Source organism: Phycicoccus sp. CSK15P-2 (assembly GCF_016888005.1).
Lineage (GTDB): Bacteria > Actinomycetota > Actinomycetes > Actinomycetales > Dermatophilaceae > Phycicoccus.
Map to the genome: position 1 here is coordinate 1 of NZ_JAFDVE010000011.1, position 114,094 is coordinate 114,094.

At 73.3% G+C, this 114,094-nt stretch carries 105 protein-coding genes and 1 pseudogene (1 of these 106 cut by a window edge); 45 read left to right on the forward strand and 61 right to left on the reverse strand.

Annotated elements, in window-relative coordinates; translation table 11 throughout:
• Window positions 1–146: 146 nt before the first annotated feature.
• The gene (locus JQN72_RS06930) at window positions 147–602 is read right to left on the reverse strand and encodes a VOC family protein (protein ID WP_204134445.1); all 456 of its coding nucleotides are present in this window, start codon (window positions 600–602) and stop codon (window positions 147–149) included.
• A gap of 106 nt (window positions 603–708) precedes the next feature.
• On the opposite strand from JQN72_RS06930, the gene JQN72_RS06935 reads away from it, so the two are divergent.
• On the forward strand, window positions 709–1,689 hold the full coding sequence (locus tag JQN72_RS06935; RefSeq protein ID WP_204134446.1) for a YafY family protein: 981 nt from the start codon (window positions 709–711) through the stop codon (window positions 1,687–1,689).
• Window positions 1,690–1,814: 125 nt separating this feature from the next.
• Here JQN72_RS06935 and dxs read toward each other — a convergent pair whose 3' ends face one another.
• Window positions 1,815–3,719 (reverse strand): 1-deoxy-D-xylulose-5-phosphate synthase, encoded by a 1,905-nt coding sequence (dxs, locus tag JQN72_RS06940; protein WP_239100273.1) that lies wholly within the window; start codon window positions 3,717–3,719, stop codon window positions 1,815–1,817.
• Window positions 3,720–3,868: 149 nt separating this feature from the next.
• Between dxs and JQN72_RS06945 the strand changes: the two genes are divergently transcribed.
• Window positions 3,869–5,209: a S9 family peptidase gene (locus JQN72_RS06945; RefSeq protein ID WP_204134447.1), complete on the forward strand. Its 1,341-nt coding sequence runs from the start codon at window positions 3,869–3,871 to the stop codon at window positions 5,207–5,209.
• Window positions 5,210–5,233: 24 nt separating this feature from the next.
• Here JQN72_RS06945 and JQN72_RS18290 read toward each other — a convergent pair whose 3' ends face one another.
• Window positions 5,234–5,686 (reverse strand): hypothetical protein, encoded by a 453-nt coding sequence (locus tag JQN72_RS18290; RefSeq protein WP_307812483.1) that lies wholly within the window; start codon window positions 5,684–5,686, stop codon window positions 5,234–5,236.
• 114 nt (window positions 5,687–5,800) lie between these two features.
• On the opposite strand from JQN72_RS18290, the gene JQN72_RS06955 reads away from it, so the two are divergent.
• Both JQN72_RS06955 and JQN72_RS06960 read left to right on the forward strand, forming a co-directional pair.
• Window positions 5,801–7,510 carry a nitrite/sulfite reductase gene (locus JQN72_RS06955; protein WP_204134448.1) on the forward strand — a complete coding sequence of 570 codons (1,710 nt, stop codon included), beginning with the start codon at window positions 5,801–5,803 and terminating at the stop codon, window positions 7,508–7,510.
• Window positions 7,507–8,223: a phosphoadenylyl-sulfate reductase gene (locus JQN72_RS06960; RefSeq protein ID WP_204134449.1), complete on the forward strand. Its 717-nt coding sequence runs from the start codon at window positions 7,507–7,509 to the stop codon at window positions 8,221–8,223. Before JQN72_RS06955 ends, JQN72_RS06960 begins: the two co-directional genes overlap by 4 nt.
• Window positions 8,224–8,336: 113 nt before the next feature.
• On the opposite strand, the gene acnA is transcribed toward JQN72_RS06960, so the two are convergent.
• The 4 genes from acnA to JQN72_RS06980 form a co-directional block, all read right to left on the reverse strand.
• Window positions 8,337–11,123 carry an aconitate hydratase AcnA gene (gene acnA / locus JQN72_RS06965; protein WP_204134450.1) on the reverse strand — a complete coding sequence of 929 codons (2,787 nt, stop codon included), beginning with the start codon at window positions 11,121–11,123 and terminating at the stop codon, window positions 8,337–8,339.
• A 148-nt stretch (window positions 11,124–11,271) separates the two neighbouring features.
• On the reverse strand, window positions 11,272–12,123 hold the full coding sequence (locus JQN72_RS06970) for a S9 family peptidase (RefSeq protein WP_204134451.1): 852 nt from the start codon (window positions 12,121–12,123) through the stop codon (window positions 11,272–11,274).
• The gene (locus tag JQN72_RS06975) at window positions 12,120–13,427 is read right to left on the reverse strand and encodes a class I SAM-dependent RNA methyltransferase (protein WP_204134452.1); all 1,308 of its coding nucleotides are present in this window, start codon (window positions 13,425–13,427) and stop codon (window positions 12,120–12,122) included. Before JQN72_RS06975 ends, JQN72_RS06970 begins: the two co-directional genes overlap by 4 nt.
• Window positions 13,424–15,427: an APC family permease gene (locus JQN72_RS06980; protein WP_374190879.1), complete on the reverse strand. Its 2,004-nt coding sequence runs from the start codon at window positions 15,425–15,427 to the stop codon at window positions 13,424–13,426. Before JQN72_RS06980 ends, JQN72_RS06975 begins: the two co-directional genes overlap by 4 nt.
• Window positions 15,428–15,515: 88 nt before the next feature.
• On the opposite strand from JQN72_RS06980, the gene JQN72_RS06985 reads away from it, so the two are divergent.
• Entirely contained in the window at window positions 15,516–16,178 is a 663-nt protein-coding gene (locus tag JQN72_RS06985) for a TrkA family potassium uptake protein (RefSeq protein WP_204134453.1), read from the forward strand.
• Between the two features lie 17 nt (window positions 16,179–16,195).
• Window positions 16,196–16,882, forward strand: coding sequence for a TrkA family potassium uptake protein (locus JQN72_RS06990; RefSeq protein WP_204134454.1), 687 nt, complete (start codon window positions 16,196–16,198; stop codon window positions 16,880–16,882).
• A 4-nt stretch (window positions 16,883–16,886) separates the two neighbouring features.
• Here JQN72_RS06990 and JQN72_RS06995 read toward each other — a convergent pair whose 3' ends face one another.
• From JQN72_RS06995 to JQN72_RS07025, 7 genes are all read right to left on the reverse strand, one after another.
• The gene (locus JQN72_RS06995) at window positions 16,887–17,597 is read right to left on the reverse strand and encodes a DUF3159 domain-containing protein (protein ID WP_204134455.1); all 711 of its coding nucleotides are present in this window, start codon (window positions 17,595–17,597) and stop codon (window positions 16,887–16,889) included.
• On the reverse strand, window positions 17,594–17,953 hold the full coding sequence (locus JQN72_RS07000; RefSeq protein ID WP_204134456.1) for an OB-fold nucleic acid binding domain-containing protein: 360 nt from the start codon (window positions 17,951–17,953) through the stop codon (window positions 17,594–17,596). Before JQN72_RS07000 ends, JQN72_RS06995 begins: the two co-directional genes overlap by 4 nt.
• The gene (locus JQN72_RS07005; RefSeq protein ID WP_204134457.1) at window positions 17,953–18,711 is read right to left on the reverse strand and encodes a DUF3710 domain-containing protein; all 759 of its coding nucleotides are present in this window, start codon (window positions 18,709–18,711) and stop codon (window positions 17,953–17,955) included. The genes JQN72_RS07000 and JQN72_RS07005 overlap by 1 nt, the downstream gene beginning before the upstream one ends.
• A gap of 35 nt (window positions 18,712–18,746) precedes the next feature.
• On the reverse strand, window positions 18,747–19,226 hold the full coding sequence (gene dut / locus JQN72_RS07010) for a dUTP diphosphatase (RefSeq protein WP_204134458.1): 480 nt from the start codon (window positions 19,224–19,226) through the stop codon (window positions 18,747–18,749).
• Window positions 19,227–19,237: 11 nt separating this feature from the next.
• Window positions 19,238–19,537: a DUF4193 domain-containing protein gene (locus tag JQN72_RS07015; protein ID WP_204134459.1), complete on the reverse strand. Its 300-nt coding sequence runs from the start codon at window positions 19,535–19,537 to the stop codon at window positions 19,238–19,240.
• Between the two features lie 159 nt (window positions 19,538–19,696).
• The gene (locus JQN72_RS07020; protein ID WP_204134460.1) at window positions 19,697–20,566 is read right to left on the reverse strand and encodes an inositol monophosphatase family protein; all 870 of its coding nucleotides are present in this window, start codon (window positions 20,564–20,566) and stop codon (window positions 19,697–19,699) included.
• Window positions 20,566–21,675: a ferrochelatase gene (locus tag JQN72_RS07025; RefSeq protein WP_204134461.1), complete on the reverse strand. Its 1,110-nt coding sequence runs from the start codon at window positions 21,673–21,675 to the stop codon at window positions 20,566–20,568. The genes JQN72_RS07020 and JQN72_RS07025 overlap by 1 nt, the downstream gene beginning before the upstream one ends.
• 108 nt (window positions 21,676–21,783) lie before the next feature.
• On the opposite strand from JQN72_RS07025, the gene sepH reads away from it, so the two are divergent.
• Window positions 21,784–22,860 carry a septation protein SepH gene (gene sepH, locus JQN72_RS07030; protein ID WP_204134462.1) on the forward strand — a complete coding sequence of 359 codons (1,077 nt, stop codon included), beginning with the start codon at window positions 21,784–21,786 and terminating at the stop codon, window positions 22,858–22,860.
• A 13-nt stretch (window positions 22,861–22,873) separates the two neighbouring features.
• Here sepH and JQN72_RS07035 read toward each other — a convergent pair whose 3' ends face one another.
• From JQN72_RS07035 to JQN72_RS07050, 4 genes are all read right to left on the reverse strand, one after another.
• Window positions 22,874–23,551, reverse strand: coding sequence for a thymidine kinase (locus JQN72_RS07035; RefSeq protein WP_204134463.1), 678 nt, complete (start codon window positions 23,549–23,551; stop codon window positions 22,874–22,876).
• A gap of 11 nt (window positions 23,552–23,562) precedes the next feature.
• The gene (locus tag JQN72_RS07040) at window positions 23,563–24,705 is read right to left on the reverse strand and encodes an alkaline phosphatase family protein (RefSeq protein ID WP_204134464.1); all 1,143 of its coding nucleotides are present in this window, start codon (window positions 24,703–24,705) and stop codon (window positions 23,563–23,565) included.
• Window position 24,706: 1 nt separating this feature from the next.
• Window positions 24,707–25,297 carry a DUF5998 family protein gene (locus JQN72_RS07045; protein WP_204134465.1) on the reverse strand — a complete coding sequence of 197 codons (591 nt, stop codon included), beginning with the start codon at window positions 25,295–25,297 and terminating at the stop codon, window positions 24,707–24,709.
• A gap of 109 nt (window positions 25,298–25,406) precedes the next feature.
• Window positions 25,407–28,073, reverse strand: coding sequence for a bifunctional GNAT family N-acetyltransferase/acetate--CoA ligase family protein (locus JQN72_RS07050; RefSeq protein ID WP_204134466.1), 2,667 nt, complete (start codon window positions 28,071–28,073; stop codon window positions 25,407–25,409).
• Between the two features lie 54 nt (window positions 28,074–28,127).
• On the opposite strand from JQN72_RS07050, the gene JQN72_RS07055 reads away from it, so the two are divergent.
• The 6 genes from JQN72_RS07055 (at window position 28,128) to JQN72_RS07080 (ending at window position 35,938) form a co-directional block, all read left to right on the forward strand.
• The gene (locus tag JQN72_RS07055; protein ID WP_204134467.1) at window positions 28,128–28,742 is read left to right on the forward strand and encodes a nitroreductase family protein; all 615 of its coding nucleotides are present in this window, start codon (window positions 28,128–28,130) and stop codon (window positions 28,740–28,742) included.
• Window positions 28,743–28,823: 81 nt separating this feature from the next.
• Window positions 28,824–31,265: a DNA topoisomerase (ATP-hydrolyzing) subunit A gene (locus tag JQN72_RS07060; RefSeq protein ID WP_204134468.1), complete on the forward strand. Its 2,442-nt coding sequence runs from the start codon at window positions 28,824–28,826 to the stop codon at window positions 31,263–31,265.
• A gap of 200 nt (window positions 31,266–31,465) precedes the next feature.
• Window positions 31,466–32,836 (forward strand): ABC transporter substrate-binding protein, encoded by a 1,371-nt coding sequence (locus JQN72_RS07065; protein ID WP_204134469.1) that lies wholly within the window; start codon window positions 31,466–31,468, stop codon window positions 32,834–32,836.
• 179 nt (window positions 32,837–33,015) lie between these two features.
• Window positions 33,016–33,945, forward strand: a complete 930-nt coding sequence (locus tag JQN72_RS07070; protein ID WP_204134612.1) for a carbohydrate ABC transporter permease — start codon at window positions 33,016–33,018, stop codon at window positions 33,943–33,945.
• A gap of 2 nt (window positions 33,946–33,947) precedes the next feature.
• Window positions 33,948–34,904, forward strand: a complete 957-nt coding sequence (locus tag JQN72_RS07075) for a carbohydrate ABC transporter permease (RefSeq protein ID WP_204134470.1) — start codon at window positions 33,948–33,950, stop codon at window positions 34,902–34,904.
• 35 nt (window positions 34,905–34,939) lie between these two features.
• Entirely contained in the window at window positions 34,940–35,938 is a 999-nt protein-coding gene (locus JQN72_RS07080) for a LacI family DNA-binding transcriptional regulator (RefSeq protein WP_307812487.1), read from the forward strand.
• Here the strand turns inward: JQN72_RS07080 and JQN72_RS07085 are convergent.
• Window positions 35,931–37,378: pseudogene (locus JQN72_RS07085) on the reverse strand (APC family permease). The gene JQN72_RS07080 and the pseudogene JQN72_RS07085 overlap by 8 nt on opposite strands.
• Window positions 37,379–37,528: 150 nt before the next feature.
• Window positions 37,529–39,655, reverse strand: a complete 2,127-nt coding sequence (locus tag JQN72_RS07090) for a type IIA DNA topoisomerase subunit B (protein WP_204134471.1) — start codon at window positions 39,653–39,655, stop codon at window positions 37,529–37,531.
• 245 nt (window positions 39,656–39,900) lie between these two features.
• Between JQN72_RS07090 and JQN72_RS07095 the strand changes: the two genes are divergently transcribed.
• Window positions 39,901–40,122, forward strand: coding sequence for a hypothetical protein (locus tag JQN72_RS07095; protein WP_204134472.1), 222 nt, complete (start codon window positions 39,901–39,903; stop codon window positions 40,120–40,122).
• Between the two features lie 47 nt (window positions 40,123–40,169).
• On the forward strand, window positions 40,170–40,655 hold the full coding sequence (locus JQN72_RS07100) for a DUF456 domain-containing protein (RefSeq protein ID WP_204134473.1): 486 nt from the start codon (window positions 40,170–40,172) through the stop codon (window positions 40,653–40,655).
• On the opposite strand, the gene JQN72_RS07105 is transcribed toward JQN72_RS07100, so the two are convergent.
• From JQN72_RS07105 to JQN72_RS07135, 7 genes are all read right to left on the reverse strand, one after another.
• Complete coding sequence (locus tag JQN72_RS07105; protein WP_204134474.1) at window positions 40,648–40,800, reverse strand: PGPGW domain-containing protein; 153 nt, start codon at window positions 40,798–40,800, stop codon at window positions 40,648–40,650. The two genes, JQN72_RS07100 and JQN72_RS07105, sit on opposite strands and share 8 nt — an antisense overlap.
• A complete protein-coding gene (locus JQN72_RS07110; protein WP_204134475.1) occupies window positions 40,797–41,183 on the reverse strand; it encodes a DUF3040 domain-containing protein in 387 nt (128 codons plus the stop codon). Before JQN72_RS07110 ends, JQN72_RS07105 begins: the two co-directional genes overlap by 4 nt.
• A gap of 58 nt (window positions 41,184–41,241) precedes the next feature.
• Window positions 41,242–42,498, reverse strand: coding sequence for a DNA polymerase IV (gene dinB, locus JQN72_RS07115; RefSeq protein WP_204134476.1), 1,257 nt, complete (start codon window positions 42,496–42,498; stop codon window positions 41,242–41,244).
• A gap of 159 nt (window positions 42,499–42,657) precedes the next feature.
• Window positions 42,658–43,437, reverse strand: a complete 780-nt coding sequence (locus tag JQN72_RS07120; protein WP_307812488.1) for a methyltransferase domain-containing protein — start codon at window positions 43,435–43,437, stop codon at window positions 42,658–42,660.
• A gap of 48 nt (window positions 43,438–43,485) precedes the next feature.
• Entirely contained in the window at window positions 43,486–47,340 is a 3,855-nt protein-coding gene (locus tag JQN72_RS07125; protein ID WP_204134615.1) for a DNA polymerase III subunit alpha, read from the reverse strand.
• 60 nt (window positions 47,341–47,400) lie between these two features.
• Window positions 47,401–47,820, reverse strand: coding sequence for an SAV_6107 family HEPN domain-containing protein (locus JQN72_RS07130; protein WP_204134477.1), 420 nt, complete (start codon window positions 47,818–47,820; stop codon window positions 47,401–47,403).
• A gap of 16 nt (window positions 47,821–47,836) precedes the next feature.
• On the reverse strand, window positions 47,837–48,148 hold the full coding sequence (locus JQN72_RS07135; RefSeq protein ID WP_204134478.1) for a DUF6504 family protein: 312 nt from the start codon (window positions 48,146–48,148) through the stop codon (window positions 47,837–47,839).
• A gap of 244 nt (window positions 48,149–48,392) precedes the next feature.
• Between JQN72_RS07135 and JQN72_RS07140 the strand changes: the two genes are divergently transcribed.
• From JQN72_RS07140 to JQN72_RS07150, 3 genes are all read left to right on the forward strand, one after another.
• Window positions 48,393–49,235, forward strand: a complete 843-nt coding sequence (locus JQN72_RS07140) for a helix-turn-helix transcriptional regulator (RefSeq protein WP_204134479.1) — start codon at window positions 48,393–48,395, stop codon at window positions 49,233–49,235.
• Between the two features lie 155 nt (window positions 49,236–49,390).
• On the forward strand, window positions 49,391–50,122 hold the full coding sequence (locus JQN72_RS07145; protein ID WP_204134480.1) for an SDR family oxidoreductase: 732 nt from the start codon (window positions 49,391–49,393) through the stop codon (window positions 50,120–50,122).
• Window positions 50,123–50,705: 583 nt separating this feature from the next.
• A complete protein-coding gene (locus JQN72_RS07150) occupies window positions 50,706–51,245 on the forward strand; it encodes a YbaK/EbsC family protein (RefSeq protein WP_204134481.1) in 540 nt (179 codons plus the stop codon).
• A 12-nt stretch (window positions 51,246–51,257) separates the two neighbouring features.
• Here JQN72_RS07150 and JQN72_RS07155 read toward each other — a convergent pair whose 3' ends face one another.
• From JQN72_RS07155 to JQN72_RS07170, 4 genes are read right to left on the reverse strand one after another with little or no spacing between them, the layout of a single operon-like run.
• Entirely contained in the window at window positions 51,258–51,620 is a 363-nt protein-coding gene (locus JQN72_RS07155) for a hypothetical protein (RefSeq protein ID WP_204134482.1), read from the reverse strand.
• The gene (locus JQN72_RS07160; protein WP_204134483.1) at window positions 51,617–52,480 is read right to left on the reverse strand and encodes a hypothetical protein; all 864 of its coding nucleotides are present in this window, start codon (window positions 52,478–52,480) and stop codon (window positions 51,617–51,619) included. Before JQN72_RS07160 ends, JQN72_RS07155 begins: the two co-directional genes overlap by 4 nt.
• Window positions 52,481–52,514: 34 nt before the next feature.
• Window positions 52,515–53,297 carry a citryl-CoA lyase gene (locus tag JQN72_RS07165; protein WP_204134484.1) on the reverse strand — a complete coding sequence of 261 codons (783 nt, stop codon included), beginning with the start codon at window positions 53,295–53,297 and terminating at the stop codon, window positions 52,515–52,517.
• On the reverse strand, window positions 53,294–54,484 hold the full coding sequence (locus JQN72_RS07170) for a CaiB/BaiF CoA-transferase family protein (protein WP_239100274.1): 1,191 nt from the start codon (window positions 54,482–54,484) through the stop codon (window positions 53,294–53,296). The genes JQN72_RS07165 and JQN72_RS07170 overlap by 4 nt, the downstream gene beginning before the upstream one ends.
• A 209-nt stretch (window positions 54,485–54,693) precedes the next feature.
• On the opposite strand from JQN72_RS07170, the gene JQN72_RS07175 reads away from it, so the two are divergent.
• Window positions 54,694–56,169, forward strand: a complete 1,476-nt coding sequence (locus tag JQN72_RS07175; RefSeq protein WP_204134486.1) for an amidohydrolase family protein — start codon at window positions 54,694–54,696, stop codon at window positions 56,167–56,169.
• A gap of 64 nt (window positions 56,170–56,233) precedes the next feature.
• Window positions 56,234–57,037, forward strand: a complete 804-nt coding sequence (locus tag JQN72_RS07180) for an IclR family transcriptional regulator C-terminal domain-containing protein (RefSeq protein WP_204134487.1) — start codon at window positions 56,234–56,236, stop codon at window positions 57,035–57,037.
• Between the two features lie 18 nt (window positions 57,038–57,055).
• Here the strand turns inward: JQN72_RS07180 and metF are convergent, their stop codons facing one another.
• Window positions 57,056–57,961, reverse strand: coding sequence for a methylenetetrahydrofolate reductase [NAD(P)H] (gene metF, locus JQN72_RS07185; RefSeq protein ID WP_204134488.1), 906 nt, complete (start codon window positions 57,959–57,961; stop codon window positions 57,056–57,058).
• Between the two features lie 79 nt (window positions 57,962–58,040).
• Here metF and JQN72_RS07190 point away from each other — a divergent pair, with 79 nt between their 5' ends.
• Entirely contained in the window at window positions 58,041–59,126 is a 1,086-nt protein-coding gene (locus JQN72_RS07190; RefSeq protein WP_307812491.1) for a polyprenyl synthetase family protein, read from the forward strand.
• A 30-nt stretch (window positions 59,127–59,156) separates the two neighbouring features.
• Here the strand turns inward: JQN72_RS07190 and JQN72_RS07195 are convergent, their stop codons facing one another.
• The gene (locus JQN72_RS07195; RefSeq protein WP_204134490.1) at window positions 59,157–59,540 is read right to left on the reverse strand and encodes an Rv2175c family DNA-binding protein; all 384 of its coding nucleotides are present in this window, start codon (window positions 59,538–59,540) and stop codon (window positions 59,157–59,159) included.
• Between the two features lie 150 nt (window positions 59,541–59,690).
• On the opposite strand from JQN72_RS07195, the gene JQN72_RS07200 reads away from it, so the two are divergent.
• Both JQN72_RS07200 and pknB read left to right on the forward strand, forming a co-directional pair.
• A complete protein-coding gene (locus JQN72_RS07200) occupies window positions 59,691–60,863 on the forward strand; it encodes a LysM peptidoglycan-binding domain-containing protein (RefSeq protein ID WP_204134491.1) in 1,173 nt (390 codons plus the stop codon).
• 49 nt (window positions 60,864–60,912) lie between these two features.
• A complete protein-coding gene (pknB, locus tag JQN72_RS07205; protein WP_307812492.1) occupies window positions 60,913–62,838 on the forward strand; it encodes a Stk1 family PASTA domain-containing Ser/Thr kinase in 1,926 nt (641 codons plus the stop codon).
• Window positions 62,839–62,933: 95 nt separating this feature from the next.
• Here the strand turns inward: pknB and JQN72_RS07210 are convergent, their stop codons facing one another.
• From JQN72_RS07210 to JQN72_RS07230, 5 genes are all read right to left on the reverse strand, one after another.
• A complete protein-coding gene (locus tag JQN72_RS07210) occupies window positions 62,934–63,977 on the reverse strand; it encodes a low specificity L-threonine aldolase (RefSeq protein ID WP_204134493.1) in 1,044 nt (347 codons plus the stop codon).
• Window positions 63,978–63,982: 5 nt separating this feature from the next.
• Window positions 63,983–65,335 (reverse strand): class II 3-deoxy-7-phosphoheptulonate synthase, encoded by a 1,353-nt coding sequence (locus JQN72_RS07215; protein WP_204134494.1) that lies wholly within the window; start codon window positions 65,333–65,335, stop codon window positions 63,983–63,985.
• An 84-nt stretch (window positions 65,336–65,419) separates the two neighbouring features.
• The gene (locus tag JQN72_RS07220) at window positions 65,420–66,118 is read right to left on the reverse strand and encodes a response regulator transcription factor (protein ID WP_204134495.1); all 699 of its coding nucleotides are present in this window, start codon (window positions 66,116–66,118) and stop codon (window positions 65,420–65,422) included.
• Window positions 66,115–67,296: a MacS family sensor histidine kinase gene (macS, locus tag JQN72_RS07225; RefSeq protein WP_204134496.1), complete on the reverse strand. Its 1,182-nt coding sequence runs from the start codon at window positions 67,294–67,296 to the stop codon at window positions 66,115–66,117. The genes JQN72_RS07220 and macS overlap by 4 nt, the downstream gene beginning before the upstream one ends.
• Before the next feature lie 14 nt (window positions 67,297–67,310).
• The gene (locus tag JQN72_RS07230) at window positions 67,311–68,141 is read right to left on the reverse strand and encodes a 1-acyl-sn-glycerol-3-phosphate acyltransferase (RefSeq protein ID WP_204134616.1); all 831 of its coding nucleotides are present in this window, start codon (window positions 68,139–68,141) and stop codon (window positions 67,311–67,313) included.
• Between the two features lie 147 nt (window positions 68,142–68,288).
• Here JQN72_RS07230 and JQN72_RS07235 point away from each other — a divergent pair, with 147 nt between their 5' ends.
• Window positions 68,289–68,840, forward strand: coding sequence for a hypothetical protein (locus JQN72_RS07235; RefSeq protein WP_204134497.1), 552 nt, complete (start codon window positions 68,289–68,291; stop codon window positions 68,838–68,840).
• 119 nt (window positions 68,841–68,959) lie between these two features.
• On the opposite strand, the gene JQN72_RS07240 is transcribed toward JQN72_RS07235, so the two are convergent.
• Window positions 68,960–69,649 (reverse strand): alpha/beta fold hydrolase, encoded by a 690-nt coding sequence (locus JQN72_RS07240; protein ID WP_239100276.1) that lies wholly within the window; start codon window positions 69,647–69,649, stop codon window positions 68,960–68,962.
• A gap of 276 nt (window positions 69,650–69,925) precedes the next feature.
• On the opposite strand from JQN72_RS07240, the gene JQN72_RS07245 reads away from it, so the two are divergent.
• A complete protein-coding gene (locus JQN72_RS07245) occupies window positions 69,926–70,198 on the forward strand; it encodes a hypothetical protein (protein WP_204134498.1) in 273 nt (90 codons plus the stop codon).
• 23 nt (window positions 70,199–70,221) lie between these two features.
• On the opposite strand, the gene JQN72_RS07250 is transcribed toward JQN72_RS07245, so the two are convergent.
• From JQN72_RS07250 to JQN72_RS07265, 4 genes are read right to left on the reverse strand one after another with little or no spacing between them, the layout of a single operon-like run.
• The gene (locus tag JQN72_RS07250) at window positions 70,222–70,959 is read right to left on the reverse strand and encodes an endonuclease/exonuclease/phosphatase family protein (protein WP_204134499.1); all 738 of its coding nucleotides are present in this window, start codon (window positions 70,957–70,959) and stop codon (window positions 70,222–70,224) included.
• Window positions 70,960–70,964: 5 nt separating this feature from the next.
• Complete coding sequence (locus JQN72_RS07255) at window positions 70,965–72,002, reverse strand: ROK family glucokinase (RefSeq protein WP_307812493.1); 1,038 nt, start codon at window positions 72,000–72,002, stop codon at window positions 70,965–70,967.
• Window positions 71,995–72,354 (reverse strand): hypothetical protein, encoded by a 360-nt coding sequence (locus JQN72_RS07260; protein WP_204134631.1) that lies wholly within the window; start codon window positions 72,352–72,354, stop codon window positions 71,995–71,997. Before JQN72_RS07260 ends, JQN72_RS07255 begins: the two co-directional genes overlap by 8 nt.
• A gap of 7 nt (window positions 72,355–72,361) precedes the next feature.
• On the reverse strand, window positions 72,362–72,805 hold the full coding sequence (locus JQN72_RS07265) for an SRPBCC family protein (protein ID WP_204134500.1): 444 nt from the start codon (window positions 72,803–72,805) through the stop codon (window positions 72,362–72,364).
• A 75-nt stretch (window positions 72,806–72,880) separates the two neighbouring features.
• Between JQN72_RS07265 and JQN72_RS07270 the strand changes: the two genes are divergently transcribed.
• Complete coding sequence (locus tag JQN72_RS07270) at window positions 72,881–74,671, forward strand: long-chain fatty acid--CoA ligase (RefSeq protein WP_374190880.1); 1,791 nt, start codon at window positions 72,881–72,883, stop codon at window positions 74,669–74,671.
• A complete protein-coding gene (locus JQN72_RS07275; protein ID WP_204134502.1) occupies window positions 74,664–76,004 on the forward strand; it encodes a hypothetical protein in 1,341 nt (446 codons plus the stop codon). The genes JQN72_RS07270 and JQN72_RS07275 overlap by 8 nt, the downstream gene beginning before the upstream one ends.
• Here the strand turns inward: JQN72_RS07275 and JQN72_RS07280 are convergent.
• Together JQN72_RS07280 and JQN72_RS07285 are read right to left on the reverse strand one after the other, a co-directional pair.
• Window positions 75,961–77,214, reverse strand: a complete 1,254-nt coding sequence (locus JQN72_RS07280) for a hypothetical protein (RefSeq protein WP_204134503.1) — start codon at window positions 77,212–77,214, stop codon at window positions 75,961–75,963. The genes JQN72_RS07275 and JQN72_RS07280 overlap by 44 nt on opposite strands.
• Window positions 77,215–77,243: 29 nt before the next feature.
• Window positions 77,244–77,492: a hypothetical protein gene (locus JQN72_RS07285; RefSeq protein WP_239100277.1), complete on the reverse strand. Its 249-nt coding sequence runs from the start codon at window positions 77,490–77,492 to the stop codon at window positions 77,244–77,246.
• Between the two features lie 156 nt (window positions 77,493–77,648).
• Between JQN72_RS07285 and JQN72_RS07290 the strand changes: the two genes are divergently transcribed.
• From JQN72_RS07290 to JQN72_RS07305, 4 genes are read left to right on the forward strand one after another with little or no spacing between them, the layout of a single operon-like run.
• A complete protein-coding gene (locus JQN72_RS07290; RefSeq protein WP_204134504.1) occupies window positions 77,649–79,367 on the forward strand; it encodes a DEDD exonuclease domain-containing protein in 1,719 nt (572 codons plus the stop codon).
• Window positions 79,368–79,422: 55 nt separating this feature from the next.
• On the forward strand, window positions 79,423–79,824 hold the full coding sequence (locus tag JQN72_RS07295; RefSeq protein ID WP_204134505.1) for a VOC family protein: 402 nt from the start codon (window positions 79,423–79,425) through the stop codon (window positions 79,822–79,824).
• Window positions 79,825–79,870: 46 nt separating this feature from the next.
• The gene (locus JQN72_RS07300) at window positions 79,871–80,620 is read left to right on the forward strand and encodes a dienelactone hydrolase family protein (protein WP_204134506.1); all 750 of its coding nucleotides are present in this window, start codon (window positions 79,871–79,873) and stop codon (window positions 80,618–80,620) included.
• Between the two features lie 27 nt (window positions 80,621–80,647).
• A complete protein-coding gene (locus JQN72_RS07305; RefSeq protein WP_204134507.1) occupies window positions 80,648–80,929 on the forward strand; it encodes an Lrp/AsnC family transcriptional regulator in 282 nt (93 codons plus the stop codon).
• 8 nt (window positions 80,930–80,937) lie between these two features.
• On the opposite strand, the gene trpD is transcribed toward JQN72_RS07305, so the two are convergent.
• Window positions 80,938–82,005: an anthranilate phosphoribosyltransferase gene (gene trpD / locus JQN72_RS07310; protein ID WP_204134508.1), complete on the reverse strand. Its 1,068-nt coding sequence runs from the start codon at window positions 82,003–82,005 to the stop codon at window positions 80,938–80,940.
• 4 nt (window positions 82,006–82,009) lie between these two features.
• Window positions 82,010–82,459 (reverse strand): hypothetical protein, encoded by a 450-nt coding sequence (locus tag JQN72_RS07315; protein ID WP_239100278.1) that lies wholly within the window; start codon window positions 82,457–82,459, stop codon window positions 82,010–82,012.
• Window positions 82,460–82,682: 223 nt separating this feature from the next.
• On the opposite strand from JQN72_RS07315, the gene JQN72_RS07320 reads away from it, so the two are divergent.
• From JQN72_RS07320 to JQN72_RS07350, 7 genes are all read left to right on the forward strand, one after another.
• Window positions 82,683–83,267, forward strand: coding sequence for a heme-copper oxidase subunit III (locus JQN72_RS07320; protein ID WP_204134620.1), 585 nt, complete (start codon window positions 82,683–82,685; stop codon window positions 83,265–83,267).
• 46 nt (window positions 83,268–83,313) lie between these two features.
• Complete coding sequence (locus tag JQN72_RS07325) at window positions 83,314–84,126, forward strand: c-type cytochrome (RefSeq protein WP_204134509.1); 813 nt, start codon at window positions 83,314–83,316, stop codon at window positions 84,124–84,126.
• Between the two features lie 45 nt (window positions 84,127–84,171).
• Entirely contained in the window at window positions 84,172–85,314 is a 1,143-nt protein-coding gene (locus JQN72_RS07330) for a ubiquinol-cytochrome c reductase iron-sulfur subunit (protein WP_204134510.1), read from the forward strand.
• 1 nt (window position 85,315) lies between these two features.
• Window positions 85,316–87,058 carry a ubiquinol-cytochrome c reductase cytochrome b subunit gene (locus JQN72_RS07335; protein ID WP_204134511.1) on the forward strand — a complete coding sequence of 581 codons (1,743 nt, stop codon included), beginning with the start codon at window positions 85,316–85,318 and terminating at the stop codon, window positions 87,056–87,058.
• 73 nt (window positions 87,059–87,131) lie between these two features.
• Entirely contained in the window at window positions 87,132–87,872 is a 741-nt protein-coding gene (locus tag JQN72_RS07340; protein ID WP_204134512.1) for a 3-keto-5-aminohexanoate cleavage protein, read from the forward strand.
• 9 nt (window positions 87,873–87,881) lie between these two features.
• Complete coding sequence (locus JQN72_RS07345; protein WP_204134513.1) at window positions 87,882–89,285, forward strand: serine hydrolase; 1,404 nt, start codon at window positions 87,882–87,884, stop codon at window positions 89,283–89,285.
• A gap of 14 nt (window positions 89,286–89,299) precedes the next feature.
• A complete protein-coding gene (locus tag JQN72_RS07350; RefSeq protein WP_307812497.1) occupies window positions 89,300–89,653 on the forward strand; it encodes a metallopeptidase family protein in 354 nt (117 codons plus the stop codon).
• 94 nt (window positions 89,654–89,747) lie between these two features.
• On the opposite strand, the gene JQN72_RS07355 is transcribed toward JQN72_RS07350, so the two are convergent.
• Genes JQN72_RS07355 through coxB form a run of 3 tightly spaced genes read right to left on the reverse strand, consistent with a single transcriptional unit; the run spans window position 89,748 to window position 92,831 of the window.
• Window positions 89,748–90,152: a cytochrome c oxidase subunit 4 gene (locus JQN72_RS07355; RefSeq protein ID WP_239100279.1), complete on the reverse strand. Its 405-nt coding sequence runs from the start codon at window positions 90,150–90,152 to the stop codon at window positions 89,748–89,750.
• 11 nt (window positions 90,153–90,163) lie between these two features.
• On the reverse strand, window positions 90,164–91,912 hold the full coding sequence (ctaD, locus tag JQN72_RS07360; protein WP_239100306.1) for a cytochrome c oxidase subunit I: 1,749 nt from the start codon (window positions 91,910–91,912) through the stop codon (window positions 90,164–90,166).
• 25 nt (window positions 91,913–91,937) lie between these two features.
• The gene (coxB, locus tag JQN72_RS07365) at window positions 91,938–92,831 is read right to left on the reverse strand and encodes a cytochrome c oxidase subunit II (RefSeq protein ID WP_204134517.1); all 894 of its coding nucleotides are present in this window, start codon (window positions 92,829–92,831) and stop codon (window positions 91,938–91,940) included.
• A gap of 90 nt (window positions 92,832–92,921) precedes the next feature.
• Here coxB and JQN72_RS07370 point away from each other — a divergent pair, with 90 nt between their 5' ends.
• Complete coding sequence (locus tag JQN72_RS07370; protein ID WP_204134518.1) at window positions 92,922–94,097, forward strand: aminotransferase class V-fold PLP-dependent enzyme; 1,176 nt, start codon at window positions 92,922–92,924, stop codon at window positions 94,095–94,097.
• A complete protein-coding gene (locus JQN72_RS07375) occupies window positions 94,094–94,357 on the forward strand; it encodes a sulfurtransferase TusA family protein (RefSeq protein WP_204134519.1) in 264 nt (87 codons plus the stop codon). The genes JQN72_RS07370 and JQN72_RS07375 overlap by 4 nt, the downstream gene beginning before the upstream one ends.
• Here the strand turns inward: JQN72_RS07375 and aat are convergent.
• The 4 genes from aat to JQN72_RS07395 form a co-directional block, all read right to left on the reverse strand.
• On the reverse strand, window positions 94,297–94,980 hold the full coding sequence (gene aat / locus JQN72_RS07380) for a leucyl/phenylalanyl-tRNA--protein transferase (protein ID WP_204134520.1): 684 nt from the start codon (window positions 94,978–94,980) through the stop codon (window positions 94,297–94,299). The two genes, JQN72_RS07375 and aat, sit on opposite strands and share 61 nt — an antisense overlap.
• 53 nt (window positions 94,981–95,033) lie before the next feature.
• On the reverse strand, window positions 95,034–96,017 hold the full coding sequence (locus tag JQN72_RS07385; protein ID WP_204134521.1) for a carbohydrate kinase family protein: 984 nt from the start codon (window positions 96,015–96,017) through the stop codon (window positions 95,034–95,036).
• A gap of 78 nt (window positions 96,018–96,095) precedes the next feature.
• On the reverse strand, window positions 96,096–96,467 hold the full coding sequence (locus JQN72_RS07390; protein WP_204134522.1) for an iron-sulfur cluster assembly accessory protein: 372 nt from the start codon (window positions 96,465–96,467) through the stop codon (window positions 96,096–96,098).
• 173 nt (window positions 96,468–96,640) lie between these two features.
• Window positions 96,641–97,807: a glycerate kinase gene (locus tag JQN72_RS07395; RefSeq protein WP_204134523.1), complete on the reverse strand. Its 1,167-nt coding sequence runs from the start codon at window positions 97,805–97,807 to the stop codon at window positions 96,641–96,643.
• Window positions 97,808–97,869: 62 nt separating this feature from the next.
• Here JQN72_RS07395 and nadA point away from each other — a divergent pair, with 62 nt between their 5' ends.
• Entirely contained in the window at window positions 97,870–99,066 is a 1,197-nt protein-coding gene (gene nadA, locus JQN72_RS07400) for a quinolinate synthase NadA (RefSeq protein ID WP_204134524.1), read from the forward strand.
• Between the two features lie 121 nt (window positions 99,067–99,187).
• On the opposite strand, the gene JQN72_RS07405 is transcribed toward nadA, so the two are convergent.
• From JQN72_RS07405 to JQN72_RS07415, 3 genes are all read right to left on the reverse strand, one after another.
• Window positions 99,188–100,756: a SulP family inorganic anion transporter gene (locus JQN72_RS07405; protein WP_374190881.1), complete on the reverse strand. Its 1,569-nt coding sequence runs from the start codon at window positions 100,754–100,756 to the stop codon at window positions 99,188–99,190.
• 257 nt (window positions 100,757–101,013) lie between these two features.
• On the reverse strand, window positions 101,014–102,057 hold the full coding sequence (locus tag JQN72_RS07410) for a glutathione S-transferase family protein (protein ID WP_204134525.1): 1,044 nt from the start codon (window positions 102,055–102,057) through the stop codon (window positions 101,014–101,016).
• A gap of 13 nt (window positions 102,058–102,070) precedes the next feature.
• Complete coding sequence (locus tag JQN72_RS07415) at window positions 102,071–103,432, reverse strand: dipeptidase (RefSeq protein WP_204134526.1); 1,362 nt, start codon at window positions 103,430–103,432, stop codon at window positions 102,071–102,073.
• A gap of 93 nt (window positions 103,433–103,525) precedes the next feature.
• Here JQN72_RS07415 and JQN72_RS07420 point away from each other — a divergent pair, with 93 nt between their 5' ends.
• Window positions 103,526–104,104 carry a DUF3043 domain-containing protein gene (locus JQN72_RS07420; protein WP_204134527.1) on the forward strand — a complete coding sequence of 193 codons (579 nt, stop codon included), beginning with the start codon at window positions 103,526–103,528 and terminating at the stop codon, window positions 104,102–104,104.
• Between the two features lie 7 nt (window positions 104,105–104,111).
• Here the strand turns inward: JQN72_RS07420 and JQN72_RS07425 are convergent, their stop codons facing one another.
• The 3 genes from JQN72_RS07425 to gcvT all read right to left on the reverse strand — a co-directional run bounded on the left by JQN72_RS07425 (window position 104,112) and on the right by gcvT (window position 108,924).
• On the reverse strand, window positions 104,112–107,327 hold the full coding sequence (locus tag JQN72_RS07425) for a hypothetical protein (protein ID WP_204134528.1): 3,216 nt from the start codon (window positions 107,325–107,327) through the stop codon (window positions 104,112–104,114).
• Between the two features lie 275 nt (window positions 107,328–107,602).
• Entirely contained in the window at window positions 107,603–107,824 is a 222-nt protein-coding gene (locus tag JQN72_RS07430) for a hypothetical protein (protein ID WP_204134529.1), read from the reverse strand.
• Complete coding sequence (gene gcvT, locus JQN72_RS07435; RefSeq protein ID WP_204134530.1) at window positions 107,821–108,924, reverse strand: glycine cleavage system aminomethyltransferase GcvT; 1,104 nt, start codon at window positions 108,922–108,924, stop codon at window positions 107,821–107,823. The genes JQN72_RS07430 and gcvT overlap by 4 nt, the downstream gene beginning before the upstream one ends.
• A 56-nt stretch (window positions 108,925–108,980) precedes the next feature.
• On the opposite strand from gcvT, the gene JQN72_RS07440 reads away from it, so the two are divergent.
• A complete protein-coding gene (locus tag JQN72_RS07440) occupies window positions 108,981–110,507 on the forward strand; it encodes a leucyl aminopeptidase (protein WP_204134531.1) in 1,527 nt (508 codons plus the stop codon).
• A 31-nt stretch (window positions 110,508–110,538) separates the two neighbouring features.
• Here the strand turns inward: JQN72_RS07440 and JQN72_RS07445 are convergent, their stop codons facing one another.
• Window positions 110,539–110,865 (reverse strand): hypothetical protein, encoded by a 327-nt coding sequence (locus JQN72_RS07445; protein WP_204134532.1) that lies wholly within the window; start codon window positions 110,863–110,865, stop codon window positions 110,539–110,541.
• A 159-nt stretch (window positions 110,866–111,024) separates the two neighbouring features.
• On the opposite strand from JQN72_RS07445, the gene lpdA reads away from it, so the two are divergent.
• Both lpdA and sucB read left to right on the forward strand, forming a co-directional pair.
• Window positions 111,025–112,407 carry a dihydrolipoyl dehydrogenase gene (lpdA, locus tag JQN72_RS07450; RefSeq protein WP_204134533.1) on the forward strand — a complete coding sequence of 461 codons (1,383 nt, stop codon included), beginning with the start codon at window positions 111,025–111,027 and terminating at the stop codon, window positions 112,405–112,407.
• A gap of 39 nt (window positions 112,408–112,446) precedes the next feature.
• Window positions 112,447–114,094, forward strand: partial view of a 2-oxoglutarate dehydrogenase, E2 component, dihydrolipoamide succinyltransferase gene (gene sucB, locus JQN72_RS07455; protein WP_204134534.1) — the 5' portion only. Its footprint extends 302 nt past the window's final position; only the first 1,648 of its 1,950 coding nucleotides appear in the window; its start codon is at window positions 112,447–112,449; its stop codon lies beyond the right edge, outside the window.

A 114,094-nucleotide genomic window follows, 5' to 3' on the forward strand; every position in this document is an offset into this window, starting at 1 on the left:
TGGGGGGTGTGCCCGCCCTTTTGTGTGGGCCCCCCGGCACGTTCCGTTAGCGGGGGCCCGGCGCCGGCTGAGGCATGGGCGGGCGCGCCCATGCCTCAGCCGTTACCCGTGCGCCCTCACGTGGCCTCGGGGTTCAGGCAGCGGGCTCAGGCAGCGGTGACGCCGACGCTCCAGGTGACCCCGAAGCGGTCGGTGAGCATGCCGAAGCCCGGGCTCCAGTCGGATGCGGCGAGGGGCTCGACGACCGTGGAGCCGGCCGCCAGCCCGTCCCAGTAGGACTGCGCCTCCTCGAGGGTGTCGGCGTTGACCGACACGAACAACGCCTGGTCGGTCAGCGTGGTGTTGTTCTCACGACGGGTGGAGGTCCCGCCCGTGATCGTGCCGCCCGTCTCGCCCGGGACGTCGTAGCCCATGACCCGGAATCCGGTGTCGGAGGCGACGAGCCCGAAGACGACCTTGTCGGCCCCGGGGACGTCCTTCGGCATGCCGAAGTCGGCGTAGGTGTTGATGACGGCGTGGCCGCCGAAGACGGACCGGTAGAACTCCAGCGCCTCGCGCGCGTCGCCGCGGAAGTTCAGGTGGGTGGTCGTCTGGATGGTCATGTGTGCTCCTGATGTCGCGTTCTCATCGGCCGTTCTGGCCGTGCACGACAAGTCTCGCGATTGTATAGGTCAGTTTTTGTCCTAGACCTGACCTAATCTGACGGGCATGACGACGACCTCGCGACTTCTCGAGCTGTTGTCGCTCCTGCAGACCCGGCGCGACTGGCCGGGCCCTCTTCTGGCAGAGCGGCTGGGGGTCAGCCACCGGACCATCCGGCGTGACGTCGACCGGCTCCGAGAGATGGGGTACGCGATCGAGACGACCATGGGCCCCGACGGCGGGTACCGGCTCGGGCACGGGAGCGAGCTGCCCCCGCTGCTGTTCGACGACGACCAGACCATTGCGGTCGCCGTAGCCCTGCAGACCGCGTCGGCCGCCGGGATAGGGATCGAGGATGGAGCCGTCCGCGCGCTGGCCACCGTTCGACAGGTGATGCCCTCGCGCCTACGCCGGCGGCTCGACTCCCTCGACGTCACCGCCATCGGCGCCCGGCCCGGGAGCAGCACACCGGCGACGGTCTCCACCGACGTTATCGTCTCCCTCGCCGACACGATCCGGGCCCGCGAGGTCCTCCGCTTCGACTACCAGCCCCGCGACGCCGTGCCCGGTGAGCACCCCACGCCGCAGCGTCGCGTGGAGCCACACCACATCGCCACCTCACACGGACGCTGGTACCTCCTCGGCTGGGACCTCGACCGTGAGGACTGGCGGCTCTTCAGCGTGGACCGGGTCACGCCGCGGGTCCCCACCGGGCCGCGATTCACGCCGAGGACCGTCCCCGGGGGTGACGTGCACGAGTTCGTCTCGGCCCGCTTCAAGGGCCAGGACGTCAACCGGTGGCCGTGCAGAGGGCGTGTTGTCCTGCACCTCCCCGCCCGCGACGTCCTTCCGTTCGCCGGGGACGGGGTCGTCCGAGCGCTCGGAGTCGACCGCTGCAGCCTCGAGGTCGGCTCCTGGTCCTGGGGGGCGCTGGCCGCCTCCTACGGACGCTTCGAGGCCACGATGGAAGGGGTCGAGCCCCCCGAGCTCGTTGCCGCCTTCGCCGTGCTGGCGCAGCGCTACATGGCTGCCGCCCGGCAGGAGTGAACGCGGCCGAGTCCCGCGGACGTGGCGCCGGACGGCGTCACCCACAGTCGCTGCCGCACGGAGACAGCCGATGTGTCCCCAACGACAGGGCCATCCATCGACGGAACGATGTAGTCGAGTCGCACTCAGCCGAGGTGCACGCGCAAGCGGGCGGCGACGGCGTCCGGGGTGAGGTCGACCGCATCGAGCACCTGGCCGCGCGAGGCATGGTCGAGGAAGCGCTTGGGCAGCCCGAAGACGTCGACCGGCACCGTGACCCCGACGTCCCGCAGCACCTGGGTGACCTGCGACCCGATGCCGCCCGCCACGACGTTGTCCTCGACGACCGCCACCCGTCCGGCCGCACCGGCCAGGCCGACGAGCGCGTCCGGCACCGGCAGCGCCCAGACCGGGTCGACGACCCGCACCCGGTGTCCCTCGGCCGTGAGCTTCTCGGCGGCCGTCAGCGCCGTGGCGACCATCGACCCCACCCCGACGAGCAGGACGTCGACCTCGACCTCGTCCGGCTCCGCGAGCACATCGACACCGCCGACCTGCCGCACCGCCTCGATGGGGTCGGCCACCGTGCCCTTGGGGAAGCGCACCACGGACGGGGCGTCGTCGACGGCCACCGCCTCGCGCACGGCCCGCGCGACCTGCTGGCCGTCCCGCGGCGCGGCGAGGTGCAGCCCGGGCACGACCCCGGTGATGGTGAGGTCCCACATCCCGTGGTGCGACGCGCCGTCCGGCCCCGTCACCCCCGACCGGTCGAGGACGATCGTCACCCCCGCCTTGTGCAGCGCGCAGTCCATGAGCAGCTGGTCGAACGCGCGGTTGAGGAACGTCGCATAGACCGCGACGACGGGGTGCAGCCCCGAGAACGCCAGACCGGCGGCCATCGTCAGGGCGTGCTGCTCGGCGATGCCGACGTCGAAGATGCGCTCGGGGAAACGCTGCGAGAACGGCTCGAGCCCGACCGGGATCATCATCGCCGCGGTGATGGCGACGACGTCCTCGCGCTCCTCCCCCAGCTGCACCATCGTGTCGGCGAACTCGTCGGTCCAGCTGCGCCCGGCGATCTCGAGCGGCAGTCCGGTCTCGGGGTTGATGACGCCGACCGCGTGGAACTGGTCCCCCTCGTGGTTCTCGGCGTGGTCGTAGCCGCGCCCCTTCTGGGTGATGACGTGGACGAGCACCGGCCCGCCGAACGACTTCGCCCTGCGCAGCGCCGCCTCGAGGGCCGGCTCGTCGTGGCCGTCGACCGGGCCGACGTACTTCAGCCCGAGGTCCTCGAACATGCCCTGCGGCGCGACGATGTCCTTGATGCCCTTCTTGACCCCGTGCAGCGTCTCGTACATCGCGCCACCGACGTACGGCGTGCGCGAGACGGTCGACTTGCCCCAGTCGAGGAAGCGCTCGTAGCCGCGCGTCGTGCGCAGCGTCGTCAGGTGGTCGGCGAGACCACCGCGGGTCGGGGCGTACGAGCGCTCGTTGTCGTTGACGACGATGACGAGCGGGAGGTCGTCCTCCGCGGCGATGTTGTTGATGGCCTCCCAGGCCATCCCGCCGGTCAGCGCGCCGTCGCCGATGACGGCCACCGTGTGCCGGTCCCGCTCGCCACGGACGACCCGGCCGGCCGCGATGCCGTGCGCCCAGGACAGCGAGCTGGAGGCGTGCGAGCTCTCGACGACGTCGTGCTCGGACTCGGCCCGGCTGGGGTAGCCGGAGAGGCCACCCTGCTTGCGCAGTCCGGAGAAGTCCTGGCGGCCGGTGAGCAGCTTGTGGACGTAGGACTGGTGCCCGGTGTCGTAGACGATCGCGTCGCGTGGGCTGTCGAAGACCCGGTGCAGGGCGATGGTGAGCTCGACGACGCCGAGGTTCGGGCCGAGGTGGCCGCCGGTGCGGGCGACCTGGTCGACGAGGAAGCCGCGGATCTCCTCGGCGAGGTCGGGCAGGCTGGCCGCCGGCAGCGCCTTGAGGTCGCCCGGACCCTCGATCCGATCCAGCAGGCTCACGCGGCCCTCCTCGTGGTCGTCTGCGGCTGCGCCCATCCCTTCGAGTCTAGGCGGTGCATGTCCGCGGCCCCGGTGGGGACCGGAGGTCCGCAGGAGATGTGCACAACGACTTCAGGGCATCCGCACACCTGCCGTCGGCGGGAGCGGGCTGAGAGACTGGCGGTCCACCGGTCGAAGGAGCTCGGATGCGACGTCTCGTCATGGCCACCCTCACCGCGTTCCTGCTGGTCATGGCGGCTGCGGCCCCGTCCGGCGCGACCCACCGCCCCCGGTACGAGGTGGACCGGGCGGCGCTGGCCGCCACGGTGGCGACGGTGGAGGACGCCACGGGCGAGGACGCGATGTCGGGCGAGATCGCCGGAGCCGCATGGGTCGCCCAGGTCCCGGAGGACTGGAACGGCGACCTCGTCGTGTACGCCCACGGCTACCGGGGCACGACGACCCGGCTCACCGTCGACCCGCCGCCGGCCTACCAGGCGCTCGTCGCCCAGGGGTACGCCTGGGCCGCCTCCAGCTACCGTCGCAACGACTACGACCCCGGGGTCGGGGTCCTCGACACCAAGAACCTCACCCGGCTCATGCAGGCGAAGCTGCACCGCGGGCTCGACAAGACCTACCTCGTCGGGTTCTCGATGGGCGGGCACGTCACCGCCGCGGCCATCGAGCGGTACCCGCACACGTGGGACGGGGCGATGCCCGCGTGCGGCGTGCTCGGCGACGTCGAGCTGTTCGACTACTTCCTCGACTACAACCTCGGCGCCGCCGCGATCGCCGGCCTGCCCGCGGGCTCGTTCGAGTATCCCGACGAGGACTGGACGACCACCACGGTGCCGCGTATCGAGGCGGGCCTCTCGAACGCGCCCGGACCGTCGTGGGCGTCCGCGCTCACCGACCGTGGCCGGCGGTTCAAGGACTTCGTCGAGGTGGGCTCCGGCGGCGAGCGGGTCACCTTCGACGCGGCGTGGCAGTACTGGCACGCCCCGCAGAACGAGTCCGGCGAGTTCCTGTTCGGGCTCGGCGAGGGCGACGGCACGATCGCGAACCGCCGCGGCCAGGTCGCGCAGAACAGCGACACCGTCTACGCCCACGAGTACGGCCCGCGGTTCGCCGACGTCGACGACGACGTCGAGCGGGTGCGGGCGGCCCGCTGGACCCGGAAGGCGTACGGGCTGAACCCGTCGCCGATCGTCGCGGGACGTCCGTCGGTCCCCGTCCTGTCGATCCACACGACCGGCGACCTGTTCGTCCCGATCGAGATGGAGCAGATCTACGCGCGGGAGGTCGCGCGCAACGGCCGGTCCGACCTGCTCGTCCAGCGGGCCGTACGCGACGTCGGGCACTGCACCTTCACCGGCGAGGAGATCGTCGCCGCCTACACCGACCTCTTCCGCTGGGTCGAGACCGGGGTGCGGCCGGCGGGCGAGGACCTCGTCGGGGACATCTCCTCCCCCACCCTCGGCTGCGCCTTCACCCGCGGCGCCGGCGGCAGCGGCCTGCGGGCGGCGCTGGAGCCCTGCCCCGGCTGAGCCACCGGCGCCGCCCGGCGGCCGTCACAGCCGCGGCACGAACTCCAGACCGCGGAAGGCGTCGAGGAGCAGCCCGGCCGAGCGGCGGGCGGCGACGAGGCGTACCCCCTCGCACTCGAGGTCGGCGAGGACCTGCACGACACCTTCGGGCCCGACGTCGTCGACGAGCGCGACACGCACCTCGCGGTAGGACGAGCGCATCGCCTCGAGCTGGGCGTCGAGGTGGCGCACGGCGAGCCACGCGAGCGCCACCGGATGCCGCCGCCACGCCGGGTAGAGCCGGTAGTCCGGAGGGCAGTGGTCGAGCAGCCAGGCGACGGCGCGATGCTCCCACCCGACGCTGCCGGGAGGCGGGACCCCCTGCGGCCACCCCGGGGGGCCGCCCGTGCCGGTGGCACCCGCCCCCGACCGACGGCGGACAGGGGCGGCCGCGGTCGGCTCGCGTAGCGGAGGTCCGCCCTCCAGTTGCTCGAACACATGTTCGATGATAAGGGGTACGCCCACATCCTGGACCCGAGTGGCGGGAATAACCACGGGTTATAGATTGCAGAACCTACTGTGATTCACATCCGACCCAGGGGACCTCACGAGATGACGACGACCACCGACGCAACCGCTCGTGCGCTGCGTCCGCCCCGCTCCGGCCGGTCCAACGGCCAGTGGGCCGTCGACGGACGTGCACCGCTCAACCCGAACGAGGAGTGGAAGCAGGACGAGGGCGGCCTCGCCGTCCGGCAGCGCATCGAGGAGGTCTACAGCAAGGAGGGCTTCGGCTCGATCCCGGCGCAGGACCTCTCCGGGAGGTTCCGCTGGTGGGGCCTGTACACCCAGCGCCGCCCAGGCATCGACGGCGGACGCACGGCCCAGCTCGACGACGCCGAGCTCTCCGACGAGTACTTCATGCTCCGGGTGCGCCTCGACGGCGGCGCCCTGACCCTCGGGCAGCTCCGGGTCCTGGCCGACATCTCCACCGAGTTCGCCCGCGGCACCGCGGACATCAGCGACCGGCAGAACATCCAGTACCACTGGATCCGGGTCGAGGACGTCCCGGAGATCTGGCGCCGTCTGGAGTCCGTCGGTCTCCAGACCACCGACGCCTGTGGTGACACCCCGCGCGTGGTCCTCGGCAGCCCCCTCGCGGGGATCGCGGCCGACGAGCTCATCGACCCGACACCCGTGATCGACGAGATCGTCTCGCGGTTCGTCGGCGACCCCGAGCTGCAGAACCTGCCCCGGAAGTTCAAGTCGGCGGTCACCGGTCACCCGAGTCTCGACGTCGTCCACGAGATCAACGACGTCAGCCTCGTCGGGGTCGTCCACCCCGAGCTCGGCCCGGGCTACGACCTCTGGGTGGGCGGCGGGCTCTCCACGGCACCGCGGCTCGCCGAGCGGCTCGGCACCTTCGTGGCCGAGGACCGCGCCGCCGAGGTCTGGCACGGTGTGGTCCAGATCTTCCGGGACTACGGGTACCGCCGGCTACGGACCAAGGCCCGTCTGAAGTTCCTCCTCGCCGAGTGGGGCCCGGCCGAGTTCCGGCGCGTCCTCGAGGAGGAGTACCTCGGGTACGCCCTCCCCGACGGCCCTCCCCCTGCCCCGGCCACGACGCCCGGGGACCACGTCGGCGTACACCTGCAGAAGGACGGCCGACACTACGTCGGTGCGGCGCCGGTCGTCGGTCGGGTCAGCGGTGACGTCCTCACCGGCCTCGCCGACCTCATGGCGGAGGTCGGCAGCGACCGGCTCCGGCTCACCCCGCACCAGAAGCTCGTCGTCCTCGACGTCCCGTCCGAGCAGGTGGACACCCTCGTCGCGGGGCTCGAGGGCCTCGGCCTGTCGGTCTCCCCGAGCCCGTTCCGCCGGCACACGATGGCCTGCACCGGCATCGAGTACTGCAAGCTCGCGATCGTCGAGACCAAGGCGACCGCGGCCACCGCGGTCGCCGAGCTCGAGCAGCGTCTCGCGGACGTCACCGTCGGGCTCGACACCCCGATCAGCCTGCACGTCAACGGATGCCCCAACTCGTGCGCCCGGATCCAGGTGGCCGACATCGGCCTCAAGGGCCAGCTCGTGACGGTCGACGGCGAACAGGCTCCCGGCTTCCAGGTCCACCTCGGGGGCGGGCTCGCCTCGGCCGACCGCGACGAGGCCGGGCTGGGGCGTACCGTCCGCGGCCTCAAGGTCACCGCCGAGGAGCTGCCCGACCTCGTCGAGCGCCTCGTCCGACGCTTCGTCGACCAGCGCGAGGACGGCGAGACGTTCTCGTCCTGGGCGCACCGGGTCGACGAGGACGAGCTCCGATGACCGCCGTCGCCACCCCCACCCGACGCTCCACCGACCAGCTGCGGGCGCTGGCTGCCGACGGCGCCGCCCTCGTGGGCGACGCACCGGCCGACGAGGTCGTGGCCTGGGCGGCCCGCACCTTCCCCGGCACCCTCGCCGTCGCCAGCAGCATGGAGACCGGCGTCCTCCCCCATCTCGTGTCGCAGCACGCGCCCGGCGTCGACGTCCTCTTCCTCGACACCGGCTACCACTTCGCAGAGACCCTGGGCGCCCGGGCGGAGGTCGAGCACTCCCTCGACGTCACCGTCGTCGACGTCCGGCCGCGTCTCTCGGTGGCCGAGCAGGACGCGAGGCACGGTCCCCGGTTGCACGACCGCGACCCCGAGGCCTGCTGCCGCATGCGCAAGATCGAGCCGCTGCGCGAGGCGCTGACCGGCTACGAGTGCTGGATGTCCGGGCTGCGCCGCGACGAGTCGCCCGACCGCGCCGGCACCCCCACGGTGACGTTCGACGAGACCAACGGCATCGTCAAGGTCAACCCGCTCGCGGCATGGGCCTCGGACGACGTGCTCGGGTACGGCCTGCGCCACCGCGTGCCGGTCAACCTCCTGCTGTCCGACGAGTACCCGTCGATCGGCTGCGCGCCGTGCACGGCGCGGGTCGCGCCGGGTGCCGACCGCCGCTCCGGACGGTGGGCCGGCCGCGACAAGACGGAGTGCGGCATCCACCAGTGACCCGTCGGCCGGCTCGCACCGGCCGGTACCCCGCACCACGACACGGACCCCCGCACGACACGAGAGCGCCCTCCCGGCCGGGAGGGCGCTCTCGTGTTCCGCTGCGGTCGGCCTCAGCCCACGAGCGAGCGGAGGACGTACTGGAGGATCCCGCCGTTGCGGTAGTAGTCCGCCTCGCCCGGGGTGTCGATCCGCACGACGGCGTCGAACGAGGTCTCGGACCCGTCCTCGGCGGTCGCGACGACCGAGACGGTGCGCGGCACGTCACCGTCGTTCATCGCCTCGACGCCGGTGACCGAGAAGGTCTCCGTACCGTCCAGGCCCAGCGAGTCGGCCGACTCGCCCTCGGGGAACTGCAGGGGCAGCACGCCCATCCCGATGAGGTTGGAGCGGTGGATGCGCTCGTAGGACTGCGCGATGACCGCGCGGACGCCGAGCAGTGCGGTGCCCTTGGCCGCCCAGTCGCGCGAGGACCCGGAGCCGTACTCCTTGCCCGCGAGGACGACGAGCGGGGTGCCGGCCTCGGCATAGGCGACGGAGGCGTCGTAGATCGTCGTCTGCTCGCCGTCGCCCGCGAAGCTGCGGGTGAACCCGCCCTCGACACCGTCGAGGAGGAGGTTCTTCAGCCGGATGTTCGCGAACGTGCCGCGGATCATCACCTCGTGGTTGCCGCGCCGCGAGCCGTAGGAGTTGAAGTCCTTGCGCTCGACGCCGTGCTCGGCGAGGTAGACCCCCGCCGGGCTGTCGCCCTTGATCGAGCCCGCGGGGCTGATGTGGTCGGTCGTCACCGAGTCGCCCAGCCTGGCGAGCACCCTGGCGCCGCTGATGTCGGACACCGGCTCCGGCTCCTTGCCCATCCCCTCGAAGTACGGGGGCTTGCGGACGTACGTGGAGTCGTCCTCCCAGGCGAAGGTGTCGCCCTCCGGGGTGTCGAGCGAGCGCCAGCGCTCGTCGCCGGCGAAGACGTCGGCGTAGTCCTCGGTGAACATGTCCTGGCTGATCGCCTGCTGGATCGTCGCCTCGACGTCACCGGCCGCTGGCCAGATGTCCTCGAGGAACACGTCGGCGCCCGACTCGTCCTGGCCGAGCGGCTCGGTCTCGAAGTCGAAGTCCATCGTCCCCGCGAGCGCGTAGGCGATGACGAGCGGCGGCGAGGCCAGGTAGTTCATCTTGACGTCGGGGTTGATCCGGCCCTCGAAGTTGCGGTTGCCGGAGAGCACCGAGACGACCGCGAGGTCGTTCTCCTGGATGGCCTGGCTGATCTCGTCGCCCAGCGGGCCCGAGTTGCCGATGCACGTCGTGCACCCGTAGCCGACGAGGTGGAAGCCGAGCTTCTCGAGGTAGGGCCACATCCCGGCCTTGTCGTAGTAGCCCGTGACGACCTTGCTGCCCGGCGCCATCGAGGTCTTGACCCACGGCGCGACCGTGAGGCCCTTCTCGACGGCGTTCTTCGCGAGCATCGCGGCGGCCATCATCACCGACGGGTTCGACGTGTTCGTGCACGAGGTGATCGAGGCGATCGAGACGATGCCGTGGTCGATCTCGAAGCTCGTGCCGTCGGCGGTCGTCACGGGGACGCGCTTGGTCGGGCGTTCGCTGCCGTCGACGTGCGGCGGCGCCTCGCCGCCGTTGTTGCCGTCGGGGCTGCCCTGGGGCGTCGGGTCGGAGGCCGGGAAGGACGAGGCCGCACCGTCCGCGCCCTCCTCGTGCGAGACGTAGGCCGGCAGCACCTCACGGAACGCGGTCTTCGCCTCGCTGACCACGATGCGGTCCTGCGGGCGCTTCGGGCCCGCGATGGACGGCACGACGGTGGAGAGGTCCAGCTCGAGGTACTCGCTGTAGCGGGCCTCCGGCTGGTCCGAGCCGGCCTGGAGCCACATCCCCTGCTCCTTGGCGTAGGCCTCGACGAGCGCGACCTGGTCGTCCGGGCGCCCGGTGAGCCGGAGGTAGTCGAGCGTGACGTCGTCGATCGGGAAGATCGCGCAGGTGGAGCCGAACTCGGGGCTCATGTTGCCGATCGTCGCACGGTTGGCCAGCGGCACGGCCGCCACGCCCTCGCCGTAGAACTCGACGAACTTGCCGACGACGCCGTGGGCACGCAACATCTCGGTGATCGTCAGGACGACGTCGGTGGCCGTCGCGCCGTCCGGGATCGCGCCCGAGAGCTTGAAGCCGACGACGCGCGGGATGAGCATCGAGACGGGCTGGCCGAGCATCGCGGCCTCGGCCTCGATGCCGCCGACGCCCCAGCCGAGGACGCCGAGGCCGTTGACCATCGTCGTGTGGCTGTCGGTGCCGACGCAGGTGTCGGGGTAGGCGACGCCGTCGCGGACCATGACGGTGCGGGCGAGGTGCTCGATGTTGACCTGGTGGACGATGCCGGTGCCGGGCGGGACGACCTTGAAGTCGTCGAACGCGGTCTGGCCCCAGCGGAGGAACTTGTAGCGCTCGCCGTTGCGCTCGTACTCGATCTCGACGTTGCGCTCGAAGGCGTCGGAGCGGCCGAAGACGTCGATCTGGACGGAGTGGTCGATGACGAGCTCGGCCGGTGCGAGGGGGTTGATCTTCGAGGGGTCGCCGCCGAGGTCTCGGACGGCCTCGCGCATCGTCGCGAGGTCGACGACGCACGGGACGCCGGTGAAGTCCTGCATGATGACGCGGGCGGGGGTGAACTGGATCTCGGTGTCCGGCTGGGCGTTCTCGTCCCAGCCGCCGAGGGCGCGGATGTGCTCGGCGGTGATGTTCGCGCCGTCCTCGGTGCGCAGGAGGTTCTCGAGCAGGACCTTGAGGCTGTACGGCAGGCTGTCGCTGCCCTCGACCGAGGCGAGCCGATAGATCTCGTAGGACCGGTCCCCCACCTCGAGCGATCCGTGGGCGTCGAAGCTGTTCGTGCTGGCCACCGCGTCTCCTTCGTCGGTCGGGCGTCGTCGCGACCGGGGTCGTGGATTTATCTTGATGTCAAGATATCTAACCACACCAGGCCGTGGTCGTCGAGCCTATGCCCGCCCGGCGCGCGCCGCGAGGGCCGTGTGCGGTGCCGCGGCGCCGTCAGCCCGCGATGCCGTCGAGGACCTCCCGCGTCCCTGCCCAGGCGTCGGTGCCGGTGTCGATCTGGTCCAGGTGGTCCCCGGGGACCTCGACGAGCGTGGCGTCGCCCCCGGCCGCCCGCGCCGCGTCGACGTAGGTCCGCGACTGCGCGAGCGGCACGGTGCCGTCGTCCGTGCCGTGCACGCACCACACCGGCACCTCGAGCGGTACCTGGGCGGTGGGGTCGGCCAGCGCGTAGGAGTCGGGCACCTCCTCGGGCGATCCGCCGACGAGCTCCTCCACCGCTCCCCCGCCGAGCCCCTCCTCGACGGCTCCGCGCAGGTCGAGCACCCCGGCCTGCGAGACGGCGTGGGTGACTCGGACGCGCGCCGACGACCAGCGCCCGAGGCGCTCCCGACCGGCCGCCCACACCGCGAGCTGGCCCCCGGCGGAGTGGCCCAGGGTGACGACGGCACCGTCACCGAGGCCGACGCCGTCCAGGAGGTCGACCGCGGCGGAGACGTCGTCGAGGGTCGACGGGACACCGCCGCCGTTCCCGACCCGGCGGTACTCGACGTTGAGCGCGGCCCAGCCGCGGCCCGCGAGGTCCTCGGCGAGCGGCCGCCCCAGCGAGAGGTCGTAGCTCGCGAGCCAGAAGCCGCCGTGCAGGACGACGACGACCCCGCGCGGCGTCCCGGCGGGGCGGTACAGCTCGGCGACCTGGGAGGGGTCGCCGCCGTAGGTCAGCTGCCGCGGGCCGCCCTCGCCCTCGGACGGAGGCCTGCGGGGCTCGCCGCACGCGGACAGCCCGGCCACGGCCGCGAGACCCAGCGCCGTCCGGCGGGTCGGCCTGCTCGTCGCGCCCGGCCTCATGACGGGACCAGGTGCGCGACGCACTCGACGTGGTGGGTCATCGGGAAGGCGTCGAACGCCCGCAGCGACGCCAGCCGGTACCCGGCTTCGGTCAGCGTCCGGGTGTCCCGGGCGAGCGCGGCGGGGTCGCACGCGACGTACGCGACCGCCCGGGGACCCAGCGCCGCGACCTCGCGCACGACGTCCGGGCCCGCTCCGGTCCGGGGCGGGTCGAGGACGACGACATCGGCACGGGTCGGCATCATCGGCGACCGCACGGGCCGCCGCCCCCGGTGCGGCCGTCTCCCCCGCGACGTCCGCCGCGGCACCCCGAACGCGTCGTCGACCCGGGCCCGGACCGGCAGGACCCACGGCAGGTCGGCGAGGTTGCGCTCGGCGTGCTCCGTGGCGTCCCGGTCGGCCTCCACCGCGACGACCTGCCCCGCGGGCCCGACCGCCTCGCCCAGAGCCGCGGAGAACAGCCCGACGCCCGAGTAGAGGTCCAGGGCCCGCTCCCCCGGCCGGACGTCGAGCCCCGCCATGACGGCGCCCACGAACGTCGCCGCCGCGCCGGGATGCACCTGCCAGAACCCGCGCGCGGCGACGCCGAAGTCGCGCGCCAGCCGCCCGCCGCCGTCCGCCCCGGCCCAGGACGCCTCGACCCGCTCCACGACGTCGGGGACGTCCTCCGGCACGCTGCCGCGCGGCCCCACCGGGACCGCCACCGGTGCGCCCGTCGCCGGCGCGACAGCGTCGACCGCCTCGGACCCCGGCCACTCGCGCCGCGTGACGTCCAGGCCCGCCACGCCCTCGCTCGCGATCCGGCAGTGGTCGATGCGGACGACCTCGTGCGACCGGTGCCGCCGCAGCCCGGCCCGACCCGACGCGTCCACGGCGTACTCGACCCGGGTGCGCCACCCCAGCCCGTCGGCGTCCCCGGTCACCGGCTCGACGACGACGGCGACCTCGAGCCCGGCGAGCCGGGCCAGCTGCTCACGGACGACGTCCGCCTTCAGCTCGCGCTGCCGCGGCCGCGCGACGTGCTGGAGGTCGCAGCCCCCGCATCGCCCGGGCCCCGACCACGGACACGGCGGCGTGGTGCGGTCCGGCGAGGCCGTCAGCACCTCGACGGCGTCGGCGCGCACGAACCGCGACCCACCACCGAGCTCGGTGACCCGGGCCCGGACCAGCTCCCCGGGCAGGGCGTGCCGCACGAAGACGACCTGGCCCTCGTACCGGGCGACACAGTGGCCCCCGTGCGCGACGGCGCCGACGACGACCTCGACCTCGTCCCCGACGGCGACGCCGGGTGCGCGGTCGGTCATCCGCGCCGGACGTCGCCGACGACCGGGCCCTCGAAGCGGTCCTCGGCCCCCTCGGACGACGCGAGCTGCCACGGCACCGACGCCACCATGACGCCCGGGGTGAAGAGGAGGCGGGTACGCAGCCGCAGCGCGCTCTGGTTGTGCAGGACCTGCTCCCACCAGTGCCCCACGACGTACTGCGGGATGTACACGACGATGAGGTCGCGCGGGTTCTCGGACCGGATGGAGCGGACGTAGTCGAGCACCGGCCGGGTGATCTCGCGGTACGGGCTGTCCAGCGCCTTGAGCGGCACCGGGATGTCGCGGCGGTCCCACTCGGCCTGCAGGGCCCCGGTCTCGTCCGGGTCGACGGCGACGGTCACGGCCTCGAGCACCGACGGCCGGGTCGCCCGCGCGTAGGCCAGGGCCCGCAGGGTGGGCTTGTGGATCTTCGCGACGAGGACCATCGCGTGCACCCGCGAGGGCAGCATCGAGGCCTTGGTGTTGCTCTCCTCGACCCCGAGCTCGTCGCTCACGTGGTCGTAATGCTTGCGGATGCCCGTCATGACGAAGTAGAGGAAGACCATCGCCGCCACCGCGAAGCCCGCGCCGTGGACGAACTTCGTCGCCAGGACGACGAGCAGCACGAGCCCGGACATCGTCGCGCCGACGCCGTTGATGACCCGGCTGCGGAGCATCCGGCTGCGGACCGCGGTGTCCTTCTCGACCCGCAGGTGGCGGTTCCAGTGCCGCACCATCCCGATCTGGGAGAGCGTGAACGACACGAACACCCCGACGATGTAGAGCTGGATGAGGCTGGTGACCTTGGCGTCGTAGACGACGACGAGGAAGACCGCACCGCCCGCGAGGATGAGGATCCCGTTGGAGAACGCGAGCCGGTCACCGCGGGTGTGCAGCTGGCGCGGCAGGAAGCCGTCGCGGGCGAGGATCGAGCCGAGCACGGGGAAGCCGTTGAACGCGGTGTTGGCGGCGAGCACGAGGATGAGGCCGGTGACGACCGAGACGAGCACGACCCCCGGGTGGAAGCCGTCGAAGACCGCCTTGGACACCTGGCCCATCACGGTGTCCTGCACGTAGTCCTCGGGGACGAGCACGCCGTCGCGGGCCAGCTGTAGGTGCGGGTCCTCGGCGTACTTGATGCCGGTCCACCGCGCGAGGGCGATCATCGACATGAGCATGGTCACCGAGACCAGGCCCATCATGAGCAGCGTCGTCGCGGCGTTGCGGCCCTTCGGCTTGCGGAAGGCCGGCACGCCGTTGCTGATGGCCTCGACCCCGGTGAGGGCGGCACAGCCGGACGAGAACGCGCGCAGCAGGAGGAACACCATGGCGAACGAGCCGATGGTCTCGTAGCCCGGCTCGGGCATGAGCTCGAGGTCGGCGCTCTCGGCGAGCGGCAAGGAGCCGGTGACCTCCCGGACGAAGCCCACGGCCGCCATCCCGAGGACGGTGGCCATGAAGAGGTACGTGGGGATCGCGAACGCCGTCCCCGACTCGCGCACCCCGCGCAGGTTCATCGCGGTGAGGAGCACGATGATCCCGACCGCCCAGACCGCCTCGTGGCCCCGGACGAACGAGAACGCGGACGCGGCGTTCTGCACGCCGGCGGACACCGACACGGCGACGGTGAGCACGTAGTCGACGAGGAGGGCGCTCGCCACGCCCAGCCCGGCCTTGGGCCCGAGGTTCACGCTCGCGACCTCGTAGTCGCCTCCGCCGGAGGGGTAGGCGCGCACGTTCTGGCGGTAGCTCGTGATGACGACCGCCATGACGACGACCACGACGAGGGCGATCTTCCACGACTGGGTCAGGGCAAGTGCGCCACCGGCGAACCCCAGGGTGAGCAGGATCTCGTCCGGAGCGTAGGCGACCGAGGACAGGGCGTCGCTCGCGAAGACCGGGAGCGCGAGCTTCTTGGGCAGCAGGGTCTCGCCGAGCCGGTCGCTGCGCATCGCCCGGCCCACGAGAACGCGCTTGACGACACGACCGGGTGTGGACACGGGGACCACTGTAGGCAGTGCCGGGCGCCACGGCGCGCACCATCCGGTCCACGGTTCCGGCACGCCACGCCGTAGTAGCGTCGGCGTCGTGCACTTCGTCATCATGGGCTGCGGCCGGGTGGGCGCGTCTCTGGCCCGGGCCATCGAGGCCACCGGTCACGACGTCGCCGTCATCGACCAGGACGAGGCGTCCTTCCGCCGGCTCGGAGCCTCCTTCGAGGGGCGGACGGTCACCGGTGTGGGCTTCGACCGCGACTGCCTGCGCGACGCCGGCATCGAGGACGCCTACGCGTTCGCCGCGGTCTCCAGCGGCGACAACTCCAACATCCTCGCCGCCCGGGTCGCGCGGGAGAAGTACGGCGTCGAGAACGTCGTCGCCCGCATCTACGACCCGGGCCGCGCCGAGATCTACCAGCGTCTCGGCATCCCCACGGTCGCCACGGTGAAGTGGACGAGCGACCAGATGCTGCGCCGGCTGCTCCCCCAGGGCCACGTGCCGGAGTTCACCGACCCCTCGGGCCGGGTCGTCATGGCCGAGATGCCGGTGTCCTCTGAGTGGATCGGCCGACGAGTCGCCGAGATCGAGGAGGCGACGGGCGGGCGCATCGCCTACCTGACCCGGCTCGGCGACGGCTTCCTCCCCGACGCCGAGACCGTGTACCAGGAGGGTGACCTCGTCCACCTCGCGCTCCGGCGCGACGACCTCGCCGCCGCGGAGCGCGTCCTGGACGCCGCACCGCCGGCCCCCTGACCGGAAGGCCACCCGTCATGCGCGTCGTCATCGCCGGAGCCGGCAGCGTGGGCCGCTCGATCGCCCGCGAGCTGATCCGCAACGGCCACACCGTGCTCCTCGTCGACCGCGAGGCCGACAGCGAGCGCGTGTCGAAGGTGCCCGACGCCAGCTGGCTGCAGGCCGACGCCTGCGAGATCGAGGCGCTCTCGGAGGCGGGCCTGGCCGACTGCGACGTCGTCGTCGCCGCGACCGGCGACGACAAGGTCAACCTCGTGCTCTCCCTGCTCGCCAAGACCGAGTTCGGCGTGCCACGCACCGTCGCCCGGGTCAACAACCCGAAGAACGAGTGGATGTTCGACGAGGCATGGGGTGTCGACGTCGCGGTCTCGACGCCCCGGCTCATGACCGCCCTCGTCGAGGAGGCCGTGAGCGTCGGCGACCTCGTGCGCATCTTCGAGTTCCAGCAGGGCCGCGCGATGATGGTCGAGATGACCCTGCCGGTGGGGTCGCCCCTCACGGGCGCGCGGGTCGGGGACGTGCCCTTCCCCGGCGACACCGTGCTCACCGGCATCATCCGCGACGGCTCCCCCATCGCCCCCAGCCGCGACGACGCCCTCGAGCCCCTGGACGAGCTGCTCTTCATCACCACTCCCGAGGCCGAGTCCGAGCTCGAGACGATGCTCAGCCCGGGCGAGCGGCAGGCGCGCGAGCAGGAGGAATGAGGCCTCAGGCGTCCAGGGCCGGCTCGTCGTCCGCTCCCGGCCCCTGCTCGGGCTCGAGCGGCGTGTGGCCCGAGACGAGCAGCCATCCCATGACGGCGATGCCGGTGACCCACAGCGGCCAGCCGAGGGCCACCTTGGCGATGCCGAGCGAGGTCACCCGGTCCGCGAGGTAGAGGGGGACCATGACGGCGAGCCGGACGACGTAGATCGCGACGAGCACCCAGGTGAGCCGCGAGCACACCCGGACCATGCCGCGGTCACGCCTCCAGGCGAAGGGGTCCTCCTTCATCCGCGGGTCGCCCGCGCCGACGAGGAAGCCGAGGAAGGGCCACCGGGCGAGGATCGAGACGACCGTGGCGACGAGGTACGCGGCGTTGGTCAGCAGGCCCGGCACGAACGCGTCGCGGGCCTCGCCGGACCGCCAGGCGAAGAACGCGGCGACCGCGGTCGCGACGAGCGCACCGAGGACGTGCTGCAGCGAGGACCGCTGGACGACCCGGACCACGGCCAGCACGACGGCCACCCCGACGGCGGCGACGGCCGCGGCCGTGACGTCGTGGTCGGAGATGGTCCACCAGGCGACGAACACGACGGTCGGGAGCGCGGTCTCGACCGAGCCACGCCAGCCGCCGAGCGCGGTCGAGAGCCGATGCCGGATCAGCGCCTCGACCGTGTCGGCCGAGGTCGCGGCACGGGTGTCGGGCTCGCTCGTCACTGCTTCGGGATGATCTCGTAGGCGGGGTTGAAGATCGTCGGCTGCCCCTTGAACAGCGCGACCCGCCCACGGGCCCGCAGGAACGTCCCGGGCTGGATCCCCCCGATGGCGCGCCGTCCGACCCACACGAGGTTGACCGACCCCTTGCCGTCCCACAGCTCCGCGACGAGCGCCGGCACGCTGCGACGCGGGGGCAGGGTGACGGTCCGGACGGTGCCGCAGACACAGGCGGGGTAGCGCGGTGCGAGAGCGGTGAGGTCGTCGCCGCCCTCGGTGTACGACTGCTCGCGCACCTCGTCCGCCTCGGCCTCCATCGGCGTCCGGGCGAAGTCACGCAGCCGCTCGCGCAGGCTCATCAGCGGACCTCGGTGATCTCGGGACCACGCTCGAAGGGGTCGATGCCCGGGGCGTCGTCCTCCTCGTCCCCGGGCTCCCCGTCCTCCGACGTCTCCGGCCGGGCGTCCTGCGGAAGCTGCAGCGGGAGGAGCTCGCGAGGGGCCATCGGCTCCACGCCGCGGACGACGACGACACCACGGAGGACCTCGAGCAGCGGCTCGGCCGCGGCGTCGTCGATGGCGGCGCGGCCGGACAGCACCCCGCGGAGGAACCAGCGCGGCCCGTCGACCCCGACGAACATCGCCGGGGCGAAGACCGTGCGGCCGTCCGGGCCGGTGGACGGCATCCGGGTGCGCAGCGCGGTCCCGAGCGGCCCGTCCGTCTCCTCGACCGTCCCGCCCTGGGTCTCGACGGCACCCGCGATCTCGGTGCGGATCTCCTGCCACAGACCGCTGGAGCGCGGTGCCGCGAACGCCTGCAGCTGCAGGGCGGACTCGCCGAGGACGGCCGTCACGGCGTTGACCTGCTGGGTGGCCTGCTCGACCTCGAGCCGCAGCTCCATGCCCGGGACCCCGGTGACCCACAGCGCGCCGAGGTCGAGCCGGCCGTCACGACCGTCGACCTCGGTGACGTCGTACGGGCCGCCGGTGCGCTCCGGGGTCTCGGGGGCGTCGTCCACCGGCTCGGCGTCGGTCTCCGTGGGCTCGACGGCGGCCTGCTCGGCCGCGGTGTCGTCGGCGCCACGGCCGGCGTCCTTGTTCCTGCGGAAGATGCTCACGTCGGTGCGGTCCTCGGGTCGGTCGGTCGGTCGGGTCAGGCGGCGTCGGACGGGCCGAAGCCGCCGGTGGACCCGTGCCCAGTCTCCCCCCGGGCGCTCTCCGGAAGCGAATCGGCCTCGGCGAAGTCGGCGTGCAGGTACTCCTGCACGACGAGCTGGGCGATGCGGTCACCGACCCGCACGGTGAACGTGTCGCGCGGGTCGAGGTTCACGAGGTTGACGAGCACCTCACCGCGGTAGCCGGAGTCGACGGTCCCGGGCGCGTTCACGACCGACACGCCGTGCCGGGCGGCGAGGCCGGAACGTGGGTGGACCAGCCCGACCGTGCCGGGCGGGAGGGCCAGGGCGATGCCCGTGGGGACCAGGGCTCGCTCCCCGGGGCCGAGCGTGACCTCGGCGACGCTCGCGAGGTCGGCACCGGCGTCGCCGTCGGTGCTGTAGCGCGGGAGCACCGCGTCGCGGTGCAGCCGCCGGACGGTGACCGGGACGCGGGCCGGTGCTGCCACCTCGTGCATCCCCACGCCCCTCAGGCCGCGCACTCCGTGCACACGTAGACCCCGCCCTTGTCGCTCGCGAGCTGGCTCACGTGGTGCACGAGGAAGCACCTCGAGCAGGTGAACTCGTCCGCCTGGCGCGGCAGGACCCGCACCGAGAGCTCCTCGCCGGACAGGTCCGCACCCGGGAGCTCGAAGCCCTCGGCCTGTTCCGTCTCGTCGACGTCGACGCTCGAGGAGCGCTTGTCGACGCGACGGTTCTTGAGCTCCTCGATGGAGTCCTCGTTGATGTCGTCGTCGGTCTTGCGCGGTGCGTCGTAGTCGGTTGCCATCGTGGATGTCCACCCTTCGTCGTGCCAGTCGGCCCTGACAACGCACGGCGACCTCGGTTCGTGCCCACCGGACTCGCCGTGCGCGGAGATTGTGCACCATCGCCAGACGCCGCGCCACGCGGGGTCGCGGCGTGGACCGCAGGCCCCCGAAAGCGCTGGTCAGCGGCGCGAGTCGGACGCACCGACGTGACGGTCGGTGAGGTCGCGCACGACGGCCCCGAACGGCTCGGCGAGGCCCGGCGCTGCGGCCCAGCTGAGCTGCCGCGCGAGCGAGGCGTCGACCGGCCCACCGAGCACGGCACCGGCCTCCCGGGCCACGAGCTGGCCCGCGGCGCGGTCCCACGCGTTGAGGCCGGTCTCGTAGTACGCGTCGAGCCGGCCGCACGCGACGGCGCAGAGGTCGAGGGCCGCGCTGCCCTGGCGGCGGATGTCACGGACCTGCGGGAGGAGGTCGACGAGGAGGCGGGCCTGCCGCTCGCGCAGGCCGGCGTCGTAGCCGAAGCCGGTGCCGACGAGCGAGAGCCCGAGGTCGGTGGCGTCGGACGTCCGGACGGGCCGGGTGCCGGTGGCCGTCGTGCACCATGCCCCGCCGCCCGCGTGGGCGTGGAAGAGCTCGCCACGGACGGGGTTGAGCACGGCCCCGGCGACCGGCTCCCAGCCGTCCTCCGTCGTCGGGTCGCCGACGACCGCCGCGACGGAGACCGAGAACTCCGGGATCCCGTAGAGGTAGTTGACGGTGCCGTCGATGGGGTCGACGACCCAGGTGATGCCGCTCGTGCCGCTCGCGCCGCCCTCCTCCTCGCCGAGGACGGCGTCGTCCGGCCGCAGCGTCGCGAGGCGGGCGACGAGGAGCTCCTGGCTGCGTTGGTCCATCTCGGTCACGACGTCGGTGCGGGTGGACTTCACGCTCGTGCCGAGCGCGTCCGGGCGCTCCTCGACGACGAGCCGTCCGGCCTCCTCGGCGACGGCCCGGGCGACGGCCTCGAGCTCCTCGGCGGCGACGCCGGCCGGCAGGGTCGGGCCGCCCATCAGTCACGTCCGCAGAGGGCCGGACGGCTCGTCCTCAGGTTGGGGCAGCACCCCGGGTCGCACACCGAGGGGCGGACGTCGCCGGGCAGCCAGGTCTCCGGGACCACGACCTCGTCCCGCGCCTCGGCCGCCCGCTCGAGGAGGAGGTCGACCAGGCCCTCGACGAAGCGTTCGGACGCGTGCGGCGTCGGGACGCGGACGAACGGGACACCCACGCGGGCGGCGGTCTCGGCGGCCTCGGTGTCGAGGTCGTGGACGACCTCCATGTGGTCGGACACGAACCCGATGGGCACGACGACGACGGGGTCGGTGGCCGAGTCCCGGGCGAGCTCCTCGATCCGGTCGTTGACGTCCGGCTCCAGCCACGGCACGGACGGGGGGCCGGACCGCGAGCAGAACACGAGCTCGCCCTCGACCGTCGTGCCGAGCGCCGCGTTGGCCTCGTCGGTGAGCCGCCGCGCGAGCCGGAGGTGCTGGTCGACGTAGAGGTTGCCGTCGCCGTCGCCGGGTCCCGAGGTGTCGTCCATGCCCTCGGGGACGGAGTGCGTGACGTAGAGCAGCCGGGCCCGGCCCGGGTCCGGCAGTCCCCGCAGGGCGGCGAGCAGGGCGTCCAGCCAGGCCAGGCCGAGCGCGGGGTGGTGGACGTACTGCCGGACCTTGTCGACGACGAGCCCGTCGGCGGCCGGCCCGACCTCCTCGACGGCGGCGGCGAGGTCCTCTCGGTACTGCCGGCAGGACGAGTAGCACGAGTAGGCGCTCGTGAGGAGCGCGACGACGCGGGCCGCCCCGAGGTCGAGGCACTCCTGCACGGCGTCCGGGAAGAACGGCGCCGAGTTGCGGTTGCCCCACACGACCGGCGTGTCCAGCCCACGGCGGTCGAGCTCGGCACGCAGCCTGGCGACGAGGTCACGGTTGAGGTCGTTGATCGGGCTCCGACCCCCCCGTGCGTAGTAGTGCTCCCCCACCTCCGCGAGGCGCTCGTCCGGGACGCCCCGGCCGGCGGTGACACGCCGGAGGAACGACATGACCTCGTCCTCGCTCTCCGGGCCGCCGAAGGACCCGAGGACCACGGCGTCGTAGGGGGCGAGGTCGGAGGTGTCGTCGGCCATGGGACAACGCTAGTCGGCTCGTCCGGCGCGTCCCGGCGTGGGCTCCACGATCCGGGGCCCCTGCGGTGGCATGGTCGTCCCGTACGACGAGCGACCTGGGAGCCCGACATGCAGGACCTTCGCCTCATCGGCGTCCACGAGGACGGTCAGCATCTCCTGCTCGCGGACGCCGGGGGCGGGCGGTTCCGGCTTCCCCTCGACGAGCCGCTGCGAGCGGCGGCGAGGCGTGACCGGGCACGCCTCGGGCAGCTCCAGATCGAGATCGACGGCGGGATGCGCCCCCGCGAGGTGCAGGCGCTGATCCGTCGCGGACTGACCGCCGACGAGGTCGCCGACCGCGCGGGCTGGTCGGTCGAGAAGGTCCGCCGTTTCGAGGGCCCCATCCTCGCCGAGCGCGAGCACGTCGCACGCCGGGCCCGGAGCTGCGCGGTCGGCACACGGGGGTCGGCACCGGTCACCCTCGAGGAGCGGGCCGCGGAGCGGCTACGCGGCCGCGGGGTCGACCCGGACGACGTCGAGTGGGACTCCGCCCGGGACGCCGAGGGCGTGTGGCAGCTGTCGATGACCTTCGTCGCCGGTGGCCAGCGCCGCAGCGCGACCTGGGTGTACGAGCCGCTCGGCGGCTCGGTCACCCCGAGCGACGACGAGGCACGGTGGGTCGGGGAGGACCCCACGTCCGGGCTCATCCCGGCACCGCACCGGGCGCCGCCCTCCGAGGACCTCGACGTCTACGACATCGACGCCGACGGTGGCATCGAGCGCACGGAGCGTCCCCGGGGACCGCACGACCCCATCGACCTCATGGCCGCGATGCGCGCACACAGCTCGCGCGGCCGTCGCGCCCGCCGGCGCGGCACCCCCACGCACACCCCCGGCGACGAGCTGCCCCGCGAGGACGCGCTCCCGATCGAGGAGCTGGCCGTCGACACCGCGTCGGTCCCTCCCCCGCCGGCGGCGCGTGCCCGCAAGCGGGTCGACGACCACCTCGAGAAGCCCACGGGCTCCCACGAGGTGGTGGGAGGCTGGCCGGAGGACGACGACGAGCAGCGCCCCGAGACCGATGTCGCGGAGCCCGTCGGGCACGGCACACGCCGTGCTGCCGGCGGTCGGCGCGGACGGGGCCGCACGAGCGTCCCCAGCTGGGACGACATCGTCTTCGGCACCAAGGGCGGCGGACCCGCCTGACGCGGTCGGCCGGTCAGCCGCGCGGCGGCACCGGGCAGGCGTCGAGGTCGAACGGCAGGACGTCCGGCGTCGGCGAGGCGGCACGGGCCGCGTGGCTGTTCATCCGGCGCATGTGATGGCGCCGGCAGAGCACCTCGTACTCCACGACGCCCTCCCGCGCCGCCGCGGTGTCGCCCACGACGACCTGTTCGCCCTCGACGACCATGACGCCGTCGACGATGCGCGCGTTGTGGGTGGCCCGGCGCCCGCACCAGCACAGCGCCTCGACCTGCAGCACCTCGACCCGGTCGGCGAGCTCGATGAGGCGCCGTGACCCCGGGAAGAGCTCGGTGCGGAAGTCGGCGGTGATCCCGAAGGCGGTGACGTCGACGCCCATCTCGTCGACCACCCGCGCGAGCTGCTCCACCTGTTCCGGCGTGTAGAACTGCGCCTCGTCGCAGATGAGGTAGTCGACCCGCCCGCCGGCGGTCAGCCGTTCGACGACCACCTCCCAGAAGTCGACGTCGTCGTGGACCTCGACGGCGGTGGTCTCGAGGCCGAGCCGCGAGGACAGCACCGAGTCCCCCGCGCGGTCCAGCTTGGTGAAGATCAGGCCGCTGCGCCCACGGGCCCGCTGGTTGTGGTCGATCTGCAGCGCGAGGGTCGACTTGCCGCAGTCCATCGTGCCCGAGAAGAAGACCAGGTCCGCCACGAGGGCCAACCCTAGGCGACCCGGGCGGGGACGTGGACGAGCGGCACGTCGAGCTCCTCGGCCTCGAGACCGCCGTGCATCCCGACCAGCGCGAGCAGCTGCGGGCGCATCCGCGCGGAGTCCATGACGGCCAGGTCACCGCGGGCGGCCACGACGACGTCGCCGATCCGCGGGAGGTGCCCCGGGAGGACCGGCCCGAACCACCCCTCCGCGACGGCCTCCTCGCGGGTCCGGACCCAGGCGCGCTCCCCGAGGCGGGCCGACCACGCCGCGGCGACGTCGGCGGCCGCACCGGGCCGGCAGTACACGTAGGTGGCACGCGGCTCCCCGCCGAGATGCCGGACGCCCTCGCGCAGACCGGGCTCGTCGGCGAGGTCGACGCGGGTCGCGTGCGGGCAGCGGACCATCCCGTGGTCGGCGGTCACGGTGAGCGAGGCGTCCGCCGGCAGCCCGGCCGCGAGCCGGGCGAGCTCCCGGTCGACCGACTCGAGCTCCTCGGTCCACTCGAAGGACTCCGGGCCGTGGACGTGGCCCAGCTTGTCGACCTCGCCCCAGTAGAGGTAGACGAGCGAGCGCGGTGCCGAGCGCACGGCACGCAGCGCGAGGTCGACCCGGTCGGCGAGCCGCTCGGCCGCCACGAAGCCCCCGCCTCGCAGGGCGGCCCGGGTCAGGCCCGACCCGTCGAAGTACGCCGCCCCGATCCGGGCCACCTCGAGCCCCTCGGTCTCGGCGCGCTCGAACCAGGTCCGGCGGGGCTGCCACTGCTCGGGGACCGGCCCGTCCTCCCAGGACAGCTCGTTGAAGACCCGGTCCTCCCCCGGGACCAGCACCTCGTAGCCGAGCATGCCGTGCGTGCCGGACGGCAGGCCGGTGCCGAAGGTGCCCATCGACGTCGCCGTGGTGGCGGGGAACCCGGCGGGGAGCGTCCGGGTCCGCGACGCCTGCGCCCGCAGCCACGGCGCGTGGCCGAGCCGACGTGCCAGCTGGGCCGCACCGAGACCGTCGACGAGGACGACCACGCCGCGCCGCGCCGCGGAGAGGCCGAGCCGCCCGGACTCCCCCGGTCCGGCCGGGACGCCGAGGGCGGCGCAGAGGTCCGGTAGGACGTCCGCGAGGCTGCCGGTGGCGTAGCCGGGCGCCGCGGGGGCGTCCACCTCAGCCCTGGCCGATGGCGCTGGACAGGTCCCGGGCGAAGGACAGCGCCCGCGCGAGCTGGTCGTCGCCGTCGGCCGCTGCGGCGATGCGCAGGGCGATGTCGTCGCCGGTGATGGTGCCCTCGTAGCCGTGGTCGGCGTCGCAGTCGGGGTCGCTGCACGACGCCGGCACCAGGTCGACCCGCGACACCGTGCCCCACCCGAGGGTCAGCGTGACCTCTCGGCCGAGCGCACCCGGGACGTACTGGTCGGGCCGGGCGACGACGTGCGTGAGCATGACGCCCCGGACGGCGGTGAGCGGGATGGCCTCGGTGGTCGCGGTGGCGACGTCCTGCGGTGCCGGGGGGTCGTCGGCGTGGTCGTCGGCGTGGGCGATGAGGAGGCGGGTGGGGGTCAGCGCGAGCACCGTCACGTGACGCCGGACGACGTCACGGTCGAAGGTGGTCTCGAGGTGGACCAGGTGGTTGTCGATGCGCTCGCCGCCGAGGGCCGCCGCGACGACGTCGGCCACCAGGGCCGGGTAGTAGCCCGCCTGCTCGATGTCCGCCATGAGGTTCTGCGGGAGCACGGTGGCGTGGTGCGCGGAGGTCATGACCCCTATTGTGCCGCGCGGCGGCGGTCCGCTCGGCGGGAAGGCCGGGATCCGGAGCGGGGCGTCCCGGGTCCGGTACGCGCCGGGCACACCCGCACCGGGTTCGGCGCTAGGTGAGCGAGCGCCGGCCCGGGTCGATGCGCCGTGGCGCCGGGGCGAGCGTGATGTCGGCACCGAGCACCTCGACCCCGCCCGGGTGCGCGTTGACCGGGTTGAGGACGAGCGAGAAGACCTCGGGCATGTCGTCCGCCAGCACCGAGACCCGCGCGATGAGGTCGGCGAGAGCGGCACGGTGCACGGGCGCCTGCCCCCGGTACCCGTGGAGCACCGGGGCGGCCTTGACCGACGAGATGAGCTCGGAGACGGTGACGTCGGTGAGCGGCGGGATGCGGTGCGCGACGTCCCCGAGCAGCTCGGTGGGCAGCCCGGCGACCGAGAAGCCGATGACCGGCCCGAAGAGCGGGTCCTCGTCCGAGGTGACGACGACCGGCACCCCGTCGCTGCCCATCTTCTGGACGACGAACGTGTCGGCCTGGAGCGGAGCGAGGTTCCTCGTCAGGGAGGCCCAGGCATCCCGGAGCGCGTACTCGTCCCCGAGGTAGAGCCGGACTCCCCCGGGACCGGAGCCGTGCCGGACCAGGGGTGCGTCGGACTTGAGCACGACCGGCCAGCCGACCTCGTCGGCGGCGGCGACGGCCTCCTCGACCGAGCCCACCCGGTACTGCCGCCACGCGTGGATGCCGTAGGCCGACAGCAGCGTGGCGGCCTCGTCATGGGTCAGCCGACGCCCGGCCGGGGTCTCGGCGAGGACCGTCCCGACGACGTCCTCGGCGACCCGCCGGTTGATCCCCACCGGCGCGACCGGGGTGCCGTGGTCCCGGGCGCGCCACTGGCCGTAGCGGGTCGCCGCCGCCAGCGCCCGGACCGCGTCCTCCGGCATCGCGTAGACCGGGACCGCGCGGGTCCCTCCCCCGGTGCCCGGGACCGTGGCCTGCCCGTCGTCGACGCCGCGCATGCCGAGGAAGGTGGCGACGACGGGCTTGTCCCTCCCGACGGCGGCGTCCCGCACGGCGGCCGCGACGGTGGCGTCGTCCGTGGCCAGCGGCGGGATGAAGCCGGCCACCACCGAGTCGACCGCGGGGTCGGCGAAGACCTCGTCGAGGGCGGCCCGGAAATCCTCCGCCGTGGCCTCGCCGGCCAGGGTGACCGGGCCGTGGGTGACCTCGAGGTCCCACGAGGTGCAGGCGTCCGCAGCCAGGGCCCCGAGGGCCGCCGAGTTCGCGACGACGCCGACGCGCACCCCTCGCGGCAGGGGCTGGTGGGCCACGATCTGGGCGACGTCGAAGAGCTGGTGGACGTTCTCGACGCGGATGACCCCGGCCTGCCGGAGCATCGCGGAGAACACCTCGGGACGGGCCTTGGTCGCGCGGACCCGGTGACCGGGCGGCACCCCGAAGCGCGAGACGCCCGACTTGACGACGATGACCGGCTTGATGAGCGCGAGCTTGCGGGCGATCCGGGAGAACTTGCGCGGGTTGCCCATGGACTCCAGGTACAGCCCGACGGCGTCGGTGGAGTCGTCGTCGATCCAGTACTGCATGAAGTCGTTGCCCGAGACGTCGGCCCGGTTGCCCGCCGACCCGAACGTCGAGATGCCGAGGTTGCGGCGGGCGGCCGAGGCGAGCACGGCGATGCCGAGGGCACCGGACTGCGCGAAGAGGCCGAGCCGCCCGGGGGGCGGCAGGGTGGGGGCGAGCGACGCGTTGAGCCGCACCTCCGGGTCGTTGTTGATGACCCCGAAGGAGTTGGGCCCCACCAGCCGCATCCCGGACCCACGGGCCCGGCGGACGAGCTCGTTCTGCCGGGCGGCACCGGCCTCGCCGTCCTCGGCGAACCCGGAGGAGACGACGAGCAGACCCTTGACCCCCGCCTCGGCGCACTCGTCGACGACGTCGAGCACGTGGTCCGCCGGCACGGCGACGACCGCGAGGTCGACCGGGCCCGGGACGTCACGGACCGACGGGTACGACCGCAGACGGCGCAATCCGGACACGTTCGGGTTGACCGGGTGCACCTCGCCGGTGAAGCCGGCGTCGAGGAGACGGTCGAGCAGCCGTCCCCCGAAGGTGTCGGCGTCCCGGCTGGCCCCGATGACCGCGACCACTGTCGGGCGCAGGAGGGCACGCAGGCTCTGGGCCTCCGCGCGATGCTCCCGGGACATCTCGACGGCGCGGGAGCGGTCCGTGGGCTCGATGTCGAAGCCGACCTCGACGACGCCGTCCTCGAGCCGTCGGGAGACCTCGTAGCCGGCGTCGGAGAAGACGGCGAGCATCCGGCGGTTCTGCGGGAGGACCTCGGCGGTGAACCGGACGATGCCGAGGTCCCGGCCGATCGCGGCGAGGTGCTCGAGGAGGACCGAGCCGATGCCCTTGCCCTGGTAGTGGTCGCTGATGTTGAACGCGACCTCGGCGCTGCGCGTGTCGAGCCGGTCGAACCGGCCGATCCCGATGATCTCCTCGCGCATCGTCACCACGAGGGCGACACGGTCCGCGTAGTCGACGTGCGTGAAGCGGTGGACGTCGGCGTCCGAGAGACGGCGCAGCGGCGCGAAGAAGCGCAGGTAGATGGACTCGTCGGACTGCGCCGCGTGGAAGCGGCGGATGCCGTCGGCGTCGTCGGGACGGATCGGGCGCACGCTCGCGACCGTCCCGTCGCGCAGGACGACGTCCGCCTCCCACTCGACGGGGTACCCCGGTGGGAGCGCCACCTCGGTCATGCCGGTCATCCTGCCAGTCGTGGATGCGGGGCGTGGGGGCGGCACACTGGGGTCGTGGAGCTGCGCGAGGTGGTCCGTCGCCGCCGGATGGTGCGACGCTTCGACCCGGACGTCCCCGTCCCCGCCGAGGTCGTCGACGACCTCCTCTCGCTCGCCGTCCGGGCACCGAGCGCCGGGTTCAGCCAGGGCTGGGACTTCGTCGTGCTGCTCACCCCCGAGGAGCGGGACCGCTTCTGGGGCGTGGCCGCCGGGCCCGGCCCGGGCGACGCCTGGCTGCGTGGGGTCTCGGCCGCCCCGGCCCTCGTCCTGTGCCTCTCCGACCCGGACGCCTACCTCGAGCGCTACGCCGAGCCGGACAAGGGATGGACCGACCGCTCCCTCGACCGCTGGCCGGTCCCCTACTGGGACACCGACACCGCGATGGCCGCGATGCTCGTCCTGCTCGGGGCCGAGGACGCCGGGCTGGGAGCGCTGTTCTTCGGCGTCCCCCCGGACCGGCACGACGACGTGCGGGCGGCCCTGGGGGTGCCGCCCGGGCGCCGGCTCGTCGGCGTCGTGGCCCTCGGGCACGAGGCGGAACGGGTGTCGGGCTCGGCCCGCACCCGGGCGCGCCGGCCGCTCGCGGAGGTCGTCCACCACGGCCGGTTCGGAGTGTCGCGGCGGCCCTGACCCCTCCGATGTGGAGGATGGGCGGTGCCGGGCCCTGCGCCCGGGCCCGCCGCCGTCGACCCGAGGACCCGTCACCACCCCATGGCCACGCGCAGCAGCACCCCGCCGCCGGAGGAGTTCACCGAGCGGATCGTCGACATCGACGTCGAGGAGGAGATGCGCACCGCGTTCCTCGAGTACTCCTACAGCGTCATCTACTCCCGGGCGCTGCCGGACGCCCGGGACGGCCTGAAGCCGGTGCAGCGGCGCATCCTCTACGGGATGTCCGAGCTCGGGCTGCGCCCGGACCGTCCGCACGTGAAGTCCAGCCGGGTCGTCGGCGAGGTCATGGGCAAGTTCCACCCGCACGGCGACGGCGCGATCTACGACGCCCTCGTCCGCCTCGCCCAGCCGTTCACGATGCGCCTCCCGCTCGTCGACGGCCACGGCAACTTCGGCTCGCTCGACGACGGCCCGGCCGCGTCGCGCTACACCGAGGCCCGGATGGCACCGGCCGCCCTGCTCATGGTGAGCGGGCTCGACGAGGACACCGTCGACTACGTCCCGAACTACGACGACTCCCTCGAGCAGCCGGGCGTCCTGCCCGCCGCCTTCCCCAACCTGCTCGTCAACGGCGCGAGCGGCATCGCGGTCGGCATGGCCACGAACATGGCGCCGCACAACCTCGTCGAGGTCGTCGGCGCCGCCCGCCACCTCATCGACCACCCGGACTGCTCGCTCGACGACCTCATGAAGTTCGTCCCGGGCCCGGACCTCCCCGGGGGCGGGCGGATCGTCGGGCTCGACGGGGTCCGGGACGCCTACCTCACCGGCCGCGGCTCCTTCAGGACGCGCGCCACCGCCCGGGTCGAGAAGGTCACGGCACGCCGGATGGGCATCGTCGTCACCGAGCTGCCCTACCTCGTGGGCCCGGAGAAGGTCATCGAGCGAGTCAAGACCCTCGTCCAGGGCAAGAAGCTGCAGGGCATCTCCGACGTCAAGGACCTCACCGACCGCAAGAACGGCATGCGTCTGGTCTTCGAGATCAAGAACGGCTTCAACGCCGAGGCCGTCCTCGAGCAGCTCTACAAGCTGACCCCCATGGAGGACTCCTTCGGGATCAACGCCGTCGCGCTCGTCGACGGCCAGCCCCAGACCCTGGGCCTGAAGGAGCTCCTGCGCGTCTTCGTCGAGTTCCGCATCGACGTCGTGCGGCGCCGCACCGAGTACCGGCTCGCCCGGCGCACGGAGCGCCTGCACCTGGTCGAGGGTCTGCTCGTCGCCATCCTCGACATCGACGAGGTCATCCAGCTCATCCGCGCCAGCGACGACGCCGCCGCGGCCAAGGAGCGGCTCGTCTCGGTCTTCGACCTCTCCCAGGCCCAGGCCGAGTACATCCTCGAGCTCCAGCTGCGCCGCCTCACGAAGTTCTCCCGGATCGAGCTCGAGGCCGAGCGGGACGAGCTGCAGCGGATCATCGAGGAGCTCGAGGCCGTCCTCGGCGACGACCGGCTCCTCCGGAAGACCGTCTCCACCGAGCTCGCCGACGTCCTCAAAGCCCACGGCACCCCCCGACGTACGGTGCTCCTGGAGTCAGCGGGCACGCCCGCGGCCCAGACGACGCCGCTCGAGGTCGCCGACGACCCGTGCTGGGTGCTCCTGTCGTCCACGGGTCTGCTCGCCCGCACCTCGGATGCCGAGCCCGTGCCCGTGGACGGGCCACGCGCCAAGCACGACGCGATCGTCGGGGCGGTGCGGACCACCGCGCGCGGCGAGGTCGGCCTCGTCACCTCGCGGGGCCGGATGGTCCGGCTCTCGGCGCTCGAGCTGCCCTCCCTACCCCCGCTCGGCGGGGCCCCGAGCCTCTCCGGCGGCGCGCCGCTCGCGGTGTACGTCGACCTCCCCCGCGGCGAGGAGCCGCTCACCATCGTGCCGCTCGACGCCGAGGGCCCGGGCATCGCGCTCGGCACCGCCCAGGGCGTCGTCAAGCGGGTGACCACCGACTACCCTGCGCGCCCCGACTGGGAGGCCATCTCGCTCAAGGACGGCGACAGCGTCGTCGGTGCCGTCGCGCTGCGCGACGGCGGGGAGGACCTCGTCTTCGTCACGAGCGACGCCCAGCTGCTCCGCTTCCCCGCCTCGGCCGTGCGGCCGCAGGGCCGGACCGCCGGAGGGATGGCCGGTGTCCGCCTCGCACCGAAGGCCACCGTGGCGTTCTTCGGCGCCGTCGACCCGGCCACCGAGAACGTCGTCGTCACCGCCGCCGGCTCGTCGGACGCCCTTCCCGGCACCCAGCCGGGCTCGCTCAAGGTCGCGCCGTACGGCGAGTACCCCGCCAAGGGACGCGCCACCGGCGGGGTCCGGGCGCATCGCTTCCTGCGCGGCGAGGACTCCCTCGTGCTCGCCTGGGTGGGTGCGCAGCCGGCCCGTGCCTCGGGGGCCGGAGGGGTCGCCCTCGACCTTCCCGAGGCCACCGGCAAGCGGGACGGCTCGGGCACGCCGCAGAAGGCCGTCATCGCCGGGATCGGCTCACCGGTCCGCTGACCCACGGGTCGCGCTGCGCGGCGGCGCCGTGTGCGAACCCGCCGCTCCCCACCGTGACGATCGCGTTACGCAATCGTTACCGCCAGGCTTTCGACGGCCCGTTGCCACGGATGCGTAAACGCTTTTACCGTAGGCCCCGGTTCCCCTCACCGCCGAGGTGCCATCCGCCTCGGCCGACCCAGTGAAACAGGAGGCGGGCAATGGCCCTCAACCACACACGTCGCGTGGCGGCGCTCTCGGGAGCACTCGCGGTGGCTCTCACCGCGGCTGCCTGTAGTTCCGGCGACGGCGGCGGAGCAGCCGGTGGAGACACCGAGGCCTCGCAGATCGACTGCGCCCCCTACGAGGCGTTCGGCGACCTCCAGGGCAAGACGGTGACGGTCTACACGTCGATCACCGCGCCCGAGGACGGCCCGCACATCGCGTCGTACAGGCCCTTCGAGGACTGCACCGGCGTGACCATCACGTACGAGGGCTCGAAGGAGTTCGAGGCCCAGCTGCCGGTGCGGGTCCAGGGTGGCAACGCCCCGGACATCGCCTACCTCCCGCAGCCCGGGCTCCTCCAGACGATGGTCGCCACCGGCAAGGTCGTCCCCGCCCCGCCGGAGACCGAGGCCAACGTCGACGCCAACATGCCCGACTTCAAGGAGTACGGCACGGTCGACGGCACCTTCTACGCGGCCCCGCTCGGCGCCAACGTCAAGTCGTTCGTCTGGTACTCGCCGTCGGCCTTCGCGGACGCCGGCTACGAGGTGCCGACGACGTGGGCCGAGCTGACCGCCCTCTCCGACAAGATCGTCGCCGACAACCCCGACGGCGCCGTCAAGCCCTGGTGCGCCGGCATCGAGTCCGGTGACGCCACCGGCTGGCCGGCCACCGACTGGGTCGAGGACGTCATGCTGCGCACCGCGGGTGCCGAGACCTACGACGCGTGGGTCAACCACGAGATCCCGTTCAACGACCCGGCGGTCGCCGAGGCGCTCGCCGAGGTCGGCAGGATCCTCAAGAACCCCGAGTACGTCAACGGCGGCTACGGCGACGTCAAGACCATCGCCACGACGTCGTTCCAGGACGCCGGCCAGCCCATCCTCGACGGCTCGTGCCTCATGCACCGCCAGGCCTCGTTCTACGCGGCCAACTGGCCGGAGGGCACCGACGTCTCCGAGAACGGCGAGGTGTGGGCGTTCTACCTGCCGGCGATGACGGCCGACGAGCGGCCCGTCCTCGGTGGCGGCGAGTTCACCGCGGCCTTCGCCGACCGTCCGGAGGTCAAGGCGTTCCAGACCTACCTCTCCTCGGTCGAGTGGGCCGACGAGCGGGCCAAGACCTGCGGCGGCGGTGGCTGTGTCACGGCCAACACCAACGCGGACCCGAACCTGCTCACCAACCCGATCGACAAGCTGTCCGCCGAGCAGCTGACGGACGAGAACGCGACGTTCCGCTTCGACGGCTCGGACCTCATGCCCGGCGCGGTCGGGGCGGGGACGTTCTGGAAGGGCATGACCGACTGGATCATCGGCCAGGACGACAAGGCCACCCTCGACTTCATCGAGAGCTCGTGGCCGTCCTGACCTGACCCAGGTCATGAGAGCCGGGGCGGGGTGGCACGCCGCCCCGCCCCGGCTCCTCCCCTCCCCCCTCACCGGAAAGGTGGTCCGTGACGGTGACCCGTGTCATCAGCGCCGTGCCCGTCGGCATCATCCCCGAGCCCCTGCTGCGGGCCCAGAGCACGGGCGGCAAGCTCCTGCTCATGGTCTTCGCGATCATCCTGTTCGCGGTGGTCTTCGGTCTCGTCCTCGCCTTCGCCAGCCTCTTCAAGGGTCGGAACGGCGAGAAGGTCCAGGGCGCCCTGTTCGCGCTCCCGGCAGTGGCGCTGCTCGCCGTCGGCCTCGTCTACCCGGCGCTGCGCACCGTCAACCTCAGCTTCCGGGGGCGGACCGCGGACGGTCCCTACTCGCTCGACAACTACGTGACGATGTTCACCTCGCCGGAGCTCCTCGTCGTCCTGCGCAACACGGCGATCTGGGTCGTGCTCGTGCCCTTCCTCGCGACCGCGGTCGGGCTGCTCTACGCGATCCTCATCGACCGGGCCCGTGGGGAGGCCTTCGCGAAGGCGCTGATCTTCCTGCCGATGTCCATCTCGATGGTCGGCGCCGGCATCATCTGGAAGTTCGTCTACGAGTACAAGCAGACCTCGCGCCCGCAGACCGGCCTGCTCAACGGCGTGCTCAAGCTGTTCGGCCTCGAGACCAGGCAGTGGCTCCTGGACGCCCCCCTCAACACGCTCATGCTCATCGTCGTCATGGTGTGGATCCAGGCCGGGTTCGCGATGACGGTGCTCTCGGCCGCCATCAAGGCCATCCCGGACGACATCATCGAGGCCGCCCGGCTCGACGGCGTGAGCGGCTTCCGGATGTTCCGCTACATCACCCTGCCGAGCATCCGCCCGGCCGTCGTGGTCGTGCTCACGACGATCGGTATCGCGACGATGAAGATCTTCGACATCGTCCGGACGATGACCGCCGGCAACTTCGACACCTCGGTCGTCGCCTTCGAGTTCTACAACCAGATCTTCCGGTTCAACGCCCCCGGGGTCGGTGCCGCGCTCGCGGTGCTGCTCTTCGTGCTCGTCATCCCGGTCGTCGCCTACAACGTCGTGCAGATGCGCAAGGAGGCCTGAGGATGAGCACCCTCGAACCCACCGCCACGCCGGAGGACGTCACCCGCGAGATGGAGGAGACCACCGAGAAGAAGCCTCGCGGCGGCAAGCGGTCCCGGACCGGTCACGCAGCGAGCTCGCTGTCGTCACCCTGGGCCTCCCTCACCGCGGTCGTCATCGCCGTGCTGTGGACGCTGCCGACCATCGGCCTGCTCGTCACCTCGTTCCGCGGCCAGCGGGACATCCAGCGCAGCGGCTGGTGGACCTTCTGGCAGAACCCGGGCGGCCTGACCCTCGACAACTACCGCCAGGCCCTCGCCCCGGGGAGCAGCGCCGGCCTGTCGCAGTACTTCGTCAACACGGTCGTCATCACGCTGCCCGCCGTCGTGCTGCCGATCTTCCTCGCCTCGCTCGCGGCCTACGCGTTCGCGTGGATGCCCTTCCCCGGCAGGGACGCGCTCTTCGTCGCGGTCTTCGCGCTGCAGATCGTGCCCATTCAGATCGCCCTCGTGCCGCTCCTCGACATCTACGTCAACAAGCTCGGGTTCGGGGCGTCGTACTGGAGCGTGTGGCTGTCGCACACGATCTTCGCGCTCCCGCTCGCGACGTTCCTCATCCACAACTTCATGCGCGAACTGCCCGGCGAGCTCATGGAGGCCGCCCGGGTCGACGGCGCGGGGCACGTGACGATCTTCTTCCGGATCCTCCTGCCCCTGCTCACGCCGGCCCTGGCCGCGTTCGGCATCTTCCAGTTCCTCTGGGTCTGGAACGACCTCCTCGTGTCGCTCGTGTTCCTCGGCGGGACCCCTGACGTCGCGCCGATCACCGTGCGGGTCGCCGAGCTCTCCGGCTCCCGTGGCAGCGCCTGGTACCTGCTGTCCGCCGGCGCGTTCATCTCGATGGTCGTCCCGGTCGCGGTGTTCCTCGCCCTCCAGCGGTTCTTCGTGCGCGGTCTGCTCGCCGGCGGGCTGAAGGGCTAGGCCCCGGGGGGCGCGTCATCAGCACGATCACGGACGTGGCGCGGGTGGCCGGGGTGTCGGTCGCCACGGTCTCGCGCGCCCTCCGCGGGCTGGACCGCGTCTCGCCGCAGACCCGGCAGCGCGTCCTGGAGGTCGCCGAGGAGCTGCACTACGTGGCCTCGCCCACGGCCACCTCGCTCGTCTCCGGCCGCACCCGGGTCGTGGCGGTCGTCGCGCCGTTCCTCAGCCGCTGGTACTTCGCGACGCTCGTCAGCGCGATCGAGAAGGAGCTGCGTGCCCACGACCACCACGCGATCCTCTTCGACCTCGAGGACGACACCTACAGCTCCCGGCTGCCGCTGACCCAGAACATGCTGTGGAAGCGCGTGGACGGCGTCATCACCCTCGACGTCGCGATGACTCCCGACGAGGTCGCCCTCGTCGACCGCCTGGGCCTTCCCCTCGTCGCGATCGGGGCGCCGGTCCCGGGCCGCACCTGCGTGCGGATCGACGACCACGCGACGATGCGGACAGCCGTCGAGCACCTCATCGGGCTCGGGCACGAGCTGATCGGCTACATCGGGGACGTACCGGAGGACGTCGCCCACATCCGGGCACCGCGGGACCGTCTCGACGCCTTCGTCGAGACGATGCGCGCCGCCGGCCTGGACGTCGTCGAGGAGTGGGTCCTCGGCTCCGACTGGACCGCCCAGAGCGCCGCCACCGGCAGCACGGCGGTGCTGAGCGGCGAGCCACGGCCCACCGCGGTGGTGGCGGCGTCCGACGAGATGGCCATCGGGGTGCGCGAGACCGCACGCAGGCTGGGCCTGCGGGTGCCCGAGGACCTCTCGATCATCGGGATCGACGACTTCGTGCTCAGCGACGTCCTCGGGCTCTCCACCGTGCGTCAGGACGTCGCCGCCCAGGGCCGCACGGCCGCGAGCCTGGTCCTCGGCGCCCTGGGCTCCGGCGAGCCACCGGAGACCGACGACGTCGTCATGCCGACCCGGCTCGTCGTCCGGGAGTCGACCGGGCCGGCCCCCGGGGTCAGCTGACGGTGTCGTCGCCCGAGAGCTCCTCGGGGTCGCGCAGGTAGGTGCGCTTGCCGCGGATGGCCCGGTTGGCCGTCCACGTGACGGCCCAGAGCACGACGCCGATGGCGAGCAGCCACGCGGCGATGACGTACTGGACCGTGTCCCGTCCGGTGACCGGCAGGGTGAAGAAGAAGCACGCGACGGCCCCGACGACGGGCAGCACCGTGGGCGTCACGAAGTGGTCGCGGTCGATGGGGTCGCGCCGCAGGACGAGGACCGCGATGTTGACGATCGTGAAGACACCCAGCAGGAGCAGCGCGGTGGTCCCCCCGAGGGCCGCGACGGCGTCGCCGCTGTTCTCCGTCACGAGGACGATGAGGCCGAGGGCGACCGCGGTCGTGAAGAGGATGGCGACCCAGGGGGTCCGCCGTCCGGAGTGCACGCGCCCCAGGACCGGGGGCAGCACCTCCTGCCGCGCCATCCCGTAGACGAGCCGGCTCGCCATGAGCATGTTGATCAGCGCCGAGTTGGCCACGGCGAACATCGCGATGAACGGCATGACGGCGTCGACGGGGAAGTCGGGCAGACCCGCCGAGACGACCTTGGTCAGTGGGGTGTCCCCCTCGCCGAGCTCGCCCACGGGGACGAGCGCCACCGAGAAGACCGCGACGAGCAGGTAGATGACGCCGGTGATGCTGATACCGGTGAGCATCATCCTCGGGAAGGTGCGCACCGGGTCGTGGGTCTCCTCGGCCATGTTCACCGCGTCCTCGAAGCCGACCATCGCGAAGAACGCCAGGGAGGCGCCTGCGGTCACCGCGAGGAAGACGCTCTTGTCGCCCGAGGTGTCGAAGACCGTGACCCGGGAGAAGTCGGCCTTCCCGCCGGTCGCCGCGTAGAGCCCGACGAGGATGACGAGGAGCAGGCCGGACAGCTCGATGCAGGTGAGCACGACGTTGGCCTTGACGCTCTCCCCGACGCCACGGAAGTTCACCGCCGCGACGAGGAGCATGAACCCAGGGCGATGAGCAGGACGAGGGTCGAGCGGTCGCCGTCCAGCCCGAGGCCGTCGGCGAGGTTCGCCGCGAACGCCTTGCTCGCCGTCGACGCAGAGGTGATGCCCGAGGACATCACCGTGAACGCGACGAGGAAGGTCACGAAGTGCAGGCCGAACGCCTTGTGCGTGTAGAGCGCGGCACCGGCCGCCCGCGGGTACTTGGTCACGAGCTCGAGGTAGGAGAACGCCGTGACGAACGCGATGGCGAACGCGACGAGGAACGGCGCCCATGCCGCTCCCCCCACCTCGCCGGCGATCTTCCCGGTGAGGGAATAGACCCCGGTGCCGAGGATGTCCCCGACGATGAAGAGCAGGAGCAGCTTCGGCCCGATCGCCCGCTTGAGGTCGGTCTGCTCCTCGCCGGCGACCTCGGTGGGCTCTGAGCGCTCCGCGACGTCGCCCATGACTGCTCCCCTCGACCGGACACCCGGCGGGCGTCGAGGGCTCCACTCTGGCCCCGCCACCCCACGGGGGCAACAGATGCCCTCGGGGGCGCCGTGTCCCGGGTCCCGGGACGGGGGACGCCGCGACTCGATGGACGGCGGCCCGGCCCCTCAGGCGTCGATGCGCTCCTTGTCGAGCCGGTCGGCACTGTCGACGATGAAGTCCTTGCGCGGGCCGACCTCGCCGCCCATGAGCAGCTCGAAGACCTTCGCCGCCGACTCGATGTCGCCGAGCGTCACCTTCCGCAGCGTGCGCTGGCGCGGGTCCATCGTCGTCTCGGCCAGCTGGTCGGCGTCCATCTCGCCGAGGCCCTTGTAGCGCTGCAGCGGCTTGGTCCGCTTGTTCCGCTTCTGGAGGTTCGCCATCGTCCGGCGCATCTCGGCCTCGGAGTAGGTGTAGATCACCTCGTTGGCCTTGCCCCCCGGGTTGACGACCTCGATCCGGTGCAGCGGAGGGACCGCGGCGTACACCCGCCCCGCCTCGACGAGCGGCCGCATGTACCGGAAGAACAGCGTGAGCAGCAGGGTGCGGATGTGGGCGCCGTCGACGTCGGCGTCGGTCATGATGATGACCTTGCCGTACCGGGCGGACTCGAGGTCGAACGTGCGGCCCGACCCGGCGCCGATGACCTGGATGATCGCGGCGCACTCGGCGTTGCCGAGCATGTCGGTCACCGACGCCTTCTGGACGTTGAGGATCTTGCCGCGGATCGGCAGCAGGGCCTGGTGGTCGCTGCTGCGCGCGAGCTTCGCCGTGCCGAGCGCGCTGTCGCCCTCGACGATGAACAGCTCGGTGTGGTCGGGGTCGCTGCTGCGGCAGTCGGCCAGCTTCGCGGGCAGGCTCGAGGACTCCAGGGCCGTCTTGCGACGCTGGGTCTCCTTGTGCAGCCGGGCGCTGATCCGCGACTTCATCTCGGCGACGACCTTCTCGAGGACGCTCGCCGCCTGCTGCTTGACCGGGCGCTTCGTGGAGGTGAGCAGTCCGGTGAGCTCGGTCTCGACCACCTTGGCCACGATCTGGCGGACCGCGGCGGTGCCGAGGACCTCCTTGGTCTGGCCCTCGAACTGAGGCTCGGCGAGGCGGACCGTGACGACGGCGGTGAGGCCGGCCAGCGCGTCGTCCTTCTCGAGCTTGTCGGTGCCCGCCTTGAGCCGTCGCGCGTTGGCCTCGACCTGCTTGCGCAGCGTCTTGAGCAGGGCCTGCTCGAAGCCCGCGATGTGGGTGCCGCCCTTGGGGGTCGCGATGATGTTGACGAACGAGCGGACGGCGGTGTCGTACCCGGTGCCCCAGCGCAGCGCGATGTCGACGCCGCACTCCCGCTCGACCTCGGTCGGGGTCATGTGACCCTGGGCGTCGAGGACGGGGACGGTCTCGGTGAACGTGCCGGTGCCCTGCAGCCGCCAGACGTCGGTGACCGCGGCGTCCGGGGCGAGGAACTCGGTGAACTCGGAGATCCCTCCGTCGTGGAGGAAGACCTCCTCGGTGGGCTCCTCGCCCCGCTCGTCGCGGATGACGATGGTCAGCCCCGGGACGAGGAAGGAGGTCTGCCGGGCCCGCCCGAGCAGGCCCTCGAGGTCGAAGGAGGCGTCCTTGAGGAAGATCTGCCGGTCGGCCCAGTAGCGCACCCGGGTGCCCGTGACGCCCCGCTTGGCCCTGCCGACGACGGCGAGGTCGCTGGTCTTCGTGTACGGGGTGAAGTCGTGCTCGGGGTCCTTGCTGCCCTGCGCCCCGGCGACGTCGGAGAACACGCCCGGCTCGCCGCGGCGGAAGCTCATCGCGTACGTCTTGCCGGCGCGGTCGACCTCGACGTCGAGGCGCGAGGAGAGCGCGTTGACGACCGACGCGCCGACGCCGTGCAGGCCACCGGACGCGGTGTAGCTGCCCCCGCCGAACTTCCCGCCGGCGTGCAGGCGGGTGTAGACGAGCTCGACGCCGGTCAGGCCGGTGCGCGGCTCGATGTCGACCGGGACGCCGCGGCCGTTGTCGTGGACCTCGACGGAGCCGTCGCGGTGCAGGACGACCTCGACGTGGTCGCAGTGGCCACCGAGGGCCTCGTCGACCGCGTTGTCGATGATCTCCCAGAGGCAGTGCATGAGCCCGCGGGAGTCGGTGGAGCCGATGTACATGCCCGGTCGCTTGCGGACCGCCTCGAGTCCCTCGAGGACCTGGAGGTGGTGGGCGGTGTACTCGGACGCGGACTTGCTCGTCGCGGTCTTCTTGGCAGCGGTCGTCGGCACGCCCAGCAGGCTAACCGGCGGCCGGGACGGCTCCCGACAGGCGCACCGGGCGTCCCGGGAGTCCACCGGCCGGAGGGGTCCGGGCTCGGTCGAAAGGTCACGATCCGGTGATGACGCGCCCGGGTGGGGCCCCCGTTGCACCCGGGGAAGCATCAGGCGTGCTTGACTGTTGCACAGGTCGCCGATCCGCACGGGTCGGTGACCCCGAACACCGGTAGGACCACGAGCGAGCCGAGGAGGCCGATGTGAACGCCGCACTGGCACCCACCCTGACCACCGCGGACCGCTGCGACCGCTGCGGGGCCCAGGCCTATGTCCGGGCCCGCCTCAACGCCGGCGGCGAGCTGCTCTTCTGCGCCCACCACGGCCGCGAGCACGCTCCGGCCCTCGCCGACAAGGCGGAGATCCACGACGAGAGCGAGCGGCTCAACGAGCCCGAGCCCTTCGCCGCCCCCACCGAGGACTGAGCCCACCCCGGCTCCTGCCACCGTCCGGCGGCTCACCCATGGACGCGATGGCCGACGACGTCTGGATCGTCCTCCCCCCGCTGCTCATCGTCATCGGGCTGTTCGGGATCGTCGTCCCGGTCCTGCCCGGCATGCTGCTCATCGTCTTCGGCATGCTCGTGTGGGCGCTCGGCGAGCAGTCCGTCACCGGCTGGGTGCTGCTCGCGATGGCCCTGCTCCTCGCGGGCGCGGGGCTGGTGCTCCAGTACCTCCTCCCCGGCCGGCGGATGAAGGAGCGCGGCGTCCGGACCTCGACCCTCGTCCTCGCCGTCGGGCTGGGGATCGTCGGGTTCTTCGTCATCCCGGTCGTCGGAGCGGTCGTCGGCTTCGTCGGCGGGATCTGGCTCGTCGAGACGGGTCGTGGGTCGGGGCGGTCGGATGCGTGGAGCCGCACCAAGCACGCGGTCGTCGCCATCGCTCAGGGCATCGGGATCGAGCTCGTCGCCGGGCTGTCGGTCGCCGCCCTCTACGTCGTGGGGCTGCTCGTCACCTGACCGCGGCGCGCAGTGCCACGCCGATGCCGAGCAGGACAATGCTGGACAGGACGAGGAGCCATCCGGGCCCCGGCAGGGGGACGAGGAGCAGGCCGAGGCCCAGAAGGACCGCGCCCACGGCCACCAGGACCGCGCCGGCGGTCACCAGTTGTTCTCGCGGCGCTCCCAGCGCTCGTCGAGGCGGTCGATGAGCGATCCGCCCTTCTTCCGCGACCGCGCGCCCTTCGACTGGACCGTGCCGTCCTCGCTGACGACCCCGAGGCGGGAGGCCCGCGATGGGGTGGCGGCGAAGACGGCGGCCATGACCATGACCGCGAATCCGACGGCCCCGACCCACATCGTCGTGTTGACCCCGACGAGGACGAGCCCGAGGCCGATAAGCACCCCGACCGCACCGACGACCCATCGCCGTCGCTGGATGGAGCCGAGTCCGCTGCTCTTCATCTGCGAGGCGAACTTGGGGTCCTCGGCGGTGAGCGCCTGCTCCATCTGCTCGAGCATCTGCTGCTCGTGGTCTGAGAGGGGCACTGATCCTCCCGGTGGTCGGCTCGGACGCCCGACGAGCGCCCCGTTGGTCCCTGTCCGTTCAGGATAGGTGCCGAGGTCGCCGCACGGAAGCGGATGGACGAGGTTCCACGAGACTGGCTGGACGGACGACGTCCGAACCGAACCTGGCGCGGGCCCGGTCGACGGCACGGTCGGCGTCTCGCCAGCCGTGCTCGGGCTCCCCGAGGACCCCCTGGAGCGGGGCCCGCTCGGCGGGGACGAGACCGGAGAGCCGCACCCCGACGAGCCGGATCCGGGCCCGCTGCAGGCCGAGGGCGTCGAAGAGGTGGGTCGCGGTGGCATGGACCGCCCGCCCGCTGTCGGTCGGCTCCCGGAGGGTCCTCGCCCGGGTGATCGTCGTGAAGTCGCTGAACCTCACCTTGAGGGTGACGGTCCGACCCGTGAGACCCGCGGTGCGGGTACGGGCCGCGGTGCGCTCGCTCAGGGCGAGCAGGTGGCGGCGGATGAGGACGGCGTCGTCGAGGTCGGCCTCGAACGTCTCGTCGCTGCCGATGCTCTTCTCCCGCTGCTCCCGCTCGACCGGACGCGGGTCGTGCCCCCACGCGAGCTCGTGCAGATGCCGGCCGGTGGCCTCCCCGAGGCCTCGGACGAGGGTCTCTACCGGGGTGTGGGCGATGTCGGCGACGGTGCGCAGCCCGAGCCGGAGCAGCGTCTCCTCCGTCCGGTCCCCCACCCCCCACAGGGCCGCGACGGGCAGCTGCTGGACGAACGGGACGACCTCGTCGCCGGGCACGACGACCATGCCGTCCGGCTTGGCGAGGTTCGAGGCGAGCTTCGCGACGAGCTTGCTCGGGGCGACCCCGACCGAGCACGTGATCCCCTGCTCGTCGTGGACGGTGTCCCGCAGGTGCTGGGCGATCGTCGCGGGGCTGCCGAGCCGCCGGACCGCCCCGGAGACGTCGAGGAAGGCCTCGTCGAGGCTCAGGGGCTCCAGGTGCGGGGTGACCGCACGGAAGGTCTCCATGACCCCGGCCGAGATCGTCGCGTAGAGGTCGTGGTCGGGACGCAGCACGGTCGCCTGCGGGCAGAGACGGCGGGCGCGTCCCATCGGCATCGCCGAGGTGACCCCGAACCGGCGGGCCTCGTAGGTGGCCGAGAGGACGACACCGCGGGTCCCGCCGCCGATGATGACCGGCGTGCCGACCAGCTCGGGGTGGGACAGCAGGGTGGCCGACGCGTAGAAGGCGTCCATGTCGACGTGGAGGACGGTGCACCCGGTGTCGTCGGGCGGGGTGTCGTGGAGCCTCTCGGGAAGGGCGAACTGGCGGCGGCTCATGGGGACGCCTCGCTCCCCCGCCGCGCGACGCACCCTCCGCCGGCACCCGTGATGGTGCAGGAGCGGGGGTGGTCACCCCGGTTCCTGCACCATCGGACGCGCCGCCGAGGGCTCCCGGGTGAGCCGGAGCGTCCCGCGGCGGGTCGGGCGGGCGCGCGGTCAGCCGCGGGCCGCGAGGACGTGCAGGGCGCTGCCGAGGCTGCCGAGCAGCGGGTGGTCGGCGGCCGCCGCGGCGGCGTCCTCGAGGGCGGCGAGAGCGGCCCGGTCCGAGTCGGAGTCCAGGAGCGCCGAGGGGACGAGGTCGGCGAAGACCCGGACCCCTTGGACGTGGACGGGCTCGAGACCGTGCTCACGCAGGAGGGCGAGCACGGCCGGCTCGTCGAACCGGTGGGGCGCGGGGTCGTCCTCCCCCCACCTGCCGTCGGGGCGCTCGAGGACCGCGCGGGCGCGGTCGAGCCGCCCGGCGAGGGCATGGGTGAGCACGGCGTGGAGGCGCTGGGCCACGACGAGGCTGAACGTGCCGTCCGGGGCGAGGAGCGCGGCGACGGCACCGACCGCTGCGGCGGGGTCGTCGACGACCTCGAGGGTCCCGTGCAGGCAGACGAGGTCGAACGCGGCGTCGGTGCCGACGAGGTCGCGGACGGTGTCGGCGTCGCCCTGGAGGGCGTGGATGCGCCCCTCCACACCCTGCTCGGTGGCCCGGCGGCGCAGCGAGAAGAGCGCGTCGGGGCTGGGGTCGACGACGGTGAGCCCGTGACCGGCCACGGCGAGCGGGACGGCCGTGCCGCCCGTGCCACCACCGAGGTCGAGGACGCGCAGCGGGCGGCCGAGCGCGGCGGACCGCTCGGCCACGTGGGCGTCGAGGACGCGCTGGACGACCGCGGTGCGGGACCCGGCCGCCAGGGCCGGGCGTGGGGGACGGCCACGGTCGTCGGCCACGGGCGGTCTCCTCGGGGGGTCGTCGGCGGTGCTGCGGAGGGTCCCACCCTAGTGTCCCGAGCTTCCCGGGCTGGCGTGCCACAGCTTGCGCGACGGCAGCGCGGAGGAGCCCGGCACACCACGCCCGGAGCGGGGGTCGGCCCCGGCGGGCCGGATGTCGGCGTACGGCGACTGCCTGAACCCCGAGGCGTGGACGAGCACCCGGCGACCGGGCTGCTGCGCTGCCTCGCGGACGGCGTGCTCGGCGGCCTCCGCCCGAGCCACGGCGCCGGCCTCCCCCGCCACGACGGCCTCCCGGACGGCCGCGAGCCCACCGAGCTGCCAGGCGTCCCACAGCGCGGCGAGCTCCCAGGCCCCGGTGGCCCGGATCGAGACGCCACGGTCGCCGGTGCGGCGCAGCACGCCGCGGACGAGGAGCATCCACGAGTGGAAGACGACGCCGGCGTACGGGCCCTGGACGTCCTCGAAGAACGTGCAGTCCGACGGGCCGGTGCCGTCGTCCAGGGTGAGGAAGACGACCCGCCGCCCGGAGCGGACCGGCGGGGTCTGGGTCGCGACCTTGACCCCGGCGACCCAGACCTCGCTGCGGCTGCGGCTGCTCAACAGGTCGCGGCTGCGGGTGACGCCGAGCGCGGTGAGCAACGGCTCGTAGAACGAGGCGACGTGGGCCGAGGCGTCGAGGCCGAGGACGTCGAGCTCGGCGCGGACCCGCTCGGCCCCGGTCATCTCGGGCAGCCCGGTGCCGGCGACGAGCCGCGGCCGGTCGCCGAGGTCGAGGGTCAGCTGGGTCGGCTGCTCCCGGGCCGGACGGACCTCACGGGCCGCCTGCGACTGAGCGGCCGCCCGGGCCCGGACGTCGGCGCCGGCCTCCTGCTCCTCGCGGACGGTGCTGGTCGGCACGACGAGCCGGTGGCCGTCGACGGTGCCCTCCTGCGGCGCGCGGTGGCCCCGGCGCGGACCGGCTCGCCGCCCCGCTCCCCCGTGCCGCTCCCAGCGGTCGAGCTCGGCGACGTGGAGCAGGAGGTCGCGCCGGGTGACCCGGCCGCGCCGCCCGAGGCTGCCGGGCCCCAGCCCGTGCAGGGAGTCGAAGGCTCCGGCCAGGACGAGCCGCTCGGTGACCGGGCGGCTGACCCGGGCCCGGGTCCAGAAGTCGCCGAGGTCGGAGTACGGCTGGCCGGCCACCGTCCGGGCGACCTCGGCCGCGCTGATGCCCTTGACGTCGGCGAGCGAGAGCCGGATGCCGTACGGCTGCGGGTCACGCTTCCACCCCGGCACCGCGTCGGGATCCGCTCCCTCGGGTGCTGCGTCGTCGGCTGCTCCGCTCAGCGCCTCCCCTCCCGTGCCGGCGACTCCGGCGTCGTCCACCGGCTCGATGCGGTAGGTGTCGGACGAGACGTTGACGTCGAGGCCGAGGACCGGGATGCCGAAGGAGCGGGCGTCGTCGAGGAGCAGCCGCTTGGGGTACATCCCCGGGTCGTGGGTGAGGATGCCTGCGAGGAAGGCCGCCGGGTGGTGGGCCTTGAGCCACGCCGAGTGGTACGTGGGCAGCGCGAACGCCGCGGCGTGCGCCTTGCAGAAGCCGAAGCTCGCGAAGCTCTTGAGCACCGCCCAGATCCGGTCGCGCTCCTCGGGGGTGTAGCCGCGGGCCCGCGCCGCCGGGCGCCACCACGCCTCGACCTCCTTCTGGCCCTTCGGCGTGCCCATGCTGCGGCGCACCTCGTCTGCCTGGGCCAGGCTCACCCCGGTGGTCTCGGCGACGATGAGCAGCACCTGCTCGTGGAAGACGACGACGCCCTCGGTCTCCTCGAGCGCCGGCACGAGGCTCGGATGGAGGAAGCGCCGCTCCCGCCAGCCGTGCCGGGACTCGAGGAACGGGGTGATCATGTCGGACTTCACCGGCCCGGGCCGGAAGAGCGAGATGTCGATGACGAGGTCCTCGAACTCGGTGGGCCCGAGCTTGCCGACGAGCTCGCGCTGCCCCGGGCTCTCGATCTGGAACATCCCGAGGGTGCGGGTCGTCCGGATGAGCTCGAAGGTGCTCTCGTCGTCGAGCGGCACCTGTGCCTCGTCGTCGAGGTCGATGCGCTCCCCCGTGACCCGCTCGACCTCGGCGACGGCGTGCGCCATCGAGGACTGCATCCGGATGCCGAGGACGTCGAGCTTGAGGAACCCGAGGGTCTCGACGTCGTCCTTGTCGAACTGGCTCATCGGGAAACCGAGCCAGCTGGCCTCGACCGGCGTGCGGTCGAGCATCCCGGCACTCGACAGCACGACCCCGCACGGGTGCAGCGCGATGTGCCGGGGCAGGCCGTCGAGGGCCTCGACGAGGTCGAAGAAGGCGCCCATCCGGGGCGAGTCCAGGCCACGGCTGCGCAGCTCGGGGAGGTCGGCGACGGCGCTGCGGGCGTCCCGGGCCCGGATGTGGGGGAATGCCTTGGCGATCTCGTCGACCTCCTGCGGGGCCATCCCGAGCGCGGCCCCGACGTCGCGGACGGCGTGCCGGACCTTGTAGGTGTCCGTCATCGACACGCACGTGACCCGCTCGCCGCCGAAGCGGTCGAGCACCGCCTCGTAGATCTCGGTGCGCCGGGCGGACTCGACGTCGATGTCGATGTCCGGCAGCTCGGCCCGCAGCGGGGAGCAGAACCGCTCCATGAGGAGGCCGTGGCGGACGGGGTCGATGCCGCTGATGCCGAGGAGGTGGTTGACCAGGCTGCCGGCGCCGGAGCCACGGGCCGCGACCCGCACGCCGCGCTCCCGGACGAGGTCGGTGACCTCGGCGACGGTGAGGAAGTACGTCGGGTAGCCGAGCGAGCGGATGACGGCGAGCTCGGCGTCGAGCCGGTCGTGGACGACGGCGAGGTGCGCCTCGGACGCCCCCGGGTAGCGCCGGCCGACCCCGGCCCGGCAACGGTGGACGAGCTCGTCCATCGGGTCCTCACCGGGCCCGAGGCCGAGGACCTCCGGCTCGGGGAGGTGGACCGCCCCGATGCCGAGGTCGTCGTGGGCGTGCTGGACGCACTCGGCGGCGAGCCGGGCGGTCATCGCGAGGAGCCGGTCGGCGCGGGCGGTGTCGCCGCCGGTGACGGCCAGGGCACGGGCCCGCATCTCGCCGGTGCCCGCGAGGTGCCCGGCGTCGGTGACGCGGTCGAGGTGGCGGGAGTCGAGGACGACGAGGCGGCGCGCGGCGTCGAGGACGTCGACGGTGCGGACCTGCCCGGGCTCGGCGTGCCTGACCGCGGCGGAGAGGACGGCCGGGACCCCGACCGCGTCGGCGAGCCCGAGCAGCCGGGCCGCGTGCGACCGGCATCCGGGCGTGCCCTCGGGGCCGCCGTGGAGGACGACCTCGAGGGCGAGGCCGTCGCGGGGCAGGAGGGTCTGCCAGCGGGTGAGGAGGTCGCGGGCCCGGGCGCGCTGCCCGGCGAGCAGCGCCCGGCCGACGTCGGAGTCCGGGCCGAGGAGGACGACGAGCCGCGCCGGCCCCCCGGGGGCGTCCTCGGCCGCGAGGGACCACTGCCCGAGGAGGTCCGGGGTCGTCACGGGGACGCCGCGCTCGCCGCGCAGGTGGGTCGCGGTGACGAGCCGGCACAGGGCCGCCCATCCGGCCCCGGCGGCGGTGTCTCCGACCCGGCCGCGGGCGAGCACGGTGACCCGGGGGCGGCGCGGGTCGACGACCGCCCCGCCGCGCACCGGGGTGCGGGCCCGGGGCGTCCGGGGGGTGGGGGCGAGGTCGGAGACGGCGAGGTCGACGCCGAGGACGGGGTCGACGCCGGCCGCGCCGCAGGCCTGCGCGAACCGGACCGCGCCGTAGAGGCCGTCTCGGTCGGTGAGGGCGAGCGTCCCCTGGCCGAGCGCGACGGAGCGGGCGACGAGGTCCTCGGGCATCGAGGCGCCGTAGCGCATCGAGAAGCCCGAGGCGACGTGGAGGTGGGCGAAGCCGTCGGCGCCGGACACGGCCCGGCCTCAGGCGGTGCGGACGGGGGCCAGGCGCCGGGCCGCGGGATGCAGGGCGGGGACGCCGAGCCGGACCGCGACGAGGTCGACGAAGGTCTCGGCGTCGCGGAGCAGGTCGTCGGCCTCGCGGGCGGTGACCCGGACGAGACCGGTCTCGACCCCGACGCGCTGCCCGGTGACGGCGGCGAACCGCTGCGCCCACTCGGCGAGCTCGGGGGCGGAGCGGGCGGTGAGCGCCCAGACGTCGTGCGGGCCGGGCCCCGAGCCGTCCCGGACCGCAGGGCGCGCGGCGAGCAGCGCAGCGGCGGACCGCAGCGCGGCCATCGAGGCGGCGAGGTACCGGGCGGAGGCGGCGTTCGCGGCGTAGCCCGAGGTCAGGGCGTCCCGGGCGCGGTCGAGGAGGTCGAGGGTCGTCGCAGCGTGGGGCATGGGTCGTCGGTCTCCCTCAGTCGTGGGCCCGCAGGAGGAGCCAGTGGTCGTCGTCCCGGCCGAGGTCGAACACCCCGGGCGTCCCGGCCGGCGGCCGGGCCTCGACCCGCCACACCCGCCGCTCGGTGTCCGGTGCCCCCGCCGGGTGCTCCCCGACCTCGCGCCACCAGGCCCGACGCTCCTGCCAGGTGTCCAGGACGGCGCACACGGTGTACCGGCGGCCCCGCCAGACGAACGAGCGCGGGCCGGTGCCGACGGTGAGCGCACCCGCTCCTCCATCTGCCGCCCCGGAGCGCACCTCGACGGGCTCGTCGTGCCGACGTGCCATGGCGACCTCCGCTGGGCAGGACCGACCGCCCGGCGAACCCTGTGGGTGCCGGTGGTCGGAGGACGGGCTGGTCGAACAGGTGTTCGACCGGACATCCACTCTAGCCCGCTCCCCCGACACCCCGTCAAGCCGTTCCGGGACGACCGGCCGGTGACGGAGAGGTGCTCCTCCGTACGTGCCGGCCCTCCCGGGGTGGGTGTCACCGGGCCAGGTACGTCACCGAGATCGGCGTTACCGTCCCGACATGACCGCTTCCGCTCTCGGCGACTTCCTCCGCGCACGGCGCGCCGAGACCCGTCCCGATGACGTGGGGCTGCCGACCTACGGCTCTCGGCGCGTGCCGGGCCTTCGTCGCGAGGAGGTCGCGATGCTGGCCGGCATGAGCGTCGACTACTACGTGCGGCTGGAACAGGGACGCGAACGCAGCCCGTCCGCCCAGCTCCTCACGTCACTGTGCCGGGCGCTCCGTCTGGACAGGGACGGTCGCGAGCACCTGTTCCGGCTCGCCGGCCTGGCTCCGGGGGACGAGGCCGCACCGCTGCCCGAACGCGTGGACGCCTCGCTGCTGACCTTGATGGAGGGGTGGCCGGACCATCCGGCGGTCGTCCTCGGTCGCGCCTACGACGTGCTCGCCGCGAACCGCCTCGGCCAGGCACTCTTCGAGGGGTTCGAGACCATGCCTAACCTTCTGCTCATGGTCTTCGCCGACCCCTCGGCGCGCCACTTCTACCGCGACTGGGACCTCGTGGCGGCCAACACCGTGGCCGGGTTCCGGGTGCTGCACGGCCGCTACCCGCACGACCAGCGCATCGCTGCCGTGCTCGCCAGGGCCACCGAGACCAGCGGGGAGTTCGGACGGCTGTGGAGGCGCCACGAGGCCCGCGGGAAGCGGCTCGAGGTGAAGCACCTCCGGCACCGGGAGGTCGGTGACCTCACCCTGAGGATGCACTCGTTCGACGTGAGGTCGAGTCCGGGGCAGGAGCTCGTCGTCTACCACGCCGAGCCCGGGTCGCCCAGCGAGGGGGCCCTGGCACTGCTGGGCACGGTGGCCGCCACCCGGGACCGGGACGCCGCGCCCAGGGACTGAGCGTCGTGGCGCACGGCGGGCGTGCCGGGTGGGAGTGCCGCACCCAGGAAGTGCCCGCCCTTCCTCGTCTCGTGCGACACGGCCAGCCTGGAGGCACGAGCCGGGTGACGACGTCCTCCGCTCGCCCACCCGAACCCCACCTCGGAGGAACCGTCATGAGTGTCGTTCTCGTCACCGGTGCCAGCAGCGGCATCGGAGCGGCCACTGCCCACCGGCTCGCCTGCGCCGGCCACGACGTCGTCGCCGGAGCCCGGCGTACCGAGAGGGTCGACGCGCTGGTCGCCGAGCACGCACGGGCGGCCGAGGCGGCCGGCGGCAGCCTCCGCTCCCGCTCACTCGACGTCACCGACCTCGACCAGGTACGCCACTTCGTCGACGCCGCGGTCGAGGAGCTCGGCGCCGTGGACGTCATGGTCAACAACGCCGGCGTCATGCCGCTGTCACCCCTCTCGTCGCTCCTGGTCGACGAGTGGAACCGGATGATCGACGTCAACGTCCGTGGCCTTCTCCACGGGATCGCGGCAGCTCTGCCCGTCTTCGCCCGCCAGGAGAGCGGCCACTTCGTCACCATCGCCTCCGTCGGCGCCCACGAGGTCTCCCCCACCGCCGCGGTCTACTGCGCCACGAAATACGCGGCGTGGGCGATCACCGAAGGACTCCGGCTGGAGGCCGACCCTTCCGTGCGGGTCACGACCATCTCACCGGGTGTCGTGGAGTCAGAGCTCGCCTCCACCATCACCGACCCCGAAGCCGCTGCCCTGATGCACACCTACCGTGCCCACACCATTCCGCCCGAGGCCATCGCCGACGCCGTGTGCTACGCGGTCGAGCAGCCCGTAGGCGTCGACGTCAACGAGATCGTCGTCCGCCCGACCCGTCAGCGCTGACGCCCCGGCGACGCCACACCTGCGGGTGACCGGGCAGAGCCTGACCCGCCAGGAGCCCGCCGTCCTGCGCTGGGCCCGCGCTCGGCCGGGCGTCGACCGCGCCGTGGACCCGCAGGCCACCGAACCCACGTGGGTGACCTGCCGCCTGCCGGTGCGGGACCGTGGGTCGGTCTCGGGCGGGATGCATCGCGGGAGGGATACACCGAGCCCAGGGCCGGCACCGGTCCCGAGCGAGGCGGACGGCCGCGGGTCGGCTCGCTGTATCTCTCCCGTCGCCACTGCCGAGGAACCCGGCCGTGGCCACCCCGGGACTCAGCGGTCGCCCCGGGCATCCTCGCCGACGAGCGCGTCACCCCGGGGTCCCGCGGGTGGCCGACCCCGTGAGAGGACCTGCGGCACTCCGAAGCACCTGGCGCCCGATGGTGTACGAAAGTTCCTGACACCACGTGTCCGACAGGTCCACACATGACACCGTGAACGTGGCGGCGTGTTCACACACGTTCGCGGACGGAGGTCTCACCACCGCGGCGCCCGCGCGGCGAGGCGCCCACCGTCAACCCCTCCGGGCCACTACGCTCCCGCCATGACGACCGACTCGGTCGGTGTCGCGCCGGACGACGTGCCTCCGCAGCGGGACCTCACCACGCACCGCCGGGTGGCCGCCGTGCTCGAGGTCCTGGCCCTCCACCACGTCACCCCCGAGCTGCGCCAGCTGCCCGGTGCGGTGCGGACCGCGGTGGCAGCGGCCGAGGCGCTCGGCGTCACCCCCGCCGAGATCGCGAACAGCCTCGTGTTCGTCGCGGTGCACCCCGACGGCAGCACCGAGCCGCTGCTCGTCCTGGCCTCCGGCGGGCACCGGGTCGACACGACGAAGGTCGCGGGCCTGCTCGGTCTGGCGGCCGTCGAGCAGGCCGATCCGGACTACGTCCGCGAGCACACCGGGATGGCGATCGGCGGGGTCGCGCCCGTCGCCCATCCGCAGCCGGTCCGCACCGTCGTCGACGTCACCCTCGGCCGGTACGCCACGGTGTGGGCCGCGGCCGGGCACAGCCATGCCGTCTTCGCGACGACGTACGACGAGCTGATCCGGGTCACCGCGGGACAGCCGATGGACGTCGCCTGAGCCGCACGGCCGTCAGGTCGCGATGTCGGGGTACGGCAGCGACAGGTGGGCCAGCGCCTCGCCGTACGCCTTCTGGTAGGCCAGCGGCTCGTCGTGGTCGCGCTCGAACATCGCGATGAAGAGCGTGAGCGTGAGGAACGGGTGCGCGCCGAGCTCGAAGAGCGCGACGTGGTCGTGCTCGCGCAGCGCGGTCCGCTCGGCGTCGGTGAAGGCCAGCCAGGTGCTGCGCTCGTCGTCGATGCAGCTGAGGATCCGGTTCGCCTGCGTCTCCTCCCACCAGTCGACGGTGCCGACCGGGTCCTCGCGGTAGCGCTCGACGAGGTCGGGGTCGCGGTCGACGGTGAAGAGGAACTTGTCGACGAGGTACTTGCTCACGCCGGGGCTCCTTCCGGGTACCAGGTGAAGTAGGCCTCCATCGTGTGGAAGAGGTCGAGGCTGTCGACGTGGTCGGCCCGCGCGCCGTCGCCCGCTGCGCCCATCATGAGCATGAAGTCCATGAACCCGTGGGTCGCGTTGCCCGGCGCGTGCAGGCTGTCGAGCGTCACCTCGGCGAGGCATCCCTCGACGTCCCCGCTCGCGATCCACTCGACGGCCCTGCGGTCGAACTCGGGGTCGGGGCCGTGCGGGCCGAACTGGCGCGGCCCGCCGAGCTCGAGCGAGAGGTGGCCGGTCCCGATGATCGCCACCCGCTGGTCGCTCGGCCACGACTCGACGAGCGCCCGGATCTGCCGGCCGAGCTCGACGAAGCGCTTCGGCTGCGGCAGGGGCGGCGCGAAGATGTTCGTGTAGATCGGCACGATGGGCAGGTCGGCCTCGGGGCGCAGCGTGATGATCGGGCACGTCACCGAGTGGTCGATCCGCAGCTCGTTGCTGAAGGCGAGGTCGAAGCCGGAGTCCAGGCCGCCGCGCAGGATGTGCGAGCTCAGCTCCTCGTGCCCCTCGAGCCGGAACCTCGGGAGCCCGAACTCGCGCTCCTCGTTGTACCAGTTGGCGTCGTAGACGGGCGCCTTGCCGACGAGGAACTGCGGCATGTTGTCGAGCCACAGCTGGTGGAAGTGGTCGCTGCCGACCATGACGAGGACGTCGGGCCGGGCCCGCGTCAAGGTCTCCCGGAACCGCTCGATCTTCGCGACCCACTCGTCGGCGAACGGGGGGCGCTCGTCACCGGTCGAGGTGCTCGCGCGGTAGTAGAACGGGTGGTGCGTCGAGGCGATGACGGCGACGACCTGCGCCATTGCGGGTCTCCTTCTCGAGGGGTCGAGGGCCGGGTCACGACGCGGGGTCGACGTACTCGGCGTTGCGGTCGACGGTGAGGTAGGCGTCCATCCCGATGGGGCGCCGGGTCTCCTCGGCGATCTGGCCGAGCAGGCCGGCACAGCGGGCGAGCAGCGCGAACCCGCGTAGCAGGTCGACCGGCAGCCCGAGGTCGGCCAGGGCGGCACCGCAGACGCCGGCCCCGTTGAGCGGCAGCCGGCGGCCGAGCACCTGGTCGTGGACCCGGCCGACCGCCTCGAAGAGCCGCAGGTGCGGCCCCCGTAGCCCCTCCTCGTCCGCGATACCGACGAGCACGGGGGTGCGCGGGTCGCCGTGCTTGTGGACCGGGTGGCCGAGGCCGGGCACGTAGCGGCCGGCCTCACGCATCCGGCGGACGGCCGAGAGGGCCACCTCGTCCCAGCCGGCGTCGTCCTCCGGCAGCTCCTCGAGGTCGGCGAGGACGGCGTGCAGGAACTGGCCGCAGTCCTCGGTGACGCCGAGGAACCGGGACCCGCCACCGAGCAGCCCGGCCGCGAGCGCGCCCTGGATGGAGTCCGGGGCGGAGAGGTAGGTGAGCCGGGCGGCGATCGCGGTCGGGGTGAAACCGTGGTCGGCGAGCGCGACGAGGACCGCCTCGAAGACCCGGACCTCCGAGGGCGTCGGGCGGCGCATGGCGACGAGCCAGAACGCGAGCTCGCCGAAGCCCACCGTTCCCATGAGGTTTTCGGTGAGGTCCTGGCCGAGCAGCCGGATCTCGTCGGCACTCGACGTGCCGAGCGAGGTGGGGAACGTCGTCATCGCTGCTCCTCGGTGACGTCGGCCCGTGGGTCGTCGGCGGACGAGGCGAGCCAGCGGCGGATCTCCTCGCCGTGCTCGTCCAGCCCGGGCGGTGGGAGGTCGTAGCGGGCCTGGCTCTCGGAGAACCGGATCGGGTTGCGCACCGACGGGACGGCGGCCTCGCCCTCGCCGACGAGGACCACCGGGTCGAGCCCGACGTCCTCGGCGAACCGGACCCCGCCGTCGATCGAGTTGATCGGCCCGCAGGGCACCCCGGCGGCGATGATGTCCGAGAACCACTCCATCGCCGTGCGGGTGCCGAGGCGCTCGACGAGCAGGGGGCGCAGCTCGTCGCGGTTCGCGGTGCGGTCCTCGTTGCGGGCGAACCGGGGGTCGTCCGCGAGCTCGGGGACGCCGAGCACCTCGACGAGGCGACGGAACTGGGTGTTGTTGCCGGCCGTGACGATGAGGTCGCGGTCGGAGCACGGCAGCGGCTCGTACGGGAAGAGGCTCGGGTGGCTGTTGCCCATCCGGTGCGGGACGACCCCTCCGGCGACGAACGCGCTCGACTGGTTGACCAGCCCGGAGAGCGCCGAGGAGAGCAGGTTGACCTCGACGTGCTGGCCGCGGCCGGTGTCGTGGCGGGCGTTCAGGGCAGCGAGCACCCCGATCGTCGCGTGCAGGCCGGCCATGACGTCGAAGACCGAGATGCCGGCGCGGAACGGCTCCCCGTCGGGGGACCCGGTGAGGCTCATCAGACCCGAGATGGCCTGGACGATGAGGTCGTAGCCGGGGAGGTCCTTGCCCCCCGGGCCGCTGCCGAAGCCGCTGATCGAGGCGTAGACGATGCCGGGGTTGCCCACGGAGACGGTGTCGTAGTCGAGACCGAAGCGGGCCAGCCCCCCGGGCTTGAAGTTCTCGAGGAGGACGTCGGCGCGGCCGGCGAGCTCGCGGGCGAGGGCCAGGTCGGTCTCGTCCTTGAGGTCCAGGGCCACCGAGCGCTTGTTGCGGTTGACCCCGAGGTAGTACGTCGAGACGCCGTCGCGGACCGGAGGGCTCCACGTGCGGGTGTCGTCACCGCCGGGGGACTCGACCTTGACCACCTCGGCGCCGAGGTCGGCCAGGAGCATCGTCGCGTACGGGCCGGCGAGGATGCGCGAGAAGTCCGCGACGAGCAGCCCCGCGAGTGGTCCGGACCCCGTCGGCATCCCCGTCTCCTCCTCGTCGTCGAGAAACGGACACACGTCCGCCATCTGCGTCCATCGATCGTCGCTCGGGCCGGACGGGCTGTCAAGGCGGGCCGCTACGAACGACCGAAGCCCTTGACAGGTCGAACACGATCGGGTGACAGTGACGTCATCGGACGTCCGTCCGTCCAACGGACAGACGTCCGTCATCGATGACGATGGGAGACCCGATGCCGCACGAGACCACCGACGCCCCGGCCGTCCTGTTCCGCGGGGGCACCGTCCTCCCGATGGACGACGCCCACTCCGTCCTCACCGACACCGACGTCCTCGTCGTCGGGGACCGCGTGGCCGAGGTGGGTGCGGGACTGTCCGGTCCGGACGGCACCCTCGAGGTCGACGCGTCCGGGGGCGTCGTCATGCCCGGCATGGTCGACACCCACCGGCACATGTGGCAGACCGCGATGCGCGGCTACGGGGCCGACTGGACGCTCACCCAGTACTTCGTCTGGTACTACCTCGAGAGCGGGAGGCACTTCCGGCCCGAGGACATCCACACCGGCAACCTCCTGTCCGCCTGGGAGTCGCTCGAGGCCGGGGTGACGACGACGGTCGACTGGTCGCACGGCCTGCAGACCATCGACCACGGGGAGGCCGCGGTCGACGCCCTCGCCGCCGTGCCCGGCCGGTTCGTCCTCGCCTACGGCAACATCCAGGCCGGCCCCTGGGAGTGGACGGCCGACCCGGGGCTGCGCTCCTTCCTCGACCGCCGCCGCGGCGACCTCTACGGCTGGCAGCTCGCCTTCGACGTCACCGGAGACCCGGCGTTCCCGGAGAAGGCCGCGTTCGAGGCGGCCCGCGACCTCGGCCTGCCGGTGACCACCCACGCCGGGGTGTGGGGCGCGACGAACGACGACGGCATCCGGCTCATGACCGACGCCGGGTTCGCCGACGAGTCCACCGTGTACGTCCACGCCGCGACCCTGTCGCAGGACAGCTACCACCGGATCGCCGCGACCGGCGGCTCGGTGTCGGTCTCGACCGAGTCCGAGCAGAGCGCCGGCCAGGGCTACCCGCCCACCTGGCAGGTCCGCCGGCACGACATCCCGGTGTCGCTGTCGATGGACACGAGCGTGTGGTGGAGCGGCGACCTCTTCTCCGCGATGCGCACGACGCTCGGTGCCGACCGCTCGCGCGAGCACCTCGAGGCGCACGCCACCGGAGACACCGTCACCAACGTCCACCTGCGCGCCGAGCAGGTCGTCGACTGGGCCACCCGCGGCGGCGCCCGTGCCCTCGGCACCGACGAGATCGGACGGCTCGCTCCCGGGGCCAAGGCCGACGTCGTCCTCCTGCGCAACGACCGCTCCCCCGTGTCCTTCCCGCTGCTCAACCCGTACGGCCACGTCGCCTTCCAGGCCCAGCGCGGGGACGTCCACACCGTGCTCGTCGACGGGAAGGTCGTCAAGCACGACGGCGCGCTCGTCGGCGTCGACCTCGCCGACCTCAGGCGCCGCGCCGAGGCGACCGTCGACCACCTCCGCTCGGTCATGGGCGAGGAGGCCTGGACGGCCGGGATGAACCCCGCCATGCCGGACGCCGACGACAAGGTGCTGGACAACCCGTACCAGTACACCGACTTCCGCACCGACACCACGCTCGCCCGCGGCAGCATCTTCGGCGAGCCCGGGGCCGGCGAGGCGTAGGCCGGCAGCGCGGCGCGTAGGGTCGTCGCGACACGCAGGCGGACCCGAAGGAAGGACACACCCGGTGGCCGGTCGTGGGCAGAGCCCGGACTTCGTCGAGGCACTGGCACGCGGGCTCGACGTCCTCACGTGCTTCGACTCCGCGCACCCGGCACGCTCCCTCAGCGACGTCGCCGCGGCCACCGGCCTCGCCCGCCCCACGGCCCGGCGGCTCCTCCTGACGCTCGAGGAGCTGGGGTTCGTCCGCCAGACCGACGGCGTGTTCGCGCTGACCCCACGCGTGCTCGCCCTCGGGACGGCCTACGTCTCCTCGCTCGGCCTGTGGGACATCGCCCGTCCGCGGATGGAGTGGCTCGTGTCCCGCACCCACGAGTCGTCCTCGATGGCCCAGCTCGACGGGTCGGACATCGTCTACGTGGCACGCGTCGCGGTGCCGAAGATCATCTCGCTGCGGGTCGAGATCGGGACCCGCTTCCCCTCACCGCCGACCTCCCAGGGCAAGGTGCTGCTCGCGGGTCTCGACGACGACCGGCTGGCCGCGGCGCTCGCGACCCCGAGCCGGTCACCGGTCTCCCCGCGTCGGCACTGGGATCCCGAGGCGCTCGCCGAGGAGCTCCGCGGGGTCCGTGCGCGGGGCTGGGCCCTCGCCGACGAGGAGCTCGCCGCCGGAGTGCGGTCGGTCGCCGTGCCGGTCCGCGACGGCTCGGGTGCCGTGCGGGCCGCGATGAACGTGACCGTCCACGCCGCGGAGACCTCGACCGAGCGCCTCGTCGACGACCACCTGCCGCTGCTCCAACGCGCGGCCGGTGAGGTCAGCGCCGACTGGGCGCTGTGGGAGTCCCGTCCCACCACGGAGGCCCCGGCCTGACGCAGACCTCGGCGGGCCTCACAGCCCGAGGGCGTCGTGCACCTCGAGGGTCGCGGTCGAGCGGTTCATCGTGATGAAGTGCAGGCCGGGCGCGCCCTCGTCGAGCAGCCGCCGGCCGATCTCGGTCGCGATGGCGACCCCCTCGGCCCGCACCGCGGCCGGGTCGTCCTTGACGGCCTCGAGCCGCTCCACGACCCGCGGCGGCAGCGGGGTGCCCATGAGCTCGGACATCCGCTGGATCTGCCGGTAGCCCGTGACCGGCATCAGCCCCGGGGTGACCGGCAGCTCGCGGCGGGCCGCCACGCGGTCGCGCAGCCGCAGGTAGGTGTCGGGGTCGAAGACCATCTGGGTGACCGCGTACGAGGCGCCGGCGTCGGCCTTGCGGACGAGGACCTCGACGTCGTGGTCGAGGTCGGGGCTGTCCGGGTGGACGTCGGGGAAGGCGGCCACCCCGATCGTGAAGTCACCGAGGCCGCGCACGAGGTGGACGAGGTCCTCCGCGTGGTCGAGCCCGTCCGGGTGGGGCGTCCACGGCGCACGGACGTCACCGGGCGGGTCACCGCGCAGCGCGAGGATGTCCCGGACCCCCGAGGCCGCGTAGTGCCCGACGACCCGCCGGAGCTGGGCGACCGACTGCCCGACGCAGGTGAGGTGCGCGAGCGGCCGCAGCGAGGTCTCGTCCGCGATCCGGGCCGTGACCCGCACGGTGCGGTCCTGGTTCGTGCCCCCCGCCCCGTACGTCACGGAGACGAAGGCCGGACGCACCCGCTCGAGGCGACGGATCGCGTCCCAGAGCGCGGACTCCGCGGCGTCGTCCTTCGGCGGGAAGAACTCGAAGCTGACCGTGGGAGCGCCCGCCCGCAGATGCGCGGGGATGACGGCGTCCGTGCCCGTCACCGCACCGGCTGCTCCGTTCTCGGCCATGCGCCGAGGGTACGTGAGCGGCGGCACCGTAGGCTCGGGGGACCATCGTCCGACCGTCCCGCCGCGCCAGGAGCCACCCGTGACCAGCGTGCTCGACACCGCCGACCTGCGGCGCCGGGTGCAGGACGTCCTCGACGCCGAGCTCGCGGCCCAGGCCGAGGTCCTCGCCGAGCTCGGGCCGGACGTCGAGGACCTGCTGCGGGCCGTGCGCGCCCTGCTCCGCGGGGGCAAGCGGCTACGTGCCGCGTTCCTCTACTGGGGCGCCCGCGCCGCGGGCCTCCCGGACTCCCCCGCCCTGGTCCGGCTGGCCGGTGCCATGGAGCTCTTCCAGGCCGCGGCCCTCATCCACGACGACGTCATGGACGACTCCGACACCCGGCGTGGCATGCCGGCCGCGCACCGCTCCCTCGCGACCCAGCACGTCGACCGCGGCTGGGCCGGCGACGGTGAGCGCTTCGGGCTCGCCGGTGCGGTCCTCGCGGGCAACCTGTGCCTCACCTGGACCGACGAGGTCTACGCCACCTCCGGGCTGCCCGCCGAGGACCTCGCCCGCGGCCGGACGGTCTTCGACCGGATGCGCACCCAGCTCATGGCCGGCCAGTTCCTCGACGTCGTCGAGTCGGTCCGCCCGTGGGAGGGCGTGGCCGACGAGGAGCGGGTGGCCCGGGCAGGGCGGGTCATCCGCTACAAGAGCGCGAAGTACACCGTCGAGCACCCGCTGCTCCTCGGCGCGACGGTCGGTGGGCTGGGCCCGGCCGGCCTGGACGCCCTCTCCCGCTACGGGCTGGACGTCGGGCGGGCCTTCCAGCTGCGCGACGACCTCCTCGGGGTCTTCGGCGACCCCGAGGAGACCGGCAAGCCCGCGGGCGACGACCTGCGCGAGGGCAAGCGGACGGTCCTGCTCGCGCACGCCCTCGCCGGCGCCGGGGTGGACGCTCGTGAGCGGGTCGAGCGGCTGGTCGGCCGGGCCGACCTGGAGCGCACCGACGTCGACGAGCTGCGCGGGATCATCAGCGGGTCCGGGGCCGTCGAGGTCGTCGAGGCCGAGATCGACCGGCTCGCGGCGTCGGCCCGCGACGCGCTCGCCGAGGCGCCCGGTCTCGACCCGGAGGCGCGTGAGGTGCTGCTCGCCCTCGTGACCACCGCCACCGCGCGGAGCGCCTGACCGCCCGCACCGGCCGGGGCCGCCGCCGGCCTAGAAGGCCTCCTCCATGGCACGCCGCCGCACCTCGGTCTTGAAGCCGGCGCGGATGGCGTCGAGCGGGCTGCCCGGCACCGGGAGGGTGGGGTCCGGGGTGTGCAGCCAGCGGATGATCTCGTCGTCGTCCATGCCACCGTCGGCGAGGACCGTGAAGGTGCCCTTGAGCGCGGGGAGCGGACCGTGGTCACCGAGGAACCCCTCCGGTACGGCGAGGACCTGCCGCTCCCCGACCCGCGCCGCGAGCACCTCGCGGTCCTCGACGAGGGAGCGCGCGCTGGACAGCCGCAGGCCGTAGCGCTCGGCGAGGTCGGGCACCGGGACCCAGGACGGGACGAGCTCCTCGAGGGGGACGGGGACGTCGGACGCGGTGTCGCTCACGTCGGCCAGCGTGCCACAGCCGCAGGACCCGCGAGACGTCGGATATTCCGAGTCTCTCCCTTACCACACGTCACTCGGGTAACGTTGGCCTCACCCTGCCCAGATTTCACACGGACACCCATCCGTCATCTCGCCGAAGGACCCCTCGTCATGGTCGTCGCCGCACCTCCTCCCGCCACTCCTGTCCTGGAGTCCGTCACCGCGCTCGTGGAGCGCTCACGGACCGCTCCGCACGGCTGGACCACCTACACCGTGCGGTCCGGTGACACGCTCGTCGGCATCGCCGCGCGGCACCGGACCACCATCGGCACGCTGACCTCCCGCAACCACCTGGCGAACCCCGGCCTGATCCACCCCGGCCAGCGCCTGAGCGTCCCCCGGACCTCGGCCCCGGCGAAGAAGGCGGCGAGGACCGCCACCCCGGCCGTCGAGCGCACCGTGCACACCGTGCGGGCCGGCGAGACCGTGAGCCACATCGCCGCGCGGTACGGCGTCTCGGTCGCGAGCGTGCTCAAGGCCAACGGCCTGCGCGCCTCCAGCCTCATCCACCCGGGCGACCGCCTCACGGTCCGGGCGACCCGCACGACGACGAAGACCACGGCGTCGCGCACCGCGAAGCGGGCCTCGAAGGCCACCTCGGCGTCCGCGGCACGCACGTACACGGTCCGCTCCGGCGACACCCTGAGCCACATCGCCGCCCGCTACGGCACGACACCCGCGAAGATCGCCTCGGCCAGCGGCATCTCGACGCGCTCGCTGCTCCACCCGGGCCAGCGCCTGCGCATCCCCACCGGCAGCCCGAAGAGCAGCACGAAGACCACCTCGACCTCCTCCGGGGCCTCGGTGCCGTCGACGTTCAACGGGGTCGGCTACCCGGAGGACGTCGTCGCCGCCGCCCGCCGGAACCACGCCAGGCTCGCGGCCCGCTCGGTGCCCAGCCGGGACCAGGTCAAGGCGATGGTCGCCCGCACCGCCCGGCGGCACGGGGTCGACCCGAAGCTGGCGCTCGCGATCTCGTACCAGGAGTCCGGCTGGAACCAGCGCGCGGTCTCCCCCGCGAACGCCGTCGGCGTCATGCAGGTCATCCCGGCCGGAGGCGAGTGGGCCTCCTCGCTCGTCGGGCGCCGCCTGGACCTGCTCGACACCCAGGACAACATCACCGCGGGTGTCGTCATGCTCCGGGCCCTCGGGCGCGCGACGTCGAACACCGAGACGGCCGTGGCCGCCTACTACCAGGGGCTGGCCTCGGTGCGGCAACGCGGCATGTACGCGGACACCAGGCGCTACGTCGCCAACGTCATGTCGCTGCGCAAGCGCATGTGAGGACCGGACGGGGATCGGGAGGAGAGCCGTGACTACGTACACTCGTGCGGTGTCATCCACGGACGACGCCCTCATCGGGCGCACTCTCGACGGCCGCTACCGCGTGCTGTCGCGTCTCGCCGACGGCGGGATGGCCACGGTCTACCTCGCGGTCGACGAGCGGCTCGAGCGTGAGGTCGCCCTCAAGGTCATGCGGACCCACCTCGCCCATGACGAGACGTTCGTCGACCGGTTCCGGCGAGAGGCCCGCTCGGCCGCCGCGCTCTCGCATCCGCACGTCGTGCAGGTCTACGACCAGGGCGAGGACGCGGGCCACGTCTTCCTCGCGATGGAGTACGTCTCCGGGCAGACCCTGCGCGAGGTCCTCGCCGAGCAGGGCACGCTCTCGCCGCGCGCCGCGCTGGACGTCCTGGACGCCATGCTCCAGGCCCTCGGTGAGGCCCACCGCAAGGGCCTGATCCACCGTGACGTCAAGCCCGAGAACGTCATCATCAACGACAACGGCACCGTCAAGGTGGCCGACTTCGGCCTCGCCCGGGCGGTCTCGAGCCAGACGATGACGAGCTCGTCCGGGGTACTGCTCGGCACGGTCGCCTACCTGTCGCCGGAGCAGGTCGAGCGCGGCGGGGCCGACGCCCGCTCGGACGTCTACGCGGCCGGGCTCGTCCTGTTCGAGATGCTCACCGGCACCAAGGCCTTCACCGGCGAGACCCCCATCCACGTCGCCTACCAGCACGTCCACGGCGGGGTCCCGCAGCCCTCGAGCCGGGTCGACGACCTTCCGCCGGCGCTCGACGACCTCGTCGCCGTGGCCACGTCCCGCGACCCCGACGAGCGCCCCGCCGACGCCGGTGAGCTCCTCGAGCTCGTGCGCCGCACCCGGGCCACCCTGTCCTCCGATGTCCTCGACGCCCGGCCGGCCGGCGCGGCCGCGGCCGTGGCCGCCTCGTTGCCCACGGCCACCGCGGCCTTCCCCGCGCGGCACGCCGCCCCGTCGGCCGACCGGCCCTCCCCCGGTGGCGGCAGCGACACCACGGCTCTGTCGGTCCCGCCCCGGCCGCTCCAGGGCGTCGTCGTCGCCGACCCGAGCGGACGCCGGAGGGGCCGCAACTGGTGGCCGGCCGCGTTCGCCTCGATGCTCCTCGCGGCCGCGACCGCCTGGTTCTTCTTCCTCGGGCCTGGCGCCACCGCCACGGTGCCGTCGGTCCTGGACCGCCCGCAGGACCAGGCCGTCGCCGCCGTCCGGGAGGCGCACCTCTCCCCCACGGTCCAGGAGGCGTTCTCCGAGGAGATCGCGGCCGGCACCGTCATGGGCGTCGAGCCCGGTGTCGGCTCGAACGTGGGGCGCAACAGCGACGTCGTCCTCACCGTCTCCAAGGGCAAGGAGCGCTACGAGGTCCCCGACCTCACCGGCATGACGCGGGCGGAGGCCGAGCGCCGGCTCGCGGAGGCCAACCTCGCGCTCGGCAAGGTGACGTCGACGTTCGACGACGAGGTCCCCGAGGGCCAGGTCGTCTCCCTCGAGCCCGAGGCCGGAACGCAGGCCAAGCGTGACGCGAAGGTCGCGCTGGTCCTCAGCAAGGGCCGCGAGCCGATCGAGGTCCCGGACTTCACGGGCAAGAACGCCGAGGAGGCGGGGCGCGCACTGGGCGACCTCGGCCTGAACGTCGACTCCGGCGAGCAGCAGAACGACGACACGGTGCCGGCGGGGGACGTCATCAGCCAGTCCCCCCGGGACGGCACGCTCTTCAAGGGCGACACGGTGAAGCTCGTCGTCTCCAAGGGCCCGGTCATGGTCGACGTGCCGAACGTCGTCGGGAAGCAGCTGCCGGAGGCCCGGCGCATCCTCGAGGAGGCCGGCTTCCAGGTGCAGGTCGAGCGGGCCTTCGGAGGTGTCTTCGGCACCGTGCGCTTCCAGGACCCGACCGACGGGCAGCGCCCCAAGGGCAGCACCGTCAAGGTCACGATCGTCTGACGCCGCACCCGGGCCGGTGCGGTCCGGGTCCCTCGGGGTCCAGGAGTCGGCGGTCCCGCACGATGCCTCTGCGGCGCCCCTGCCGTGCCGCGGCGTCAGCCGCTCAGCACCGCGGTGGCGGCAGTGACGGCGGCGTCGGTGCCGGCGTCGTCGACGTCGAGGTGCCAGACCAGACGCACCGCCCCCGGGCCGATCGCGTAGGCGCGCACGCCCCGGTCGAGGAGCGCGGCGACGAAGTCCCGGGCGCTCACCCCGGCCGCCGCGACGTCGAGGACGATGATGTTGGTCTCGACCGCCGTGGGATCCACGACCGCGGGCGCGACGTCCGCACAGGCCTGCGCGAAGCGGCGGGCGCGAGCGTGGTCGTCGGCGAGGCGCTCCACGTGGTGGTCCAGGGCGTGCAGACCGGCCGCAGCGAGGACGCCCACCTGACGCATCCCGCCGCCGTAGCGCTTGCGCCACACCCGCGCCTCGGCCATCGCCTCGGCCGAGCCGACGAGCACCGACCCGACCGGCGCGCCGAGCCCCTTGGACAGGCACACCGACACGGTGTCGAACTCCGCACCGTACTCGGCGAGCGGGACGCCCGTGGCGACGTGGGCGTTCCACAGCCGCGCGCCGTCGAGGTGCATCGCGACCCCGAGCGCCCGCGTGCCGGCACGGACCTCCCGGATCGCCCCGAGCGGCTGCACCGTGCCCCCGCCGAAGTTGTGCGTGTTCTCGACGACGACGAGAGCGGTCTCCACCTGGTACGGCCCCACTCCCGTCGTGACGAGCGAGAGCGGGCCCGACGCCACGAGCCGGCCCTGCTCGCTCGGCCAGGTGCGGCTCGTGATGCCCGAGAACGCCGCCGCGGCACCGAGCTCGGCCCGCACCACGTGCGCGAGCTGGTCGGCGAGCATCTCGCGGCCGGGCACGACATGCAGCCGCAGGCCGAGCTGGTTGGCCATCGAGCCGGTCGGGGTGAACAGCCCGGCCTCGTGGCCGAGCATCCCCGCGACGCGCTCCTCGAGGGCCCGGACGGTCGGGTCCTCGCCGAAGACGTCGTCACCGACCTCGGCGCGGGCCATCGCCTCGCGCATGGCGGCGGTCGGACGGGTCAGGGTGTCGGACAGCAGGTCCGCGACGATCTCCGGCACGCGGGTCAGTCCTGCGCCAGCATCTCGGCGACGAGGAACGCGAGCTCGAGGCTCTGCTGGTGGTTCAGCCGCGGGTCGCACACCGACTCGTAGCGCGTCCCGAGGTCGGCGTCGAGGATCTTCTCGGACCCACCGATGCACTCGGTGACGTCGTTGCCGGTGAGCTCGACGTGGATGCCGCCGGGGTGCGTCCCGAGCGCCTGGTGGACCTCGAAGAAGCCGCGGACCTCGTCGACGACGTCGTCGAAGTCGCGGGTCTTGAAGCCCGACGCCGACGAGAAGGTGTTCCCGTGCATCGGGTCACAGACCCAGGAGACGGGTGCACCCGCCGCGGTCACCTTCTCGACGATCCCCGGCAGCGCCTCGCGGATGCGACCCGCCCCCATCCGGGTGATGAAGGTGAGGCGGCCGGGCGTGCGGTCGGGGTCGACGAGGTCGATGATCCGCAGCAGGTCGTCGACGTCGGCGTTCGCGGAGACCTTGACGCCCACCGGGTTGCGCACTTTCGAGACGAAGTCGAGGTGGGCGCCACCGAGGTCGCGGGTGCGCTCGCCGACCCACACGAAGTGTCCGGAGGTGTCGTAGAGGTGCCCGGTCCGCGAGTCGACGCGGGTGAGCGGCCGCTCGTAGTCCAGGAGCAGGGCCTCGTGGGCCGAGAAGAACTCGGTGGACTTCATGGCCTCGAAGTCCGCGCCGCAGGCCTGCATGAAGCGCATCGCCTTGTCGATGTCCTTCGCCAGCCGCTCGTAGCGCGCGAAGGCCGCGTTGCCGACGAAGCCCCTGTTCCAGTCGTGGACGTGGCGCAGGTCGGCGAAGCCGCCGGTCGTGAAGGCCCGCACGAGGTTCAGCGTCGCGCTGGACGCGTGGTAGGCACGCACGAGCCGCGACGGGTCCGGCGTGCGGGCCTCGGCCGTGAACTCGTAGGCGTTGACCATGTCGCCGCGGTAGGCCGGCAGCGTCACGCCCTCGCGCGTCTCGTCGTCGCTGGAGCGCGGCTTGGCGTACTGGCCGGCCATCCGGCCGACCTTGACCACCGGCATCGACGCGCCGTAGGTGAGGACCGCGGCCATCTGGAGGATCGTCTTGACCCGGTCGCGGATGTTGTCGGCCGTCGCGGAGTCGAAGGTCTCGGCGCAGTCGCCGCCCTGGAGGACGAACGCCGCACCACGCGAGACCGCCGCCATCCGGTCGCGCAGGACGTCGCACTCCCCCGCGAACACGAGCGGCGGATAGCTGGCGAGCGTCCCCACGGCCGACTCGAGCGCGGCCGGGTCGGGCCAGACCGGCTGCTGGGCGGCAGGGAGGTCGGCACCGGCGGCGAGCGCCTGGAGAGGGTCGGAGGCGGTGGTCGTGCTCACGAGCGTCAAGGATAGGTGCGGGCCCACCGGGCGAGACCGCGGGGCCGCATCCCGGACCGGGTCGGAGCCGCTCCCGCCCGGCGCTCAGGACGTGACCGGGTCGTCGTCCTCGAGGCCGTGGGCCAGCGCGAACCGGACGAGCTCGACGCGGTTGTGCAGGTGCAGCTTGCCGAGGGTGTTCTGCACGTGGTTCTGCACCGTGCGGTGGGAGAGCACGAGCTGGGCGGCGATCTCCTTGCTCGACATCCCGGTGGCGACGAGGCGGAGCACCTCGGTCTCGCGCGCGGTGAGCTGCGGGATGGGCCGTTCGGGGTCCTCCCGCTCGGCCGGTGTCTCGGCCCCGAGCCGGCGGTACTCACCGAGGACGAGCCCCGCGAGGCCGGGGGTGAAGACCGCCTCGCCGCGGGCCGTCGCCCGCACCGCGTCGACGATCTCGGCGGACGACGCGGACTTCACGAGGTAGCCGGTGGCGCCGGCCTTGACGGCCTCGAGGACGTCCTGCTGCTCGCCGCTCGCCGACAGGATGAGCACGCGCGTCTCGAGGTCGCCGAGCGCCCGGCAGACCTCGTCCCCGCGCATCCCGGGCAGGTTGAGGTCGAGGACGAGGACGTCGGGGGCCGTCGCGCGGGTGCGCCGGACGGCGGACGGGCCGTCGGCGGCGGTCCCGACGACGTCGAGCCCGTGGGCCCCGAGGTCACGTTCGAGGGCGGAGAGCCACAGCGGGTGGTCGTCGGCGACGAGGACCCGGGGGGACGGCTCGGGCGCCGTGGGGTCCGCACTCATGGCTGCTCCTCGGGACGACGGGGGACGACGATGCGCACGGTGCATCCTGCCCCCGGCCGCGTCGTCCACGTGGCCGAACCGCCGAGGTCCTCGACCCGACCGCGGACCGAGCCGCTCACCCCCATCCGGCCACGGGCGCTCGCGCCGTGCAGCTCGGCGAGCTCGGCACCCACCCCGTCGTCGCGGACCGTGAGCTCGACGCCGGTGGCGTCGCCCTCGAGGAGGACCCAGGCCCGCGCGCCCTCCCCTGCGTGCCGGGCCACGTTGTCGAGGACCGCGGCGAGCGCCGCGTCGAGCTCCCGGGCCACCTGCGGGTCGACGAGCAGCGGCTCGGCCGGCACCGAGACCGTGACGTCGGGCCGCTCCTGCGCCGTGACGCGCAGGCGGAGGTCGACCTCGGCACCGGCGGCACCGTGCAGGTCAGGTGTGGTGCCGTCCGGCGCGCCGGCCCCCGAGACGAACCGGCGCAGCGCGCGCTCCTGGTCGGCGGCGAGCGTGCCGAGCTCGGCCGCCTCCCCGCCGAGGTCGGTGCCCCGACGGTGGATGAACGACAGCGACTGCAGCACGCCGTCGTGGACGACCCGGGCGATCCGCTCGCGCTCGCGCAGCCGCTCCCGCTCGAGCAGCACCTGCTCCTCGCGGACCAGACCCGATCGGGCGAGGTCGACGGCCAGCCCGATGAGACCGCCCAGGAGCACGAGGATGACGATGTTGTGCAGCGTGCTCTGGGTCGGCCGCCCGGCGATCTCGACGAGGTCGGCGACGGCGACGACGGCCGCGGACACCAGCCCGCCGCGGGCCCCGGAGACGACCGCCGCCGTGGCGACCGACCCCGCCGCCCAGACCGTGGGGATCGTGTACTGGCCGGAGGACACCGCGGCCATGCCGTCGGCGAACGGCGTCGCGAGGATGCCGAGGACGGCGATGACGACCTCGGCGACGACCGTGCGACGGCTCCGGCGGCGGTGGCGGAGCATGGCCAGGGACCACCCCGCCATGACGAGGAGGACCGCGCCGGCGACCCAGGGGCGCACCATGTCGTCGTGGCGCAGCCAGGTGAGGAGCACCGCGTAGGCGGTCGCGAGCGGGCGGAACACGTCGAGTCCGCGGTGGAAGGCCTCGACGACGACCGGCTCGCGCCGGCCGGTGCGGGCCGACCGGGGACCCAGGACCGCCACGGTCGCGGCGCCGGTCAGCTCGCGCGGCGGTGCGGAGGTGCGTCCTCGCCCGCGGGACCGGGGTGCTGCTCGTCCAGGCCCTGGGCGTCCAGGACGTCCTCGAGCTCGCCCACGGCGCGGCCCGGGGTCGCGGCGTCCGCGACCTCCTTGGCCTTGGCCTTCTTCTGCCGGGCGATGCGGTCCTTCATCGCCGTGGCGTACATGTCGACGTACTCCTGACCGCTCAGCTCCATGAGGGCGTACATGATCTCGTCGGTGATCGAGCGCAGGACGAAGCGGTCGCCCTCCATGCCCTCGTAGCGCGAGAAGTCGAGCGGCTGGCCGACCCGCACCCCGACCCGGACGAGCTTGGGGACACGCGCGCCCGTGGGCTGGGCCTTGTCGGTGTCGATCATGGCCACCGGGATGACCGGCACGCCCGCCTCGAGTGCCATCCGTGCGACGCCGGTACGACCCTTGTACAGCCGGCCGTCGGGGCTGCGGGTGCCCTCCGGGTACAGGCCGAGCAGCTCGCCCCGACCGAGCACCTTGAGACCGGAGCTCAGCGCGGCCTCGCTGGCCCGGCCCCCGGAGCGGTCGATGGGCAGCTGGCCGACGCCCTTGAAGAACCAGGCGGTGAGGCGGCCCTTGAGCCCGGCCCCGGTGAAGTAGTCCGACTTCGCGAGGAACGTCACCCGACGGGGCGCGACGAGAGGAAGGAAGATCGAGTCGGAGAACGACAGGTGGTTGCTCGCGAAGATCGCGGGCCCGGTCTCCGGGATGTGCTCCTCACCCTCGACCCAGGGCCGGAAGAGGAGGCGGAGGACCGGCCCGAGGACGACCGTCTTCAGCATCCAGTAGAACAACCGGACCACCCTTCTGCGCGTGCTCTTCGGAAGCCTAGTGCACGTCCCCCGGACCGCGGGGGCCGTCACGGTACGGACGGCCGCTGTATCCCGGGGCCTCCGGCGTGCGAAGATCGGGCTGTCACCGATGCAGCAGGAGTGCCTCCCGTGAACGACCGGCCGGGCGAGATGGACGAGCGCGACGTCGACGAGCGCTTCGCGTCCATCGTCGCGGCCTGGGACGACCCCGCGGCGCTGCCGCAGCGCGGTGAGACCGGCCGCCGCGCCGTGGGCCCGACCGACGCCGGCCCCACGGCTCCGGAGCAGGACCGCGAGGCCGACGAGCCGGAGGCCGGCCCGGATGCCCCCGCGCCGCCCCCGTCCGGGGTCAACCCCTCGCCACTCGAGGGCACGACGGGCGCCTCGTCGTGGCGGGTGCCGGAACCCGCCGAGCCCGGCGCGACGCCACCGGCGCTCGAGGACGAGCACTACGACCCGCCGCCGGTCCACCTGCCGCCGCAGGAGGACCTCCACTTCTGGGGTGCCGTCATCGGTCTGGTCGGCGGCCCCCTCCTCCTCGTCTACGTCGCGATGGCCCGGCCGTTCCACAGCACCCGCTGGTTCCTCGCCGGTCTCGTGCTCTCCCTCCTCGGGTTCGCGCTCCTCGTCCTGCGCCAGCCACGCGACCGCGACGAGGACGACGACGGCGCCCGCGTCTGACGACGGCCGGCCGACCACTGCGCGACGGGACGGACGGCCGGCGTCCTGCCCCCCGGCGGACACCGGCCGACCGCGGCCGGGTGGCTACCGGGCCGCCTGCCGCTCGAGCCAGCCGAGGATCACGTGCGTGGTCTCCTCCGGCCGTTCCTGCTGGATCCAGTGACCGCAGTCGAGGCTGACCTCCTGGTCGGGGCCTCCGTCTCGGCGAGGGCGATCATCGCCATCCCGGGCGGCAGCGCCTCCACGGGCTGGTTCGTGCGGAAGATGTTGCCGAGGAACCTGCGGGCGTTCCGGTCGAGGACCGCGTCGGCGACACCCGGCTGCCGGTTGAAGTGGACGAAGTAGAAGTCCTCGCCGAGCACCTCCTCCATGAGCTCGACCCAGGGTCGGTCCCCACGTGGCTGGTACGGCAGGCTCAGGTTGACCAGGCGACGCACACGTCCTGGGTGCAGGAGGGCCGACCCCCGGACGACGTTGGCGCCCCAGTCATGACCGACGAACGTGGCGTCGTCGTACCCGTAGTGGTCGAGGAGGGCGACGAGGTCGCCGGACAGGTGCTCGATGTCGTAGTCGGTCACCTCGGGCGGGCACGAGGAGCCGCCGTAGCCACGCTGGTTGGGGGCGATGACGTGGAAGCCGGCCGCGACAAGAGCAGGCATCTGATGACGCCACGAGTAGGCGTGCTCGGGGAACCCGTGGCAGAGCACGATCGGGTTGCCCCTGTTCTGCTGTCCCGACTCGAAGACCTCGAGCTCCACTCCGTTGACCGGGATCGTCGTGGCCTCGGGAAATCCGGTCACTGTCGGCATCGTCCGGTCCTTCTCTCTGTGGGGTGACTCGTACGACGCCGACGGTAGGAACACTTCAGGACACTCGTTGTCCGCGGACGGCGATACGTTCCGGGACGTGTACAAGGACCCCACCGCGCGGGCGCTGCAGCTGCTCTCCCTGCTCCGGACATCCGCGCCGCCGCCGGAGCCGCGATCAGCGACATCGAGGACACGTCCCGGCAGGCACTCGCCAAGATCGAGCAGTCCCTCCCCCACCGGCTGAGGCGGCGCGTCTCGGCCTTCCACGACAGCGTCGTGGCGCTGCGCCGGCTCCCCTCCGCCGACGAGACCGTCGACTCCGACGCACTCTGCGTACTGGTCTCGGCGTGCCGGGACCACGAGGCGGTCCGCTTCGAGTACCTGGACCGCAGCGGCGAGCACAGCCATCGCCTCGTCGAGCCGCACCAGCTCGACGCACTGGTCATGACGATCGTCGGGCTCGCCCTCCGTGCCTCCGTCCACGTCGTCGAACCGAGCGCGGTCGCCGGCGAGGTGGCCGCGGTGCACGACCGCCTGGGCCGGCGGTGACCCTTCCCGGACGCCCGACCTGCTCACCCGGCCGGAGGGTCGGAGGTCCTCCCCTCCGGGCCGGCCGTCTCGCAGCCCTCCACCACCACATCCACCCACGCGGCACGGTGGTCGCTCGCCCGGTACCAAGCCCCCTCTGGCACGGCGACCGGCCCCGGCGGCAGCACGCGTACCTCGGGCGAGGCGAAGAGGACGTCCAGCCGCCGGTGCGGGCGGCGGGCCGGGTACGTGGGGTGCTCGGGCCCGGCTGCGGCCAGCCCGCCCGGGGTGTCGACGAGCCGGTAGGCGTCACCGTCCGGCCCCTCGTTGAGGTCCCCGCCGACGACGAGGGGGGCGACACCGGCCAGCGCGTCGAGGACCGCCCGCACGTGCCGCACCCGTTCGGCCGGCCTCAGCGAGAGGTGCACCGAGGCGACCGTGAGCTCGGGACCCTCCGGCAGCCGGACCCGGGCCCGGGCCCATCCCCGGGTGCGGTCGGGCCACCGCACGGGCAGCCGGTGGTGCGAGGCCTCGAGCAGCTCGACCCGCGGGGCGGTGAGGACCGTGGTCCCGCCGCTCCCGGTCTGCCGCCCGCTCCACCGCATCCCGCACGCCACGGCGAACCTGCGCAGCCGCCACGGGGCGAAGAGCCGGCGCGGCACCTCCTGGAGGAGCAGGACGTCGGGGTCGACCGCCCGCACGAGCCGCGCGGCCAGGCGGTGGTCGTCGAGGAAGTCGCGGGTGTTGTACGTCGCGACCCGCGCGCGACCGGGGGCCGCCACGCCGGTCAGTCCCGGCCGGAGGAGCCGTCCGGCCCGACCCGGTCGGTGGGGTCCGCGGCGTCCGCCCAGGCGAGGTCGGCCGCCGCCACGCGCGCGAGGTCGGCAGCGCCGACGAGACCCGCCTCGTTGCCGAGCTCGGCGGCGACGATCCGCGCCTCCGGCCGGTAGCCCCGGCCCGTGAGCTGGCCGCGCATGGCCTGGCGCGCCGGGTCGAGGAGGAGGTCGCCGGCCGCGCTCACGCCGCCGCCGACGACGAACGTGCCGGGGTCGAGGGCTGCCGCGAGGTCGGCGATGCCGATCCCGAGCCAGCGCCCGATCTCGCCGAGGAGCTCGCGGGCGAGGGCGTCCCCGTCCCGGGCGGCCTCGGTGACGAGCGGGCCGGTGAGGTCGTCGGGGTCGCCGCCGACCCGCTCGAAGAGGTCGGAGACGACCGGGCTGCCGGCGGACATCAGGGTCCGGGCCTCGCGGACGAGCGCGTTGCCGGAGGCGTACTGCTCCCAGCATCCCCGGTTCCCGCACTCACAGCGGATGCCGTCCGGGACGACCCGCATGTGGCCGAACTCCCCGGCGATGCCGAAGCGGCCGCGCAGCACCCGGCCGTCGAGGACGATGCCGCCGCCGATGCCGGTGCCGAGGTTGACCATGACGAGATGGCTCTCGCCGCGGCCGGCGCCGAAGCGGTGCTCGGCCCATGCCGCCGCGTTGGCGTCGTTGTCGACGAAGATCGGCAGGTCGAGGCGCGCCCGCAGGGCCTCCTGCAGCGGCTCCTGGCGCCATGACAGGTGCGGGGCGAAGACCACGGTGGCGCGGTCGGCGGCGACGAAGCCGGCCGCCCCGATGCCGACGGCCACGACACCCGGCTCGGCCTCGAGCATCTCCTCGACGGCGGACACGATGGTGTCCTCGACGACCCGGGGGCTCGTCGATCGGTGCGGGGTGTCGCGGCGGGTCCGGCGCAGGACGGTGCCCGTGCCGTCGACGACCCCGGCGGCGACCTTGGTGCCCCCGATGTCGACGCCGACGGCGAGCGGGGCGTCAGCCACGGGGCGCGCCCTCGTCAGGGCCCTCGGGACGCTCCTCGCGGGCCCGCGCCGATGCGAGGTCCCCGAGGACCGCCGCGGCGAACCCCGCGAGCTCGGCGAGACTGCCGAGGGTCTCCGGACTGAGCCCGCGGACGAGGGCCGAGGCCCGGCACACCGGGCACCACTGGCAGACCGGGTCGTCGCACGTGAAGCCGTCCTCCCGCGCACGGGGTGCGGACCCTGGGTCGTCCTCGTGCGGCCGGTCGGCCGCGGAGGACGCGGCGTCGGCACCGGCCCGGCGCAGGCTCTCGAGCAGCCGCCCGGCCTCCTCGGCGACGCTCCCGACGTCCTCGGGCCACCGCTGCGCGGTCATCAGGTGCTCAGCCCTCGACGCGCTTCTTCAGCTCGCTCAGCGCGGCGTCGATGATGAGCTTCTCGGCCTTGCGCTTGAGCATCCCGATCATCGGGATCGTGAGGTCGACCTCGAGGTCGTAGGTGACCCGGGTCCCGGCACCGACCTCGGCGAGGGTGTAGCTGCCGGTCAGCCCCTTGAGGAGGTCGGCCTCGACGAGGTGCCAGGAGATGACCCCCGTGCCGTCCTCGTCGACGTCCCACTCGTACTCGAGGGTGTAGCGGTCCTTGATGGCCCCCGCGTCGAGGACGAACTCGACGCGGTCCGCCCATCCGTCACCGTCCTCGGTGACGACCCGGCACTCCTTGACCTGCTCGGCCCACTCCGGGTAGGACCCGAAGTCGGCGATGACGTCGAGGACCTCGCCCGGCGCGGCGGCGATCTCGGTCGAGGACTGGGTGCGGTCGGCCATGATCGGCAGGCTACCCGGCCTGCGGGGCCTACAGTTGAGGGGCCGCTCGACCCCGCGTCCGAAGGAGCACCGACGGTGCACGAGATGTCCACCCCACTCGTCCTGGCCGAGACCACGGAGGGCACCCTCGGTGACCTGCCGGCCCGGCTCGCGGCCGACGACCCCGCCCGGGTCGCGTTCTCGGTGCGGACGGAGGCGGGCTGGACGGACGTCACCTCCGCGACGTTCGCCGCGGAGGTCGACGCCCTCGCCAAGGGGTTCGTCGCCGCCGGGGTGGCCACGGGGGACGTCGTCGCGATCATGAGCCGCACGCGCTACGAGTGGACCCTCGCGGACTTCGCGCTCTGGGCGGCGGGCGCCGTGCCGGTACCCGTCTACGAGACGTCCTCCCCGGACCAGGTCGAGTGGATCCTCTCCGACTCCGGCGCCGTCGGGGTCCTCGTCGAGACCGAGGCCCACCTCGGCGCGGTCGAGAAGGTCCGTGAGCGGCTCTCCGGGCTCGACCACGTGTGGGTCGTCGACCACGGCGACATCGACACCCTGAGCCGCGACGGGGCCGACGTCGCCGACGACGAGCTCACCGCACAGCGGGCCGACCTCGACCGCGGCTCCCTCGCCACCGTTATCTACACGTCCGGGACGACCGGCCGCCCCAAGGGCGTCGAGCTCACCCACGGCAACTTCCTCACCCTGGCCGAGAACGCGGGCGAGCAGATCCACCAGGTCGTCCGCGCCGACGGCGCCTCGACCCTGCTCTTCCTCCCGCTGGCGCACGTCTTCGCGCGCTTCATCGAGGTTCTCGCCGTGACCGCCGGGGTACGGATGGGTCACAGCTCGGACCTCAAGACGCTGATGGACGACTTCGCGGCGTTCCGCCCGACGTTCATCCTCGCCGTGCCACGGGTCTTCGAGAAGGTGTACAACTCGGCGGAGGCCAAGGCCGAGGCCGGCGGCAAGGGCCGGATCTTCGCCGGCGCCGCCGCGGCCGCCGTCGCGTGGTCGGAGGCCCTCGACACCGGCACCGTCCCCTTCGGCCTGAAGGTCAGGCACGCCCTCTTCGACCGCCTCGTGTACGCCAGGCTCCGTGAGGCGATGGGCGGCCGGGTGCAGTACGCGGTGTCCGGCGGTGCCCCGCTCGGGACCCGCCTCGGGCACTTCTTCCGCGGCATCGGGGTCAACATCCTCGAGGGGTACGGGCTCACCGAGACGACCGCACCCGCGACGGTCAACCTCCCGGACGCGATGCGGATCGGGACGGTCGGGCCACCACTGCCGGGGGTCGACGTGCGGATCGGCGACGACGGCGAGATCTGCATCCGGGGCATCAACGTCTTCCGGGCCTACCGGGGGAACCAGGACGCCACCGACGAGGCGGTACGCGACGGCTGGTTCCACACCGGTGACGTCGGCGAGCTCGACGACGCCGGGTACCTGCGGATCACCGGCCGGAAGAAGGAGATCCTCGTGACGGCGGGCGGCAAGAACGTCGCGCCGGCGGTGCTCGAGGACCGGCTGCGCTCGCACCCGATCGTCAGCCAGTGCATCGTCGTCGGCGACGGCCAGCCGTTCATCGCCTCGCTCGTCACCCTGGACGAGGAGATGTACCCCGCCTGGGCGGCCAACCACGGTCTGGAGGACGTCCCGCTGAGCAAGGCCCGCGACGACGAGCGAGTGCGGGCAGCGGTGCAGGAGGCGGTGGACGACGCCAACACCGCGGTGTCGAAGGCGGAGTCGATCCGCAAGTTCGTCATCCTCGACGGGGACTTCACCGAGGAGTCCGGGCACCTCACCCCCTCCCTCAAGCTCAAGCGCAACGTCGTCATGCGGGACTTCTCCGACGAGGTCGACGCCCTCTACGGTGGCTGACCCGGCGCCGCCCGCGCGCCCCCGCCGCCCCCCGCCCGGCGTGGTGCCGGCGGTCCTGCTCGCCGCTGGCTGGCTGGGGTGGTTCGGGGTCCTCCAGTGGAGCGTCGTCCGTTTCCGGCTGCCGATCGTCCTGACGCTCACGGCGTGCACCGCCCTGCTGGCGGTCTGGCTCGTGCGCCGGGTCGAGGTGCCACTGCCCCGCTGGCTGGCGCCCGGGGTCGTCGTGGTCTCGGTGGCCGTCACGGTGCTCGTCCCGCTCTTCTCCTACCTGCGCGGTGGATGGCGCACCGCGGCGCTCGGGGTGCTCGTCGTCGGGGGCCTCGCGGTCGCCGGGCTGCTCGCCGGTGGCCGCCGGCTCGCCCCGGCAGCCTTCGCGGCGGCCCTCGTGACGCACGCGACGCTCGCGGTCGTCACCGTCCTCGGTGACCGCGCGCCGAGGATCGACGTCTGGGTGGTGCTGCAGCAGGCCGCCGACGCCACCGCACGAGGCGAGAACATGTACACCCAGCAGTGGCGCGACTCTCCCGGCGTCCAGGACTTCTTCCCCTACCTGCCCTGGATGTCGATGCTCACCGCACCTGGCCGCTGGCTGGCCGGCGACGTGCGCTGGATGCTCGCGGTCTGGTCGCTCGTGCTGCTCGCCGGCCTGTGGGCCCTGGCCGGGGGACGGCGTGGGGACGCGGCACGAGGCGCTGCCGTCGCGGGAATGCTCGTCCTCGCGCCCGGGACCCTCACCCAGGTCGACCAGGCATGGACCGAGCCGGTGCTCGCGGCGCTCCTCGTGTGGTGGGCCGTGCTGGTACGGCGCGACCACGCCTGGTGGGCGGTCGTCCCGCTCGCGCTCGCCTGCGCGAGCAAGCAGCACCTCGCGCTGCTCGCCCCGGTGCTCCTCGTCTGGCGACCCTTCGGGTGGCGGCGCACCCTCGCGGCGGGCGGGTTGGCCGGGGTGCTCATGACGCCCTGGGTCCTGGCAGACCCCGCGGCGTTCCTCGAGGACACCGTGACGACCCTGCTCGCCTTCCACCCGATCCGCTTCGCGAACACCTGGTACCTGTACTTCCTCAACGAGCACGGGGTCACGCTGCCCTTCGCGGTCACCGGCCTCGTCATGCTCGGCGCGGTGGCCGGGGCCTGCTGGGCGGTGTGGCGGCGGCAGCCAGGGCTCGCGGAGGTCCTGCGGTGGCTCGCCCTCGTCCTCGCGGTGGCGAACCTCGTCAACAAGCAGGCCTTCTACAACCAGTACTGGCTCGTCGCCGCGCTCGTGGCGGCCTCGCTGGCGGTCGGGCCGCTCAGCCGGAGAGAGCCTGCAACCGCAGCTGCCACCGCCGGATGAGCCCGGCCCGGTCGGTGCCGAGGATGCCCGGCATCGCGGCGTCGCAGACCCGCTCGGCGTCCCGCGGACCGTCCGGGCTGCGGCAGGCCCGTACGAGGCGCCGCAGCCCGTCCTCACCCGCGAGCTCGGCGACGGTCTCGGCGGCCTGCCACGCGGCGAGGTAGCCGACCTCGACGCCACCGGCGGCAGGGTCGAAGGCGGAGGGTGCGGGGAGGTCTCCCGGGACGCCGTCGGACCCGACCGCGGCGACGAGCGCCGCGGCGAGGCGGCGCTCCGGCAGCCCCGCCCGGGCGTACCCGACGTGGTCGGCGTAGCCCTCGTCGAGCCAGGTGGGTGCCTCCCCGGGGGCCGACGCCCGGACCGCGACGTGGACGAGCTCGTGGGTGAGCACGACGTCCCGGCCGGTGTCCGTGAGCCGGCGTCGGGCCTGCGGGTCGAGGACGACGCGGTCGCCCGTGGCCAGCCCGTCCGGACCGACCGGACCGTCGGTCGTCGCCGCCAGCCCACCACCGGAGGACCCCAGCAGCGAGCCGGCCTCGTCCTCGGTGCTCGGCACGAGGACGAGCGTGCGCTCCGGGGTGCCGGACCAGTGCTCGGCGAGGGCGGGAAGGGCACGGTCCACCGTGCGGGCGGCGGAGTCGAGGGCGGCGGGCTCCGCGCTTCCCGCGACGACGGCGTGGGTGGTGCGGAGCGTGGTCAGGCCGGGCATGGCGAGCCAGGGCGGCGCTGCGGACCCCGCCGTCGCGGACTCGGAGGCCACCAGCCATCCGTCGCCCCGGGGGACGACGGAGTAGCGCACGGTGGCGGTGCGGTCGGCGCGGTCGACCCCGGCGACGCGGTAGCGCTGGACGACGTCGACGGCCTCGGCGTCGTCGACCGGGGGGACGACGTCGTGGCTCACCGTGGCCCGCAGCGCGCGGGCGGCCCGGAACGCGGCGAGCTGGGCGCGTCCGGCCTCCCCGTCGACATGGGCGACGGTGGCCGTGAAGGCCTTCTCGTCGCCGGCCGCGAGCGCCGCGTCGCGCGCCGCGAGGACGGCGCCGACGGCCGAGGCCACATCGGAGGGCGAGCCGCCGGTAGGGGCTCCGGGCGTCCTCGTGGCGGTGCCCGAGCCGGTCGACGGCGCGTCCGCCGGGCCACTGCACGCCGGGAGCGCGATCAGGGCGAGCACCACCGCACACCGGACGGCGCGGAGGGCAGGGACGGGCACCGGGTCATCGTAGGGAGCCCGCGGGTCGCTCAGCCGACGGCGCGGCCCGGCAGCTCCTCGCCCGGCTCGAGCCTGGCCCGCGCGCGACCGGCGGCCTCGGCGTCGACCAGCCCGGCCCGCACCAGGCGCGTGACGGCCGCGCGCTCCTCGGCGTCGAGGGAGGACTCACCGCGAGGGCCGCCGATCGAGAGGAGCACGGGCACCATGCAGTCGTCACAGTGCAGCTCGCGTACCGGGCAGGTCCGGCACTCGACGGTCAGCACGTCGTCCCGGGTCATGGGTCTCACCTCTTCCGCTGGGGTCGTGGCCGACACTACGGACGACCACCGACACCCCCTCGTGGGCACGGGCCCCCCGGCCTGCCACCGCGTCGTCCGCGGCCCGTCCCGCGCGCCTCGGACGTGCTGTCGGCGCCCCGGCCTACCGTCTGCGGCATGGCGATGGTCCAGGGCACGTTCGACGACCTGGGCACCCCCCTGTCGTCCGTGACCTTCGTCGTCGTCGACCTCGAGACCACCGGCGGCAGCCCGGCCGAGTGCGCCATCACCGAGATCGGCGCCGTCAAGGTCCGCGGCGGCGAGGTCGTCGGCGAGCTCCAGACGCTCGTGAACCCCGGCGAGCCCATCCCGGCCTTCATCTCGGTCCTCACCGGCATCACCGACGCGATGGTGGCCGACGCGCCGCGCATCGAGGCGGCCCTGCCCGCGTTCCTCGAGTTCGCGGCCGGGTCGGTGCTCGTCGCGCACAACGCGCGCTTCGACGTCTCCTTCCTCACCGCGGCCGCCGAGCGCACCGGTCACTCCTGGCCCGGGTTCCCCGTCCTCGACACCGTCCACCTCGCCCGCCAGGTCGTCCGCCGCGACGAGGTGCCCAACCACCGGCTCGGCTCCCTGGCCCGGCTCTTCCGGTCCACCACGACGCCCGACCACCGGGCCCTGCACGACGCCCGGGCCACCGTCGACGTCCTGCACGGCCTCATCGGGCGCGTGGGCAACCTCGGGGTGCACTCCCTCGAGGAGCTGCTCGACTACACCGGCCGGGTCTCCCCCGCCCGCCGCCGCAAGCGCCACCTCGCCGACTCCCTCCCCGACGCCCCCGGGGTCTACCTCTTCAAGGACGGCCACGGCCGGGTCCTCTACGTCGGCACCTCGGTGTCCATCCGCACCCGCGTCCGCTCGTACTTCACCGCCTCCGAGCACCGGCGCCGGATGGGCGAGATGGTGCGCCTCGCCGAGTCGGTCAGCCCGGTCGTCTGCGCGACGACCCTCGAGGCCGAGGTCCGCGAGCTGCGGCTCATCGCCGAGCACAAGCCGCGGTACAACCGCCGCTCGCGCCACCCCGAGAAGGCACTGTGGGTCAAGCTCACCGTCGAGCCCTTCCCCCGGCTGTCCGTCGTCCGCGCGGTCGCCGCCGACGGCGCCCGCTACGTCGGGCCGTTCGGGTCGCGCCGGGCCGCCGAGGCCGCCGTCGCCGCGGTCCACGAGGTCCTGCCGCTGCGGCAGTGCGTCCAGCGGCTCTCGCCCCGCACGCCACGCAGCGCCTGCGCGCTCGCCGAGATGGGCCGCTGCGGCGCACCGTGCACCGGGGCGCAGAGCGTCGAGGAGTACGCCGAGGTCGTCGACCGCGCCGCGGCGCTCCTCGGCGGAGGCACCCGTGAGCTCCTCGTCGCCCTCCAGGAACGGATGACCGAGCTCTCCGGCCAGCAGCGGTTCGAGGACGCCAGGACGGTCCGCGACCGGCTCGTCGCCCTCGTCCGGGGCGCCTCCCGCAGCCAGCGGCTGGCCCCCCTCGCCGCCATTCCCGAGCTCGTCGCCGCACGCCGCGCGGTCACCGGGGGCTGGGAGGTCGTCTGCGTCCGGTACGGACGCCTCGCCGGGAGCACCACGTCCGCGCGGGGCGCCGACCCGATGCCGGTCATCGCCGCGCTCCGGGCCAGTGCCGAGGTCGTCGCGGCCCCCGTCGCGCCGTCCACCGCCGCGACGCCCGAGGAGAGCGAGAAGATCCTCCACTGGCTGGAGTCCCCCGGGGTCCGCATCGTCGACGTCGACGGCCCGTGGACGTGCCCGGTCGCGGGCGCCGCCGCCGTCCGCGAGGAGCTCGAGCCGCTGGAGGCCTCCCGCCGGACGACCGCCGGCTTCGCAGGCGTGCGGTGAACCGGCCGCCGGATGCGGACGCGCGTCGTCCGCATCCGCGCCTAGTGTCACCGCCATGACCACCAAGCCGCTGCTCGACCTCGTCGTCCTCGACTGCCCCGACCCCATGGCCCTCGCCCGCTTCTACGCCGAGGTGCTCGGCTGGGAGGTCGAGGAGGACGCCGACGAGGACTTCGTGAACCTCGTGCCACCGGGGGGTGGCATCACCCCGACGAACCCGGACGGCCGCACCACCCTGTCCTTCCAACGGATCCCCGACTGGCAGCCACCCACCTGGCCCGGCGGCGCGCACCCGCAGCAGTTCCACCTCGACCTCTCGGTGCCGGACATCGCCGCGGCCGAGCCCGCCGTCCTCGCCGCGGGCGCCACGGTCCACGAGCACCAGCCGTCCCCGGACGGCGGCTTCCGCGTCTACCTCGACCCCGCCGGACACCCCTTCTGTCTCGTCCGAGGCTGACCGGCGCCCGAGGTCGCCCCCACCCCCGACCGGTAGCGTTCACCCGGTGAGCGACCTCCGTCTCGTCGACGTCCCGGTCCCCGACGGGACCACCCAGGCCCATCTCTCGCTGCCCCCGGGCGGCCAGGGCCCGGGAGTCCTCCTCTTCATGGACGCCATCGGGCTCCGCCCGCAGATCGCGGCGATGTGCGACCGGATCGCCTCCTGGGGGTACGTCGTCCTCGCCCCCAACGTCTTCCACCGCGACGGGGACGTCGAGGCCCTCGTGCCGCGGGTCGACCTCACGACGGCCGAGGGCCGCGAGTCCTTCATGGGCGACGCCATGGCCCGCGTCCGGTCGCTGACGAGCGACCTCGCCGTCCCGGACGTCGCGGCCTACGTGCTCGCCCTGCGGGACCGGGCCGAGGTCACCGCCGGACCGATGGCCACGACCGGCTACTGCATGGGTGCCCGCCTGGCCGTGCGGGCCGCGAGCGAGCATCCCGGCGACATCGCCGCCTGCGGCGGGTTCCACGGGGGCGGCCTCGTGACCGACGAGCCGGACAGCCCTCATCTCGGGCTCGTCGACGCCCGCGCCGAGTTCGTGTTCGGGCACGCCGACGCCGACCGCTCGATGCCCGCCGAGGCGGTCGCCGCCCTGGGTTCGGCCCTGGAGGCCCAGGGCCTCGTCGCCCGCAACGAGGTCTACCCCGACGCGCCGCACGGCTACACGATGGCCGACACCGCGTCCTACCAGGAGGCCGGCGCCGAGCGGCACTTCCGCGAGCTCGAGGCGCTCCTCGCCCGGACGCTCTGACCGCGAGCCGGTGGCTAGGCTGACGACGTGATCACCGCCATCGTCCTCATCAGCGCCGACGTCGACCGCATCCCCGAGGTCGCCCAGGAGATCGCCGACCTCGACGGCGTGACCGAGGTCTACTCGGTGGCCGGGGACGCCGACCTCGTCGCCATGGTCCGGGTCCGCGAGCACGAGGCACTGGCCGACGTCATCGCCGACCGACTCAACAAGGTCTCCGGGGTCACCGGCACCAACACCCACATCGCGTTCCGCACCTACTCCGTGCACGACCTCGAGTCGGCGTTCAGCCTCGGCATCGAGGGCTGAGACCGCGGTCAGGGGGCGGCGAGCGCGCGGGTCGTCGCGACCCACCCGTCGAGCAGCCGCGCCGCGGCACCGGAGTCCAGAGCCTCCCGGGCCCGGTCCACCCCGGCCGCCAGGGCGTCGACGAGGCCGGCCCGTGACACCTGCGGCAGTCCGGCCGCGACGGCGAGGGCCATCCCGGCGTTGAGGACGACGGCGTCGCGCGCGGCGCCCGGCTCACCCGCGAACACCCGCCGGGCGACCTCGGCGTTGAACGCGGCGTCCCCGCCGCGCAGCGCCTCGACCGGGGACTCGTCGAGCCCGACGTCCCCCGGCGCCACCGCGAGCTCGTGGACCGCACCGTCGGCGACCCACCACACCGTCGAGGTCGTCGCCAGGGTGAGCTCGTCGAGGCCGTCGTCACCGCGGAACACCGCCGCCGGGCGGCCCCGTCCGGCGAAGACCCCCGCGATGAGCGGCGCGAGCCGGGCGTCGGCCACGCCCACGGCCGCGTACGTGGGCTGCCCCGGGTTGGTCAGCGGGCCGAGCGCGTTGAAGGCCGTGCCGATCCCGAGGTCCCGCCGGGTGACCGCGGCGTGCCGCATGGACGGGTGGAAGGCCGCCGCGAAGCAGAACGTGATGCCGGCGCGCTCGGCGACCTCGGCGACCCGTTCGGGCGGCAGCGAGAGGTCGACCCCGAGCTCCTCGAGGACGTCGGCCGACCCGGTGGACGACGACGCCGCGCGGTTGCCGTGCTTGACGACGCGCAGGCCGGTGGCCGCGATGACGACCGAGGCCATCGTCGAGATGTTGACCGAGTGCATCCGGTCCCCGCCGGTGCCGACGATGTCGACGCTCGGGCCGGGGACCTCGATGCGGTGCGCGTGCGCGAGCATGACGTCGGCGAGACCGCGGAGCTCCTCGACGGTCTCGCCCTTGGCCCGGAGCGCCACGAGGAAGCCGGCGAGCTGCACGGGCGTCGCCTCGCCGCGCATGACCTGGTCCATGGCCCAGCCCGACTGCTCGGTGCCCAGGTGCTCGCCGCGCAGCAGCGCCGAGGTGAGGTCGGGCCAGGTGGGCCCGCCGGTGCCGGAGGGCACGGCGTCAGCCGACGGAGACCCGGCCCCGGGCGAGGCCGGCGACGGCCTCGGACACGGCGATCGGGTCGAGCGGGTGCGGCACGGCGTCGTCGGCGAGCGACCAGCCCGCGAGCCAGGCGTCCTGCGGGCGCCCCGTGAGGACGAGCACCGGCGGGCAGCGGAAGATCTCGTTCTTCAGCTGCCGGCACAGCCCCAGCCCGCCGACCGGCGTGGCCTCGCCGTCGAGGACGAGGACGTCGTGGCCGCCGGCGTCGGCCGCCTCGATGACCGCCTCTGCGGTCGCGCACTCGTGCCAGGCCGCGACCTCGACGTCCCGGGCCGGCCGGCGGCCCACGGCGGCCCGCACGGCGTCCCGCGTCGTGATGTCGTCGCTGTAGAGCAGCACCCGCACCCGGTGCACGCCGTCGGTGTCCGGGCCGGTCGGGGTACCTGCGTGGCCGTGGGAGTCGCTCATGCACGGCATCGTAGCGAGCCGACACGCCCGGACGGCCAGGCGCCCGCCCGCCGCAGGGGACCGACCACTGCGCCGGCGTTGTCGAGCCTTGCGGGGGGTCCCCTCGTGTCGACCCCTCGGTTGTCGGCATAATGCCCGCGTGGCGTCTTCTGCAGCAGCTTCGCTCCAGCACACGGGACCGGTGCCCTCCATCCCCGGTCAGGGGCCGGCGACCCGGCCGAACATGGTCGCCGTCGGCACCATGGTGTGGCTGTCGAGCGAGCTCATGTTCTTCGCCGCGCTGTTCGCCTTCTACTTCACGCTCCGCGGGCACCTCCCGGAGCTCTGGGACGAGCGCACCGAGATGCTCAACGTGCCGTTCGCGGCCGCGAACACGCTGATCCTCGTCGTCTCCTCGGTGTGGTGCCAGCTCGGCGTCTGGCAGGCCGAGCGCGGTGTCCCGGCCCGCCCGGCGGGCACCCGTCTGACCTCGGTCAAGGCCTGGGGCATGCGCGAGTGGTACGTCCTCACGTACATCTTCGGCGCAGTCTTCATCGCCGGCCAGGTGCTCGAGTACGCCACGCTCGTCGAGGAGGGCGTCACACTGTCCTCGGACTCCTACGGGTCGATCTTCTACCTCGCCACCGGCTTCCACGGCATGCACGTGACCGGCGGCCTCATCGCCTTCCTCCTCATCCTGGGCCGCACCTTCACCACCCGCCGGTACAGCCACGCCCAGGCCACGGGCGCGGTCGTCACGTCGTACTACTGGCACTTCGTCGACGTCGTGTGGATCGCCCTGTTCCTCATGATCTACGTGCTGAAGTGACCGCCGACCGCCGACCCGAGACCGCAGCAGACGACAGGAACCCCTCGTGAACGCACTGGCCGCCCGCCGCCGCCACCCCGCGGCGATCGCCGTCCTCCTCATGATCGGGCTGTTCCTCACCGGTGCCGCCTACGCCGCGGTCGCCCCCGAGCCGGCGGACGCGACGACCCAGGCGCTCCCCGCCCAGTCCGTCGAGGAGGGCAAGGCCCTCTTCCGGGCCAACTGCGCCTCCTGCCACGGCCTCAACGCCGAGGGCCGGGCCACGGGTGACGGCGACGAGATCGCCGGCCCCTCCCTCGCCGGCGTCGGTGCTGCCGCCGTCGACTTCCAGGTCGGTACCGGCCGGATGCCGATGACCGCACCTGCCGTCCAGGCCGCGCGGTCCGAGGAGGTCGTGTTCGAGCAGGAGCAGATCGACGCCCTGGGCGCCTACATCGCCTCGCTCGCCCCAGGCCCCTCGGTCCCGAGCGAGGAGGCCGTCGACCCCACCAAGGGTGACCCCGCCAAGGGTGGCGAGCTGTTCCGGGTCAACTGCGCGATGTGCCACAACTTCGCCGGCTCCGGCGGCGCCCTGACCCGCGGCAAGTACGCCCCGGCACTGCGCGGGGTCGAGGGCAAGCACATCTACGAGGCCATGCAGACCGGCCCGCAGAGCATGCCCGTGTTCAACGACGACAACATCACCCCCGAGGACAAGCGCGACGTCATCGCCTTCCTCGACACCATCTCGGAGCAGGAGAACCCCGGCGGGATGACCCTCGGGTCGCTCGGCCCGGTGACCGAGGGCATGTTCGCCTGGGTCTTCGGGCTCGGCATCCTCGTGGGCTGCGCCGTCTGGCTCGGCTCGAAGTCCGCCTAGCCCCGCCCACCGCCCCCTGACCGTGCAGAGAGAGTCGGCACCCCGATGAACGACCAGGACACCCCCACCACCGGCACCGAGGTCGCCCGCGGCGACCACGGGGACGCCGTGCGCCTCGACGACGGGCACGTCGTCGGCACGGGCGGGCTGCCCGACCGCTTCACCAACCCCGGGCTCCCGGCCCACCACCACCGGATGGCGGACGTCGACGAGGCGGCCGCGAGGCGTGCCGAGAAGCAGGTCGCCACGCTCTTCGGCATCTCGATCGTCGGGACCCTCGCGTTCATCGTCCTGTACTTCCTCCTCGACGTCGAGCAGACGGTCTTCATCCCCGGTGTCGGCTACACGAGCGCCACGAACGCCGGCCTCGGGGTCTGCCTCGCGCTCTCCATGCTCGGCATCGGCCTCGGGGCCGTGCACTGGGCCAAGACGCTCATGCCCGACCACGAGGTCGTCGAGGAGCGCCACCCGATGCGGGCCAGCGACGCCGAGCGCGCGGAGGTCGTCCGGGTCATCACCGAGGAGGGCGGCTCGTCCCAGGTGATGCGCCGGCCGCTCATCAAGTACACCCTCGGCGGCGCCCTCGGCCTGTTCGCCGTCCCGCTCGTCCTGCAGGTCGGAGGCTCCCTCGGCGAGATGCCGAAGAAGAGCCTCTCCCTGACATGGTGGAACGGCGGGCCCTCCGGGCCCGGCGAGGAGCCCACCTTCTCACCCATGCGCCTGATGAAGGACCCCGAGAACGTCCCGATCAAGGCCGCCGACGTGACGATCGGCTCCGTGTACCACGTCATGCCCGAGGGGCTGCTGCCCGACGAGGAGACCGGCGAGGGCGGCGCCGAGCACCTGCTCGAGGAGAAGGCGAAGGCCGCCGTGCTCCTCATGCGGCTGGACCCGGCCCAGATCAAGAGCCAGAAGGAGCTGGACTGGGGCTACGAGGGCATCGTCGCGTACTCGAAGATCTGCACCCACGTGGGCTGCCCGGTCGGGCTCTACGAGCAGCAGACGCACCACCTGCTCTGCCCGTGCCACCAGTCGACCTTCGACGTGACCCAGGACTGCAAGGTCATCTTCGGCCCTGCCAAGCGTCCCCTGCCACAATTGAAGATCACCGTCGACGACGAGGGCTACCTCGTCTCCGCCCAGCCGTTCCGCGAGGCGGTCGGCCCGAGCTTCTGGGAGCGTGGCTGAGATGTCCACGACAGCGCCGGACCCCCGTCCCGCCGACGCCCTCCGTGAGGGCGACTCCGCACCGGCCACCCCGCCCTCCGCCGGCGCCCGCTCGATCGGCGGGTTCGCCGGCTGGGTCGACGACCGCACGGGCGCCGCCAAGCCGGTCGGCTACCTCATGAAGAAGGTCTTCCCCGACCACTGGTCCTTCATGCTCGGTGAGATCGCGATGTACTCGATGATCATCTGCCTCGTCACCGGGGCCTTCCTCACCTTCTGGTACGTCCCGAGCGCCGGGCACACCGTCTACGACGGCTCGTACGTGCCGCTGCGAGGCGTCGAGATGTCCGAGGCGTACGCCTCGACGCTGCACATCTCGTTCGACATCAAGGGCGGGCTCATCATCCGCCAGATCCACCACTGGGCCGCGCTCATGTTCACCGTGGCTGTCGTGGTCCACATGTTCCGGGTGTTCTTCACCGGCGCCTTCCGCAAGCCGCGCGAGCTCAACTGGGTCATCGGCTCGGTGCTGGCCCTCCTCGCCATCATCGAGGGCTTCGCGGGCTACTCCCTCCCGGACGACCTCCTGTCCGGCACCGGGATCCGGGCCATGGCCGGCTTCGTCCAGACGGCCCCGGTCATCGGGTCCTACCTCGTGTACGGCATCTTCGGCGGTCCGTTCCCGGGTGAGATGATCATCCCGCGCCTGTACAGCGCGCACGTCCTCCTCATCCCCGCCGTCCTCGTCGGGCTCTTCACCGCGCACATCGGGCTCGTCGCCCTGCAGAAGCACACCCAGTTCCCCGGCCCGGGCCGGACCAACGACAACGTCGTCGGCTACCCGGTGATGCCGGTGTACGCGGCCAAGGCCGGCGGGTTCTTCTTCATCGTCTTCGGCGTCATCGCGCTCATCTCGGCGCTGGTCCAGATCAACCCGATCTGGGGTTACGGCCCCTACGACCCCTCCCCCGTGACCGCCGGGTCGCAGCCCGACTGGTACATGGGCTTCGCCGACGGCGCCCTGCGGCTGCTGCCGGGGTGGCTGGAGTTCACCTTCTTCGGGTTCACGCTGTCGCTCAACATCGCCCTGGGCGCCCTGGTCCTGCTTCCGCTCGTCTACATGGTGCTCGGCGTCTACCCGTTCGTCGAGCGGTTCGTCACCGGTGACGACCGTGAGCACCACCTGCTCGACCGCCCGCGCAACGCCCCGGTGCGCACCGGCATCGGGATGGCCGGCATCACGGCGTACACGGTGTTCATGTTCGCGGCCGGCAACGACATCATGGCCATCAAGCTCGGGATGTCGATCAACGACATCACGTGGTTCTTCCGGATCGGCCTGTTCGTCCTGCCGCCCATCGTGTTCTGGGTCACCAAGCGCACCTGCCTGGCCCTCCAGCGCCGGGACCGCGACCAGGTGCTCCACGGTCGCGAGTCCGGGACGATCATCCGCACGCCGGACGGCCGCTTCTTCGAGCGCCACGACACCGAGCTGCCCGAGGACCAGTGGATCCTCGTCCAGCACGAGGCCGTGCACCCGCTCGAGCTCGAGGCCGAGACCGACGAGCACGGGGTCGCCCGCCCGGCGGCCCGCAAGGACCGGTTCCGGGCCGCGCTCTCGAGGTTCTACTTCGCCGACGCCGTCAACCCGGTCACCCCGGCCGAGCTCGCGGCGGCGCACCACCACGGTCACGAGACCGAGGCCATCGAAGCACCCGCTGGTGCCGCCGAGATCGAGTCCGCGGAGACCGCCGGCCGGCACTGACTGCCCACCTCCGACGAGGGCCGCACCCACACAGGTGCGGCCCTCGTCGGTGCTCGGACCTAGGGTTCACCACATGCTCCAGGTGACTCCCAACGGCCCCTTCGGCCGCGAGCGCCACCCTGCCCTCCCCGTTCTGCTCCACGAGGTCCTCCACGACCTCGGCGAGTGCGTCCGTGCCGGAGCCGACGGCGTGCATCTGCACGCTCGCGACGCCGCGGGGGCTGAGTCCCTCGACCCCACGGTCGTCGCGCAGACCTGCGCCGCGGTCCGCGAGGTGGGTCGTGAGTGCGGCGTCGACCTCGAGGTCGGCCTCACCACCGGCGCGTGGATCGTCCCCGACGTCACCCAGCGGGTCGCGATGGTCCGCGAGTGGGAGGGCGTCGACTGCGCGACCGTCAACGTCGGCGAACCCGGCTTCGAGACCGTCATGGCCACGCTGGTCGACGCCGGCATCGGGGTCGACGCCGGGGTCTGGGCACCGGCGGAGGTCGATGCCCTCGTCGCGTCCGGCCTGCTCCCCCACCTGACCCGGGTCAGCGTCGAGCTCTCCCCCGGCGAGCCGTACCGGCTCACGGGTGACCCTCGGCAGGTCGCCGCCGACGTGTGGCAACGCCTGGACGCCGCGGGTGTCGCCTGCGCACGGCTGACCCACGGCGACGGCACGTTCACCTGGCCCCTCGTGCGGGAGGCCTTCGCTCTCGGCCACCACACCCGCGTGGGGTTCGAGGACTCGGTGCAGCTGCCCGACGGTCGTATCGCCACCGGCAACGCCGACCTCGTCCGGGCGGCCGTCGACCTCCGTGCCGCTGCCTAGGCTGGGGTCGTGACGACCCCCACCGCCGCTCCCCTGCCCCGCAGCGCGCCCGCGGAGCACGGTGTGCCACCGCAGGCGCTCGAGCACCTCGTCCAGCGCTGGCTCGGCAGCGGCGTCGAGCCGCACGGCCTGGTGGTGGTACGGCACGGTCACGTCGTCGCGGAGCGCTCCTGGACGCCCTACGACCACCGTCGGCCGGGACTCGTGTACTCGGTGTCCAAGACGTTCACGGCCTGCGCCGTCGGGTTCGCCGAGGCCGAGGGGCGCCTCTCGCTCGACGAACGGGTCGTCGACCTCTTCCCCGAGGCCGCGGACGTCGCCGGGCCACGTGCCGCCCGGCTGACCCTCCACGACGTGCTGTCGATGTCCACGGGGCACCGGGCCGACACACTGGTCTCGCGGGACGGCTCCCTGGAGGACTTCCCCCGTACCTTCCTCGGCGCAGAACCCGAGGAGGAGCCCGGCACCTGGTTCGTCTACCACAACGGAGCCAGCCTCGTCACGGCCCTCGCGGTGCAGCGCCGGGTCGGCGAACGCCTCGTCGACTACCTGGGGCCCCGGCTCTTCGACCCGCTCGGCATCGTCGGCCCCAGCTGGCAGCACCTCGGCCGCACCGACATCGGCTACAGCGGCCTCCACGTGAGCACCGAGGCCCTCGCCCACCTCGGCGAGCTCGTCCTGCGCGACGGCGTCTGGCACGGTCGCCGGGTCCTCCCCGAGGGCTGGACGGCACGGATGACGGCTCGGCACACCGACACGTCCATGCACCCCGGCACCACGGACTGGCAGCAGGGGTACGGCTACCAGATGTGGCAGTGCCGCCACGGCGCCGTCCGCGCCGACGGCGCCTGGGGCCAGTTCTCGGTGGTCGTTCCGGAGGCGGACCTCGTCGTCGCCGTCACGTCGTGCTCCCAGGACACCCAGGCCCTCCTCGACGCCGTCTGGGAGGAGCTGCTCCCGGTGCTGGACGACGACGCGCTCACAGCTCTCCCCCCGCCGCCCGAGCAGCGACCCGACGGGCCGTCCACCCTGCCCGCGCTCGCGTCGCAGGTCGCCCCGGACGGCATCGGCCCGTGGCACTTCGCACACACCCCCACCGAGGAGCATCCGAGCCTGAGGTCGGTCGTCGTCGACCGGGCCGGGGACGGCTGGACGCTGCACGTCGACGACCACCGGACGGTCACCGTCCCCTGCGCCGACGGCGGCTGGCCGGCCGTCACCGACGCCCGCAGCACCCCGTGGGTCGCCTCGGGTGGCTGGACGGCGCCGGGGGTCTTCGAGACCACCGTGGCCGCCGTCGTGACCCCACACACCCTTCGGCTGCGATGCGCGGACGGTCGCGTGAGCGCACGCTGGAACGGCCTGCCCCTCGGCCGGGCCTCACTGCGCGCGCTGACCCTTCCGAGCGACTGACCGGGGTCTCCGTCGTGCAGCCCCCGAGCCGCGAGGACTTCGACACCCTCGTCGAGAACGCCCTCGACGAGGTCCCGGCCGAGCTCATGGCCATGCTCGACAACGTCGTGTTCCTCGTCGAGGACGAGCCACCGGCCGACGACCCCGAGCTGCTCGGGGTCTACGAGGGCGTGCCGCTCACCGAGCGAGGAGACGTGTGGGCCGCCGGGGCGCTGCCGGACCGCATCCTCCTCTTCCGTGGCCCGTTGTCCCGGATGTGCGTCGACCACGACGAGCTCGTCGAGGAGATCGCCGTGACCGTCGTCCACGAGATAGCCCACCACTTCGGCATCGACGACGACGCCCTGCACGAGCTGGGCTGGGGCTGACACCTTCTCCGACTCCAGCGGTCCCACTCTCCCCGCGGCATACGACAGGGCCTCCCGGAACGTCCGGGAGGCCCTGTGGGGATGCGTCAGCGGCTCAGAGGGCGTGCGGACCGCGCCAGTACTCGAAGGTCCAGCCGATGAGGGCCGGCACGGCGAAGAAGGCACCGATGATGACGAGCCACCAGCCGACGGCCAGGCCCAGGAATATCACGGCCGCCCCTGCAGCGAGGAAGAGCGGCTGCCAGCTGTACGGGCTGAAGAACCCGTAGTCGCCCTGGATCTCGTCGATCTCGCCGACCGGGTCGTCCGACGGGTCGCGGTCGAGCCGGCGGCGGGTCATCCACAGGTACCAGGCGATCATGAAACCGAGCAGCCCGGCGAGGATGAGGCCGACGACGCCGACCCACTCCGTGCCGAGCTCCGTCGACGAGGTCCACGGCCAGTAGATGGCGGCGACGGCGAAGGCGAAGACCCCGATCAGGAGGCCGATCCTCTCCATGGCGCGCATGGTCAGTCCTCCTGGGTGCTGTCGACCATCGAGGCATCCCCGATGTCGGCCGGGCCGAGTGCCGAGACGAGGGCGTGCTCCTTCTGGGCCCGGGCGTCCGGGTGGTGCGTCCCGGGAGGCGCGGCCTCCGGGTGGTGCAGGTCGAAGGCCGGGCGCTCGGAGCGGATCCGCGGCATCCGGTCGAAGTTGTGCCGCGGCGGCGGGCAGGACGTGGCCCACTCCAGCGATCCGCCGTAGCCCCACGGGTCGTCGGACTGCACGAGGGGCGCGGTGCGGGACGTCTTCCAGACGTTGTAGAAGAACGGCAGCATCGACGCCCCGAGCAGGAACGCCCCGATCGTGGAGATCTGGTTGCCGACCGTGAAGCCGTCCTCGGGCAGGTAGTCGGCGTATCGCCGTGGCATGCCCTGCGCGCCCAGGACGTGCTGGACGAAGAACGTCGTGTGGAAGCCGAGGAAGAGCATCCAGAAGTGGATCTTGCCGAGCTTCTCGTCGAGCATCCGCCCGGTCAGCTTGGGCCACCAGAAGTAGAAACCGGCGAACATCGCGAAGACGACGGTGCCGAACACGACGTAGTGGAAGTGGGCGACGACGAAGTAGCTGTCGGAGAGCTGGAAGTCCAGGGCCGGGCTGGCCAGGATGATGCCGGTCAGTCCCCCGAAGAGGAACGTCACGAGGAAGCCGATCGCCCAGACGAGCGGTGTGGAGAACTCGAGCTTCCCGCCCCACATCGTGCCGATCCAGTTGAAGAACTTCACCCCGGTGGGCACCGCGATGAGCATCGTCATGATCGCGAAGAAGGGCAGAAGGACCTGTCCGGTCGCGTACATGTGGTGCGCCCAGACCGAGACCGACAGCGCCGCGATCGCGATCGTCGCGTAGACGAGGGTCTTGTAGCCGAAGATCGGCTTGCGGGAGAACACCGGCAGGATCTCGGAGATGATGCCGAAGAACGGCAGCGCGATGATGTAGACCTCCGGGTGCCCGAAGAACCAGAAGATGTGCTGCCACAGCAGGGCGCCGCCGCTCTCGGGCGCGAAGATCTGGGCCCCGAAGCGGCGGTCCGCACCGAGCGCGAACAGCGCCGCGGCGAGCGCAGGGAACGCGATGAGCACGAGGATCGAGGTCACGAGGACCGTCCACGTGAAGATCGGCATCCGGAACATCGTCATGCCGGGCGCCCGCATGACGAGGATGGTCGTGATGAAGTTGACGGCACCGAGGATCGTGCCGAAACCACCGAGGGCGAGACCGAAGACCCAGAGGTCACCGCCGACGCCCGGGCTGTACGTGGCGTCGGACAGCGGCGCGTAGGCGAACCAGCCGAAAGCGGCCGCACCCGTCGGTGTGAGGAAGCCGGCCCCCGCGATGAGCCCGCCGAAGAGGTACAGCCAGTAGGCGAACATGTTCAGCCGCGGGAACGCGACGTCCGGCGATCCGATCTGCAACGGCATGAGCGCGTTCGCGAAGCCCGCGAACAGCGGCGTCGCGAAGAGCAGCAGCATGATCGTGCCGTGCATCGTGAAGAGCTGGTTGTACTGGTCCGGGTTGTCGACGAACTGCAGGCCGGGCTCGGCGAGCTCGGCGCGGATGACCAGGGCCATGAGCCCGCCGACGAGGAACCAGACGAACGAGGTGATGAAGTAGAGGTTGCCGATGACCTTGTGGTCGGTGGTCGTCATCCACTTGACGACGAGGCTGCCCTTGCTCGTCGACCGGGTGCGCCCGGCCGTCGTCGACTCGCGGAGCATCTGTGCGTCGGAGGCGGCGCTCATGTCAGTTCCCTCCCTCGGCAGTGACGTCCTGGCCGTCCATCAGCTGCTCGCGGTTGAGTGTGTTGTTGAGCAGGCCGGTCTGGTCCGCGGCGCGCAGGTCGGCCATGTGGGCGTCGTACTCCGCACGGGAGACGACCTTGACGTTGAAGAGCATCTGCGAGTGGTAGGCGCCGCAGAGCTCGGCGCACTTGCCCTTGAACTGCCCCTCCTGGGTGGGGACGACCTGGAAGCGGTTGACCCGGCCGGGGACCATGTCCATCTTCTGCAGGAACGCGGGGATCCAGAAGGAGTGGATGACGTCGCGCGACGTGAGCACGAACTCGGTGCGCTCGTTCACCGGCAGGTAGAGCGTCGGGATGGTCTCCTCGGCACCGGGCTCGCCGGTGAGGATGGCCTGGGTGCCGACCTCGTGCACGTCGTCCTCGAGGTAGTTGAAGTCCCAGCTCCACTGCTTGCCGACGACGTTGACCGTGACGTCGGGCTGCTTCGAGGTGTCGATGAGCGCGGCCTCGTCCCGGGCCGTGTAGTAGAAGAGCACGATGACCATGAGCATCGGCACGGCCGTGTACAGGATCTCGATCGGGATGTTGTAACGGAGCTGGACGGGCAGCTCGGTGTCGTCCTGCTTGCGGCGGTAGGCCACCATGCACCAGACGATGAGGCCGATGACGAGCAGGCCGACCCCGATCGCCGCGATCCAGGCGCCGATCCACAGGGAGGTGACCCGCTCGCCGCCTTCGGTCACCGCGTGCGGGAGCCATCCGGTGGAGACGTCACCGCGCAGGTCGGCGCTGGCACATCCCGAGAGGGAGGCGACGGCCAGGCCTCCGGCGAGGGCCAGGACGCCGGAGCGGCGCCCGTCGCGACGGGGCGAGGTGAGGTCGTGCTGGCGCACCGCTGCACCCTTCGGGTCGGGAGTGGACGATCGGTGAAAACCCTACTGCACCCCACCTGGGTCGGACACGCAGGGGGCTACCGTTCAGGCGTGGCGCACGGCACCTTCGACAGCCCTCGCGGCGACCCCTCGACGGATACCCCCCGGGGCGTTCTGGACGCGGCTCCCGGCCCGCTGCACCCGGCCGCCGGGCAGACCCTCGCCGCGGCCTCCCGGGTCTCGTGGGCCGACCCCGTGCGGCTCCACGCCCCGGGACGGCGCTCCCGGGCGCTCCTCGACACCGCCCGCGCGGTCCTCGCCGAGGCCCTGGAGGTCCGGCCCGAGGACCTCTCCGTGCACCCGACCGCGGAGGACGCCCTCGCCGTCGGGCTGGACGGTCTGCGGCACGCACGCCGGAGGGTCGGCCAGCGCGTCGTCGCGTCCGCCGTGGAGCGCTCGGTCGTCCTGCTGCGCGGCGACGTCGAGGACCCCGTGCCGGTCGGGCCCACCGGACGGGTCGACGTCGCCTCGTTCACGGCGCAGGTCGCCGAGCCCGGCGTGGCCGCCGCCGTCTCCCAGACGGCGAACGGCGAGGTCGGGACCCACCAGCCCGTCCTCGATCTCGCCCGGGCTGCCGCGGACGCCGGCGTGCCGCTGCTCGTCGACGCCACCGCCTCCCTCGGCCGAGACCCCCTCCCCGGCGTGGGTGACGTCGTCGTGGCCGACGCCGCGGCCTTCGGAGGTCCGCCGCTCGGACTGCTCGCGGTGCGGCCCGGGACCCGCTGGGGGCTGCCCGGGCCCCGCCGCGAGGCCGAGCACGGTCGTGCCCTCGCCACACCGTGGGTGCCGAGCGTGCTCGCCGCAGCGGAGGCCTGGCGACAGGGCACGGCATCCCACCGCACCGACGCCGAGCGGGCCCGGGTGCTCGTCTCGCGGGTGCGCACCGCCGCCGCGGCGGTCCGCGACGTCGAGGTCGTGGGCGACCCCGACGCCCGCCTCCCCCACGTCGTGACCTTCAGCGTCCTGCTCGCCGACGGCGAGGTGCTCGTCGAGGAGCTGGCCCGGCGAGGGCTCGCGGTCGGGTCCGGCTCGGCCTGCACGTCGAGCGCGCTGCGGCCGAGCCACGTCCTCGCCGCCATGGGGGTGCTGACCCACGGCAACGTCCGGGTGACGCTGCCGCTGGAGTCGGTGTGCCCGGACCGCGAGGAGGACGTCGACCGGCTCTGCGCCGTCCTCGCCGAGGTCGTAGCCGCGGTCCGCGAGCGGCTCGGGACCGCGGACCTGTGAGCAACCCGGAGGTCGTCGACGCCCGCGGCACGCGCTGCCCCGTCCCGGTGGTCCGGGTCGCCCGCGCGGCCCGCTCCCTCGCACCGGGCGAGGTCGTCGTGCTGCTCGCCGACGACGAGGCCGCCCGCTCCGACGTCCCGGCCTGGGCCCGGATGCGGGGGCACGGGCTCACCGTCGAGGACGACGGCACGTGGACCCGTTACACCGTCCGGGTCGCGGGGACGACCTCCGACGGCTCCGGCGAGGCGAGGTCGACCTGAGGGGCGCCGAGCGCCTCGCGCAGCCGGTCGAGGTAGACCTCGCGCGGCCACTCCTCGGCCCCGAGCCGACGCAGGTGGTCGGTGGCCCACTGGACGTCGACGATCCGGCGCGGGTCGCCGTCGGCATGGAAGCGGTGGACGAGCCCGACGAGCGCGACCTTCGACGCGTCGCGGACCCGGTGGAACATCGACTCCCCCGCGAACAGCCCGCCGACGGACACGCCGTACAGCCCGCCGACGAGCTCGTCGTCCTGCCAGACCTCGACGCTGTGCGCCCAGCCGAGCTCGTGCAGGCGTCCGTACGCCGCCTCGATCTCGGGCGTGATCCAGCGTCCCGAACGGGAGGGGTCGGCGCAGGCCGAGACGACCTCACCGAACGCGCGGTCGACGCTCAGCCGGAACCGGCCGAGCACCTTGCGCAGCGACGGGCGGACCCGCAGCCCGCCGGCCGGGATGACACCGCGCGGGTCGGGCGACCACCAGCCGACCGTGCCGTGCCCGTCCGGGCCGAGCCCCATGGGGAACAGCCCGAGCCGGTAGGCCTCGAGCAGGGTCCCGGGGGCGAGGTCGGCCCCGGCCGCGACGAGGTCCTCGTCCGGCGCCCCGCGGGCTGCGTCGAACATCCACGGGCTGGGCGGGGGCTCGGACGGTGGGTACACCACGGTGCGCCCCGGCGTCAGGGCTGGGTGCACCGCACGAGCGGGGCGATCTCCGCCGCCGCCTCGGCGCCGTAGGCCGCGGTCAGCCGGTCCACGAAGGACGCCTGGGTCACCGTGTACTCCTGGGTGCCGACGGTCTCGAGGACGTGGGCGGCGAGGACCGAGCCGATCTGCGCGCACCTCTCGTGGCCGAGACCACCGGCGAGCCCGACGAGGAACCCCGCCCGGAAGGCGTCGCCGACGCCCGTGGGGTCGACACGCTCCACCTCGCCGGCCACCGGGACGTGGATCTCGTCCTCCCCGCGGGTGCGGATGACCGCGCCCTCCTTGCCCAGGGTGATGACGCGCGTCGTGACCCGCTCGTCGATCTCGTCCTGGGTCCAGCCGGTCTTCGTCTCCGTGATGTGCGACTCGTACTCGTTCGTGAAGAGGTAGTCGGCGCCGTCGACGAGCTGGCGGATGAACGGGCCGTCGGCGAAGGCGAGCTGCTGCGAGGGGTCCGCGACGAACGGGATCCCCCGGCCACGGCACTCGTCGGTGTGCCGGAGCATCGCCTCCGGGTCGTCCGGGGCGACGAGGACGAGGTCCAGACCCCAGCGCTCGTGGATCGGGCCGAGCTCGATCATCCGCGCCTCGCTCATCGCCCCCGCGTAGAACGTGGCGATCTGGGCCATGTCGTCGTCGGTCGTGCACACGAAGCGGGCGGTGTGCTGGGTGTCGGAGATCCGGACGTGGTCCGTGACGACCCCGTGCCGGGAGAGCCAGCTGCGGTACTCGGCGAAGTCCTCGCCCGCCGCGCCGACCAGGACCGGCCGGTTGCCGAGCACGGCCATCCCGAAGCAGATGTTCCCGGCGACGCCGCCGCGGCGGATCTCCAGCCGGTCGGCGAGGAAGCTGACCGAGATCTTGTCGAGCTGCTCGACGACGAGGGAGTCGGCGAACCTCCCACGGAAGGTCATGAGGTGGTCGGTGGCGATGGACCCGGTGACGGCGATCTGCACGGGACGCAACCTACCCGCACCGCGGACAGCGACGGGCCCGGGCCACCGCTGGGGTGGCCCGGGCCCGTGTCGCGCGGCTCAGCTGAAGCTGTCGCCGCAGGCGCAGGAGCTGCCGGCGTTGGGGTTGTCGATCGTGAACCCCTGCTTCTCGATGGTGTCGGAGAAGTCGATGGTCGCGCCGTCGAGGTAGGGGCTACTCATCCGGTCGACGACGACCTCGACACCGTCGAAGTCGCGGACGAGGTCGCCGTCGAGGGTGCGCTCGTCGAAGTAGAGCTGGTAGATGAGACCCGAGCAGCCGCCGGGCTGGACGCCGACGCGCAGGCGCAGGTCGTCGCGTCCTTCCTGCGCGAGCAGGGACGCGACCTTGGACGCGGCGATGTCGGTGAGGACGACGCCGTGCGTGCCGACCTCGGGGGTGGCCTCGGTGGTCTGGAGCTGGTCGCTCATGGAGGTCTCCTCGAACGTTCGTGGGCGGTACACCGGCGGGCGTGCCGCGGGGTTCAACCGACGGCCGGCCTCCGGTGTTCCCGGACGTCTCCACTGTACGTCGGGCTCGGGACGCGCAGGGTCCTGGCCCCGCGGCACGGCGGGGCGCGGCCACGCGGGCTCCCGTCCTGGGGTCAGCGTGCGGGTGACCAGGTCCGGGCCACCCGGGCGGTCCGCGAGCTCAGCGTCGCGACCGGGTCGGCGACCAGGGCGTCGAGCTCGCGGGAGTGGTCGGCGACCGCGTAGCAGCCGGCCAGCCCCAGCGACATCGTCTCGCGCCGGCCGACGAGGCACTCCCCCGCGACGGCGACGACCGGCCGCGCCGTGGCCATCGTCGCCTCCGCGACCCCCGAGACGACCGAGCCGCGCAGGGTCTGCCAGTCGATCCGGCCGGTGGCCGTGACGACGAGGTCGCTGCCCGCGGCCGCGACCTCGAAGCCCGTGACGCGCAGCACCTCCGAGACCGCCCCGGTCACCCGTGCCCCGAGGAGGAGCAGGGCGTAGCCGAGCCCTCCCGCGGCGCCGGCCCCCGGCTCGCGGTCGAGCCGGCGGGGTCGCCCGGTGAGGAGGTCCGTGGGTGCCGGGAGCAGGGTGCGGCCCACGACGTCGGTGAGGTGGCCGAGGGCTCCCTCCAGCTCCTGGGCCTGCTCCGGGGTGGCCCCTTTGCGAGGGGCGTCGGCGGCGCTCGTCCCGGAGAGCCCGAGCAGCGGGGTGTCGTCGTCCGTCGCGAGGACGAGGTCGACCCCGGAGAGCCGGTCCATGACTCCCGCGAGGCCGAGGAGCGCGTCGTCCGGCGCACCCCGCAGGGCCAGCCCGCCGCGGGCGAGGACGGAGGCGGGCCCGGCCCCGAGCGCGGCCAGCATCCCGGCTCCGCCGTCGTTCGTCGCGCCGCCCCCGACCCCGACGACGACCCGGGTCGCCCTCTCGCCGATGGCGGCGTCGAGGAGCTGGCCGACACCCCACGTGCTCGTCACCGTGGGGTCGCGCTCGTCCGCGCCCAGCAGGTGCAGGCCGCTCGCCTGGGACGCCTCGACCCACGCCGTGCGGCGACCGGGCTCGTCGACGAGGAGCACCGCGGCGGGCACCTCCCGGCCGAGCGGGTCGCTGACGGTCACCGCGACCGTCGTCCCGCCGAGGGACTGCTGTACGACGTCGAGGAAGCCCGGCCCACCGTCCGAGAGCGGCAGGGTACGGACATCGTCGTGCGGCGCGCCCTCGGCCCAGCCGCCCGCCATGGCCTCGGCCACCTGTGTCGCGCCGAGGGTCGAGCCGAAGGCGTCCGGAGCGATGAGGACCCGCACGCAGCGAGCGTATCGGGCGAGGTCGGACCCGGGCCGCTGGACCGGCGGCATACGATCGGGGCGTGACGACCACAGCCGACACGCCCCGGCACACGCCGCTGCCCCTCCTCGTCCTCGGTCACGGCCGGGACCTCGAGAGCGAACGGGGCGTCGAGTGTCCCGGGGACCTGCCGGCACCGTCGGACCCCTCGCTCGTCGCACGGGCACGGGCCGCCAAGGAGGCGCTCGGCGAGCGGGTGTTCGTCCTCGGCCACCACTACCAGCGCGACGAGGTCATCGAGTTCGCCGACGTCACGGGCGACTCCTTCAAGCTCGCGAAGGAGGCCGCGGCCCGGCCCGAGGCCGAGTACGTCGTGTTCTGCGGCGTGCACTTCATGGCGGAGTCGGCGGACATCCTCACGGCCGACACCCAGACCGTCGTCCTGCCCGACCTCGCGGCGGGCTGCTCGATGGCCGACATGGCCGCCGTCGACCAGGTGCAGGAGTGCTGGGAGCAGCTCGTCGAGGCGGGCGTCGCCGACCGCACGGTCCCGGTGACGTACATGAACTCCTCGGCGGCCATCAAGTCGTTCACCGGCCGGCACGGCGGGACGATCTGCACGTCGTCGAACGCGAAGACGGCGCTGTCCTGGGCCCTCGAGCAGGCCGGGGACGGGGGCAAGGTGCTGTTCCTCCCCGACCAGCACCTCGGCCGCAACACCTACGCGCGCGACCTCGGGCGACCGCTCGAGGACTGCGTCGTCTGGGACCCGCACAAGCCGATGGGCGGGCTCACCGTGGAGCAGCTACGGGACGCGACGATGATCCTGTGGCGCGGACACTGCTCGGTGCACGGGCGGTTCACCGTCGACGCCGTCGAGGCGGCGCGGCGCGAGATCCCGGACGTCAAGGTGATCGTCCACCCCGAGTGCCGGCACGAGGTCGTCGAGCTCGCCGACGAGGTCGGCTCCACCGAGAAGATCATCAAGACCGTCGCGGCGGCCCCGGCCGGCACGTCGTGGGCCGTCGGGACCGAGCTCAACCTCGTGCGTCGGCTCGCCGCACAGTTCCCGGAGCAGCGGGTCGTGTTCCTCGAGAAGAACGTCTGCTACTGCTCGACGATGAACCGGATCGACCTGCCGCACCTCGTGTGGGCGCTGGAGTCGCTCGTCGAGGGCCGGGTCGTGAACGCCATCCGGGTGGACGAGGACACCGCGCACTGGGCGCGGGTCGCGCTCGACCAGATGCTGGCCCTGCCCGGCGAGACCGCCAAGGACTGACCTCCACCTCTTCTCGCCCGGCGCCCGCACCATTTTCGCCTGATGCCGGAACCTGGGGTCGGGCACCCCGAAGTTCGGGGTGCTCGACCGAACCTTCCGGCACCAGGCGGGAGAGCCGGGGTCAGTGGGCGCCGGTGAGGTGCCCGGCGAGCCGCTCGTGGCGGTCGAGGCTGTGGCCGTCGAGCCCCATGACCTCCGCGGTCTTGCCCTTCTGGGCGTACCGGTGGACGACCGCGTCGAGGGCCGCCACGCTGGAGGCGTCCCACACCCGCGCCGCCGTCAGGTCGATGACGACGCGCGCCGGGTCGCCGACGTAGTCGAACTGGGTGACGAGGTCGTTGCTCGACGCGAAGAACAGCTCGCCCTGCACCGCGTAGACCTTGGTGTCCGCGACGTCGGTCGGCACCTCGACGACGTTCGTCAGGTGCGCGACCCGGCGGGCGAAGAGGACCATCGCCGCGAGCACGCCGACCCCGACGCCGATCGCGAGGTTGTGGGTGAGCACGACGACGGCGACGGTCGTCACCATGACGGTCGTCTCGCTGCGCGGCATCCGCCGCAGCGTCGACGGCCGAACGCTGTGCCAGTCGAAGGTGGCGACCGACACCATGACCATGACGGCGACGAGGGCCGCCATCGGGATGAGGCCGACGAGGTCACCGAGGACGACGACGAGCACGAGCAAGAAGACGCCGGCGAGGAAGGTCGAGATCCGCGTCCGGGCGCCGGACGCCTTGACGTTGATCATCGTCTGGCCGATCATCGCGCAGCCGCCCATCCCGCCGAAGAAGCCGGTGACGAGGTTGGCGACGCCCTGACCCCACGACTCGCGGGTCTTGTTCGAGTGGGTGTCGGTGATCTCGTCGACGAGCTTGGCCGTCATGAGCGACTCCATGAGGCCGACGAGCGCCATCGCGAGCGCGTACGGCGCGATGACCCGCAGCGTCTCGAGGGTGAACGGGACGTCAGGGAGCACGAGACCGGGCAGGCTGTCCGGCAGCGCCCCCTCGTCGCCGACCGTCGGCACGGCGACGGCGGCCGCGACCGTGACGACCGTGAGGCCCACGATCGCGACGAGCGGGGCCGGCACGGCGGTCGTGACCCGCGGGAGCAGGACGATCACGGCGAGTGCGACGGCGACGAGCGGGTAGACGAGCCATGGGACGTCGATGAGGTGCGGCAGCTGTGCCATGAAGATGAGGATGGCCAGCGAGTTGACGAACCCGACCATGACCGAGCGCGGGACGAAGCGCATGAGACGGGCCACGCCGAGCAGCGCGAGAACGACCTGGATGAGGCCACCGAGGACGACCGTCGCGAGGAGGTAGTCCAGGCCGTGGTCACGCACGACCGGCGCGATGACGAGGGCGATCGCCCCGGTCGCGGCGGAGATCATCGCCGGACGGCCGCCGAGGAAGGCGATGGAGACGGCCATCGTGAACGAGGCGAAGAGGCCGACCCGAGGGTCGACCCCGGCGATGATCGAGAACGAGATCGCCTCGGGGATGAGCGCGAGCGCGACGACGAGACCGGCGAGGACCTCGGTGCGCAGCTTCGCGGGCGAGCGCAGGGCGGCCAGGACCGAGGTGGTCTCCTCCTCGTGGGAGAAGCGGGCCGGCTCGGTGGTTGCGGCGGCAGGGGCAGGACGGGACACGAGTGCTCCGGGGTCGGGGGTGGTCGCCTCGGGCACGCCGAGGCAGGCCCCGCACGACACCGGGCAGGACGAGAGGTCTCAGGGAACGCGTCGGCGCGGAGCGCGCGCGTGTCGTTCATCGTACCGGCGGCGCCGCAGCGCACGCCAACCCGCCGCGCCGGCTCGGCCCGGACGGACGACCCCCGTGGAGCTTTCTCGCCTGATGCCGGAAGCTCCGGTCACGCACCCCGAACGTCGGGGTGCCCGACCCGACGTTCGGGCATCAGGCGAGAAAGTCGGGGTCCGGGGAGGGGTCAGGACGGGTGGACGAGGCCGTCCACGCCGACGAGGAGGTTGTGCGCCGGGTCGACCCGCTCGCCCTCGGGCGGCGGGCCGGGGGGCGTGCCGTCACCGAACGGCCGGCCCCCGAGGGCCTCCCGCCCGTGCGGGGTGCCCCAGCCGGTGGGGTCCGGGCCGAGCGGTACGACGCCGGTCGGGTTGATGTCCCGGTGCACCTCGTAGTAGTGGCTCTTGATGTGGGCGAAGTCCAGCGTGTCGCCGAACCCCGGGGTCTGGAACAGGTCACGCGCGTACGCCCACAACACCGGCATCTCCGAGAGCTTCTGCCGGTTGCACTTGAAGTGGCCGTGGTAGACGGCGTCGAAACGGGCGAGCGTCGTGAAGAGCCGGACGTCGGCCTCGGTGACCGTCTCCCCCATGAGGTAGCGCCGGTCGGACAGCCGCTCTCCCAGCCAGTCCAGGGCGTCGAACAGCCGGGCGTAGGCGTCCTCGTACGCCTTCTGCGTCCCGGCGAACCCGCACCGGTACACGCCGTTGTTGACCTCGGTGTAGACGCGCTGCATGACGTCGTCCATCTCGTCGCGCAGCGCCTCGGGGTAGAGGTCCGGCGCGCCGTCCCGGTGGTGCTCCGCCCACTCCCCCGACAGGTCGAGTGTCATCTGGGCGAAGTCGTTCGTCACGACCTTCCCGGACTCCACCTCGACCAGCGCGGGCACCGTGATCCCGCGTTCGTAGTCCGGGAACCGCTCGAGGTAGGCGTCCTTGAGCCGCGGGACGCCGAGCACCGGGTCGACCCCGCCCTGGTCGAGGTCGAAGGTCCACGAGTCCTCGTCGTGGGTGGGCCCGCAGACACCCATCGACAGGGCGTCCTCGAGACCGAGAAGACGCCGCACGATGATCGCCCGGTTGGCCCACGGGCACGCCCGGGCCACGACGAGGCGGTACCGGCCCGGCTCGACCGGCCACTCGCGCTCCCCGGCGCCACCGGCGGTGACGCGGTCCTCGATGTACGTCGTGTCACGCTGGAAGTCGTCCTCGACGTAGCTTCCCTGGGCCATGGTGTCTCCTTCGTCAGTGACGCATCGCGCCGAGGCGTGCCAGCAGCACGGCCTCCGCGACACAGACCTTCTCGAACTCCTCGAGGTGCAGCGACTCGTTGGCGCCGTGCGCGCGGGTGTCGGGGTCCTCGACCCCGGTGACGAGGATCGCCGCCTCGGGGAACCGCTCGGCGAACGCGGCGACGAACGGGATCGACCCACCGACGCCGATGTCGACCGGCTCGGTGCCCCACGCGTCGGTGAACGCCGTCCGGGCCTGGTCGTAGACCGGACCATCTGCGTCGGCCGCGAAGCCGAGCCCTTTCTCGTCGAGCTCGACGTCGACCCGGGCCCCCCACGGCGCGTGGGCCAGCAGGTGCTCGCGGAGCAGCTCGTACGCCGCGAGGTCGTCCTGGTCGGGCGCGAGCCGCATCGAGATCTTGGCCCGGACGGAGGGGACCAGGGTGTTGGAGGAGCGCTCGATGCTCGGGGCGTCGATCCCGATGGTCGTGACGGCCGGACGGGTCCACAGCCGGGACAGCAGCGAGCCGCTGCCGATGACCTCGACCCCGTCGAGCAGGCCGGACTCGGCGCGCAGCCGCTCCTCCGGGTAGTCGAGGTCGGCGGCCTCTCCGGCGGACAGCCCGGCGACGGCGACGTCGCCGGCGTCGTCGTGCATCGTCGCGAGGAGCCGGACCAGGGCCATGACGGCGTCCGGCACCGCGCCCCCGAACATCCCGGAGTGCACGCCGTGGTCGAGCGTCGTGACGGTGACGACGACGCGGATCATGCCGCGCAGGGTCGTCGTGAGGGCCGGGACGCCGAGGTCCCAGTTCATGCTGTCGGCGAGGACGATGGCGTCCGCGCGCAGCCGCTCACCGTGCCGCTCGAGGATGGTCGGGAGCGAGTCGCTGCCGATCTCCTCCTCGCCCTCGACGAAGACGGTCACGCCGACCGGGAGGTCGTCGCCGTGCGCCCGCAGCGCGGCGACGTGCGCCATCACCCCGGCCTTGTCGTCGGCGGCGCCGCGCCCGTAGAGGCGGCCGTCGCGCTCGGTGGGCTCGAACGGCGGGCTGTCCCACAGCGCGTCGTCGCCGGGCGGCTGGACGTCGTGGTGGGCGTAGAGCATGACGGTGGGCGCACCGGCAGGAGCCGCCCGGTGTCCGATGACGGCCGGACGCCCGCCCTCGCGGACGATCTCGACGTCGAGGCCCTCGGCGCGCAGGAGCGCGGCGGTGGCCTCGGCACTGGCCTCGACGTGGGCCTGGTCGAAGGCGTCGAGGGACACCGACGGGATGCGGGTCAGGGCCTCGAGGTCGGCGCGCACCTGCGGCATGAACTCGTGGACCCGTGCGCGCACGGCCTCCACCCGGTCGGTCGTCAGCTCGTCGGTCACGTCAGCCGACCCTACCCATCGCCGGGGAGCGTCGGGCACGGCCGGGTCCGAGCCTGGACAGGCCCTCGCCGCCGAGCACCTAGACTCGTGGCCGTGTTCGGACGTGGCAGGACCGGTGACGAGGCTCCCGAGGTCGAGGAACGGCAGGAGCGCGACGGCGCGAAGAACCGCCCGACCCCCAAGCGGCGCGACCAAGAGGCCGCGCGCAAGCGCCCCCTCGTCGTCACCGATCGCAAGGAGGCCAAGCGCCAGGACCGCCTCAAGCGGCGTGAGCAGCTCGCCCGCACCCGGCGCGCCCTGGAGACCGGCGACGAGGCGCACCTGCCGCCCCGCGACAAGGGGCCGGTCCGCCGCTTCATCCGCGACTACGTCGACGCCCGACGCAACATCGCCGAGCTCCTCCTGCCGGTCATGCTCGTCGTCCTCGCCCTCAGCCTGGTCCGCAACCAGCTCGTGTTCTCGATCAGCGTGCTGCTCACCTGGACCTCGGTGTTCGTCGTCGCCGTCGACACCTTCCTCATGTGGCGCGGCCTCAAGCGGAAGGCGGTCGAGAAGTTCGGCGCCGACGCCCTGGGCCGGGGCAGCGGCTACTACGCCGTGCTCCGGGCCTTCCAGATGCGCCGGCAGCGGATGCCCCGGGCGCAGGTCGAGCGGGGCCAGTACCCGACCTGACCGTCGGTCATCCGCCGGTGCGCGCCTCCCGCGCGAGGCACAGGGCGGACAGCATGGTCCCGTATCCCCGGACGGCCAGGGGTGAGGCGTCGCGCCGGCTCCGGTCCCCGCACCCGCTGCTCCCCCCGTCCCGTGGCAGGACGTCGGGCGAGGTGTCGACCACGGGCTCGGCGCCGCACTCCACCTCCGAGACCGGCGGGACACCGGACCGGGCCACCTGGTCGTCGCGGGCACAGGTGAGGCCGTCGAGGGACTGCTGCGAGAGGACCCAGCCGAGGGGGGCGGCGATCGAGGGGCGGGTCGGTTGGAAGAAGACCTTGGCCACCGGACCGCGCCAGGTGTCGAGCGCCGCGCAGACCTCGGGCGGCTCGCTCTCCGGCCCCGTCCCGCATCCGGGGACGACCTGGTCGGTCCCCAGCGTCGCGGCGACACGGTGCAGCTGGGCGTCGGTGGACGACAGCGCGGCCCGGGCCGCTCCCTGGGTGACGAGCGGGACGAGGGCCTCGTTCCTGGCGCCCGGGGCCTCGACCCGGAGGTCGCTGCCGGAGCCGTTGTCGAGGTAGAGGACGACCGGCAGGACGAGGGCATCCCCCGACCCGGCGAGCACGGCCGCGTTGTGCGCCCGCACGACGGGCAGCCACCGTGACGCGAGGTCGACGACGGTCCCGATGCCGTCGTTGTCGGCGTAGCCGCCGTCGACGATCTGCTGAGCGTCGGGGTCCGGCTCCCCGGGCGCGCACCCGCTCGTCACGACGCCGGACGGCGTGACGTACGGGAACCGCGAGGCGAGCAGCGCCACGGTGCTGGCCCGCAGCGTGGGTGGCGGGCCCGTGCACCCCGACCGCAGGGTGGGCAGGAGGTCGACGCTGCCGGGTGGCGAGGTGGGCGTGCGGCAGTCGCGCGGGACGGCGTCGGGGTCGAGCGCCGCCTGGCTGAGGAGCGTGCGGCATCGCGTGGCCACCGATGTCGAGTTGAGGACCAGTGCCCCCGTCACGCGGCCGGTACCGACGTCGAGGAACGGCCGGTCCAGACCGGTGACCGCGCGCTCCCACTCGCGCTCGACGAGGCCGGCGCGGTCGACCCAGCCGGGCTCGTCGGCCGGGAACGGGACGCCGGCGACGGACCGGACCGGGTCGCGGACGAGCAGGCCGGCCATGGCGACGCCCAGGGCGTCCGGACCGGCCATCCGGCGCACCGCCTCGAAGGCCGCGCCGTCGTCGGTCGCGGCGGTGACGGTGAGCCCGACCGCGCCCCCGCTGGCCCCCGACGACATGAGGGCCTCCCCGCAGGGCCCACCCGCCTCGTGCAGCGCGTCGGTGCCGAGGGCCGTCCACGCGGCGGCCCTGATGCCACCGCCCTCGGCCGCGAGCAGGAAGAGCGGGCGGACACGGTGGGGTGTGCCGGGCAGGGGCGCACCACACGTGGGGTCGGCCAGGAGACCACGGGCACGGTCGTCGAGGCCTGGCCGGTCCGCCACGGTGCGCGAGCCCGGCGGGGCCTCGGCCAGAGTCCGTAGTCCGTGCACCCGCGCGTCGCTGCCGGTGAGACCGATGCCGGCGGCGGTGGCGACGACGAGGGTCATCACCGGTGCAGTACGCAGCACAGGGGTCCCCGGGCGGGACAGGAGGTCGGGTGCTCCGCCGCCCTGCAGCAGCAGCACCGTGGCACCGAGCGGGACGGCGACCGCGGTGACCGCGAGGAGCACGACCTCGATGACCCCGAGGTGCGTGACGAACGACCGCGGCCGCAGGCCCAGGGCGACGAAGAGGGAGACCCCGCCCACGAGGAGCGCCCAGCCGACGGCACGGGCCCGGCCTCGGGCGGCCGGGTCGAGCTCCGCGCCCGGGGTGAGCGCGACGAGGAGCGCAGGATGGGCGAAGCGGGCGAGGGCCTGCCCGACGAGCAGCGCGGCGGGCCAGACCACGAGAGCCCCGAGCAGACCGACGAGGAGGCACGCCAGCGACCAGCCGCGCTCGCCGAGCGCGACGGGCGCGGCGAAGGAGCGGACCAGCCCGAGCGCCGGGATAGCGAGGACGAGCACCGCGACGACGTCGCCGACGACCCGCACGGTGCGCGCCGACTCCCGGGTGGCCGGACGCAGGTACCTGCTCCACAGGACCCCGCCGCCGGCCCACCGCAGCAGCACCGAGCCGAGCCACAGCACCCAGGGGACGAGCACGGAGACCGCGAGGCGCGCGAGGATGACGTCCGCGTCCTCGACGACCAGCACGGACACCCCGGCGCCGACGAGGAGCGCCGCGCCGGTGACGAACCACGGGAGGAGCGCCGGGCGGCGGTAGGGCGCCGCGTCCGGCAGGACCTGCATCGCGACGTAGTGGCTGCGCAGCCGGCCGACGACCGCGACGACCATCATCACCACCGCGGTGAGCGTGCCCGCCATGGTGAGGCGCGCGCCGGCGGCGCCGTCCGCCCAGCGCCGGTGGACGTCGGGCATCTGGTCGAGAATGTCCGCCCCCGAGGCGAGCCCCAGCGCGGCGAACGGCACGACGACGAGCAGCGAGAACCGATGGGTGTACAGGCCGGACAACACCTGGCGCCCCACCCCGGGCGGGGTGGCGGGCTCGCCGGGCTCGTAGGGCGTCGGATGGTCCGGGCCGCGTAGGAGGTCACGGGCCTGGCGCCGCCCGACGACCGCGGCGAGGGCCGCGAGGGCGAGGCAGAGCCAGGTGGCCCGCGAGGCGGTGACGAGCAGGTCCGGGTCACCGCCCGCCAGGCCCAGCAGGAGACCCGACCCGGCGAGGTCCGCGCCCGCACCGAGGGCCACGAGGACCACCGCAGCGACGGTCCAGCCCCTCCCGTCCGCGACGGCGAGCGCCCGGCGGCCGAGGAGCAGGACGGCGGCCAGGCCGTACAGCAGGGCGAACACGACGTCGACGACCGCGTACGCGGTGACCCATCCGTCGAGCGCCGGCCTGGTGGAGGCGGCTCCGGCCAGCGCGGTCCACGTGGCGACGAGCTCGCCGCGCGGGGTGGTCAGCGCCCCCGGGCCGGTGAGGGTCGTCAGGGAGGCGGACTCACCGTCGAGGACCACCTGCGCGACGAGCCCGGCCAGCTGGGCCAGCCCGATGAGAGCGGCCGTCAGGGCGCAGGCCCATGCCCCCGCGGCGGCCACCGTCCACGACGGGAGGGAGGCACGGAAGTCCTCTCGACGCTCCTCCTCCGTGCGGGACTGCAGCAGCGTCGTCGCTCCGAGCGATGTCATGTCGTTCCTACTCTGCCGGTCTCAGCGATGCCGGCACGTTGGAGCGTCGCTGCGACAGGGCGTCAGCACCTACGGCTCCACGGTGGGGTCACCCCGACGCTCCTGATCCTGCAGAACATCGCCCGTCATCATCGGCAATTCCCCGCACGGAGGTCTTGGGGAAATACTGAGGATGCCTTCCACACACATTCCTCAGAACTGTGGCCGGTTCCAGACCATGGGCGAGCGGGGTGGGCGCTCGCGCGGTGCGGTGGGTGGCGCCGGTGCGACACCCCTCAGGGAGGATCGGCTGGTTCGAGGCCCATCGGGCCGTAGACGACCTCACCGTCGCGGAGGAGGGTCACCGTGGCCACGCCGGCGCCGGCGAGCTCGCGCCACACCTCGCCCAGCCAGCTCTCGGCGTCGGACTGGGTGGGGAACGCCGTCGCCGTCGCCGGCTCCGCGGTGACCTCGGCGCCGTCGGGTCCGGCGTAGGACCACGTCCACTGCTCGCTCACGACGACCGCACCCCCGTCTCGACGAAGGGCGGTTTGGTGACGGTGGCGGCGACCTCCCGGCCCCGCACGTCGATGACGACCTCGTCGCCGAGGGCGACCGAGCGGTCGAGCAGCGCCAACGCGACGCCCTGCTTCCGGGTGGGCGAGAACGTCCCCGACGTGACCTCCCCGACCACCCCGCCCGAGGCGTCCGTGACGGCACAGTGCGCACGGGGGATGCCCCGCCCGGTGACGACGAGCCCCCGAAGGAGCCGGGTCTCCTTGGCCGCACGCTCGGCGGTCAGCGCCTCCCTGCCCCAGAACGACTCCTTGTCCCAGCCGACGGCCCACGCCGCACCGGCCATCACCGGCGTGATGTCGAGCGAGAGGTCGTTGCCGTGCAGCGGGTAGCCCATCTCGGTGCGCAGCGTGTCCCGCGCGCCGAGCCCGGCCGGCAGACCGCCCTCGGCGGCCACGGCCTCGGCGAGGGCGTCCCACAGCGCCGCGGAGTCGTCCCACGCGGGGACGAGCTCGTAGCCGCGCTCCCCCGTGTAGCCGGTGCGGCAGACGATGACCGGTCGGCCCTCCCACTCGGTCTCGACGAAGCTCATGTAGTCGTGGTCGACGGGCAGCCCCAAGCGGGTGAGGACCTCGTCCGAGCTCGGCCCCTGCACGGCGAGCACGCCGTACCCCTCGTGCAGGTCCTCGACGCCCACGCCCTCCGGCGCGGCCGCGGCAAGCATCCGGACGACCTCGGCGGTGTTCGCGGCGTTCGGGACGAGGAAGACGTCGTCGTCGCTGCGCAGGTACTGGATGAGGTCGTCGACGACGCCGCCGGTCTCGGTGCAGCACATGGTGTACTGCGCCTGGCCGGGACCGATCCGACGCAGGTCGTTGGTGAGGCACGCGTTGACGAGGTCCGCGGCCCCCGGACCGGAGACCCGCGCCTTGCCGAGGTGCGAGACGTCGAAGAGGCCGACCTTCGTGCGCACCGCCGTGTGCTCCGCGACGACGCCGCCGCCGGGGTACTCCAGGGGCATCGACCAGCCCCCGAAGTCGGCCGTCCTCGCGCCGAGGGCGACGTGCCGGTCGTGCAGCGGCGAGAGCTTGGGGTCGGTCATGCCAGGCACCGTACCGCGGGTCGTGGACACCCACCGGCCCGGATAGTCTGCCGAGCATGACTGCGCTGTCCGTCTCGACCAAGACCGCCTCAGACCTCCCCGTGGACACCCTCGTCGTGGGGTCGGTACGGACCGACGACGGAGCCGCCCTCGCGGCGGGGCACGGCCTGCCCCGCAAGGCGGTCGTACACCTCCAGGCCGTCCTCGCCGACCTCGAGGCCACCGGGGCGCCGGGCGAGGCGCACCGGGTCGTCGCGGTCCCGGGGGTCAAGGCCACCTCGGTCGTCGTCGCCGGCCTCGGGGACGGCACGGCGCGCACGACCTCGTTCGGCGCCGACGCGCTCCGGGACGCCGCTGGGCACGCGCTGCGCTCGGTCCGCGGCAAGAAGACCGTGGCGGTCGCGCTGCCCACGCCGGACGCCGAGAGCGTCGCGGCCGTCGCGGACGGCGCGTTCGCCGGCTGCTACCTCTACGACAAGGCGGCGCCGCTCGCCGGACGCAGGGCCCGCAAGGGCGGCACCGCCCCGGGTGCCGGTCCCAAGGTGACGGTCGTGTCCGGTGCCGGCCAGGGCAAGGCGGTCCGGGAGGCCGTGAGCCGTGCGGGCGTCGTCGGCGCGGCCCGCGACTGGGCCCGGGACCTCGTCAACACCCCACCGAACCTGCTCTACCCGCAGTCCTTCGCGGACGCCGTCAAGAAACGTGCCTCGGCGTCGAGCGCAAAGATCTCGGTGTCCGTCCTCGACGAGAAGGCGCTCGCGAAGGGTGGCTTCGGCGGCATCGTCGGCGTGGGGCAGGGCTCGGCCAACCCGCCGCGCATCGTCACGATGTCGTGGTCCCCGTCCGGTGCCAAGGGGTCGGTGGCCCTCGTCGGCAAGGGCATCACCTTCGACTCCGGCGGCCTGAACATCAAGCCGTCCACCGGGATGGTGACGATGAAGAGCGACATGGCCGGCTCCGCCGCCGTCGCGGCCACCGTCCTCGCCGCGGCCGAGCTCGGGCTACCGGTCGCCGTCACCGGCTACCTCTGCCTCGCCGAGAACATGCCCGGAGGCGGCGCCCAGCGGCCGAGCGACGTCGTCGTCATGCGCGACGGCACGAGCGTCGAGATCCTCGACACCGACGCCGAGGGCCGGATGGTCCTCGGCGACGGCATCTGCCTCGCCAGCGAGAAGAAGCCCGACTGGATCGTCGACATCGCGACGCTCACCGGCGCCCAGGTCGTGGCCCTCGGCGAGGAGGTCGCCGGGGTCATGGGCAACGACGAGGACTTCCGCGCGCGGGTCGTCGCGGCCGGGGCCGCCTCGGGCGAGGACTCCTGGGCCATGCCGCTCCCGGCTGCCCTGCGGGCCAAGCTGGACACCCCGACCGCGGACATCGCCCACAAGGGGGACCGCGACGGCGGGATGCTCACCGCGGCGATCTTCCTCGGCGAGTTCGTCGGCGAGGGCATCCCGTGGGCGCACATCGACATCGCCGGACCGTCGTTCAACACCAAGGCCGCCCGCGGGCGGGTGCCCAAGGGTGGGACGGGCTACGGCGTCGGGACCCTCGTCGGGCTCGTCGAGCAGCACGCCGGGCGCTGAGCCCCGCGGCGCCGCCCGGGCGCGGATGCCGTCAGCGGCCGTCCTGCTCGCGCTGCCGGGCCGTCCAGGCACGCATCCGGGCCGGGTACCCGGTGAGGTTGACGTCGTAGACCGGCACGTCGAGGTCGCGCGCGACGTCGAACGCCACCGGCCGCGACGGCAGGGCCCGCCGCGTCCACTCGCCGTCGTGGGCGATGAGCACGACGGTCGTCGCCGTGACGTGGGTGGCGGGCTCGACGTACGCCTCGACCCCCCTGCGGCTCCGCGCGAAGTCGGTGAGGTGCGACCGCGCGCTCGCGAGGTCGCTGCCGTCGTGGGGGTTCGCCGAGCGGCGGCGGCCCCGGGTCCAGAACGCCATGCCCACACGATAGGCGCTGCCGCTGACCGCGGGCTGACCACTCCGAGGATCCGCCTCGTGCCCGGATGCCGGGAGTGACAGGATGCGGGACGACGCCGGCGACGCCACCCCCGTCCGACGGCGCGGACCACGCCCTGCAGCGAGAGGAACCCGAACGCGATGTCGGCCACCGCCGAGACCAGCCATGACCTCGTCGTCCTCGGGGGAGGCAGCGGCGGCTACGCGTGCGCGCTGCGGGCCGCCGAGCTCGGCATGCGGGTCGCCCTCGTCGAGAAGGACCTCCTCGGCGGCACCTGCCTGCACCGTGGGTGCATCCCCACCAAGGCGTTGCTCCACGCGGCGGAGGTCGCCGAGGCCGCCCGCGAGGGCGACCGGTTCGGCGTCCGGTCGAGCTTCGAGGGCGTCGACCTCCCCGCTCTCACGACGTACCGCGAGCACGTCGTCGACCGGCTGTACCGAGGGCTGCAGGGGCTCGTGAGGTCTCGCGAGGTCGAGCTCGTCGAGGGTGAGGGCCGGCTCGACGGACCGTCCACGGTGGTCGTCGGTGACCGTCGCCTCGTCGGGCGGCACGTCGTGCTCGCCACCGGGTCGCGGGCCAGCACCCTCCCCGGGCTCGAGCTCGGCGGCCGGGTCGTGACGAGCGACGGCGTGCTCGGCCTCACCGAGATGCCGTGGCGCGTGGTCGTCCTCGGGGGCGGGGTCATCGGCGTCGAGCTCGCCTCCGTCATGCGCTCTCTCGGGTGCGAGGTAACGGTCGTCGAGGCCCTGCCGCGTCTCGTCTCCGCCGAGGACCCGGCGTCGTCGAAGGCCCTCGAGCGGGCCTTCCGCGGGCGCGGGATCGCAGTGCGCACCGACACCCGGTTCGAGTCCGCCACGCAGGACGACGACGGCGTCACGGTGCGGCTCGAGGGCGGGGAGGAGCTGCGCGGTGACCTGCTGCTCGTCGCGGTCGGACGCGGACCGGTGACCGAGGGGCTCGGCTACGAGGAGGCGGGGGTGACCCTCGAGCGGGGGTACGTCGTCACCGACGAGCGTTGCCGGACCGGGGTGGACGGCCTGTGGGCGGTCGGCGACATCGTCCCCGGCCTCCAGCTCGCGCACCGTGGCTTCGCCCAGGGCGTGTTCGTCGCCGAGGAGATCGCGGGCCTCTCCCCCGTCCCGGTCGTCGACAGCCAGGTCCCCAGGGTCACCTACTGCGACCCCGAGGTCGCGTCCGTCGGGCTCACCGAGGAGCAGGCGCGCGCCGAGCACGGTGACGCCGTCGAGGCCTACGAGTACAACCTCGCGGGCAACGGCCGGTCCCAGATCCTCGGCACCAAGGGCTTCGTCAAGGTCGTCCGGGTCACCGACGGGCCGGTCGTCGGCCTGCACATGGTCGGCTCGAGGATGGGCGAGCAGGTCGGAGAGGCCCAGCTCATCGTCGGCTGGGAGGCCTACCCCGAGGACGTCGCTCCCTTCGTGCACGCGCACCCGACGCAGAACGAGGCACTCGGCGAAGCCCACATGGCGCTCGCCGGCAAACCGCTGCACGCACACAACTAGAGTGATGACCGCCACCGCCCACGAAGGAGAGCAGCACTGATGTCGGAACGTGTACAGATGCCCGCACTCGGCGAGTCCGTCACCGAGGGGACCGTGACGCGGTGGCTGAAGAGTGTGGGCGACGAGGTGGCGGTCGACGAGCCGCTCCTCGAGGTCTCCACCGACAAGGTCGACACCGAGATCCCCTCGCCGGTGGCGGGCACGCTGCAGGAGATCCTCGTCGAGGAGGACGACACCGTGCCGGTGGGCGCCGATCTCGCGGTCATCGGTGACGGTGCCGAGTCCGGCGGCGGTGACTCCGGCTCGGCGGAGACCGGGGCGGAGGAGTCCGGATCCGAGGAGGCCGACTCGGACGCGGACGACTCCGGGGACGACGGCTCGGACGGGCCGGCGGACGAGGTCGAGGACCCGGCCGACACCGACGACGTCGCCGACGCGGGTGACGAGGGCGGGCAGGAGCCGGCCGAGCCCCAGGGCGGCGGTGGCTCCGGCGACAGCGGTGGCTCCGGCGACAGCGGTGGCTCCGGTGGCGGCGAGGGTACGACCGTGCAGATGCCGGCGCTCGGTGAGTCCGTGAGCGAGGGCACGATCACGCGGTGGCTCAAGTCCGAGGGCGACGAGGTCGCCGTCGACGAGCCGCTCCTCGAGGTCTCCACCGACAAGGTCGACACCGAGATCCCCTCGCCCGCGGCAGGCACGCTGACAAGCATCCTCGTCCAGGAGGACGAGACCGTCCCGGTCGGCGCGGACCTCGCGGTCGTCGGCGGGAGTGGGGGCGGCGGTCCGGCCGACGACGGGCAGCAGAGCGAGCCCGAGCCGGAGCCGGCCGAGGAGCCCTCCGCCGAGGACACCACCGAGGACTCCGGTGACGACGCGTCCGAGGACGAGGCGGAGGACTCGGCGGAGGGTGCCGAGGACGAGGACGGCGACGACGACACGTCCGACGAGGAGCCGACCGAGCGGGAGCCGAAGAGCGAGGCCCCGGCGTCGTCAGGCTCCACCGCGCCCCCGCGCCACGAGGACTCCGGCTCCGGCGGCGACGCCTCGGCCTACGTCACGCCGCTCGTGCGCAAGCTCGCCGCGGACCACGACATCGACCTCTCGAGCATCGAGGGCAGCGGCATCGGCGGACGCATCCGCAAGCAGGACGTCCTGGCCGCCGCCGAGGCCCGCAAGGCCCCGGAGCCGCAGCAGGAGAAGGCCCCGGCCGCCGCCCCTGCGTCGGGCGGGTCCACCTCACCGGCCGCGAGCAAGCCCTCCGTCGACACGAGCCGCCGCGGCTCCACGCAGCCGATGTCCCGGCTGCGCAAGACGATCGCGCGCCGGATGGTCGAGTCGCTCCAGGTCTCGGCCCAGCTGACGACGGTCGTCGAGGTCGACGTCACGCGCATCTCGCGGCTGCGGGACCGCTCGAAGAACGAGTTCGCCAGGCGCGAGGGCACCAAGCTCAGCTTCCTGCCGTTCTTCGCGCTCGCCGCGGTCGAGGCCCTCAAGGCCCACCCGATGGTCAACGCGAGCATCGAGAACGAGGCGGTCACGTACCACGCCGTCGAGAACGTCGGGTTCGCCGTCGACACCGAGAAGGGTCTCATCGTCCCGGTCGTCAAGAACGCGGGTGACCTCAACCTCGCCGGGCTGGCCCGGGGCATCGCCGATGTCGCGGAGCGGACCCGCAGCAACAAGATCA

Excerpts from the sequence above, each read along its gene's own strand:
- JQN72_RS06930 (WP_204134445.1), bottom strand. The coding sequence starts at position 602 with ATGACCATCCAGACGACCACCCACCTGAACTTCCGCGGCGACGCGCGC.
- JQN72_RS06935 (WP_204134446.1), top strand. The coding sequence starts at position 709 with ATGACGACGACCTCGCGACTTCTCGAGCTGTTGTCGCTCCTGCAGACC.
- dxs (WP_239100273.1), bottom strand. The coding sequence starts at position 3,719 with ATGGGCGCAGCCGCAGACGACCACGAGGAGGGCCGCGTGAGCCTGCTG.
- JQN72_RS06945 (WP_204134447.1), top strand. The coding sequence starts at position 3,869 with ATGCGACGTCTCGTCATGGCCACCCTCACCGCGTTCCTGCTGGTCATG.
- JQN72_RS06955 (WP_204134448.1), top strand. The coding sequence starts at position 5,801 with ATGACGACGACCACCGACGCAACCGCTCGTGCGCTGCGTCCGCCCCGC.
- JQN72_RS06960 (WP_204134449.1), top strand. The coding sequence starts at position 7,507 with ATGACCGCCGTCGCCACCCCCACCCGACGCTCCACCGACCAGCTGCGG.
- JQN72_RS06970 (WP_204134451.1), bottom strand. The coding sequence starts at position 12,123 with ATGAGGCCGGGCGCGACGAGCAGGCCGACCCGCCGGACGGCGCTGGGT.
- JQN72_RS06975 (WP_204134452.1), bottom strand. The coding sequence starts at position 13,427 with ATGACCGACCGCGCACCCGGCGTCGCCGTCGGGGACGAGGTCGAGGTC.
- JQN72_RS06990 (WP_204134454.1), top strand. The coding sequence starts at position 16,196 with ATGCGCGTCGTCATCGCCGGAGCCGGCAGCGTGGGCCGCTCGATCGCC.
- JQN72_RS07000 (WP_204134456.1), bottom strand. The coding sequence starts at position 17,953 with ATGAGCCTGCGCGAGCGGCTGCGTGACTTCGCCCGGACGCCGATGGAG.
- dut (WP_204134458.1), bottom strand. The coding sequence starts at position 19,226 with ATGCACGAGGTGGCAGCACCGGCCCGCGTCCCGGTCACCGTCCGGCGG.
- JQN72_RS07015 (WP_204134459.1), bottom strand. The coding sequence starts at position 19,537 with ATGGCAACCGACTACGACGCACCGCGCAAGACCGACGACGACATCAAC.
- JQN72_RS07020 (WP_204134460.1), bottom strand. The coding sequence starts at position 20,566 with ATGGGCGGCCCGACCCTGCCGGCCGGCGTCGCCGCCGAGGAGCTCGAG.
- JQN72_RS07025 (WP_204134461.1), bottom strand. The coding sequence starts at position 21,675 with ATGGCCGACGACACCTCCGACCTCGCCCCCTACGACGCCGTGGTCCTC.
- sepH (WP_204134462.1), top strand. The coding sequence starts at position 21,784 with ATGCAGGACCTTCGCCTCATCGGCGTCCACGAGGACGGTCAGCATCTC.
- JQN72_RS07045 (WP_204134465.1), bottom strand. The coding sequence starts at position 25,297 with ATGACCTCCGCGCACCACGCCACCGTGCTCCCGCAGAACCTCATGGCG.
- JQN72_RS07050 (WP_204134466.1), bottom strand. The coding sequence starts at position 28,073 with ATGACCGAGGTGGCGCTCCCACCGGGGTACCCCGTCGAGTGGGAGGCG.
- JQN72_RS07060 (WP_204134468.1), top strand. The coding sequence starts at position 28,824 with ATGGCCACGCGCAGCAGCACCCCGCCGCCGGAGGAGTTCACCGAGCGG.
- JQN72_RS07065 (WP_204134469.1), top strand. The coding sequence starts at position 31,466 with ATGGCCCTCAACCACACACGTCGCGTGGCGGCGCTCTCGGGAGCACTC.
- JQN72_RS07070 (WP_204134612.1), top strand. The coding sequence starts at position 33,016 with ATGGTCTTCGCGATCATCCTGTTCGCGGTGGTCTTCGGTCTCGTCCTC.
- JQN72_RS07075 (WP_204134470.1), top strand. The coding sequence starts at position 33,948 with ATGAGCACCCTCGAACCCACCGCCACGCCGGAGGACGTCACCCGCGAG.
- JQN72_RS07100 (WP_204134473.1), top strand. The coding sequence starts at position 40,170 with ATGGCCGACGACGTCTGGATCGTCCTCCCCCCGCTGCTCATCGTCATC.
- dinB (WP_204134476.1), bottom strand. The coding sequence starts at position 42,498 with ATGAGCCGCCGCCAGTTCGCCCTTCCCGAGAGGCTCCACGACACCCCG.
- JQN72_RS07125 (WP_204134615.1), bottom strand. The coding sequence starts at position 47,340 with ATGCGCTACGGCGCCTCGATGCCCGAGGACCTCGTCGCCCGCTCCGTC.
- JQN72_RS07130 (WP_204134477.1), bottom strand. The coding sequence starts at position 47,820 with ATGCCCCACGCTGCGACGACCCTCGACCTCCTCGACCGCGCCCGGGAC.
- JQN72_RS07135 (WP_204134478.1), bottom strand. The coding sequence starts at position 48,148 with ATGGCACGTCGGCACGACGAGCCCGTCGAGGTGCGCTCCGGGGCGGCA.
- JQN72_RS07140 (WP_204134479.1), top strand. The coding sequence starts at position 48,393 with ATGACCGCTTCCGCTCTCGGCGACTTCCTCCGCGCACGGCGCGCCGAG.
- JQN72_RS07145 (WP_204134480.1), top strand. The coding sequence starts at position 49,391 with ATGAGTGTCGTTCTCGTCACCGGTGCCAGCAGCGGCATCGGAGCGGCC.
- JQN72_RS07150 (WP_204134481.1), top strand. The coding sequence starts at position 50,706 with ATGACGACCGACTCGGTCGGTGTCGCGCCGGACGACGTGCCTCCGCAG.
- JQN72_RS07160 (WP_204134483.1), bottom strand. The coding sequence starts at position 52,480 with ATGGCGCAGGTCGTCGCCGTCATCGCCTCGACGCACCACCCGTTCTAC.
- JQN72_RS07165 (WP_204134484.1), bottom strand. The coding sequence starts at position 53,297 with ATGACGACGTTCCCCACCTCGCTCGGCACGTCGAGTGCCGACGAGATC.
- JQN72_RS07170 (WP_239100274.1), bottom strand. The coding sequence starts at position 54,484 with ATGCCGACGGGGTCCGGACCACTCGCGGGGCTGCTCGTCGCGGACTTC.
- JQN72_RS07175 (WP_204134486.1), top strand. The coding sequence starts at position 54,694 with ATGCCGCACGAGACCACCGACGCCCCGGCCGTCCTGTTCCGCGGGGGC.
- metF (WP_204134488.1), bottom strand. The coding sequence starts at position 57,961 with ATGGCCGAGAACGGAGCAGCCGGTGCGGTGACGGGCACGGACGCCGTC.
- JQN72_RS07200 (WP_204134491.1), top strand. The coding sequence starts at position 59,691 with ATGGTCGTCGCCGCACCTCCTCCCGCCACTCCTGTCCTGGAGTCCGTC.
- JQN72_RS07220 (WP_204134495.1), bottom strand. The coding sequence starts at position 66,118 with ATGAGTGCGGACCCCACGGCGCCCGAGCCGTCCCCCCGGGTCCTCGTC.
- JQN72_RS07240 (WP_239100276.1), bottom strand. The coding sequence starts at position 69,649 with ATGCCGACAGTGACCGGATTTCCCGAGGCCACGACGATCCCGGTCAAC.
- JQN72_RS07260 (WP_204134631.1), bottom strand. The coding sequence starts at position 72,354 with ATGACCGCGCAGCGGTGGCCCGAGGACGTCGGGAGCGTCGCCGAGGAG.
- JQN72_RS07265 (WP_204134500.1), bottom strand. The coding sequence starts at position 72,805 with ATGGCCGACCGCACCCAGTCCTCGACCGAGATCGCCGCCGCGCCGGGC.
- JQN72_RS07285 (WP_239100277.1), bottom strand. The coding sequence starts at position 77,492 with ATGACCCGGGACGACGTGCTGACCGTCGAGTGCCGGACCTGCCCGGTA.
- JQN72_RS07290 (WP_204134504.1), top strand. The coding sequence starts at position 77,649 with ATGGCGATGGTCCAGGGCACGTTCGACGACCTGGGCACCCCCCTGTCG.
- JQN72_RS07295 (WP_204134505.1), top strand. The coding sequence starts at position 79,423 with ATGACCACCAAGCCGCTGCTCGACCTCGTCGTCCTCGACTGCCCCGAC.
- JQN72_RS07315 (WP_239100278.1), bottom strand. The coding sequence starts at position 82,459 with ATGAGCGACTCCCACGGCCACGCAGGTACCCCGACCGGCCCGGACACC.
- JQN72_RS07320 (WP_204134620.1), top strand. The coding sequence starts at position 82,683 with ATGGTCGCCGTCGGCACCATGGTGTGGCTGTCGAGCGAGCTCATGTTC.
- JQN72_RS07330 (WP_204134510.1), top strand. The coding sequence starts at position 84,172 with ATGAACGACCAGGACACCCCCACCACCGGCACCGAGGTCGCCCGCGGC.
- JQN72_RS07335 (WP_204134511.1), top strand. The coding sequence starts at position 85,316 with ATGTCCACGACAGCGCCGGACCCCCGTCCCGCCGACGCCCTCCGTGAG.
- JQN72_RS07340 (WP_204134512.1), top strand. The coding sequence starts at position 87,132 with ATGCTCCAGGTGACTCCCAACGGCCCCTTCGGCCGCGAGCGCCACCCT.
- JQN72_RS07355 (WP_239100279.1), bottom strand. The coding sequence starts at position 90,152 with ATGGAGAGGATCGGCCTCCTGATCGGGGTCTTCGCCTTCGCCGTCGCC.
- ctaD (WP_239100306.1), bottom strand. The coding sequence starts at position 91,912 with ATGCTCCGCGAGTCGACGACGGCCGGGCGCACCCGGTCGACGAGCAAG.
- aat (WP_204134520.1), bottom strand. The coding sequence starts at position 94,980 with ATGTTCGACGCAGCCCGCGGGGCGCCGGACGAGGACCTCGTCGCGGCC.
- JQN72_RS07390 (WP_204134522.1), bottom strand. The coding sequence starts at position 96,467 with ATGAGCGACCAGCTCCAGACCACCGAGGCCACCCCCGAGGTCGGCACG.
- JQN72_RS07410 (WP_204134525.1), bottom strand. The coding sequence starts at position 102,057 with ATGGCCCAGGGAAGCTACGTCGAGGACGACTTCCAGCGTGACACGACG.
- JQN72_RS07425 (WP_204134528.1), bottom strand. The coding sequence starts at position 107,327 with ATGACATCGCTCGGAGCGACGACGCTGCTGCAGTCCCGCACGGAGGAG.
- gcvT (WP_204134530.1), bottom strand. The coding sequence starts at position 108,924 with ATGACCGACCCCAAGCTCTCGCCGCTGCACGACCGGCACGTCGCCCTC.
- JQN72_RS07440 (WP_204134531.1), top strand. The coding sequence starts at position 108,981 with ATGACTGCGCTGTCCGTCTCGACCAAGACCGCCTCAGACCTCCCCGTG.
- JQN72_RS07445 (WP_204134532.1), bottom strand. The coding sequence starts at position 110,865 with ATGGCGTTCTGGACCCGGGGCCGCCGCCGCTCGGCGAACCCCCACGAC.
- lpdA (WP_204134533.1), top strand. The coding sequence starts at position 111,025 with ATGTCGGCCACCGCCGAGACCAGCCATGACCTCGTCGTCCTCGGGGGA.